This window comes from Achromobacter marplatensis, from assembly GCF_049060505.1.
GTDB classification, from domain to species: domain Bacteria; phylum Pseudomonadota; class Gammaproteobacteria; order Burkholderiales; family Burkholderiaceae_B; genus Achromobacter; species Achromobacter marplatensis_A.
This window is the reverse complement of sequence record NZ_JBMGRB010000011.1, coordinates 1-112258: the sequence shown is the minus strand read 5'-3', so window position 1 is coordinate 112258 and position 112258 is coordinate 1. Positions and strand designations below refer to the sequence as shown.

General features: G+C 63.6%; 105 protein-coding genes, 2 tRNA genes and 1 pseudogene (1 of these 108 cut by a window edge). 50 read left to right on the top strand and 58 right to left on the bottom strand.

Features of this window, described 5'->3' with window-relative positions; all coding sequences use genetic code 11:
• Together ACI0FO_RS24825 and ACI0FO_RS24820 are read left to right on the top strand one after the other, a co-directional pair.
• On the top strand, positions 1-389 hold the end of the coding sequence (locus tag ACI0FO_RS24825; protein WP_416031129.1) for an ABC transporter ATP-binding protein. 421 nt of this gene lie to the left of the window's left edge; only the last 389 of its 810 coding nucleotides appear in the window; the start codon falls outside the window, past its left edge; its stop codon occupies positions 387-389.
• A gap of 3 nt (positions 390-392) precedes the next feature.
• Positions 393-1187 (top strand): ABC transporter permease, encoded by a 795-nt coding sequence (locus ACI0FO_RS24820; protein WP_416031127.1) that lies wholly within the window; start codon positions 393-395, stop codon positions 1185-1187.
• Positions 1188-1240: 53 nt separating this feature from the next.
• Here ACI0FO_RS24820 and ACI0FO_RS24815 read toward each other — a convergent pair whose 3' ends face one another.
• Both ACI0FO_RS24815 and ACI0FO_RS24810 read right to left on the bottom strand, forming a co-directional pair.
• Positions 1241-1897: a hypothetical protein gene (locus tag ACI0FO_RS24815; RefSeq protein ID WP_416031125.1), complete on the bottom strand. Its 657-nt coding sequence runs from the start codon at positions 1895-1897 to the stop codon at positions 1241-1243.
• 2 nt (positions 1898-1899) lie between these two features.
• Positions 1900-2256, bottom strand: a complete 357-nt coding sequence (locus ACI0FO_RS24810; RefSeq protein ID WP_416031329.1) for a response regulator — start codon at positions 2254-2256, stop codon at positions 1900-1902.
• Between the two features lie 206 nt (positions 2257-2462).
• On the opposite strand from ACI0FO_RS24810, the gene ACI0FO_RS24805 reads away from it, so the two are divergent.
• The gene (locus ACI0FO_RS24805) at positions 2463-2990 is read left to right on the top strand and encodes a carboxymuconolactone decarboxylase family protein (protein WP_416031123.1); all 528 of its coding nucleotides are present in this window, start codon (positions 2463-2465) and stop codon (positions 2988-2990) included.
• Positions 2991-3045: 55 nt separating this feature from the next.
• Here ACI0FO_RS24805 and tal read toward each other — a convergent pair whose 3' ends face one another.
• On the bottom strand, positions 3046-3999 hold the full coding sequence (gene tal / locus ACI0FO_RS24800) for a transaldolase (protein ID WP_416031121.1): 954 nt from the start codon (positions 3997-3999) through the stop codon (positions 3046-3048).
• A 227-nt stretch (positions 4000-4226) separates the two neighbouring features.
• On the opposite strand from tal, the gene carA reads away from it, so the two are divergent.
• The 3 genes from carA (at position 4227) to ACI0FO_RS24785 (ending at position 9526) form a co-directional block, all read left to right on the top strand.
• Entirely contained in the window at positions 4227-5381 is a 1155-nt protein-coding gene (gene carA, locus ACI0FO_RS24795; RefSeq protein WP_310030804.1) for a glutamine-hydrolyzing carbamoyl-phosphate synthase small subunit, read from the top strand.
• Between the two features lie 10 nt (positions 5382-5391).
• Positions 5392-8634 carry a carbamoyl-phosphate synthase large subunit gene (carB, locus tag ACI0FO_RS24790; protein WP_105559878.1) on the top strand — a complete coding sequence of 1081 codons (3243 nt, stop codon included), beginning with the start codon at positions 5392-5394 and terminating at the stop codon, positions 8632-8634.
• Positions 8635-8761: 127 nt separating this feature from the next.
• A complete protein-coding gene (locus ACI0FO_RS24785; RefSeq protein ID WP_416031118.1) occupies positions 8762-9526 on the top strand; it encodes an SDR family oxidoreductase in 765 nt (254 codons plus the stop codon).
• 30 nt (positions 9527-9556) lie between these two features.
• Here the strand turns inward: ACI0FO_RS24785 and ACI0FO_RS24780 are convergent, their stop codons facing one another.
• The 6 genes from ACI0FO_RS24780 to ACI0FO_RS24755 form a co-directional block, all read right to left on the bottom strand.
• The gene (locus ACI0FO_RS24780; RefSeq protein ID WP_416031116.1) at positions 9557-10201 is read right to left on the bottom strand and encodes a histidine phosphatase family protein; all 645 of its coding nucleotides are present in this window, start codon (positions 10199-10201) and stop codon (positions 9557-9559) included.
• Positions 10202-10227: 26 nt separating this feature from the next.
• Positions 10228-11136: a LysR family transcriptional regulator gene (locus ACI0FO_RS24775; RefSeq protein ID WP_416031114.1), complete on the bottom strand. Its 909-nt coding sequence runs from the start codon at positions 11134-11136 to the stop codon at positions 10228-10230.
• Positions 11137-11146: 10 nt separating this feature from the next.
• Positions 11147-12232, bottom strand: coding sequence for an ABC transporter ATP-binding protein (locus tag ACI0FO_RS24770; protein WP_416031112.1), 1086 nt, complete (start codon positions 12230-12232; stop codon positions 11147-11149).
• Entirely contained in the window at positions 12229-13941 is a 1713-nt protein-coding gene (locus ACI0FO_RS24765; protein WP_416031110.1) for an ABC transporter permease, read from the bottom strand. The genes ACI0FO_RS24770 and ACI0FO_RS24765 overlap by 4 nt, the downstream gene beginning before the upstream one ends.
• 80 nt (positions 13942-14021) lie before the next feature.
• Positions 14022-15347 (bottom strand): ABC transporter substrate-binding protein, encoded by a 1326-nt coding sequence (locus ACI0FO_RS24760; RefSeq protein ID WP_416031108.1) that lies wholly within the window; start codon positions 15345-15347, stop codon positions 14022-14024.
• A gap of 124 nt (positions 15348-15471) precedes the next feature.
• Positions 15472-15894, bottom strand: a complete 423-nt coding sequence (locus ACI0FO_RS24755; RefSeq protein WP_416031106.1) for a FlxA-like family protein — start codon at positions 15892-15894, stop codon at positions 15472-15474.
• A 138-nt stretch (positions 15895-16032) separates the two neighbouring features.
• Here ACI0FO_RS24755 and ACI0FO_RS24750 point away from each other — a divergent pair, with 138 nt between their 5' ends.
• Both ACI0FO_RS24750 and greA read left to right on the top strand, forming a co-directional pair.
• Positions 16033-17355: a solute carrier family 23 protein gene (locus ACI0FO_RS24750; protein WP_416031104.1), complete on the top strand. Its 1323-nt coding sequence runs from the start codon at positions 16033-16035 to the stop codon at positions 17353-17355.
• Between the two features lie 403 nt (positions 17356-17758).
• Positions 17759-18235, top strand: coding sequence for a transcription elongation factor GreA (gene greA, locus ACI0FO_RS24745; protein ID WP_025139566.1), 477 nt, complete (start codon positions 17759-17761; stop codon positions 18233-18235).
• 129 nt (positions 18236-18364) lie between these two features.
• Here greA and ACI0FO_RS24740 read toward each other — a convergent pair whose 3' ends face one another.
• The gene (locus ACI0FO_RS24740; RefSeq protein WP_416031101.1) at positions 18365-18964 is read right to left on the bottom strand and encodes a YhbY family RNA-binding protein; all 600 of its coding nucleotides are present in this window, start codon (positions 18962-18964) and stop codon (positions 18365-18367) included.
• Between the two features lie 18 nt (positions 18965-18982).
• Here ACI0FO_RS24740 and ACI0FO_RS24735 point away from each other — a divergent pair, with 18 nt between their 5' ends.
• The 5 genes from ACI0FO_RS24735 (at position 18983) to ACI0FO_RS24715 (ending at position 24949) form a co-directional block, all read left to right on the top strand.
• Positions 18983-19615, top strand: coding sequence for an RlmE family RNA methyltransferase (locus tag ACI0FO_RS24735; RefSeq protein ID WP_006222881.1), 633 nt, complete (start codon positions 18983-18985; stop codon positions 19613-19615).
• Positions 19616-19838: 223 nt separating this feature from the next.
• A complete protein-coding gene (gene ftsH, locus ACI0FO_RS24730) occupies positions 19839-21725 on the top strand; it encodes an ATP-dependent zinc metalloprotease FtsH (RefSeq protein WP_416031099.1) in 1887 nt (628 codons plus the stop codon).
• Positions 21726-21743: 18 nt separating this feature from the next.
• Positions 21744-22589 carry a dihydropteroate synthase gene (folP, locus tag ACI0FO_RS24725; RefSeq protein WP_416031097.1) on the top strand — a complete coding sequence of 282 codons (846 nt, stop codon included), beginning with the start codon at positions 21744-21746 and terminating at the stop codon, positions 22587-22589.
• Positions 22586-23929 (top strand): phosphoglucosamine mutase, encoded by a 1344-nt coding sequence (gene glmM, locus ACI0FO_RS24720; RefSeq protein WP_416031095.1) that lies wholly within the window; start codon positions 22586-22588, stop codon positions 23927-23929. The genes folP and glmM overlap by 4 nt, the downstream gene beginning before the upstream one ends.
• Before the next feature lie 213 nt (positions 23930-24142).
• Positions 24143-24949, top strand: a complete 807-nt coding sequence (locus tag ACI0FO_RS24715; protein ID WP_416031093.1) for a GNAT family N-acetyltransferase — start codon at positions 24143-24145, stop codon at positions 24947-24949.
• Positions 24950-25134: 185 nt separating this feature from the next.
• Here ACI0FO_RS24715 and ppx read toward each other — a convergent pair whose 3' ends face one another.
• Complete coding sequence (gene ppx / locus ACI0FO_RS24710) at positions 25135-26622, bottom strand: exopolyphosphatase (protein WP_416031091.1); 1488 nt, start codon at positions 26620-26622, stop codon at positions 25135-25137.
• A 219-nt stretch (positions 26623-26841) separates the two neighbouring features.
• Between ppx and ppk1 the strand changes: the two genes are divergently transcribed.
• The 6 genes from ppk1 to ACI0FO_RS24680 all read left to right on the top strand — a co-directional run bounded on the left by ppk1 (position 26842) and on the right by ACI0FO_RS24680 (position 33354).
• Positions 26842-28917, top strand: a complete 2076-nt coding sequence (gene ppk1 / locus ACI0FO_RS24705; RefSeq protein WP_416031089.1) for a polyphosphate kinase 1 — start codon at positions 26842-26844, stop codon at positions 28915-28917.
• A gap of 218 nt (positions 28918-29135) precedes the next feature.
• On the top strand, positions 29136-30176 hold the full coding sequence (gene pstS / locus ACI0FO_RS24700) for a phosphate ABC transporter substrate-binding protein PstS (RefSeq protein ID WP_416031087.1): 1041 nt from the start codon (positions 29136-29138) through the stop codon (positions 30174-30176).
• 159 nt (positions 30177-30335) lie between these two features.
• Positions 30336-31352: a phosphate ABC transporter permease subunit PstC gene (gene pstC, locus ACI0FO_RS24695; protein WP_183015970.1), complete on the top strand. Its 1017-nt coding sequence runs from the start codon at positions 30336-30338 to the stop codon at positions 31350-31352.
• A gap of 26 nt (positions 31353-31378) precedes the next feature.
• Positions 31379-32233 carry a phosphate ABC transporter permease PstA gene (gene pstA / locus ACI0FO_RS24690; RefSeq protein ID WP_416031085.1) on the top strand — a complete coding sequence of 285 codons (855 nt, stop codon included), beginning with the start codon at positions 31379-31381 and terminating at the stop codon, positions 32231-32233.
• 48 nt (positions 32234-32281) lie between these two features.
• Complete coding sequence (pstB, locus tag ACI0FO_RS24685) at positions 32282-33058, top strand: phosphate ABC transporter ATP-binding protein PstB (RefSeq protein WP_416031083.1); 777 nt, start codon at positions 32282-32284, stop codon at positions 33056-33058.
• Positions 33059-33277: 219 nt separating this feature from the next.
• A tRNA-Pro gene (locus tag ACI0FO_RS24680) sits at positions 33278-33354 on the top strand.
• Positions 33355-33444: 90 nt separating this feature from the next.
• Here ACI0FO_RS24680 and ACI0FO_RS24675 read toward each other — a convergent pair.
• Entirely contained in the window at positions 33445-34467 is a 1023-nt protein-coding gene (locus ACI0FO_RS24675) for a glycosyltransferase family 9 protein (RefSeq protein ID WP_416031081.1), read from the bottom strand.
• A 415-nt stretch (positions 34468-34882) separates the two neighbouring features.
• On the opposite strand from ACI0FO_RS24675, the gene ACI0FO_RS24670 reads away from it, so the two are divergent.
• Positions 34883-35878 carry a Bug family tripartite tricarboxylate transporter substrate binding protein gene (locus ACI0FO_RS24670; RefSeq protein WP_416031079.1) on the top strand — a complete coding sequence of 332 codons (996 nt, stop codon included), beginning with the start codon at positions 34883-34885 and terminating at the stop codon, positions 35876-35878.
• A gap of 39 nt (positions 35879-35917) precedes the next feature.
• Here ACI0FO_RS24670 and ACI0FO_RS24665 read toward each other — a convergent pair whose 3' ends face one another.
• Together ACI0FO_RS24665 and ACI0FO_RS24660 are read right to left on the bottom strand one after the other, a co-directional pair.
• On the bottom strand, positions 35918-36523 hold the full coding sequence (locus ACI0FO_RS24665; RefSeq protein WP_416031077.1) for a hypothetical protein: 606 nt from the start codon (positions 36521-36523) through the stop codon (positions 35918-35920).
• A 200-nt stretch (positions 36524-36723) separates the two neighbouring features.
• Positions 36724-36930: a hypothetical protein gene (locus ACI0FO_RS24660; RefSeq protein WP_416031075.1), complete on the bottom strand. Its 207-nt coding sequence runs from the start codon at positions 36928-36930 to the stop codon at positions 36724-36726.
• Positions 36931-37463: 533 nt separating this feature from the next.
• Here ACI0FO_RS24660 and ACI0FO_RS24655 point away from each other — a divergent pair.
• The gene (locus tag ACI0FO_RS24655) at positions 37464-37871 is read left to right on the top strand and encodes a hypothetical protein (RefSeq protein WP_416031073.1); all 408 of its coding nucleotides are present in this window, start codon (positions 37464-37466) and stop codon (positions 37869-37871) included.
• On the opposite strand, the gene ACI0FO_RS24650 is transcribed toward ACI0FO_RS24655, so the two are convergent.
• Positions 37843-38643 carry an EAL domain-containing protein gene (locus tag ACI0FO_RS24650; protein WP_416031071.1) on the bottom strand — a complete coding sequence of 267 codons (801 nt, stop codon included), beginning with the start codon at positions 38641-38643 and terminating at the stop codon, positions 37843-37845. The genes ACI0FO_RS24655 and ACI0FO_RS24650 overlap by 29 nt on opposite strands.
• Positions 38644-38836: 193 nt before the next feature.
• Between ACI0FO_RS24650 and ACI0FO_RS24645 the strand changes: the two genes are divergently transcribed.
• Positions 38837-40705 (top strand): ATP-binding protein, encoded by a 1869-nt coding sequence (locus ACI0FO_RS24645; RefSeq protein ID WP_416031070.1) that lies wholly within the window; start codon positions 38837-38839, stop codon positions 40703-40705.
• Here the strand turns inward: ACI0FO_RS24645 and ACI0FO_RS24640 are convergent.
• Genes ACI0FO_RS24640 through ACI0FO_RS24630 form a run of 3 tightly spaced genes read right to left on the bottom strand, consistent with a single transcriptional unit; the run spans position 40680 to position 44417 of the window.
• A complete protein-coding gene (locus tag ACI0FO_RS24640; protein ID WP_416031068.1) occupies positions 40680-41357 on the bottom strand; it encodes an Hpt domain-containing protein in 678 nt (225 codons plus the stop codon). The genes ACI0FO_RS24645 and ACI0FO_RS24640 overlap by 26 nt on opposite strands.
• Before the next feature lie 25 nt (positions 41358-41382).
• Positions 41383-42015 (bottom strand): response regulator, encoded by a 633-nt coding sequence (locus ACI0FO_RS24635; protein ID WP_416031066.1) that lies wholly within the window; start codon positions 42013-42015, stop codon positions 41383-41385.
• Positions 42012-44417, bottom strand: a complete 2406-nt coding sequence (locus ACI0FO_RS24630) for an ATP-binding protein (RefSeq protein ID WP_416031064.1) — start codon at positions 44415-44417, stop codon at positions 42012-42014. Before ACI0FO_RS24630 ends, ACI0FO_RS24635 begins: the two co-directional genes overlap by 4 nt.
• A 238-nt stretch (positions 44418-44655) precedes the next feature.
• Here ACI0FO_RS24630 and ACI0FO_RS24625 point away from each other — a divergent pair, with 238 nt between their 5' ends.
• Together ACI0FO_RS24625 and ACI0FO_RS24620 are read left to right on the top strand one after the other, a co-directional pair.
• Positions 44656-45483, top strand: a complete 828-nt coding sequence (locus ACI0FO_RS24625) for a YggS family pyridoxal phosphate-dependent enzyme (protein WP_416031062.1) — start codon at positions 44656-44658, stop codon at positions 45481-45483.
• Between the two features lie 79 nt (positions 45484-45562).
• Positions 45563-46276, top strand: a complete 714-nt coding sequence (locus ACI0FO_RS24620; RefSeq protein WP_416031061.1) for a glutamine amidotransferase — start codon at positions 45563-45565, stop codon at positions 46274-46276.
• 70 nt (positions 46277-46346) lie between these two features.
• Here ACI0FO_RS24620 and ccsB read toward each other — a convergent pair whose 3' ends face one another.
• Both ccsB and ACI0FO_RS24610 read right to left on the bottom strand, forming a co-directional pair.
• Positions 46347-47690 (bottom strand): c-type cytochrome biogenesis protein CcsB, encoded by a 1344-nt coding sequence (ccsB, locus tag ACI0FO_RS24615; RefSeq protein WP_416031327.1) that lies wholly within the window; start codon positions 47688-47690, stop codon positions 46347-46349.
• 225 nt (positions 47691-47915) lie between these two features.
• Positions 47916-49457, bottom strand: coding sequence for a PLP-dependent aminotransferase family protein (locus ACI0FO_RS24610; RefSeq protein ID WP_416031059.1), 1542 nt, complete (start codon positions 49455-49457; stop codon positions 47916-47918).
• 150 nt (positions 49458-49607) lie between these two features.
• On the opposite strand from ACI0FO_RS24610, the gene ACI0FO_RS24605 reads away from it, so the two are divergent.
• Genes ACI0FO_RS24605 through ACI0FO_RS24595 form a run of 3 tightly spaced genes read left to right on the top strand, consistent with a single transcriptional unit; the run spans position 49608 to position 52562 of the window.
• The gene (locus tag ACI0FO_RS24605) at positions 49608-51167 is read left to right on the top strand and encodes a cytochrome D1 domain-containing protein (protein WP_416031058.1); all 1560 of its coding nucleotides are present in this window, start codon (positions 49608-49610) and stop codon (positions 51165-51167) included.
• Between the two features lie 16 nt (positions 51168-51183).
• Positions 51184-51531, top strand: a complete 348-nt coding sequence (locus ACI0FO_RS24600) for a c-type cytochrome (protein ID WP_416031056.1) — start codon at positions 51184-51186, stop codon at positions 51529-51531.
• On the top strand, positions 51528-52562 hold the full coding sequence (locus tag ACI0FO_RS24595; RefSeq protein ID WP_416031055.1) for a precorrin-2 dehydrogenase/sirohydrochlorin ferrochelatase family protein: 1035 nt from the start codon (positions 51528-51530) through the stop codon (positions 52560-52562). Before ACI0FO_RS24600 ends, ACI0FO_RS24595 begins: the two co-directional genes overlap by 4 nt.
• 59 nt (positions 52563-52621) lie before the next feature.
• Here ACI0FO_RS24595 and nirJ read toward each other — a convergent pair whose 3' ends face one another.
• From nirJ to ptsJ, 9 genes are all read right to left on the bottom strand, one after another.
• Complete coding sequence (gene nirJ / locus ACI0FO_RS24590; RefSeq protein WP_416031054.1) at positions 52622-53776, bottom strand: heme d1 biosynthesis radical SAM protein NirJ; 1155 nt, start codon at positions 53774-53776, stop codon at positions 52622-52624.
• A 2-nt stretch (positions 53777-53778) separates the two neighbouring features.
• Positions 53779-54282, bottom strand: a complete 504-nt coding sequence (locus ACI0FO_RS24585) for an Lrp/AsnC family transcriptional regulator (RefSeq protein WP_416031052.1) — start codon at positions 54280-54282, stop codon at positions 53779-53781.
• 1 nt (position 54283) lies between these two features.
• Positions 54284-54769, bottom strand: coding sequence for an Lrp/AsnC family transcriptional regulator (locus tag ACI0FO_RS24580; RefSeq protein ID WP_416031050.1), 486 nt, complete (start codon positions 54767-54769; stop codon positions 54284-54286).
• Positions 54762-55760 (bottom strand): Lrp/AsnC family transcriptional regulator, encoded by a 999-nt coding sequence (locus ACI0FO_RS24575; RefSeq protein WP_416031048.1) that lies wholly within the window; start codon positions 55758-55760, stop codon positions 54762-54764. Before ACI0FO_RS24575 ends, ACI0FO_RS24580 begins: the two co-directional genes overlap by 8 nt.
• Entirely contained in the window at positions 55750-56916 is a 1167-nt protein-coding gene (locus ACI0FO_RS24570; RefSeq protein ID WP_416031046.1) for a cytochrome D1 domain-containing protein, read from the bottom strand. Before ACI0FO_RS24570 ends, ACI0FO_RS24575 begins: the two co-directional genes overlap by 11 nt.
• The gene (locus ACI0FO_RS24565; RefSeq protein WP_416031044.1) at positions 56913-57287 is read right to left on the bottom strand and encodes a c-type cytochrome; all 375 of its coding nucleotides are present in this window, start codon (positions 57285-57287) and stop codon (positions 56913-56915) included. The genes ACI0FO_RS24570 and ACI0FO_RS24565 overlap by 4 nt, the downstream gene beginning before the upstream one ends.
• Positions 57266-58072 carry a uroporphyrinogen-III C-methyltransferase gene (gene cobA / locus ACI0FO_RS24560; protein WP_416031042.1) on the bottom strand — a complete coding sequence of 269 codons (807 nt, stop codon included), beginning with the start codon at positions 58070-58072 and terminating at the stop codon, positions 57266-57268. Before cobA ends, ACI0FO_RS24565 begins: the two co-directional genes overlap by 22 nt.
• Before the next feature lie 147 nt (positions 58073-58219).
• Entirely contained in the window at positions 58220-60484 is a 2265-nt protein-coding gene (locus ACI0FO_RS24555; RefSeq protein ID WP_416031040.1) for an Orn/Lys/Arg decarboxylase N-terminal domain-containing protein, read from the bottom strand.
• 125 nt (positions 60485-60609) lie between these two features.
• Entirely contained in the window at positions 60610-61905 is a 1296-nt protein-coding gene (gene ptsJ / locus ACI0FO_RS24550) for a transcriptional regulator PtsJ (RefSeq protein ID WP_416031038.1), read from the bottom strand.
• Between the two features lie 183 nt (positions 61906-62088).
• Here ptsJ and ACI0FO_RS24545 point away from each other — a divergent pair.
• Positions 62089-62162 (top strand) — tRNA-Cys (locus ACI0FO_RS24545).
• Between the two features lie 19 nt (positions 62163-62181).
• On the opposite strand, the gene ACI0FO_RS24540 is transcribed toward ACI0FO_RS24545, so the two are convergent.
• The 3 genes from ACI0FO_RS24540 to ACI0FO_RS24530 form a co-directional block, all read right to left on the bottom strand.
• Positions 62182-63090 carry a DNA/RNA non-specific endonuclease gene (locus ACI0FO_RS24540; RefSeq protein WP_416031035.1) on the bottom strand — a complete coding sequence of 303 codons (909 nt, stop codon included), beginning with the start codon at positions 63088-63090 and terminating at the stop codon, positions 62182-62184.
• 105 nt (positions 63091-63195) lie between these two features.
• Positions 63196-63798, bottom strand: coding sequence for a LysE/ArgO family amino acid transporter (locus ACI0FO_RS24535; protein WP_416031031.1), 603 nt, complete (start codon positions 63796-63798; stop codon positions 63196-63198).
• A 169-nt stretch (positions 63799-63967) separates the two neighbouring features.
• Positions 63968-64192 (bottom strand): YdcH family protein, encoded by a 225-nt coding sequence (locus tag ACI0FO_RS24530; RefSeq protein WP_105558019.1) that lies wholly within the window; start codon positions 64190-64192, stop codon positions 63968-63970.
• Between the two features lie 249 nt (positions 64193-64441).
• On the opposite strand from ACI0FO_RS24530, the gene ACI0FO_RS24525 reads away from it, so the two are divergent.
• The gene (locus tag ACI0FO_RS24525) at positions 64442-65590 is read left to right on the top strand and encodes a sterol desaturase family protein (RefSeq protein ID WP_416031029.1); all 1149 of its coding nucleotides are present in this window, start codon (positions 64442-64444) and stop codon (positions 65588-65590) included.
• Positions 65591-65663: 73 nt separating this feature from the next.
• Here ACI0FO_RS24525 and ACI0FO_RS24520 read toward each other — a convergent pair whose 3' ends face one another.
• From ACI0FO_RS24520 to ACI0FO_RS24505, 4 genes are all read right to left on the bottom strand, one after another.
• Positions 65664-66227 carry a DUF3455 domain-containing protein gene (locus tag ACI0FO_RS24520; protein WP_416031027.1) on the bottom strand — a complete coding sequence of 188 codons (564 nt, stop codon included), beginning with the start codon at positions 66225-66227 and terminating at the stop codon, positions 65664-65666.
• A 134-nt stretch (positions 66228-66361) separates the two neighbouring features.
• Positions 66362-66988, bottom strand: a complete 627-nt coding sequence (gene ycaC / locus ACI0FO_RS24515) for an isochorismate family cysteine hydrolase YcaC (RefSeq protein WP_416031025.1) — start codon at positions 66986-66988, stop codon at positions 66362-66364.
• A gap of 128 nt (positions 66989-67116) precedes the next feature.
• On the bottom strand, positions 67117-68088 hold the full coding sequence (locus ACI0FO_RS24510) for a LysR substrate-binding domain-containing protein (protein WP_416031023.1): 972 nt from the start codon (positions 68086-68088) through the stop codon (positions 67117-67119).
• A gap of 103 nt (positions 68089-68191) precedes the next feature.
• Entirely contained in the window at positions 68192-69157 is a 966-nt protein-coding gene (locus ACI0FO_RS24505; protein WP_416031021.1) for an AraC family transcriptional regulator, read from the bottom strand.
• Between the two features lie 316 nt (positions 69158-69473).
• Here ACI0FO_RS24505 and ACI0FO_RS24500 point away from each other — a divergent pair, with 316 nt between their 5' ends.
• From ACI0FO_RS24500 to ACI0FO_RS24490, 3 genes and pseudogenes are all read left to right on the top strand, one after another.
• Positions 69474-70520, top strand: a complete 1047-nt coding sequence (locus ACI0FO_RS24500; RefSeq protein WP_416031019.1) for an aldo/keto reductase — start codon at positions 69474-69476, stop codon at positions 70518-70520.
• A gap of 86 nt (positions 70521-70606) precedes the next feature.
• A complete protein-coding gene (locus tag ACI0FO_RS24495; RefSeq protein WP_416031017.1) occupies positions 70607-71836 on the top strand; it encodes an SMI1/KNR4 family protein in 1230 nt (409 codons plus the stop codon).
• 31 nt (positions 71837-71867) lie between these two features.
• Positions 71868-72605: pseudogene (locus tag ACI0FO_RS24490) on the top strand (YoaK family protein); the annotation flags it as partial.
• A 31-nt stretch (positions 72606-72636) separates the two neighbouring features.
• Here the strand turns inward: ACI0FO_RS24490 and ACI0FO_RS24485 are convergent.
• From ACI0FO_RS24485 to ACI0FO_RS24465, 5 genes are all read right to left on the bottom strand, one after another.
• Positions 72637-73392: a hypothetical protein gene (locus ACI0FO_RS24485; protein ID WP_416031015.1), complete on the bottom strand. Its 756-nt coding sequence runs from the start codon at positions 73390-73392 to the stop codon at positions 72637-72639.
• A gap of 22 nt (positions 73393-73414) precedes the next feature.
• On the bottom strand, positions 73415-74152 hold the full coding sequence (locus tag ACI0FO_RS24480) for a tetratricopeptide repeat protein (RefSeq protein WP_416031013.1): 738 nt from the start codon (positions 74150-74152) through the stop codon (positions 73415-73417).
• Positions 74153-74252: 100 nt separating this feature from the next.
• Positions 74253-74801, bottom strand: coding sequence for a fasciclin domain-containing protein (locus tag ACI0FO_RS24475; RefSeq protein ID WP_416031011.1), 549 nt, complete (start codon positions 74799-74801; stop codon positions 74253-74255).
• An 86-nt stretch (positions 74802-74887) separates the two neighbouring features.
• Entirely contained in the window at positions 74888-75574 is a 687-nt protein-coding gene (locus tag ACI0FO_RS24470) for an anti-sigma factor (RefSeq protein ID WP_416031009.1), read from the bottom strand.
• Positions 75571-76116, bottom strand: a complete 546-nt coding sequence (locus ACI0FO_RS24465) for a sigma-70 family RNA polymerase sigma factor (RefSeq protein WP_416031007.1) — start codon at positions 76114-76116, stop codon at positions 75571-75573. Before ACI0FO_RS24465 ends, ACI0FO_RS24470 begins: the two co-directional genes overlap by 4 nt.
• A 218-nt stretch (positions 76117-76334) precedes the next feature.
• Here ACI0FO_RS24465 and ACI0FO_RS24460 point away from each other — a divergent pair, with 218 nt between their 5' ends.
• Positions 76335-76988: a thiopurine S-methyltransferase gene (locus tag ACI0FO_RS24460; protein WP_416031005.1), complete on the top strand. Its 654-nt coding sequence runs from the start codon at positions 76335-76337 to the stop codon at positions 76986-76988.
• A gap of 78 nt (positions 76989-77066) precedes the next feature.
• Here the strand turns inward: ACI0FO_RS24460 and ACI0FO_RS24455 are convergent, their stop codons facing one another.
• From ACI0FO_RS24455 to ACI0FO_RS24430, 6 genes are all read right to left on the bottom strand, one after another.
• A complete protein-coding gene (locus ACI0FO_RS24455) occupies positions 77067-77834 on the bottom strand; it encodes an SDR family oxidoreductase (protein ID WP_416031003.1) in 768 nt (255 codons plus the stop codon).
• On the bottom strand, positions 77831-78826 hold the full coding sequence (locus ACI0FO_RS24450) for an NAD(P)H-quinone oxidoreductase (RefSeq protein WP_416031000.1): 996 nt from the start codon (positions 78824-78826) through the stop codon (positions 77831-77833). The genes ACI0FO_RS24455 and ACI0FO_RS24450 overlap by 4 nt, the downstream gene beginning before the upstream one ends.
• A gap of 20 nt (positions 78827-78846) precedes the next feature.
• Positions 78847-79551 (bottom strand): ABC transporter ATP-binding protein, encoded by a 705-nt coding sequence (locus tag ACI0FO_RS24445; RefSeq protein ID WP_416030998.1) that lies wholly within the window; start codon positions 79549-79551, stop codon positions 78847-78849.
• Positions 79544-81325, bottom strand: coding sequence for an ABC transporter permease subunit (locus ACI0FO_RS24440; RefSeq protein WP_416030996.1), 1782 nt, complete (start codon positions 81323-81325; stop codon positions 79544-79546). Before ACI0FO_RS24440 ends, ACI0FO_RS24445 begins: the two co-directional genes overlap by 8 nt.
• A 22-nt stretch (positions 81326-81347) precedes the next feature.
• Entirely contained in the window at positions 81348-82214 is an 867-nt protein-coding gene (locus tag ACI0FO_RS24435) for a branched-chain amino acid ABC transporter permease (protein ID WP_416030994.1), read from the bottom strand.
• Between the two features lie 121 nt (positions 82215-82335).
• Entirely contained in the window at positions 82336-83535 is a 1200-nt protein-coding gene (locus tag ACI0FO_RS24430) for an ABC transporter substrate-binding protein (protein ID WP_416030992.1), read from the bottom strand.
• Between the two features lie 332 nt (positions 83536-83867).
• Here ACI0FO_RS24430 and ACI0FO_RS24425 point away from each other — a divergent pair, with 332 nt between their 5' ends.
• From ACI0FO_RS24425 to ACI0FO_RS24415, 3 genes are read left to right on the top strand one after another with little or no spacing between them, the layout of a single operon-like run.
• Positions 83868-84650: an SDR family oxidoreductase gene (locus ACI0FO_RS24425; protein ID WP_416030990.1), complete on the top strand. Its 783-nt coding sequence runs from the start codon at positions 83868-83870 to the stop codon at positions 84648-84650.
• Positions 84650-85606 (top strand): 3-hydroxyacyl-CoA dehydrogenase, encoded by a 957-nt coding sequence (locus ACI0FO_RS24420; protein ID WP_416030988.1) that lies wholly within the window; start codon positions 84650-84652, stop codon positions 85604-85606. The genes ACI0FO_RS24425 and ACI0FO_RS24420 overlap by 1 nt, the downstream gene beginning before the upstream one ends.
• Entirely contained in the window at positions 85599-86534 is a 936-nt protein-coding gene (locus ACI0FO_RS24415; RefSeq protein ID WP_416030986.1) for a 3-keto-5-aminohexanoate cleavage protein, read from the top strand. Before ACI0FO_RS24420 ends, ACI0FO_RS24415 begins: the two co-directional genes overlap by 8 nt.
• 38 nt (positions 86535-86572) lie before the next feature.
• Here ACI0FO_RS24415 and ACI0FO_RS24410 read toward each other — a convergent pair whose 3' ends face one another.
• Both ACI0FO_RS24410 and ACI0FO_RS24405 read right to left on the bottom strand, forming a co-directional pair.
• Positions 86573-87643: a glycerol dehydrogenase gene (locus ACI0FO_RS24410; protein WP_416030984.1), complete on the bottom strand. Its 1071-nt coding sequence runs from the start codon at positions 87641-87643 to the stop codon at positions 86573-86575.
• Positions 87644-87652: 9 nt separating this feature from the next.
• A complete protein-coding gene (locus tag ACI0FO_RS24405; RefSeq protein ID WP_416030982.1) occupies positions 87653-88357 on the bottom strand; it encodes a GntR family transcriptional regulator in 705 nt (234 codons plus the stop codon).
• A gap of 125 nt (positions 88358-88482) precedes the next feature.
• On the opposite strand from ACI0FO_RS24405, the gene ACI0FO_RS24400 reads away from it, so the two are divergent.
• Genes ACI0FO_RS24400 through ACI0FO_RS24385 form a run of 4 tightly spaced genes read left to right on the top strand, consistent with a single transcriptional unit; the run spans position 88483 to position 92794 of the window.
• Positions 88483-89340: a transketolase gene (locus ACI0FO_RS24400; protein ID WP_416030980.1), complete on the top strand. Its 858-nt coding sequence runs from the start codon at positions 88483-88485 to the stop codon at positions 89338-89340.
• A complete protein-coding gene (locus ACI0FO_RS24395; protein WP_416030978.1) occupies positions 89341-90339 on the top strand; it encodes a transketolase family protein in 999 nt (332 codons plus the stop codon). It begins immediately after the preceding gene.
• Positions 90340-90355: 16 nt separating this feature from the next.
• The gene (locus ACI0FO_RS24390; RefSeq protein WP_416030976.1) at positions 90356-91159 is read left to right on the top strand and encodes a shikimate dehydrogenase family protein; all 804 of its coding nucleotides are present in this window, start codon (positions 90356-90358) and stop codon (positions 91157-91159) included.
• Positions 91160-91195: 36 nt separating this feature from the next.
• Positions 91196-92794: a GMC family oxidoreductase gene (locus ACI0FO_RS24385; RefSeq protein WP_416030974.1), complete on the top strand. Its 1599-nt coding sequence runs from the start codon at positions 91196-91198 to the stop codon at positions 92792-92794.
• Positions 92795-93140: 346 nt separating this feature from the next.
• Here the strand turns inward: ACI0FO_RS24385 and ACI0FO_RS24380 are convergent, their stop codons facing one another.
• The 5 genes from ACI0FO_RS24380 to ACI0FO_RS24360 are packed head-to-tail and all read right to left on the bottom strand — an operon-like array spanning position 93141 to position 97955.
• Positions 93141-94154 carry a proline racemase family protein gene (locus ACI0FO_RS24380; RefSeq protein ID WP_416030972.1) on the bottom strand — a complete coding sequence of 338 codons (1014 nt, stop codon included), beginning with the start codon at positions 94152-94154 and terminating at the stop codon, positions 93141-93143.
• A gap of 53 nt (positions 94155-94207) precedes the next feature.
• The gene (locus tag ACI0FO_RS24375) at positions 94208-94999 is read right to left on the bottom strand and encodes an ABC transporter permease (RefSeq protein ID WP_416030970.1); all 792 of its coding nucleotides are present in this window, start codon (positions 94997-94999) and stop codon (positions 94208-94210) included.
• Positions 94996-95844 carry an ABC transporter permease gene (locus tag ACI0FO_RS24370; protein ID WP_416030968.1) on the bottom strand — a complete coding sequence of 283 codons (849 nt, stop codon included), beginning with the start codon at positions 95842-95844 and terminating at the stop codon, positions 94996-94998. The genes ACI0FO_RS24375 and ACI0FO_RS24370 overlap by 4 nt, the downstream gene beginning before the upstream one ends.
• Entirely contained in the window at positions 95841-96890 is a 1050-nt protein-coding gene (locus ACI0FO_RS24365) for an ABC transporter ATP-binding protein (protein ID WP_416030966.1), read from the bottom strand. Before ACI0FO_RS24365 ends, ACI0FO_RS24370 begins: the two co-directional genes overlap by 4 nt.
• Positions 96891-96902: 12 nt before the next feature.
• Positions 96903-97955, bottom strand: coding sequence for an ABC transporter substrate-binding protein (locus ACI0FO_RS24360; RefSeq protein ID WP_416030964.1), 1053 nt, complete (start codon positions 97953-97955; stop codon positions 96903-96905).
• 154 nt (positions 97956-98109) lie between these two features.
• On the opposite strand from ACI0FO_RS24360, the gene ACI0FO_RS24355 reads away from it, so the two are divergent.
• From ACI0FO_RS24355 to ACI0FO_RS24335, 5 genes are all read left to right on the top strand, one after another.
• Complete coding sequence (locus ACI0FO_RS24355) at positions 98110-99192, top strand: GlxA family transcriptional regulator (RefSeq protein WP_416030962.1); 1083 nt, start codon at positions 98110-98112, stop codon at positions 99190-99192.
• 25 nt (positions 99193-99217) lie between these two features.
• Positions 99218-99928 carry a glutathione S-transferase gene (locus tag ACI0FO_RS24350; protein ID WP_416030960.1) on the top strand — a complete coding sequence of 237 codons (711 nt, stop codon included), beginning with the start codon at positions 99218-99220 and terminating at the stop codon, positions 99926-99928.
• 496 nt (positions 99929-100424) lie between these two features.
• Complete coding sequence (locus tag ACI0FO_RS24345) at positions 100425-101906, top strand: methyl-accepting chemotaxis protein (protein WP_416030958.1); 1482 nt, start codon at positions 100425-100427, stop codon at positions 101904-101906.
• A gap of 110 nt (positions 101907-102016) precedes the next feature.
• Positions 102017-102241 (top strand): DUF1653 domain-containing protein, encoded by a 225-nt coding sequence (locus ACI0FO_RS24340; protein ID WP_105557983.1) that lies wholly within the window; start codon positions 102017-102019, stop codon positions 102239-102241.
• Between the two features lie 4 nt (positions 102242-102245).
• Positions 102246-102863: a PolC-type DNA polymerase III gene (locus ACI0FO_RS24335; RefSeq protein WP_416030955.1), complete on the top strand. Its 618-nt coding sequence runs from the start codon at positions 102246-102248 to the stop codon at positions 102861-102863.
• Positions 102864-102866: 3 nt separating this feature from the next.
• On the opposite strand, the gene ACI0FO_RS24330 is transcribed toward ACI0FO_RS24335, so the two are convergent.
• Positions 102867-103157 (bottom strand): antibiotic biosynthesis monooxygenase family protein, encoded by a 291-nt coding sequence (locus tag ACI0FO_RS24330; protein WP_310030740.1) that lies wholly within the window; start codon positions 103155-103157, stop codon positions 102867-102869.
• Positions 103158-103243: 86 nt separating this feature from the next.
• Between ACI0FO_RS24330 and ACI0FO_RS24325 the strand changes: the two genes are divergently transcribed.
• The 3 genes from ACI0FO_RS24325 (at position 103244) to ACI0FO_RS24315 (ending at position 105076) form a co-directional block, all read left to right on the top strand.
• Complete coding sequence (locus tag ACI0FO_RS24325) at positions 103244-103483, top strand: hypothetical protein (RefSeq protein ID WP_416030953.1); 240 nt, start codon at positions 103244-103246, stop codon at positions 103481-103483.
• A 376-nt stretch (positions 103484-103859) separates the two neighbouring features.
• Positions 103860-104336 carry a hypothetical protein gene (locus ACI0FO_RS24320; protein ID WP_416030951.1) on the top strand — a complete coding sequence of 159 codons (477 nt, stop codon included), beginning with the start codon at positions 103860-103862 and terminating at the stop codon, positions 104334-104336.
• A gap of 44 nt (positions 104337-104380) precedes the next feature.
• The gene (locus tag ACI0FO_RS24315) at positions 104381-105076 is read left to right on the top strand and encodes a hypothetical protein (RefSeq protein ID WP_416030950.1); all 696 of its coding nucleotides are present in this window, start codon (positions 104381-104383) and stop codon (positions 105074-105076) included.
• A gap of 30 nt (positions 105077-105106) precedes the next feature.
• Here the strand turns inward: ACI0FO_RS24315 and ACI0FO_RS24310 are convergent, their stop codons facing one another.
• Entirely contained in the window at positions 105107-107512 is a 2406-nt protein-coding gene (locus tag ACI0FO_RS24310) for a DUF3772 domain-containing protein (RefSeq protein ID WP_416030948.1), read from the bottom strand.
• Between the two features lie 225 nt (positions 107513-107737).
• Positions 107738-108664, bottom strand: coding sequence for a LysR family transcriptional regulator (locus ACI0FO_RS24305; protein WP_416030946.1), 927 nt, complete (start codon positions 108662-108664; stop codon positions 107738-107740).
• A 247-nt stretch (positions 108665-108911) separates the two neighbouring features.
• Here ACI0FO_RS24305 and ACI0FO_RS24300 point away from each other — a divergent pair, with 247 nt between their 5' ends.
• On the top strand, positions 108912-110429 hold the full coding sequence (locus ACI0FO_RS24300; protein ID WP_416030944.1) for an acetyl-CoA hydrolase/transferase family protein: 1518 nt from the start codon (positions 108912-108914) through the stop codon (positions 110427-110429).
• Between the two features lie 126 nt (positions 110430-110555).
• Here the strand turns inward: ACI0FO_RS24300 and ACI0FO_RS24295 are convergent, their stop codons facing one another.
• Positions 110556-111509 (bottom strand): LysR substrate-binding domain-containing protein, encoded by a 954-nt coding sequence (locus tag ACI0FO_RS24295; RefSeq protein WP_416030942.1) that lies wholly within the window; start codon positions 111507-111509, stop codon positions 110556-110558.
• A 123-nt stretch (positions 111510-111632) separates the two neighbouring features.
• Here ACI0FO_RS24295 and ACI0FO_RS24290 point away from each other — a divergent pair, with 123 nt between their 5' ends.
• Positions 111633-111971 (top strand): hypothetical protein, encoded by a 339-nt coding sequence (locus tag ACI0FO_RS24290; RefSeq protein WP_416030940.1) that lies wholly within the window; start codon positions 111633-111635, stop codon positions 111969-111971.
• The last annotated feature ends 287 nt before the right edge of the window (positions 111972-112258 follow it).

Below are 112258 nucleotides of genomic sequence, written 5' to 3'. Positions count from 1 at the left end.
CGGGCGGCATGCGCAAGCGCGCGATGCTGGCCCAGACGCTGATCCGCGATCCCGACATCATCCTGATGGATGAGCCATTCTCGGCCTTGGACATCCAGACGCGCCAGCTGATGGAAAACGAGGTGCTGGAGCTGTGGATGGCCAAGCGCCGCGCCGTGCTGTTCATCACGCACGACCTGGACGAAGCCATCGCGATGAGCGACCGCGTGATCGTGCTGTCGGCCGGGCCGGGCACGCATCCGATCGGTGAATTCGTCATCGATCTGCCGCGCCCGCGCGACGTTGCCGAGGTGCGCGCCCATCCGCGTTTCGTCGAGCTGCATACGGCCATCTGGGCCGTGCTGCGCGAAGAAGTGCTCAAGGGCTATGCCCAACAGAAGCGAGCCTGAGGTATGTCGAAGTCATTCAAATCCGGTTCCGCCAGCCTGCGCTTTTGGCAACTGCTGCTATTGGTCGTCATCTTGGGTGCCTGGCATTTCGCATCGCGAGATCCCAAAGTCGCGTTCTTCTTCGGCGAGCCGCTGAAGGTCTGGGGCCGCATCTGGGCCTGGTTCATTACCAACGCGGACATCTACACGCACCTGTGGGTGACCCTGACCGAAACCGTGCTGGCGTTTTTCATCGGCACCATCGCCGGCCTGGGCTTCGGTTTATGGCTGGGGCTGTCGCCGCGCGCAAGCGCCATCCTCGACCCCTACATCAAGGCCGCCAACTCGATGCCGCGCGTCATCCTGGCGCCGATCTTCGGGATGTGGTTCGGGTTGGGTATCTGGTCCAAGGTGGCGCTGGCGGTCACGCTGGTGTTCTTCATCGTGTTCTTCAACGTCTACCAGGGCGTGCGCGAAGTCAGCCCAACCTTGCTGGACAACGCGCGCATGTTGGGCGCACGCAAGCGCCAATTGCTGCGCCACGTCTATCTGCCGTCGGCTACCAGCTGGGTGTTTTCCAGCCTGCATACGTCGGTGGGTCTTGCCTTCGTGGGCGCCGTGGTCGGGGAATACCTGGGGTCGGCAAGCGGCGTGGGCTACCTGATCCTGCAGGCGGAAGGTACGTTCGACGTGAACACGGTGTTCGCGGGCATCGTCGTATTGACGGCATTCGCGCTGGTGCTCGACTACATCGTCGGCGTCGGTGAAAAGCGCCTGATGAAGTGGCAGCCCAAATCGGGCGAGACCGAAAAGCTGTAATCCTGTCGCGTGGGCGGCCGACGGCGGCTGGCTAGCCGTCGCCGCCAGTGCGCTTATTCGTCGGTAGCGGGCGCCGGCAAATGCAGCGACCAGCAATCCGCCTGGCGTACCAGGCGCCAGCCTGACGCGTCCGCCAGCAGTTCGACTTCCTGCGGGTCGAAAGTCGTGGGTTGCACATCGGAAAAATCCGGCGCGGCGGAAAACCGGGCATGCCAGACATCCGCCTGGGAAAAATCCAGCGCAAGATCAGAGTCGGCGGGAAGCGCCGGCAGCAGGCAAAGCAGCCATGCCAGCAGCAAATAGCGCGACGCGAACGTCGGCAATTGGACGGAAGCGACCGTTTCGGACCAAGTGACGCTGCGACGAGACAGCAGCAAGTGCGAAAACATCAGTTTGCGGCATTCCCGCAGCAAGGCATCGGCCGGCGCCATCGCGCCTTGATCCGCCAACCATTGGTCCAGGTCGCGCACGACGGCGACGCTGTCTTCAAGCATGCCCGTCAAGTCGCCTGCCAGACGCTGGCAGCGCTGTTGCAAGGCGTCGGGGCTGGCGCCTTCGGGCGTCTGGCGCAGCATCGCGGCCGCCAGCGTGGCGTTGGACAGCGGGCCCACCACCTCGTGGCGCAGCACCGGGAAAACCTGCGCCAGCACTTTCAGCCGCACGCCATGGGCGGCCAGCGCTTGGAGGGGGGCGGACAGGGGAAGCGTCATGTTTAGTGCGCCTGGCGCAAGATGGCCAGCAACGCGTCGGGGTCGGCGGGTTTTTCGATCCAGCCGTTGAACATGTCTGGCGCGTCGTCGCGCCGTTCCTGGCGCGCCAGTCCGCTCAAGGCATAAATACGGGCCGGTTTGCCGCGCGCGCGCAACTTGGCGGCGAGTTCATAGCCGTCCATGTCGGGCAGCAGGATGTCGACCAACACGGCCTCGGGGGCGAAACTGTCGGCCAGCGCCAGCGCGGCTTCGCCGGTGGCGGCGCACCGCGTTTCCAACCCGGAAAGCGCCAGGAACTCGGCCAGCAGCTCCGAGCCCATTTCGTTATCGTCAACCAGCAGGACGCGAATCGCGCGCACGTCGTTCAAAAGGGTACCTCCAGGCATCAAGGGGCGGGTGTGTCCCGGGCGCCATTGCCATGGCGCTAACGCAAGCGTGACGGGCGGAACGGATGGGGGCGCATTCGTTCCGGGTATATACCGGAGACGCGCATTGTGCTGTCATTATGTCAAATATATTGTGCGAATGTGTGCATTTGCAGCCCTGTCACCAATATGGAGTTCCCATGGCCCGTCTTCCCTACGCCGATCTGACTCATCCCGACGCCCGGCCCCTGGTCGATCGCATCGTCGCCGAGCGCGGCAGCGTCCTGCACCTGTACCAGATGCTGCTGCATAGCCCGGCGGTCGCGGGTGGCTGGTTGAACTACCTGACGTCTATCCGCCAGCTAAGCACGCTGCCGGGCGACCTGCGTGAACTGGTGATCATGCGGGTGGCGGCGATCAACGGCGCCCCTTACGAGGCCGACCAACACGCGCCGATCGCGCTGAAAGAGGGGGTATCGCAAGCACAGCTGGACGCGTTGGATGCCTGGGAAACTTCGGCGCTGTTCAGCCAGCGCGAAAAGGCGGTGCTGGCCTATACCGACGCGATGACTCGCCAGGTGCAGGTGCCGGAAGCCGTGTTCCTGGCGGCGCGGGCGGCGATGGGCTCCGATAAGCTCATCGTCGAACTGACCGCGACGGTGGCGGCGTACAACATGGTGTCGCGCTTCCTGGAAGCGCTACAGGTGCATTCGCACGACCACCGCTAAGCCGCCGGGAAGCGGGCGCGCGTCGCCTGGGCGCGCGCCGGTCTTGCGAGCAGCTTTAGCGCCGTTGCGCGTCGATCAACGCGTCCAGCTTGACCGCGTCGGCCACGAACAGGCGAATGCCTTCGGACAGCTTTTCGGTCGCCATGGCGTCGTCGTTGAGCAGCGTGCGGAAGCTGATCTCGTCCGAGCCGATACGTGCGATGGGTTCGCCCGTGTCGTCGGCGCGCAATTGCGCGGGGGCGTCGCCTTCGGTGCCGGCCAGCTGGTTCAGCAGGTCGGGGCTGATCGTCAGCAGGTCGCAGCCCGACAGCGCCAGGATCTGTCCCGCGTTGCGGAAACTTGCGCCCATGATCTCGGTGGCGATGCCATGCTGCTTGTAATAGCGGTAGATGCGGCTGACCGACAGCACGCCGGGATCGCGCGCGCCGGCGTTGTCGGCTTCCACCCAGGACGCGCCGGCGTTCTTCTTGTGCCAGTCGTAGATCCGGCCGACGAAAGGCGAGATCAGTTGCACGTTTGCATCGGCGCAGGCCACGGCCTGGGGCAGCGAAAACAACAAAGTCAGGTTGCAGCGCACGCCTTCGGCTTGTAGCGCGCGGGCCGCCTGAATGCCTTCCCAGGTGGAAGCAATCTTGATCAGCACGCGTTCGCGCGGCACGCCGGCGGCTTCGTACAGGGCGATCAGGCCGCGGGCGCGCTCAATGGTGGCGCGGGTGTCGAATGACAGGCGGGCGTCGACTTCGGTCGAGACGCGGCCCGGCACGATGTTCAGGATGGCGCGGCCAAAAGCGACCAGCAGGCGGTCGACGAGGTCGGGCGTCGAGGCGCCGCCATGGTCTCGCGCTGTTTTTTCCAGCAGCGGGCGGTAGGCATCCTGCTGAACGGCTTTAAGAATAAGGGACGGATTAGTGGTGGCGTCCGTGGGACGCAACGCCTTCATCGCTTCGAAATCCCCGGTGTCGGCGACAACGGTGGTGTGATTGCGCAGGGCGTCAAGTTGGCTGGACATGGACAAATACGGCTCACGACGGCAAGGGTTGAAGGTGTTCCTAGCGTATCACTGCCGCTGGCGCCTTGCTGTCCGCCAAACGGTCCGGGCCCCAGAACGCGGCGCGGCGGCTCGAAAAGGGGGGAAATCACCGATACCGGCCTTATTTGGCGCGGTTCTCCGGGAAAAGCGCCGGGTCAAGGTATAATCCGAAGGTTTGATTATCGATTCTAAAACCGGGGTTTACTGTGCTGCCGCAACTTTTTCCCGAGGGGATCAACCGCTTCCCTCCTGCAATTCTGGCTCTGGCGGACGGTACCATTTTTCGAGGCGTGTCGATCGGTGCGCCTGGCCATACCGTTGCCGAAGTGGTGTTCAACACCGCGATGACCGGGTACCAGGAAATTCTCACCGATCCCAGCTATAGCGGTCAGATCGTCACGCTGACCTATCCGCACATTGGCAACACCGGCGTCAATGCCGAAGACGTCGAAGCCAATCGCGTCTATGCCGCCGGATTGGTGGTCCGCGACTGTCCCGCCCGCGTGTCGAACTTCCGTTCCACGCAATCCTTGCCCGACTATCTGGCCGCGCAAGGCATCGTCGCCATTTCCGGCATCGACACCCGCAAGCTCACGCGCATCCTGCGTGAAAAAGGCGCCCAGGGCGCTTGCATCTTCGTTGGCACCGACACCGAGCGCGCCGTTGAACTGGCCCGCGGCTTTGCCGGCATGGCCGGCCAGGATCTGGCCAAGGTCGTCTCGGTCAAGACCAGCAGCGAATGGACCGACGGCACCTGGCAACTGGGCCAAGGCTTCTCCAAGCCCGACCAGTCCAAGTTCCACGTCGTCGCTTACGACTTCGGCATCAAGAGCAACATCCTGCGCCTGTTGGCCGACCGTGGCTGCCGCCTGACGCTGGTGCCGGCGCAAACCAGCGCCGAAGACGTCCTGAAGCTGAATCCCGACGGCGTGTTCCTGTCCAACGGCCCCGGCGACCCCGAGCCTTGCGACTACGCCATCGCCGCCACGCGCACGTTCCTGGACAAGAAGCTGCCGGTGTTCGGCATCTGCCTGGGCCATCAGATCATGGGCCTGGCCGTCGGCGGCAAGACGCTCAAGATGAAGACCGGCCACCACGGCGCGAACCATCCCGTGCAGGACCTCCAGTCCAAGCGCGTGTTCATCACGAGCCAGAACCACGGCTTCGCGGTCGACGCGGCCAGCCTGCCGGCCAATGCGCGCGTGACGCACGTGTCGCTGTTCGACGGCACGTTGCAGGGCTTCGAGCTCACCGACCGCCCGGCCTTCTGCTTCCAGGGTCACCCCGAAGCCAGCCCGGGTCCGCACGACATCCTTGAACTGTTCGACAAGTTCATCGCCCTGATGTCCGGCCAAAAGTAAAGATTGCATCATGCCCAAGCGTACAGACCTAAAAAGCATACTCATCATCGGCGCCGGCCCCATCATCATCGGGCAGGCCTGCGAATTCGACTATTCCGGCGCGCAGGCGTGCAAGGCGCTCAAGGCCGAGGGTTACCGCACCATCCTGGTGAACAGCAACCCGGCCACGATCATGACGGACCCGGAAACGGCCGACGTCACCTACATCGAGCCCATCACCTGGCAAGCCGTTGAAAAGATCATCGAGCGTGAAAAGCCCGATGCGCTGCTGCCGACCATGGGCGGCCAGACCGCGCTGAACTGCGCGCTGGACTTGGCTCACCACGGCGTGCTGGCAAAGCACAACGTGGAACTGATCGGCGCCAACGAACACGCCATCGAAAAGGCCGAAGACCGCCAGAAGTTCAAGCAGGCCATGACCGACATCGGGCTGGAATCGGCCAAGTCGGGCGTTGCCCACAGCATGGACGAAGCCTGGGAAGTGCAGCGCCGCATCGCGGCTGAAGTCGGCACCTCGGGCTTCCCGGCGGTGATTCGTCCCAGCTTCACGATGGGCGGTTCGGGCGGCGGCATTGCCTACAACGCCGAAGAATTCGAAACCATCTGCCGCCGCGGCCTGGAAGCCTCGCCGACCAGCGAACTGCTGATCGAAGAGTCGCTGCTGGGCTGGAAGGAATTCGAGATGGAAGTGGTCCGCGACAAGGCGGACAACTGCATCATCGTCTGCTCGATCGAAAACCTGGACCCGATGGGCGTGCACACCGGCGACTCGATCACCGTGGCGCCCGCCCAGACGCTGACCGACAAGGAATACCAGATCATGCGTAACGCATCGATCGCGGTATTGCGCGAGATCGGCGTGGACACGGGCGGTTCGAACGTGCAGTTCGCGGTCAACCCGCGCGACGGCCGCATGATCGTCATCGAGATGAACCCGCGCGTGTCGCGTTCGTCGGCGCTGGCTTCCAAGGCCACCGGCTTCCCCATTGCCAAGGTCGCCGCGCGCCTGGCCGTGGGCTACACGCTGGACGAGCTCAAGAACGAAATCACGGGCGGCGCCACGCCGGCCTCGTTCGAACCGTCTATCGACTACGTCGTCACCAAGGTGCCGCGTTTCGCGTTCGAGAAATTCCCCACCGCCGACGCGCGCCTGACCACCCAGATGAAGTCCGTCGGTGAAGTCATGGCCATCGGCCGCACCTTCCAGGAATCGTTCCAGAAGGCGCTGCGTGGCCTGGAAGTGGGCGTCGACGGCCTGAACCAGAAAACCACCGACCGCGAAAAGCTGCAAGTCGAGCTGGGCGAACCCGGTCCGGAGCGCATCTGGTACGTGGGCGACGCTTTCGCGCAAGGCTTCACGCTGGACGAAGTGCACAACATCACGCACATCGACCCGTGGTTCCTGTCGCAGATCAAAGAAATCGTCGACATCGAATTGGCGCTGGAACAAAAGACGCTGGCCGATCTGGACTACGCCACCCTGTGGGAACTGAAGCGCCGCGGTTTCTCCGACCGCCGCCTGGCTTTCCTGCTGGATTCGGCTGAATCCGAAGTCCGCAAGCTGCGTCACCAGCTGAACGTGCGCCCGGTCTACAAGCGCGTCGACACCTGCGCCGCCGAATTCGCCACCCGCACCGCCTACATGTACTCCACATACGAGGAAGAGTGCGAAGCCGCGCCCACCGATCGCAAGAAGATCGTGGTGCTGGGCGGCGGCCCGAACCGTATCGGCCAGGGCATCGAGTTCGACTACTGCTGCGTGCACGCCGCCCTGGCGCTGCGCGAAGACGGGTACGAGACCATCATGGTCAACTGCAACCCGGAAACCGTGTCCACCGACTACGACACGTCGGACCGCCTGTACTTCGAACCGCTGACCCTGGAAGACGTGCTGGAAATCGTCCACAAGGAAAACCCGGTCGGCATGATCGTGCAGTACGGCGGCCAAACCCCGTTGAAGCTCGCGCGCGCCCTGGAAGCCAACGGCGTGCCGATCATCGGCACCAGCCCGGAATCCATCGACGTTGCCGAAGACCGCGAGCGTTTCCAGAAGCTGTTGAACAAGCTTGGCCTGCGCCAGCCGCCCAACCGCACCGCGCGCACCGAAGGCGAGGCCCTGGCCCACGCCACCGAAATCGGCTACCCGCTGGTGGTCCGCCCCAGCTACGTGCTGGGCGGCCGCGCGATGGAAATCGTGCACGAGCAGCAAGACCTTGAACGCTACATGCGCGAGGCCGTGAAGGTCAGCAATGACTCGCCCGTGCTGCTGGACCGCTTCCTGAACAACGCCACCGAAGTCGACGTGGACTGCCTGGCCGATGGCGAAACCGTCTTCATCGGCGGCGTCATGGAACACATCGAGCAGGCCGGCGTGCACTCGGGCGATTCGGCTTGCAGCCTGCCGCCGTACTCGCTGTCGGCGGAAGTCATCGCCGAGATCAAGCGCCAGACCACGATGATGGCCAAGGCCTTGAACGTCAGCGGCCTGATGAACGTGCAGTTCGCCATCCAGGGCGGCGACGTCTACGTGCTGGAAGTGAACCCGCGCGCATCGCGCACGGTGCCTTACGTGTCCAAGGCCACCGGCCTGCAACTGGCTAAGATCGCCGCGCGCGCCATGGCCGGCCAGACGCTGGCGGCGCAAGGCATCACGAAGGAAGTCGTGCCGCCTTACTTCTCGGTCAAGGAAGCGGTGTTCCCGTTCGTGAAGTTCCCGGGCGTAGACACCATCCTGGGTCCGGAAATGAAGTCGACGGGCGAAGTGATGGGCGTGGGCATGAGCTTCGGCGAAGCCTTCGTGAAGTCGCAACTGGCCGCTGGCGTGCGTCTGCCGGAATCCGGCACGGTGTTCATCAGCGTGAAGAACCAGGACAAGCCCCGCGCCGTGGAAGTGGCGCGCGGCCTGCATGCCCTGGGCTTCAAGCTGGTTGCCACGCGCGGCACGGCCGCCGAGATCGAAGCCGCCGGCATTCCGGTGCAAGTGGTCAACAAGGTCACCGAAGGCCGTCCGCATATCGTCGACATGGTGAAGAACGGCGAAATCGCGCTGGTCATCAACACGGTCGAAGAGCGTCGCAACGCCATCGTCGATTCGCGCACCATCCGTACTCAATCGTTGGCGGCCCGCGTAACGTTCTTCACCACCATCGCCGGCGCCCGCGCCGCGGTCGAGGGCATGCAGTACCTGCGCCAAGGCCTTGGCCTGCAGGTGTATCCGTTGCAGGATCTGCACGCGTCATTGTTGAAGGACTGAAGCACTGAAAGAGGGCACGCGGCGCAAGCCCGCTACGTGCACTTGATGTAGGATGCCGGGGCGGCCCTTGTAAAAGAGGGTCGCCCCTTTTTCATCCCTGCTTTTTCATCTCTGCTCACGGCGATTCATGAACCGAGTCTTCATTACGGGCGCCAGCAGCGGCCTGGGCCGCGCCCTGGCGCAGCAGTACGCCGCATCCGGCGCCACGCTGGGCCTGCTGGGCCGGCGCGAAGACGCATTGCGCGAGCTGGTCGACACCCTGCCTGGCGAACACCGCTGCTATGCCGTGGATGTACGCGACCGCGCGGCCCTACATGCGGCAGCATCCGATTTCATTGCTTTCTGCCAGGGCAGGGTAGATGTGGTCATCGCCAGCGCCGGTATCAGCGCGGGCACGCTTACCGAGCACGGTGAAGACTATGACGTGTTCAAGGCCATCGTCGACACCAACTTGCTGGCCACCGTCGCCACCTTCGAGCCGTTCGTGGGCGCCATGCGCGCGGCAGGCTCGGGGCGGTTGGTGGGTATCGCCAGCGTGGCTGGCGTGCGCGGTCTGCCGGGCGCGGGTGCCTATAGCGCGTCCAAATCCGCCGTGGTGACGTACTGCGAAAGCTTGCGGCTGGAATTGGCGGCGGACGGCATTCGGGTCGTGACGATCGCGCCCGGCTACATCAAGACCGCGATGACGGCGAAGAATCCGTACTCGATGCCCTTCCTGATGGAGGCGGATGCGTTTGCGCGCCGCGCGCATGCCGCGATCGGGCGCGGCACGTCGTATACGGTGATTCCGTGGCAGATGGGCGTGGTAGCCAAACTGATGCGCCTGTTGCCCAACGCCGTGTATGACAAGCTGGCGCGCGACGCGCCGCGCAAGCCGCGCAAAGCGGGGTAAGTTCCGCTTCGCGCGGGCCGTGGCGGCCTTCTACGGCACCACGTCGTCGCCGACTTCGTCGGCCACATGGCCCACGTCGCCCCAATTCAGCACTTCCCACTTGCGGCCCTGCACGCCGACGCGGTTGATGCTGACATTAAGCAGCGCCGCATCGCGCGGCGCGTTCAGCGGCACGCCCGACGCATGGCGCCAGATGATGTCCAGCACGCCGCCGTGCGTGAACAGCAGGATGCGTTCGCCTTCGTGGCGGCTGGCGATGTCGTCCACCGTGGAGATCACGCGCGATTGGAACTGGCCCAGCGTTTCGCCGCCATCCAGGGGGCGCAAGGGGTCGCGGCTTTTCCAGGCGGCAGCGGCCTCGGGCGCCTGCACGTCGATGTGCTCGTGGTCCAGGCCTTCCAGCACGCCGAAGCCGCGCTCTCGAATACCGGGTTCCACGCGCACGCGCAGCCCCAGCTGTTCGGAGACGGGCACGGCGGTGGCATGGGCGCGTTGCAGGTCGCTGCTGTAGATGGCGTGGATCGGCGTGTGGCGGGCTTCTTCGCGCAGGCGCGCCGCCAGCAAACCAGCCTGGTTGACGCCGAATTCATTCAGGGGGATGTCTTTCCAGCCTTGCAGGCGGCGCTGGCGGTTCCAGTCGGTTTCGCCATGGCGGATGAACCAGATTTCAGTCATTGAGGTCGTGATGTGGGGAGTCAGGCTTAAAGCTGGGCCGGCGCGATGGCCGCGCGCGGCTTCCAGATGGTTTGAATGATCGAGCTTAACGCGACCAGGGCGGGCTCGCTAGCGCGCTCATAGGGCAGGATGAAGCCTAGCATGGCGTCCACGCGGGCCTGCCCCCAGACGATGAAATCGTTGGAAGCGGCGCCCGCCAGCGCCGTTTCCTCGCGCAGCAGCGCGCAGCCGGCGCCCGCGCGCACCAGCGCATCCAGGTTGGCCTGGTCATCGTGCTGCATGACGATGCGCGGCGACAAGCCGTGGCGTTCAAACATGTCGCGAAGCAGCAGGTGGGTATGGCAGCCCGACGGGCCGTCCAGCCAGGGTAGTTGCGCCACCTCCCGCCAGCCGCCGCGCTTAAGCACCGCGGCATGCTCTTTCGGCATGGCGATGCGGTAGCGCACGCTGCGCAGCGGCAACCACAGCACGCCACGCGGCGGATTGGCGGCAATGGTCAGCGCGGCCGGCAGGCGGCCGGTGCTGACCTGTTCGGCCAGCGTGGCGGCGGGCAGGGTCTGCGTTTTCAGTTCCACCAGCGGCAGCCGCTGGTTCACGGCCGAGGCCAATTCGCCCAGACGCAGGAAATCCGGTTTTTCGCTAGGCACGCCCAATTCGACCACGCCGTGCAAGCTGCCTTGCAGCTGCTGCGCTTCCGACTTGAGTTGCGCGCCCAGCACCAGCAGTGATTCCGCCGTGGGCAACAGCACTTCGCCTGCCTTGGCCAGCGCCAGCCGCCCGCCACTGCGGTCGAACAGCGCCACGCCCAGGCTCTGCTCCAGCGCCTTGATTTGCGCGGTGACGGCGGGCTGGGTCAGCGATAGCGCTTCGGCCGCCTTCGTCAGGTTGCCCAGCCGGGCGACCGTGACGAAAGCGCGGATCTGATAGATTTCCATGAGCGCAAGTTTAGGCCGCGAGCAGCCGGACCTGCGTAGGTTCCAATCCGATCGACACCGGCGCGCCGGCCGGGAAGGGGGACAACCCCGCCAGATGCGATTGGTCGGCCGTCAGGCGCTGTTCGCCAATCAACACCTGGTAGCGCGTGAACTCGCCCAGGAACTCGCTGCTTTCGACAATGCCCGGCAGCCAGACGTAGCGCGCGTCGCCCAGGCCGTCGGCCATTTCGATCTGCACCGTGTGGGGCCGGAAGCTGGCGGCCAGCCGCGATGCCGCCGGCGCTTCGGCGGTCAGCGGCAAATGCAGGTCGCCGATGCCCTCCACCGCCAACACCACGCTGCCGCTGGTGCGTTCGCGCACGTCGCCTTCCAGCACGTTCATCGTGCCCACGAAATTGGCCACGAAACGGTTTACCGGATAGTCGAACAGCGTGCTGGGCGCGCCGATCTGCTGCACCACGCCGTGGTCCAGCACCGCCATCCGGTCGGCGGTGGTCATGGCTTCTTCCTGGTCGTGCGTGACGAAGATAGTGGTGATGCCCAGCCGGCGCTGCAGGCTCAGCAAGTCCTGGCGCATCTGCACGCGCAACTTCTTATCCAGGTTGGACAACGGTTCATCCAGCAGCAGCACCTGCGGTTCGATGACGATGGTGCGGGCCAGCGCCACGCGCTGCTGTTGACCGCCCGACAACTGGTTGGGACGGCGCTTGCCGTACTGCGACAGGCCGACGAGGTCCAGCGCCGCCTCCACCTTGGCTCGAATTTCCGCCTTCGGCAGCTTGCGCTCCACCAGACCGAAAGCCACGTTGTCCCACACCGTCATGTGCGGCCATAGCGCGTAGTTCTGGAACACCATGCCGATGTTGCGGTCCCAAGGCGGCGTGCCGGTGATGTCCTTGCCGTCCACCAGCAGCTGTCCCGCGCTGTGACGGTTGAAGCCGGCGATCAACCGCAGCAGCGTGGACTTGCCCGACCCCGACGGCCCCAGCAAGGCGAAGAATTCGCCGGGTTCGATATGGATGTTCACATCCTTCAGCACTTCCGTCTTGCCGTAAGACAGGCGGATGTTGCGGCATTCGACGCTGACTTTCTTCATGCGGATTCCCCTTCATTGCGTGCCGGACGCTGGCGCGACTGCGCGCGCTCCACCAGCAAGTGCGATACATACGTGCCGATGGCCACCGCGGCCACCGCCAGCACGCCCAGCGCGGCGCCCGGGCCTCGCCCGGCCGCGCTTTGCATATACAGATAGATGCCGTAGCTCATGGGCGCCTGGCTGTCTTTGGTGACAAGCATGATGGTGGCCGACAGCTCCACCGCCGCGGTCACGAAGCTGGTCACGAAGCCCGCCAGCATGCCGCCAGCCATCAATGGCACCACCACGCGCCGTATCGTGCTCATGCGGGTGGCGCCCAGCGATTGCGCGGCTTCCTCCAGCGAGACGTTGATCTGCTGCAGCGACGCGACGCAGGAACGCAGCGCGTAGGGCAGCCGCCGGACTGAATACGCGATCATGATGATGATCCACGACGAGGTCAGCAAGGTGCCGGTGCCGGGCAGCTCGATGCCGCGGAACGTGCGCAGGAAGCCGATGGCCAGCACGATGCCGGGAATCGCCAGCGCCGCGGAGGCCATGAAATCCAGCCACTGGCGCGCTGGCAGGCGGGTGCGCAGCATCAGGTACGCAATGGCGGTGCCAAGGATCACGTCCACGCCCGCGGCCAGGCCGCAATAGAGCAACGTGTTCGCGATCATGCCCTGCGACTCGGAGAACACCGCCGAGTAATGGGCCAGCGTGTAGCCGTCGGGCAGTGGCGCAAAGCTCCAGACGCTGGCCAGCGACAACAGCAGCACGCCCATGTGCGGCGACAGCACCAGCAGCAGCACCAGGATGATCCATCCGTAGGCCAGCATGCTTTCCATCGGACTCAGCTTGCGCTTCTGGATGCTGTTGCCGCCCTTTTGCAGCGTGGAGTAATCGCGCCCCTTGAGGACGCGCGCCGACAGCCACAGCGCCAGAATCGAGAACGCGATCATGATCACGCTGATCACGTAGCCTAGCGGGTCTTCCAGCCCGACCTGCGTGATGCGCAGATAGGCTTGCGGGGCCAGCATGTTGGTCGTGCCCAGCACCAGCGGCGTGCCCAGGTCGTCGAACACCTTCACGAACACCAGCGATGTGCCTGCCACATAACCCGGCAGCGCCAGCGGAAATATCACGCGGCGGAACAGCCGGAACCCGCGCGAGCCCAGGTTGAAGGCCGCTTCTTCCATGGCGCCGTCGATGTTGCGCAGCGCCACCACCAGGTTCATCAAGATGAACGGAAAGTAATGCAGCGCTTCTACGAAAATGACGCCGTTCAAGCCTTCCATGAACGGGATGGTGAATCCGAACCAGTCGTTCAGCAGCAGGTTGACGCTGCCCGACCGGCCGAAGATGAGCTGCATCGCGACCGCGCCCACGAAGGGCGGCATGATCAACGGCAGCACGCCCAGCGTCTGGATGATCAGTGCGCCGCGGAACTCGAAGCGCACCGTGAAGTACGCCAGCGGCACGGCGATCAAGGACGCCAGCAGCGCCGACCAGCCCGCCACGTACAGGCTGTTGAAAAACGCTTCCTTCATCAGCGGCTGGTTGAAGAACGCGCCGAAGTGGCCCATCGTGAGGCTGCCGTCAGCGTTCACGAAGGCACTGTAGAACACCGTGCCCACGGGCACGGCCAGGAAAAGCAGCAAAAAGCCGAATACCAGCAGCGCCGTCAAGACGGGGCCGGCGGGCAGGCGTGAGTGGCCCGAAGAATTCATCGAGATTCCCGAAATTGTTGCCAGGGATCGCGGCGAGGCGGACGGGAACGGTCCCGTCCGCCTCGCGCGCGTGGTGCGGGTTACAGCGCCGCGGCCTGTTTAGCCAGCTTGACCGCTTCTTCGTAGTTGGCCTTGGACTTGCCGTTCCATTCGCCTTCCAGCTGGGTGATCTGCTGGTTCACGGCGGCGTCCTTTTTGTTGCCGGCGAAGATCGCCAGGAAGGCGGGGTCTGCGGCTTGCTTGCCGTCCACCAGCGGGGCCCAGGTCAATTTGCGCGCTTGGGCCAGCAGTTCGGCGGCGCGGCCGCTCTTGGCCTTGTCGCCCAGCTTGGCCTCGGCGTCGTAGATGGCCTTGGTGGCGGCTTGCAGTTCCTTCAGCCGGAACGTGACCGTCTGGTCGTACAGCGATTGCACGACGTAGTAGCGCGTCTGCGAGAGGTCGGCGTTGAACTGCACCTTGCTGCGCTTTGCGATGTCCGCCGGATCGGGATAGCCCGCCGGGATCTTGCCGGCCAATGCCGAATACGGCAGCACGGGCAGCCGCGAAATCTTGGGTTCAAGCAGCAATTCCTGACCCGCCTGGCTGAGCGTGAAGGCGATGAACTTCTTGCCTTCCTCGGTGTTCTTCGCGCCCGCGATCAACGCGATGTTGGCCGGCACGATGGCGGTTTCGGAGGGGTAGACGAATTCCACCGGGAACTTGGAATACTTGCTGGACAGGCCGAAGAAATCGATGACCGGGCCGGCGCCGAACTGACCGTTGTTTACCCCGTCCGGCACGCCGAACGAGCGCTCGGTGACGGCGCTGCTGTTGCCGGACATGCGCAGCAACGTGCTCCAGCCTTCGTCCCAGCCTTCGCCCTGCAGGATGGTCTCGACCGTCAGGTGCATCGTGCCCGAGCGCGACGGCGACGTGATGCCGACGTGGCCGAACCACTTCGGCGACAGCAGATCCTTCCATTCCACCGGCGCAGGGATCTTGTGCGCCGCGATATAGCGCGTGTTGTAGACAATGCCGTAGCCCGCCAGCGCCTGCCCCAGGTACATGCCGCCCGGGTCGTTGATGGGGTAGTTGCCGATCTTGTCCGGCACATCCTTGTTCGCAACGTCGGACGACTTGGCCAGCAGCTTATCGCGGCCCAGCACTTCGAACGCGTCGGGCGCGCTGGCCCAGAACACCTCGGGACGCTGGCCCGCGGGCGTTTCGCGCACATAGGCGATGCCCGACACGGTGTTCTTGTTCAGGATTTCCAGCGTGATGCCCGGATTGGCCTTTTCGAAGGCGTTCTTGTAAGCCTGGGTCAGGTCTTTGGGGAACGACGTGATCACCGTGACGGTGCCCGCCAGGGCCGGTGCCGCGCAAGCGGCCAGCAGCGCCCCTGCAAGGGCTGTGCGCATTGCATGCATGGTTTGTCTCCGTGGTTTTAGATTTGTTCGGAGACAGTAATGTTTGCCCTGCTACGCGTCCAATCAGAAATTTTGATGCGCGCCATCAGTGCGGGCGCCTGGATGCCGGCGCCCGCGTGCCACGCTATGCGGTCGTGGAGATGCCGCTGCTTTTCGCGGCGCGGGCCTGCTGCGCCATCACTTGGGCGATCTGCCCTTGAATCTGCACCGCCTGGCCGTTCAGCGCCAGGAGCTGTTGCGCCTTCATTTCGTCGGACATCCCGCTGGCCCTGACCTTGGCGATCTGGTCCATGACGCGCTTCAACTGCCTTTGCAGTTCCTTGATCTGGCGGGTGTATTCGTCGTCGTTGTCCGTTTCTTCACTGGCGCTGGCGCTGGCGACCTTCAGGCCCAGAGCCCCATTGACGCGGATCTTGCCGTCGGCGCTGACCGTGGTGGCTTCGCCGTCGGGGGCGGACTTGGCTTCCTTGTTGGCCTGGATCCGCTCGGCCCACAGGTCGGCCAGCGAGTTGTTCCGGGAGATGCCGTTGATGGGAGTGGTCGCCATGCTTGCTCCTGCTGCCAAGTTGGATTTCGGGGTTTCCACTAATACGGCATTCTGGCGGCAAACTTAAACGTTGCCGCTCCTTAACGGCCCCCTTTACACTGGCGCCCGCTCACACCCAACACCTATTTTGGGAAACCCATGTCCAATTCCTACTTTCCGCGCTGGCGCCTGGCGGACGACGCCGAGCCGGGCGTCATCATCGCGCCCGATGAACGGCTGTCGTGGCCCAAGAACATCGCCATGGGCGCGCAGCACGTGGTGGCCATGTTCGGTTCCACCGTGCTTGCGCCGCTGTTGATGGGTTTCGACCCCAATGTCGCCATCCTGATGTCCGGCATCGGCACCCTGATCTTCTTCCTGTTCGTCGGCGGCCGGGTGCCCAGCTATCTGGGCTCCAGCTTCGCCTTCATTGGCGGCGTGATCGCGGTCACCGGCTACGCCGGAGGCGGCGCCAATGCCAACATCGGCGTCGCGCTGGGCGCCATCATCGCCTGCGGCCTGGCCTATACGCTGATCGGCGTCATCGTGTGGATCGCCAATGCGCGCGCCGGGGGCGGCGCCAATTGGATCGACGCGCTGATGCCGCCGGTCGTGACAGGCGCCGTCGTGGCCGTGATCGGCTTGAATCTGGCGCCCATCGCCGCCAAGGGCGCCATGGGCGCATCCGGGTTCGACGCCTTCATGGCGCTGGTGACGATCGTCTGCGTGGGCGGCATCGCCGTCTATACGAAGGGCATGGTCCAGCGCTTGCTGATCCTGGTCGGACTGATCCTGGCCTGCGTGGTGTACGCGGTGCTGGCCAATGGCATGGGCATGGGCAAGCCTATCGACTTCTCCGGCGTCGCGGCTGCCGCCTGGATAGGCCTGCCGCGTTTCGCCGCGCCGGTCTTCAAGGTCGAGGCGATGGGCTTGATCGTGCCGGTCGCCATCATCCTGGTAGCCGAAAACCTGGGCCACGTGAAGGCGGTCAGCGCCATGACGGGCCAGGATCTGGATCGCTATCTGGGGCGCGCGTTCGTCGGCGACGGCGTAGCCACCATGGTGTCGGGCGCCGTGGGCGGCACCGGCGTCACGACCTACGCCGAAAACATCGGCGTGATGGCCGTTACCCGCATCTATTCCACGCTGGTGTTCGTGGTGGCGGCGCTGATCGCCGTTGTGCTGGGCTTTTCGCCCAAGTTCGGCGCGTTGATCCAGACCATTCCGGGGCCGGTCCTGGGCGGGATGTCGGTCGTGGTGTTCGGCCTGATCGCCATCGCCGGCGCACGCATCTGGGTCGTTAACCAAGTGGATTTCAGCGACAACCGCAACCTGATCGTGGCGGCGGTCACGCTGGTGCTTGGCGCGGGCGACTTCACCATCAAGCTGGGCGACTTCATGCTGGGCGGCATTGGCACCGCCACCTTCGGCGCCATCATCCTGTACGCCTTGCTTCGCCGCAAGAAGCCTGCGGCGGCCTGATCCCGGCGGGGCGGCGCCCCGCGCGGAAAGGCCATGGCGGCTACGACCCTAGGGAATACAAAAAACTACCAGCAAGTATCTTTTACGCAACGGCCTGGCGTGCGCGTCAGGCGCCGTTGCTTGATGAGCAAAGTAATCTTTAGAGAAACCGCCTGTTTTAGCGGGTTACAGCGTTGAAATGCGCCGAAAAGCGCGTTTTCGGCCGTGGCTTGCAATTCCCGTGGACTTTGACCACAATATGACCTTGATTGCCCCGGTTCCGACCCGAGCCGGGGTTTTGTTTTGGTCGTCCGCGCCGCAGGTTTTGCCCAAAAGGCATCAAGCCGCATGCGCGCGCTCGGGTAACGACCTTCACCGAGAACGCTCCGTCGGGGCGTTTTTCTACTTTTGTTTGGGAAACGACATGTCTGCCATTCCTTTGACCGTGCGCGGGGCCGAGCGCTTGCAAGAAGAGCTCCAGCGGCTGAAAACCGTGGAACGTCCTGCCGTGATTAACGCGATCGCCGAAGCGCGTGCGCAGGGTGATCTGTCGGAAAATGCCGAATACGATGCCGCTCGCGAGCGCCAAGGTTTCATCGAGGGCCGGATTGCCGAACTCGAAGGTACGCTTTCCAATGCCCATTTGATCGACCCGTCTTCCCTGGAAGCCGAAGGCCGCGCCGTGTTTGGCGCCACCGTCGACATCGAGGACCTGGATTCGGGCGACCGCGTGACGTACCAAATCGTCGGCGACGTTGAAGCCGACATCAAGTCGAACCTGATTTCCGTGTCCAGCCCGGTGGCGCGCGCGCTGATCGGCAAGAGCGAAGGCGATGTGGTCGAGGTCAAGGCCCCGGCTGGCGTTCGCGAGTATGAAGTTCTGGGTGTGCGTTACATCTAACGCATCAACCCAAGCAGTTAGCTGTCAAAACACCATAGACCGAACGCTGCGTTCGTCTGGATTCCGCGGTACATTCGCGGATCGCTATGGTGGACCGGGCGCGTAAAGCGCCCGTTTTTGTGCCCGGCCTTACCTTTTCGACGTCTTGCGGCTGGTGCCGCTGCGTGCCCCGGCCCGGAGGCTGAGCGCACTGCCGGCGCGTCGAGGAATGCCGTGGCTGCTGTCGGTGGCGCGTTTGGTGGGGCGCATGGGCTTGCCGTTCTTATTCAGCTGGTCCTGCGGCACGAAGCGGGTTTTGGCCGGCTTGGGCTCTTCGGACTCGCTGCGGCGCGGACGCTTGCCAAGCGTCTTGCCTTCGGCGGCTAGCTTCTTGGGCGTGTACGGCTCGGAGGCGCGGCGCTTGGCCGGGGCTTCGGGCTCCCTGGCGGCCAGTGCGGCGGGCTTGACGTTGCCGGCCAGCGGGCGGAAAAGAATCAGGGTCTTGCCCAGGTGATGCACCGGGGCGCAAGACAGAGTGTCGCAAATCGTCGACAACATGGTGTCGCGGGCCTCGCGGTCGTCGCCACCGGCGCGTACCTTGATCAGGCCGTGCGAAGACAGTGCCAGGTCGATTTCCTTGAGCACGGCTTCGGTCAGGCCATTGTCGCCAATCAGGACGACGGGGCGCAGGGGGTGGGCGGCGGACCGAAGGTCGCTGCGCTCACGAGAGGTAAGTTCTAATATAGGCATGCGTGGAATTGTACGGTAATGGCCAAGAATAAATTCTCTAAAGACTGGATTCACCAGCACATCAACGATCCCTATGTGAAGCTGGCGCAACAGAAGGGCTATCGGGCCCGGGGCGCTTTCAAGCTGATCGAGCTTCTGGACAACGAAAAGTTGCTCCGCCGGGGAGACCTGGTCGTCGATCTGGGTTCGTCGCCCGGCAGTTGGTCCCAAGTGGTGCGAGAGCGCCTGACGGGGCCGGGCGGCATCGTGGACGGACGGATTATCGCGCTGGATATGCTTCCCATGGAGCCCATCGCGGGCGTGGAGTTCATCCAGGGCGACTTCCGCGAAGATGAAGTTCTGAAACAATTGGAAGACATGGTCGGATCTCATGCCGTGGACCTTGTTATTTCAGACATGGCCCCCAACTTGTCAGGCGTGGGGATTGCCGACGCCGCGCGCATCCAGCATGTGTGCGACTTGGCGATGGAATTTTCCCGCGCTCACCTCAAGCCCGACGGCGTGCTGATCGTCAAGGCTTTCCACGGCAGCGGTTTTTCGCAGATCGTGCAAAGCTTCAAGCAGCACTTCAAGCGGGTGGTCGAGCGCAAGCCGAAGGCATCAAGGGCAAAGTCCTCTGAAACCTTTCTGGTTGCCCGCGATCTGAAGTAACCCCGGGCCGGAGTCCATGGCTTCGGAACCCCCCAAAAAAAAACGCTACCTGCTTGGCGAGACAACGACCTAAAAAATCACGAATCAGACGTAAATACACGGGCCCCAGGGATCCCAGGACGCAATCGGGTCCAACAGGGTAGAATGGGCTATTGACATACTTGTGACTGTGCCATATGCGGGTGCGCGGTCGCCGGTCGGAATCGAAAGCAGGAGATCGACCTTGAATAATTCATTTTCGAAAGTCGCTGTCTGGATGGTGATAGCCCTTGTGCTATTTACCGTCTTCAAACAGTTCGACGGACGCGCTCAGACCCAGGACGGCGTGACTTACACGCAGTTCATGGACGACGCCAAGGCGGGACGTATCCGCAAGGTCGACGTTCAGGGCGACGTGCTGTACGTCACCCCGGACGCGGGCCGCGCCTACACGTTGACTTCGCCGGGCGACCTCTGGATGGTCTCCGATTTGCTGAAGTACGGCGTGCAAGTCTCGGGCAAGCCGCGCGAAGAGCAATCGCTGCTGATGAGCATCTTCGTGTCGTGGTTCCCCATGCTGCTGTTGATCGGCGTGTGGGTGTTCTTCATGCGGCAGATGCAGGGTGGCGGCAGGGGCGGTGCGTTCAGCTTCGGCAAATCGCGCGCCCGCATGCTTGACGAAAACACCAACCAGATCACGTTCGCGGACGTCGCCGGTTGCGACGAAGCCAAGGAAGACGTCCAGGAACTGGTCGACTTCCTGCGCGACCCCAGCAAGTTCCAAAAGCTGGGCGGCCGTATCCCGCGCGGCGTGCTGATGGTGGGTTCGCCCGGTACCGGCAAGACGCTGCTGGCCAAGGCCATCGCTGGCGAAGCCAAGGTGCCGTTCTTCAGCATCTCGGGTTCGGACTTCGTTGAAATGTTCGTCGGCGTGGGCGCGGCCCGTGTCCGCGACATGTTCGAAAACGCGAAGAAGCACGCGCCTTGCATCATCTTCATCGACGAAATCGATGCCGTGGGCCGTCAACGCGGCGCTGGCCTGGGTGGCGGTAACGACGAACGCGAGCAGACGCTGAACCAGATGCTGGTGGAAATGGACGGTTTCGAATCCGGCCAGGGCGTTATCGTGATCGCTGCGACCAACCGCCCCGACGTGCTGGACCCGGCGCTGCTGCGTCCCGGCCGTTTCGACCGCCAAGTGGTTGTGCCGCTGCCCGATATCCGTGGCCGCGAGCAGATCCTGAAGGTCCACATGCGCAAGGTTCCGCTGTCGCCTAACGTCGACGCGACCATCCTGGCGCGCGGCTGCCCCGGCTTTTCGGGCGCCGACCTGGCCAACCTGGTCAACGAAGCTGCTCTGTTCGCCGCGCGCCGCAATGGCCGCACGGTGGATATGTCCGACTTCGAAAAGGCCAAGGACAAGATCATCATGGGCGCCGAGCGCCGCTCCATCGTCATGCCCGAAGAGGAACGCAAGAACACCGCGTACCACGAGTCCGGCCATGCGATCGTTGCGCGCCTGCTGCCCAAGACCGATCCGGTCCACAAGGTCACCATCATCCCGCGTGGCCGTGCGCTGGGCGTGACGATGCAGTTGCCTGAAACCGACCGCTACAGCATGGACAAGGGCCGCTTGCTGTCCACCATCGCCGTGCTGTTCGGCGGCCGCATCGCCGAAGAGCTCTTCATGGACCAGATGACGACGGGCGCTTCGAACGACTTCGAACGCGCCACCGCCATCGCCCGCGATATCGTCACGCGCTACGGCATGACCGACGAATTGGGCCCCATGGTCTACGCCGAGAATGAAGGCGAAGTGTTCCTGGGCCGCAGCGTCACCAAGACGACGCACATGTCCGAAGCCACCATGCAAAAGGTGGACACCGAGATCCGCCGCATCATCGACGAGCAATACGGTGTGGCGCGCAAGATCCTGGAAGAAAACCGCGACAAGGTCGAAGTGATGACGGCGGCGCTGCTGGAATGGGAAACCATCGACGCAGACCAGATCAACGACATCATCGAAGGCCGCCCGCCGCGTCCGCCGAAGACGCCGCAAGGCCCATCGGATTCGGCTGACACGCCGCCCACCGGCCTGGCGGCTGGGGGTAGCACGGCGGCAGCTGTCTGAGGTTTTTTGTCCTGAGTTATGGCAAATAACTTCCTTTGCGGGCGCTTCGAGTTTGATCTCGAGCGCCCGCTTGTCATGGGTATCGTCAATGTCACGCCGGATTCCTTTTCCGACGGCGGCCAGCACGACGATACGGATTCCGCGGTGGCGCATGCGCGCCAACTCATCGAAGAGGGCGCCCAGATTCTGGACCTGGGCGGCGAGTCCACGCGCCCCGGCGCGGACCCGGTGTCGGTGGCGGACGAATTGGACCGGTTGTTGCCGGTCATCGAAGCGCTGCGCGACTGCGGCGTGCCCTTGTCCGTCGATACGTTCAAACCGGAAGTCATGCGCGCCACGCTGGATGCGGGCGCCGACATGATCAACGACATCTATGGATTCAGGCAGCCCGGCGCCATCGAGGCCGTGTCGCAATCGCGTTGCGGGTTATGCGTGATGCACATGAAGGGCGAGCCCCGCACGATGCAGGCCAGCCCGCCGGAATACACCGATTTAATCGGAGAGATCGGCCTGTTCCTGGGCGCGCGGGCGCAGAAGCTGCGCGCGGCGTGGGTCGATCCGCGCCGTATCGTGCTGGACCCCGGTTTCGGGTTTGGTAAAACGGCAGATCAGAATTTTCAGTTATTGCGCCGGCTGTCCAGCCTGCGCAGCACGGGTTATCCATTGCTGATCGGCCTGTCGCGCAAGAACATGATCGGCCAGGCCACTGGCCGGCCTGTCGGCGACAGGCTGTCCGGCAGCATTGCCGCTGCCCTTGCCTGTGTATCCCGGGGGGCATCTATCGTGCGCGTGCACGATGTTGCCGCCACCGTGGATGCCCTTAAGGTATGGCACGCGGCCGAACAAGGAGCAATCAGTTCATGATTCGACGCAAGTATTTTGGTACGGATGGAGTGCGTGGAGAAGTCGGCGGTCCGGTGATCAACGCCGAATTCGCCCTGCGCCTGGGCTACGCGGCTGGCCGTGTGCTGGCACGCGAGCACGCGGTACGCGGCGGCAGCCGCCCGCAGGTCGTGATCGGCAAGGACACCCGGATTTCGGGCTACATGCTGGAATCCGCCCTGGAAGCCGGCTTGTCCGCCGCAGGCATCGATGTGCTGCTGGCAGGCCCGATTCCGACGCCCGCCGTGGCCTATCTGACCCGCGCGTTGCGTCTGGTGGCGGGCATCGTCATCAGCGCATCGCACAATCCCTACCAAGACAACGGCATCAAGTTCTTCTCGGCCCAAGGCATGAAGCTGGCTGACGACATCGAGGCGGATATCGAAGCCGCGCTGGACGAGCCGTTGGGCTGCGTCGCGTCCGAAGGGCTGGGTCGCGCGCGCCGCATGGGCGATGCGCAGGGTCGGTACATCGAATTCTGCAAGAGCACCTTCCCCAATGACCTTGACCTGAACGGCATGACGATCGTGGTGGACGCCGCCCACGGCGCCGCTTACAACATCGCCCCCCACGTGTTCCGGGAGTTGGGCGCCGAAGTGCATGCCATCGGCGTGCATCCGGACGGCTTCAACATCAACAAGGGCGTGGGCGCCTTGCACCCCGAAATGCTGGCCAAGGAAGTGAAGGCCCGCGGCGCACACTTGGGCATCGCGCTGGACGGCGATGCCGACCGCCTGCAAGTGGTGGACGGCGAAGGCCGTATCTACAACGGCGACGAACTGCTCTACGCCATCGTGCGCGAGCGCATGCAGCGCGACAAGGTGGACGGCGTGGTCGGCACGCTGATGACCAACTTCGGCTTCGAGCGTGAAATGGAACGCCTGGGCGTGGGCTTTGAGCGCGCCAACGTGGGCGACCGCTACGTGCTGGAACAGATGCAATCGCGCGGCTGGCTGTACGGCGGCGAAAGCTCCGGCCACCTGCTGTGCCTGGACTGCCATTCCACCGGCGACGGCATCATCGCCGCCCTGCAAGTATTGACCGCGCTGCGCCGCAACAACGCGTCGATGGCAGAGTGGGTGGGCGATCTGCGCATGTATCCGCAGAAGATGATCAATGTGCCGTTGGCGCCTGGCCAAGACTGGAAAACCCATGCTGGCCTGACCGCCGCGCGCAAGGCGGTCGAAGCCGAACTGAGCGGCCGCGGCCGCATCCTGATCCGCGCGTCCGGCACTGAGCCTAAGCTTCGGTTGATGGTCGAAGCCGAGGACGAATCGCTTGCCGTCGCCTGCGCCGAGGAGCTTGCCGCCAGCCTGCAGTAGGCGCGGCAAGCCGATCTGAACAAAAGCCACCCACCGTCAGCGGGGGTGGCTTTTGTTCATTCGTGGCCTGCGCTCAATTGTAAAGTTTTGTCGAGTTTTGCCTAAAGTTGACTGATCTCCGCCGAACTAAACTTCATAGTCACGTAACATATTGGTCAAGTCTTTGACATACAGGGCGTCCACACTGGCTGGACTCTCTAGGAGCTTCGCGCAATGCTGGAACTAGCACGCATCAACCCAAGCCGTAATCCCGCCGAACCGTTCACGGGCGTCGCCTCGAAGGTGCTGGCGGTCGGACTGGCGCGCACGGCCGAAGAAATCGAGCAGATTCAGCGTCTGCGCTACGAGGTCTTCACTGAAGATATGGGGGTCGTGTTTCCGGACGCCCAAGACGGTATCGAACATGATCGTTTCGATCCCTTCTGCGAACACTTGATGGTCCGCGAAATGGACACGGGCCGGATCGTTGGCACGTACCGGATCCTGACGCCCGAAAAGGCGCGGGAGGCGGGCGGGTACTACTCGCAATCCGAATTCGATCTATCCGGCCTGGGCGCGATCCGCGACAACCTGGTCGAAGTCGGCCGTTCGTGTACGCACGCCGACTACCGTAACGGCGCCGTCATCATGCTGCTGTGGTCCGGGCTGGCCGAATACCTGCGGCGCGGCGGTTACGAATACGTGCTGGGCTGCGCAAGTGTCAGCCTGCGCGACGACGGCGTCACTGCGGCGGAAGTCTGGCGCACGATCTCGCAGCACCTGCCGCTTGAGAACGAGCCGCGCGTGGTGCCGCTGCACCGGTATCCGGTGGAAAAGCTGAACAGCACATTGCCCGCCCGCGTGCCGCCGCTGATCAAGGGCTACCTGAAGCTGGGCGCCAAAGTGTGCGGCGAACCCGCCTGGGACCCGGATTTCAATGCGGCGGACTTTCCGGTGCTGCTGAAAATGGAGCGCATGGACGAGCGCTACCGCCGCCACTTCGGTCTGGACCAACCCGCCGTCCTCAACGGCCAGCGCTGATCATCATGCGCCGCCTGATCCGCCGTATGAAGATCAGACTGATACGGCGGGCCACGCGGCCCTTGCGCATGGAGCTCAAGCGGCTTCACCGCGAGACGGATTTGTCGCCGTTCTAAATAAAAAACGGGCGATGGCTTTGCGGCCATCGCCCGTTTTCTTGTGTGCGCCGGTTCAGCGCGTCGGGATCAGAATTCCAGCACTTCGAACGAAAAACCGACCTTGTTCCATTCCGCTTCTTCCGCGCGCAGCGTGAAGTCGCTTAACGGATGCTGGGCCAGCCATTCGCGGTTGACGCGCACCACGATGGAGTTGTCGCGCACAGACGCGGTCAGCGGCAGCGGTTCGATCTCGCCGCGGCGGCGGAATAGCAGGACGGCCAGGCGCAGGCTAAGGATGGCCTTCCATTGGGGACGCGTGCGGATCAGCGGTTCCAGCTTGGTCAGCTTGCCCTGGTGGCCTAGCGCCAGCAACGCCAGCAGCTGCTGGTCGGCGCGCGAGAAGCCCGGCATGTCGGCGTTTTCCAGCACGTATGCGGTGTGCTTGTGATACGCGTTGTGCGCGATGGACAGGCCCACTTCGTGCAGGTCGGCCGCCCAGCCCAGGGCCGGGCGTAGCTCGGCGCGTTCCGGGCCTTCAGGGAACATGGCGTCGAACAGCGTCAGCGCGGCGTGGCGCACGCGACGGGCCTGGTTCAGGTCGACGTGGTAGCGCTTCATGAACTGGCGCACCGATTCATCGCGCTTGTCGTGTTCGTCGTCGCGTCCCAGGAGGTCGTACAACACGCCCAGGCGCAGCGCGCCGTCGCCGGTGTGCATGACCTCGATGCCGAGTTCATCGAACAGCGCGCTCATGATGGCTAGTCCGCCGGGCAGCACGTCGGACCGTTCGATCTTGATGCCGGGCAGTTCGGACGGGATGACCCGGCCGGACCGCACGATGCGGTCTTTCAGCTTGGCCAGGCCGGCGCGGGTGATGCCGCGATCGGAAAAGCGGCTTTCCGTCAGGATCGCGAACAGCGCCTTGGCGGTGCCGGAAGAGCCATAGGCCTCTTTCCAGCCCATCTTGCGGTACTGCTTGGCGATGACTTCGATTTCGCGCCGGGCGGCCAGTTCGGCCTGCTTCATCTGGTGGGCATCCACCACGCCGTCCGAGAAGAATTGGCGGCTGTAGCTGACGCAACCCATGTACAGCGACGACATCAGCCCGGGCTCGTGGCCTTTGCCGATAATGACTTCGGTGGAGCCGCCGCCGATGTCGATGACCAGCCGCTTGTTGGGCGACGGGGGCAGGGTGTGGACCACGCCCGAGAAGATCAGGCGGGCCTCTTCGCGGCCGGCGATGACTTCGATGGGAAAGCCCAAGGCGGCTTCGGCGCGCGGCAGGAAGTCCCGCGTGTTGCGGGCAACCCGGAACGTATTGGTGGCGACCGCGCGAACGCGATTAGGGTGAAAGCTGCGCAGGCGGTCGCCAAAACGCTCCAGCACGGCGATGGCGCGCTCGATGGCGTCGTCGCCGAGGCGTTTGTCGGCGTCCAGGCCGGCGGCAAGCCGGACGGTTTCCTTGAGACGATCAATCTGATAGATCTGGGGCGTACCGTCCTGTTGAACGATGCGTCCGATGGAGAGGCGGAAGCTGTTGGACCCGAGGTCCACCGCGGCCAGAAGTTGATCCATGCGGCTCGTAATATAGGCTTTGAGGTGGCCTGATTATAGAGACCCCATGTGACAGTGCCCTGAGCTACGGGTTTTCGCTTATGGAACATGGGCTTGGAAGAAATGGGGTGTGCGCTATACGTCCCGAATTTGGCGTACGCTACGGATTTGCCGCAGTGTCATAGAACCGTCACTTATTTGCAGTAAAACTCCACGCTCCCTCTACGTATGGAATCCGGTATGCCCACACGCCCGCCTGGCGAGCCCTTGCTCATGAATCGTGAGTTGTCGCTGCTCAAATTCAACGACCGTGTGCTGGCGATGGCGGAAAATCCGAAGACGCCTTTGCTGGAACGGCTGCGCTACGTGTGTATCGTCAGTTCCAATCTGGACGAGTTCTTCGAAATCCGGATCTCCAGCCTGAAAGAGCAGCAGCGCCAGTCGCCTAATCTGGTCGGCCCGGACGGCATGACGCCTGACCAGGCGTTCGAAAACGTCCAGCAAGCCGTCCACGCCCTGGTGGCGCGCCAGTACAACCTGCTGAACGACGAGATCCTGCCGGCCATGCAGGCCGAAGGCATCACGCTGCATCACGCGTCCGAATGGAACGCCGAGCAGCAGCAGTGGGCGCGTGACGTGTTCAACCGCGACGTGATGCCGCTGCTGACCCCGATCGGCCTTGACCCGGCGCACCCGTTTCCGCGGGTCTACAACAAAAGCCTGAATTTCATCGTATCGCTGGCGGGGGCTGACGCCTTTGGCCGTCAGGCGTCGATCGCCGTGGTGCAGGCGCCGCGCGCACTGCCGCGCCTGATCAAGATGCCGCCCGAGCTGTCTGGCCACCCCGAAGGGTTCATCCTGCTGACGTCCTTGCTGCGCGCCTTCGTGGGCGAGCTGTTCCCGGGGCTGGAAATGCTGGGCTGCTACCAGTGGCGGGTCACGCGTAATAGCGACCTGTTCGTGGACGAGGAAGAAGTCACCAATCTGCGCCATGCGCTGCAGGGCGAGTTGTCGCAACGCAACTTCGGCGCCGCCGTGCGCCTGGAAATCGACAAGCTGACGCCCGTTGAGCTGGAAACGTTCCTGCAACGCGAGTTTTCGCTGACCGCCCAGGACACCTACCGCGTACCAGGGCCGGTGAATCTGTCGCGCCTGATGCAGCTGTGCAATTCGGACCTGCGGCCTGACCTGCTGTTTCCGGATTACCGTGCCCCGGTGCCGGCGCCGTTTGACCGCGTGGGCGACAAGCCGTCCGAGCTGTTCGAGGCCGTGGCCGAGCAGGACCGACTGCTGCACCACCCGTACCAGTCGTTTCAGCCCGTCATCGATTTCCTGACGGCTGCCGCGCTGGACCCCGACGTGATGGCCATCAAGCAGACCATCTACCGTACCGGCGAGGATTCCGAGCTGATGAAGATCCTGCTGGCGGCCGCACGTGCCGGCAAGGAAGTGACGGTGGTGGTGGAACTGATGGCGCGCTTTGACGAGCAGACCAACATCAACTGGGCGTCCAAACTGGAAGAGGTAGGGGCGCATGTGGTGTATGGCGTCGTCGCGCACAAGACGCATGCCAAGATGGCCGTCGTGCTGCGCCGCGAGAACGGCCGCCTGCGCCGCTACGCCCACTTGGGCACGGGCAACTACCATCCCCGCACGGCCAGGCTCTACACCGACTTCGGGCTGCTGACGGCGGACCCGAAGCTTTGCGAGGACATGGACAAGGTGTTCGCGCAATTGACCGGGCTGGGGGCACGCCGCTCGCTCAAGGCGTTGATGCAGTCGCCCTTCACCATGCATGACGGCATGGTGGCGTTGATCCGCGCCGAGGCCCGGGCGGCCAAGGCGGGCAAGCGCGCCCGCATCATGGCCAAGATGAATTCGCTGCTGGAAGAGCAGATCATCGAAGAACTCTATAAGGCCAGCCAGGCCGGCGTGAAGATCGACCTGATCGTGCGCGGCGTGTGCGCGTTGCGTGCCGGCGTGCCGGGGCTGTCCGAGAACATCCGGGTGCGTTCCATCGTGGGCCGCTTCCTGGAGCATTCACGGGTGTTCTATTTCTACGCGGACGGCGAGGAAACGGTTTACCTGTCTTCGGCGGACTGGATGGACCGCAATTTCTTCCGCCGTGTGGAAATCGCCTTCCCGATCTACGACAAGACCTTGAAGAAGCGCGTCATCGACGAGGCGTTCACTTACGCGCTTCGTGATAACCAATTGGCATGGCAGCAGCAGCCTGATGGCGATTACGCCCGGGTCAAGAGCCGTCGAGAGCCCTTCAACCTGCACCTGTACCTGATGCAGAAACTGGGCGTGTAGCGCCTAGGACTGTCACACGGGGATTTGTCCCTGAATATCGCGGCCGCCCCGGTTTTCAGGGCGGCCGCGGCGTTTTTCGGGGTGAAAACGGTGTCGTATGAAGCGTATGTGACTGTCACTATCCTGTCACGTTGGGCTTCTAAGATGCGAGGGTCGCTGAAAGACAGGCACCGAAAAAGCCTGATCAGACTCCTCCAACGAGCACAGAAGGAACCCTGATGTTCAAACGTGTCTTCAAGCAAGTTTCCCTGGGCGTCGCGCTGAGCGCCGCCGTGTTTGCCGTTCAGGCCGCCGATGTTACCGGCGCCGGCGCCTCGTTCCCATACCCGATCTACGCCAAGTGGGCATCCGACTACAAGGCTGCCACCAACAACGCGGTCAACTACCAGTCGATCGGTTCCGGCGGCGGCCAGCAGCAGATCATCGCCAAGACCGTCGATTTCGGCGCCTCGGACGATCCCATGAAGGCAGCTGACCTGGAAAAGAACGGCCTGCTGCAATTCCCGGCCGTGATCGGCGGCACCGTGGCGGTTGTGAACGTCGACGGCGTTGCGCCGGGCAAGCTGAAGCTGTCGGGCCCCGTGCTGGCTGACATCTTCCTGGGCAAGATCAAGAAGTGGGACGACAGCGCCATCAAGGCGTTGAACCCCGACGTCAAGCTGCCTTCGGCCGACATCATCGTCGTGCACCGTTCGGACGGCTCGGGCACCACCTTCGGCTGGACCAACTACCTGTCCAAGGTGTCGGCTGACTGGAAGTCGCAAGTCGGTGAAGGCAAGGCCGTCAAGTGGCCCACCGGCCAGGGCGGCAAGGGCAACGAAGGCGTCGCCGCCTACGTCGGCCAGCTGAAGAACTCGATTGGCTACGTGGAATACGCCTACGCCAAGCAGAACAAGCTGGCCTGGACGCAGCTGCAAAACAAGGCTGGCAAGTTCGTCCAGCCGGAGCAGAAGGCATTCGCTGCCGCCGCCGCCAACGCCGACTGGAAGAGCGCGCCGGGCATGGGCGTTGTCCTGACCGACGAGCCGGGCGACGATTCGTGGCCCGTCACCGCCGCCACCTTCATCCTGATCCACAAGTCGCAAGACAAGCCGGCTCAGGGCAAGGCCGTGCTGGAATTCTTCGACTGGGCGTTCAAGAACGGCGCCAAGTCCGCTGAAGCAATGGACTACGTGCCGCTGCCGGAAGCCGTCACCAAGGAAATCCGCGCTGCTTGGGGCGAAGTGAAGGCCGCCGACGGCAAGGCCGTCTGGAAGTAGGATGGGTGAAGCGCGCAGGGAGCCTGGCAAGAACGCAGACATCTCAGCGCGCGTAACCCATCAAGCAGCCGCCCCTGGTTTTCTGCCAGCAGAAGATAAGGGGCGGTCTGCCGCAAGACCTCCCGTTGTTCCCCCAGGTTACCTAAGGAAAGTCCATCCATGAGCGCGGTAATGGATAATAGTGTGCCGCTTTCGCCCAGCGTGGCGGACTCCGTGACTACCGGCACGCCTTCGCCTATGAAGCAAAATAAAAATGCGCTGATGGATGCGCTTTTCAAGAATCTGACCCGCCTGTTCGCCTTCCTGGTGTTCATTCTGCTGGCGGCGATTCTCGTATCCCTGATTTACGGCAGCCGTGAATCGCTGGCCAAGTACGGCCTGTCGTTCCTGTGGCTGAACGATTGGGACCCCGTCAACCAGAACTATGGCGCCGTGGTGCCGATCATCGGCACGCTGCTGACTTCGGCCATCGCGCTGATCATCGCGGTGCCGGTGTCGTTCGGCATCGCCATCTTCCTGACCGAACTGTCGCCGACCTGGCTGCGCCGCCCGTTGGGCACTGCCGTGGAAATGCTGGCCGCGATCCCGTCGATCATCTACGGGATGTGGGGCCTGTTCGTTTTCGTGCCGGTGTTCCAGCAGTACGTGCAGCCGTTCCTGATCGCCACCCTGGGCAGCGTGCCCATCATCGGCGGCATCTTCGCGGGTCCGCCGTTCGGTATCGGCATCTTCACGGCCGGCCTGATCCTGTCCATCATGATCATCCCGTTCATCGCCGCGGTGATGCGCGACGTGTTCGAACTGGTGCCGGCGATGCTGAAGGAATCGGCCTACGGCCTGGGCAGCACGACCTGGGAAGTGATGTGGCGTGTAGTGCTGCCCTTCACCAAGTCGGGCGTCATCGGCGGCATCATGCTGGGCCTGGGACGCGCGCTGGGCGAGACGATGGCCGTGACGTTCGTGATCGGCAACGCCTTCAAGTGGTCCGGCTCGCTGTTCTCTCCGGGCAACTCGATCGCGTCGGCCCTGGCCAACGAATTCAATGAAGCGGGCGGCATCCAGAAATCGGCGTTGCTGGAACTGGGCCTGATCCTGTTCCTGATCACGACGATCGTGCTGGCCCTGGCCAAGGTCCTGCTGGTTCGCCTGTCCGCCGGCGAAGGCAAGAAAACCTGACCCGCCGCGAGCACAAGGAAAAGATCATGGCTGTATCCGTACTCAATATGCAGAATGGCATCTACCGCCGGCGCCGCGTGGTCAACCGCATCATGCTTGCGGTGTCCCTCGGAACGCTGGGGTTCGGCCTCTTCTGGCTGTTCTGGATCATTCTGACGCTGCTGATAAAGGGCGCGCCTGCGCTGTCGTACACCCTGTTCACCGAGATCACCCCGCCGCCCGGGCAGACCGGCGGCCTGATCAACGCGATCTTCGGCAGCGTGGTGATGGCGGGCGTGGGCACGCTGATCGGCACGCCAGTGGGCATCCTGGCCGGCACCTACCTGGCCGAATACGGCCAGCGCGGCTGGCTGGCGCCCGCGACACGCTTCCTGAACGACGTGCTGCTGTCGGCGCCGTCGATCATCATCGGCCTGTTCATCTACGCCGTGTATGTGGCGCAGGTGGGGCACTACTCGGGCTGGGCCGGCGCGCTTGCGCTGTCGATCCTGGTGATTCCCGTGGTAGTGCGCACGACCGACAACATGCTGCTGCTGGTGCCCAACAGCCTGCGCGAAGCGGCGGCGGCGCTGGGTTGCCCCAAGTGGCGCATGATCACGCTGGTGTGCTATCGCGCCGCCAAGACCGGCATCATCACCGGCGTGCTGTTGGCGATTGCCCGGATCTCGGGCGAGACCGCGCCGCTGCTGTTTACCGCGCTGTCCAACCAGTTCATGTCGTTCAACATGAATGCGCCGATGGCCAACCTGCCGGTCGTGATCTACCAATACGCCGCCAGCCCCTTCAAGGACTGGAACGACCTGGCCTGGGCCGGGGCCACGCTGATTACGCTGCTGGTGCTGGGCATCAACATCATTGCCCGCAACATGTTCCGCAAGTAAAGATCGCTGTGCCGGCGCGCATGGCGCGCCGGAGCCAAGGGAAAAGAAATGGAAAACACCGCTACCGCCGTCAAGAACAAGATCGAGGTCAAGAACCTGAACTTCTATTACGGCAAGTTCCATGCGATCCGCAATGTGAACATGTCGATCCAGGAGAAGAAGGTCACGGCCTTCATCGGCCCGTCGGGCTGCGGCAAGTCGACGCTTCTGCGCACGTTCAACCGCATGTTCGAGCTGTACCCGGGCCAGCGCGCCGAAGGCGAAATCATGCTGGACGGCGAAAACCTGCTGACCACCAAGACCGACATTTCGCTGATTCGCGCCAAGATCGGCATGGTGTTCCAGAAGCCCACGCCGTTCCCGATGAGCATCTACGACAACATCGCCTTCGGCGTGCGCCTGTTTGAACGCCTGTCCAAGGGCGAGATGGACGAACGCGTGGAGTGGGCGCTGAGCAAGGCCGCGCTGTGGAACGAAGTGAAAGACAAGCTGCACCAAAGCGGCAACAGCTTGTCGGGCGGCCAGCAACAGCGCCTGTGCATCGCGCGCGGCGTGGCCATCAAGCCCGAAGTGCTGCTGCTGGACGAGCCGTGCTCGGCGCTGGATCCGATTTCCACCGCCAAGATCGAAGAACTGATCGCCGAACTGAAGAACGACTACACGGTCGTAATCGTCACGCACAACATGCAGCAGGCGGCCCGCTGCTCGGATTACACCGCCTACATGTACCTGGGCGAGCTGATGGAATTCGGCCAGACCGACCAGATCTTCGTGAAGCCGTCGCGCAAGGAAACCGAGGACTACATCACGGGCCGTTTCGGCTGATCGCATACCGGATCATTCCTTGATGCAAAACGGCGCGCCTGTCTGGCGCGCCGTTTTGCATTGAGCTGACCGGGATCGGTCATGCGCCAGAAGCCGTAATTATTTAGGTTTGAACTATATAGGTGTCAACCAGGGGCTAGCCGGAAGGGGGAGGGCGGATGGCATCGTAGGCGAGGTGTTTCCCGGGCAGGGCAGGATTCTGGTATAGTTGCCACCCTTCGGGGCGTAGCGCAGCCTGGTAGCGCATCTGCTTTGGGAGCAGAGGGTCGTGAGTTCGAATCCCACCGCCCCGACCAATAAGTAAAAGGCCGTCAGTGATAGTAATCACTGACGGCCTTTGTCATTTTCGGGCTGTGGCGACAACGCCGGGAGCCCCCATTTCAGGTTTAGACGGGAGCCGCGCCGGGCAGTTGGCGCCAGATTGCCTCGGCCACGACCGAAGGCGAAATTCCGTTCATGCCTGGTCCGTCCGAGGGTTCAAGCGGATGCAGGCAGGGCGCGTAGCGCATGACGGGGCTGCATCCAAACAGTCCGATCGTCGGTACGCCATGGGCAACGGCGATGTGCATCCCCATGCTGTCATTGGTCGCAAAGGCCAAGGTTCGGGCGATCAGCGCTTGGCTTACGCAAATGTCCGTGTCGCCTTGCGTGATGTCGAGGATACGGATCGACGGCGGTAACGCGGCGCGAAGCTCTTGCGCGATGTGTTGTACATCGCTGGCGCCGCATAGTAGAAACGCCAGGTCGGGGTCGCGTTCGTGCAAGATTCGGGCGACCTGCGCATAGGCCTGCGCGGCATAGCGCCGTGCGGGGGCAGAGGCGTTCAGGCCAAAACCGACCATCCGCGGCAGGCCGTGCGTGAGTTGCCGGGCGATATCAAGGGCGCGGGGGGCGATATCGAGTGAAGGATAGCGGGCCTCGTAGGGGCAGCCCACCTTGCGTAATACCTCCGGCAGCCAGGTGTGGGTATCGGGGTGCGGTGTCCCTTTGCGCCGAACCCAAACCCGGTCCGTTAGCCAACGCGCAAAATGCGGGTGATGCCAGCGCAGATAACCGACTCGCTGCGGGATGCCCGCAAGACGAGCCGCCGCTGCGATGTGCGACCGGAAAGTGAACAGAAAAAGCGCGTCGTAGGCGCCTGCCGCCAACACACGGCTTGCCTCGGTGACGCGTGTTCGACCCTGTAACCTGCTGATTTCTTTCAGCGGGACAACTTCTTTTACATAGGACTGGGCCCGAAACAGCGCCAGCGATGCCTCCGGCTGCGTCATGAGAAGCGTGACGGCGGTTCCGGCGTGTTCGGCCAAGGCCCGCGCGAAGACCATATTGAGGATGCCATCGCCGATCCCGCCAGAAATGTAAATAGCGGGGTTATTTGGCGTGTAACCATCCAGAGTCGACTGTTCCATATCGCTTGTCTATACGTGGTGAGGGGTGACCTACGCCGGGTACGTAGTTGACATCGTAAGGACTCCGTTTGACGGTAGGAAGTCGTCCGAAGCCGATGTTGTCCGTACCGAAATTTCATGTGCCGGTGACTAGTTTCCCGTAAAAAAGGGCCTCCCCGTCAATGGGTATTACAAATGCAATTGCGGCGTAACGGCGAGCCCCGCGTGGGTTCCACGGGAACGACCATTCGCACAGACGGGTACGGATTTTCGTTGATTTCGTAACGCCGAAACCGAGCCCGCCGCGTTTTTTTTTGACGGACTTTGGGCCTGCACCGGATAAGGCATACTTCGCGACGCCAGGCGCCTCCAAATGCGCCGATACATAAGAGATTCGCGCCATGCGATGCGCGATGACGTCAACGAGGAGAGAGGGATGACGAAGCAGTCCAGAATTCATGCGATGCGTGGGAAGGCGGCCCGGACGTTGCTGCCGGTCGCGCTGATGCTGGGCCTGATGGCAGGCCCGGCGCATGCCGACGAGTATCCGTCGCAGCCGATCAAGCTGATCGTGCCGTTCGCGGCGGGCGGCGGCAACGACGGAATCGCCCGTCTGCTGGGGCAGCTGCTGTCCGACGGCCTGAAGCAACCGGTGGTGGTCGAAAACCGTCCTGGCGCCGGCGGCAAGCTGGGGGTGGAGCAGGGCCTGCGCGCTGCGCCCGACGGCTACACCCTGACCTTGATTTCCAACAGCTATTCAGTGAACCCCAGCCTGTACAAGCTACCGTTTGATCCGGTAGGCGACATGACGCCGATCGGGATGATCGCCCGCGCTCCGTTTTTCGTGTCCGTCAATCCGAAGGTGCCGGTAGAGACGTTGGGCGAACTGGTCGCCCTGGCCAAGCAGAAGCCGGGTGTGCTGACGTATGCGTCGTCCGGCACGGGCGGCATTTCGCATCTGGCGACCGAAGCCCTCTTGAAGACGGCGGGGATTTCCATGATCCACGTGCCGTACAAGGGCTCGGCGCCGGCGTTGACGGACACCGTATCGGGTCAGGTCGACGCGATGTTGACGACGGCGGGTTCCACGCTGCCGTATCGGGCGGACAAGCGCTTGAAGGTGCTGGCGGTGACGCTGCCGCAGCGCGTGTCGTCGGCGCCGGATATCCCGACCGTGCGAGAGGCCGGGGTGCCGTATGACGTGACGGTGTGGTACGGCATTATTGCGCCCAAGGGCGTGCCGCCCGCGATTCAGGCCAAACTGAATGCGGCGATCAATGCCGCGGTGGTGCAACCCGAGATGGCGGACCGGCTGAAGGCGACGGGCGAGGCGGCTGCGCCCGGCAGTCCGAAGGACTTCCGTGATCAGATCGTGAAGGAAATTTCGCTTTGGGGCGAGGTGGTGCGCGAGGCGGGCGTTACCGTCAACTGATTCCGCCGCGCGTGCCGGCTCGCGTATTGCCGTCAGGCCCTACTGATCGGGCTCGAAGACATACGTATGGGCAGAGCCCGGGCTAGGGTTGTACAGCGGGCACCAGCCATTCACGGGCGCAACCGTGCAGTACCGATTCTGGCCGTATACCTGAGCGATTTTCCACGCTTGCGTGTTGTCGCCGCGTTCAAGCAGGTACTGCATGCGTACCCCCCGTTCTTTCTTGTCGCGTTCATCGATGTTCACGACATAGCCGGGGGTGGGCGGCTTGGAATTCCGAATGTGGGCGACGACGAGTGCGCGGGTGTCGGATTGGACATCGACGTTCACGATTTCGCGTTCGTAGCTCTGCGGATCGCAGTCATCGTTGGCAGCCAGATTGGCCTGGAGCGCTCCCGTCGACAAGCCGTCGCGGGCGGCGTGGAGCGGGCGGTATAGCTCGGCGGTTTCCTTGCAGACGGTGACGGCGTATCGCTCTTGCTCGTCGCGGACATGCCACCAGGATTTCACGGCGGCATCCGGGGTGTTTGCCGCCACCTTCAATTGCGGCGTCGCTGCTTGCAGGCGGGTCCAAGGCGATGTTTCTTCTTTGGAACAGCCAGCCAATACAAGGGCTAGCGCCAGCAGCAATACGGGTTTTGACACGACGACCGATCCGGTTATTTAGGGTGACGTCATGATACCGCTTTCGAAAATCAGGCCTGCCGATTCCATGGCGTGGCGGGCCGGCGGTGCGTCTGTTTCATCAGGGGGCGGACGGGTGGCGCGGGTGCGGCCGGTCAATGAAAACAAGGGGTTAGCGCACGCACTGGGCTAATCCGCTTTCTTGGCCAAGGCGGTTCAATTTATCCCGAAAACGGGGATCTCAAACCCGGATGGGAGCCGCAGATTTCCGAATGGGGTACGTCAGTGGCGCGTGTCTGGGCCAATAGCGTCTGTGCCGCCAAGAGCAGCGCGGCGTCGACGCGCAACGCTTTGGAGAAGAGTTCCACGGTCCATTCGCACAGTTCCACATCGCCGCGGTCAAGCGCGGATAGCGTGGGATTCAGCATGTGCGTGCGCTGCTGAACGGACGACAAGGAAAGGCCACGATGCGTGCGCCAGGCCCGTAACGCGCTGAATTGGCGATCAGCCACCATTGCAAGGACCGGCGGGGGAAGCGCCGAACCTGGGGTGCGCAAGCGATGCGACCTTGCCGACGTCAGCACGGGGGTCTGGGGCAAGGCGTGCGGTTGGTTGTTCGAGGCGAAGCTGCACCCGCTCGCAGGGAAGAAGCTGGACATCATGATTTTACGAGTGGCCTTGGTTGGATCTCCGGGAAGACGGGAGTCTGACGCGCGACATTTACCGCCGAGTATGTGCGTGATGCCATACCGTGGATGTAGGAAACATCACCGCTTGTTTGAGGAAGATTCCGAACGCATACCCACAAAAGCAGCACCGGACCACACGGCAGGCTGAGAATTTTCCTCAGAACATTGGGAAATTTCGACAAACGATTCGAGGGGCAACTGTTGCAGACTTGACTGTCGGGATGCGGTGTTCGCCATCCGGGTGGTGCGGTAGCAGAAAGGAGGGCACAGGTATGGTGGCGCGTGCATTGATCATTTCGGATAGCTTGGCGACTTACGGGGCTTTTCATCTGCAGTTGCAGCGGTATCCGGACTCAGCGCTATGGGTGCTTGACGCCGCCGACCTTCGATTCTTCGAGTTGGACCGGTATTCGAATCACCCGGAACTGGTTCTGCTAGACGTCACGGGCAGCAAGACCAAATGCCTGGCCGCCACGGCGCGGGTGCGGGCGTTGTTCCCGCAGGCGAAGATCGCCGTCAGGGTCATGGGGGAATGGCCAGAGGTTAGCGATCTGATCTTGCTGGCTGGCGCTCACGGCATCATTGACGCCTCTACTTATCGCAGCAAGAACGACTTGGCAATCATGATCGATGCGATCATGGCCGGGAACATCATCTACCGGCAATCCGGGCAAGGCTGATCAACTGGCCCAATGGTATCGGGCCGCCAAGGTGAAACCCCTGCCCATGCCGGCATCCCAGCACGCGCATCATGCGCAGCTCTGCCGCACAGGAAATGCCTTCTGCCACCACGCGCCACCCCATGTCCGCGGCCAGCGCCAGGGCGAACCTGACCGATTGCCGGGCGACCAGGCTCGTTCTCACGCTGGCTGCGAATGCCTTGTCCAGTTTCAGCTCGTCGATGGTCAAGCCGATAAGCGTGGTCAGGTTGGCGTAACCCGCCCCGAAGTCATCCATGGATATCTCGCAGCCCCATTGCTTCAAACGGGCCAACGAGGTTTTCAGGGCTGGCAGATCGGCAACCGGCGTGCTTTCCGTCAGCTCAACCTTGACGAACCGTAGCGCGACACCTTGCCGCAAGGCTTCGTCACGCAAGAAAGCGGGATTATCGGGGTTGGCCAGGGTGGTGGCGCACGCATTGATTGCCAGGGGCAGATGCGCCCCGACGTCGCTAAGCGCTTTCGACGCTTCCAACACCAATTCGGTCACCCGCTGGAATAACGCGCTTTGAAGCCGCAGGTCGCTGATCATCCGGATCAATCGGCTGGCGGGAACCGGGCCCCAGGCCGGGTGTTGCCAACGGGCAAGAGCCTCGGCGGATTCGATGCCGCCGTTGATCAGGTCGATCTGAGGTTGGAACACCAAGTGAAATTGCAACGGGTCACGCAGCATGGCGATGACGCCGCGTTCGCTCATCTGACCAATTTTCTCGATTTCCGCTTGGCCGCTCATTGCGCATGTCTCCGGGGGGATGGATGCGCGGACTCTATCCGTTCCATGCGGCGGCATATGTAGGAAATTTCACATTCCCGGCGTGCGTATTGGGTGGGAAATTTCTACAGGGGATTCAGAAATTTCCACAGTCTGAGCGGGGCGGGAAACTCTAGATTATCCGTGTGCATATTCCCATTTAGATAATCTGATCATGGATCCCGCCCCACTCGTTCCTGCATTCCAGCCTTCCGTGGCCAGACCGGCCCGGCGGCTGGGCAAAGTCGCGGTAGTCTGCGCCATTCCCGCGTATATGGTGGCTACCGATTTCGTGTTCGCACTGAGCGGCGCGCTGGCAGGCATGTGGGGCGGGCTGGTGTCATGGGTCTGTCTGGCAGGGTTTGTCGCGGCATCGGTTGCGTTGTTGCTGCTGCGCCGGAAAAACGCGCAGCACAAGCGTTCGGAACAACGCCTGAAGGACCTCGTGGCGTTTCAAACGGGCGTGCTCGACGCCATTCCCCAGCCCATCGTCCTGCGCGGCGCCGACCTGAATTTCCTGGCCTGCAACAGTGCGTTCGAACGCCTGTTGAACCGGTCCAGGAAACAGCTGCGGACCAAGTCGGTGACGGCCGCGGCGGAATTGATGGTCAGGGAAGTGGAGTCCGCCGAGATCGAAGAGGACTATCGGCAGGTGTTGGCCACCGGGCTGCCGCTAAGCAAGGACAGGACCGTGCACGTCTCTGGCCGGGCAATGGATGTGCAACACTGGATTGAGCCGTTGCGCAATGCTGGCGGCGCCGTGGTGGGCGTCGTGGGCGGCTGGATGGATATTACGCAGCGGCAGCGCGTCATGAAGGAGCTTGCGGTGGCCCGGGACCGCGCGGAAGGCGCCAACCGGACCAAAACGACGTTCCTGGCTTCCATCAGCCACGAGATCCGGACGCCGATGAACGCGATTATGGGCATGCTGGAACTCACGTTGTCGCACGCGGACCTGCCCGAACAGGATCGTCTGCAGTTGACCACGGCCTATAGCGCCTCGCAGTCGCTGCTGGCGCTGATCGGCGACTTATTGGACCTGTCCAAAATGGAGGCCGGCAAGTTTCAGTTCTTGCCGCAGCCAACCAATCTGTGCCAACTGACCGAGGATGTCGTGGATGTGTTCCAGCCGATCGCCGCCGCAAAGGGGCTGGACTTGACGCTGACGATCGTGCGGCCCGAGCGCATGGCGCCCGCGCATTCCGTGGACCCGCTGCGGTTGAAGCAGATCTTGAACAATTTCGTGTCGAATGCGATTCGTTTCACGGAACGCGGGTCGATCCGGGTCCATGTGGAAGCCGAGCTTCGGGAAGGGGACCGCCAGACGGTTTTGCTAAAAGTCGTCGATACCGGGGTCGGCATTCCGAGCCAGGCGTTGGATACGCTGTTGGAGCCGTTCGTTCAGGTCCAGGAGACGATCCGTGCCATGGACCGCGGCACGGGCTTGGGGTTGTCGATCTGTGATCGTCTGGTCAAGAAGATGGGCGGCACGATACAGATCGACAGTGAGCTGGGGGTTGGCACCACCATGTCGGTGCGCCTGTCGTTGCCTGTGGCGGCCGCGCAGCCCGAATCGGTATGCGACGCGGTGCCTGTCAAGCCGGCGGCGCCGGTCTGTACCGGGCTGGACGTGCTGATCGTGGATGACCAGGCGTCCAATGTGCTGCTCTTGCGGCGCCAACTAGAGAAATTGGGCCACCGCGTGTCTTCGGCAGGCAATGGACTGGAAGCGCTCACGCTGATGGACGCGCGGGCGTTCGACATCGTGGTGTGCGATTGCGCCATGCCTGTGATGGATGGCTACACGTTCGCCCGAACCTTGCGGCAACGTGGCGGAGCGGCTGCAAAGCTGCCCATCTTGGGTTACACCGCAGGCGCGCACGACGCGGAAATCGATCGTGCCCGGGATGCTGGCATGGATGAGATCCTGATCAAGCCGGTGAACCTGGATTCGTTGAATCGGGCCATCGCCACGCTGATGCATCGCGATAGCGGCCCGTCTCACGTCGGGGTGCCTGTCAGCAGGGCTGGCGCAGGCGGCTGAGTTCGGTGCAAAGCCTCTGGAGCGCGGGTTCAAACAGCGCATTCAGGCGCATGACCGCTTCGCCGCTTTCGTTGCGGGAGGCGGCTTCGATACGTTCGGATATACGGACCAATGACGCGCATCCCGCCATGCGTGCCGTGCCCTTGATGCGATGCGCCAACGATCCGGCGGCGACCCAGTTTGCTTGCGCGCAGCGGGCACGGTAGTCGGCCAAGTCGGCTTGCCCGGTATCGAGAAGGCTACCGATCAATTCGGCCACGATCGTCGAATCGCCGTCGACCAGGTCATGCAAGGTCTGGCGTATGGCGGCGCATTCGCTATCTTCCGGCAGGCCGTAGCCGGCCTGTAGCAACGCTTGCAACAATGCCGCTTCGGTGGCCGATGGCAAGGTCGCCGCGTTGATGTCCCCGCAGGAGGCGCCGGAAGCCGAAACCTTCAAGCGGATCGGCGCGGCCGCGACCGGCCCCGGTACTGCGGTGCGGGCTTCGAGGGAGGTATCTTCGTCCCAGAGGACCACGCGCGGTGCGGCGGGGTAGCCGGATAACGCGGCCGCATCCGCGCAGGTATCGACTGCCAGGCCCAGGCCTTCCAGGCGTTCGGCGAGTTCGCGCAACCGCTCGGGACGCCGGCCGATAACGAGGGCAAGGTTCATCCTGTTTTCCATAAGGGGCAGCCCATCAGCGGGCGATCTGGCATTGGCGGGCGAAGTCGATCAGTTCCAGCAGCGTGTGCACTTCCAGCTTGGCCATGATCCGGGTCTTGTGGGTGCTGACCGTTTTGTTGCTGATGAAAAGCGCATCGCCGATTTCTTTGTTCGACATGCCACGCGCCAGCATTTGCATGATGACGATTTCTTTGTCGGAAAGCCGGTTCAGCCGGTCTACGCCCTGGCCGCTGGTGCCGACGCGTGTGGATTGCGCTCCTTCGGTATTCGGGAACACCGTGTAGCCCGCCAGGATGGCTTCCACGCACCGGATGATCTCGGAGATCTCCTGGGATTTGCTGACGTACCCGTTGGCACCGGCCATCTTGACCCGAGGCGCGAAGGTAGCCTGGTCTTGGCCCGATACCACAAGGATGCGGATGTCGGGCTGAAGTGCGCGGATCCGCGGAATCACGTCCAGTCCATTGATCTTTGGAATATCGATGTCCAGTATTACCAGGCCGGGCTGGCGGTCCTTTACGGTCTGGATCGTAGACTGGCCGTTGTCGGCTTCCAGGATGCCGGTGATGCCTAGTACTTGCGTGAGGTGGGTTTTTAGAACCAGACGCAGGGAAGGGTGGTCGTCTACGACGAGTACAGTAGTCAAGGGCGACTCCATTTCTCTAAACATGCACGCAAGGTGGCCAGATTCACCGGCTTTACCAGAAAGTCATTCAGGCCCACCTCCTGGAAACGCTCGATGTGCTGCGACGAGACATCGGCGCTTAGCGCGACAACGGGAAGTTCGCGTATGCGTGGGTCGGCATGCGATCGCACGCGGCGGGTCAGCTCGAAGCCGTCCATGTCTGGCATATGGAAGTCCGTGAACATCAGCGCGTAAGGTACTTGTTCCAGCTGGGCAAGCGCTTGATGGCCGTCAGCGACCACGTCGGCCCGGACTCCCAATTTCATCAGCATATTGCGAATCACGATCTGATAGGGCAAATGATCCTCGACGACCAGAATGCGGCCGTTCGCAGGACGCGGTGCATTCTCTCCCACGTTATGTAGGGGGTTGGTAACAAGATGCTCGGTCTGCAACGCGCCAAGACACACGCGCTGAAACTCGCTCCAGCGTATCGGCCCGCCGCTCAGGGCAGGCGCCCCGGGTTCCGATTTTGGCGTGCTGTCCGGCCTTCCCGTGAACAGGATCCGCCGGGCGCGCAAAGGCCCATCCAAGGGCGGCGGCGGCGCGTCGGGCGCTTCGACGATGCGTAGATCGGCATCTTCGTCGGGTCCCACGGGAAGCATCCCGGCGGCGCGCGCGTAAGCGCAAAGGGCGGCATTGTCCGCTTCGCGGCTAACGGAGACGGACAGGCGTTTGCCGCGCAACGCCGAATCGGCTAGAGGCGCTTGCCGCACGGGCATGGGCAATCGGACGTCGAAGCGGCTGCCTTGGCCGTCGGCGCTTTGCACATGTATGTCGCCGCCCATCAAGAGCGCCAGGCGCCGGCAGATGGCAAGGCCCAAGCCGCTGCCGCCATACTGGCGGGCGGTAGAGACGTCGGCTTGCGAGAAGGGGCGAAACAGCCGGCTTTGCGCTTCAAGCGGGATGCCGATGCCGGTATCCGAAACGGAAAGCAGAACAGCTTGAACGGCGGGTCCAGCCTGGGGGGAGGGCGGTAGCGTGTCGACCACTACGGCGACGCCGCCTGTCGAGGTGAATTTGATCGCGTTGCCGACCAGGTTCAACACGATCTGCTTTACGTGGACAGGGTCGCCCAGGTATTCGGCGGCCACGTCGGGCGCAACGCGCAGGTCAAGCGTCAGCCCCTTCGCGACTGCGCGCGCAGAGAAAATGTGCAAGACCTGGTCCAGCAGCTCGCGCAAGGAATACGGAATGGCCTCGACCGACACCGGCGCGTCTTCCAGGCGCGAGAAATCCAGGATATCGCCAAGGATCTCAATGAGGAGGCGCGAGGCGCTGTCTGCCAGGTCTACCTGCTGGCGTTGGTAGTCGTCCAAGCGGGTGTCGCTTAGCAACTCCAGTGCGCCAAGGGCCGTTGCCAACGGCGTGCGGATTTCATGGCTCATGGCAGCCAGGAAGCGGGATTTCGCTTGCGCATTGGCTTCCGCCGCAGCCTTGGCTTCGCTCAGCGCCAACGTATCGCGATGCTCGCGCGTCACGTCGGCCAGATAGCCGTTCCATTCCATTGATCCGTCCGGAAGCCGGCGCGGGGCGGCGGTGCCGATGCGCACCCATCCGTTGTCTGTCGGGCGGTGCGATGGCAGATCGATCCGGATAGGTCCGCCCGTCGCGCTGGATTCGTCGGCTGCGGCATTGGCCGCCCGCCAATGGGATTCCAGGATGCTGGGCAGGTTTCCCGAGCTGGAAAACTTCGTGATGTCGGCGGCCGATAGGCGCAGGAAGCGTTCCGTATGGCCCACGATATATGGCACCCAACGGTGTCCTCCCGGCTCTTCGCGGATGCGGAACAACGCCAGCGGAAGCGTGTCGATCAAATCATCAATGGCGGCCTTCAACTGCCGCGTTTCGCGCTCGGCGGAAGTGCGATCGGTGACATCAGCCAGCGCGATGAGCACCCCTGCGGGCGTGTGGTCGTCGTCGTAGAACGGCTCGGCGGTCAAGTGCCCATCCATGGGCGGGCCATGGCGGGGGGTGACCTTGATTTCTTCGGATATCGGCAGGTTCGTCGAGATGCAGCGCGCAGCGAAATGTTCAAGTTGCGTGCCAAGAGACCCTGCCGCGCCAGGCAAGGAACCCGCCCGGACGCCGATAAGGCGGGCACGGTCCAATCCGACCAGCTGTTCGAACGCCTGATTGACACGAAGGTAATGGTGCTTTTCGTCCAGGGCGGCGATCAGCGTGGGAGTCGCGTCCAGAAGCTGTATCGGTACGGCGGTGGATGCGTCAACTTTCGATGCCTGCGCGCGCAAGGCGCGGGCTTCGGCTTGGGCCTTGCGCGCGGTTATCGTCAGAAGGATCGACGCGACAGACAACAGCGCCGTAACGCCAATCAGGGACGCTTCTAGGTAAGTCAGCGGCATGGACTTGCGCTCCCGGTTCCAATGCAAACCCCGTATTCGCCAGCGTAGGACCACGTCGCCAAGCGTACCGTATCCGGCATGAAACCTTGGCTTGGGAAATTTGTAACATATTCCGGGCTGCGTGCCCGATTCGGGGGGAACCTCGGTCGCTCACCCCTGCCGCGGGCTGCCGCTGGAAACGGCAGCGGCCATGCTAAACTTTGTCCTATGACAAAATCATATCTTTGAGGCTCGAACCGTGAATGCAGACACTTCCCCCAGCACGTCCCAGACGCAGCCGCTGCATGACCTGCACAACCGCTGGCCGGAAGCCGAGTCGGTTGAGGATTTTCGCCACAACCTGGCGGCGGTGCATGCGCGCATCGCGGCGGCGTGTGGCCGGGTCGGGCGCGATCCTGCCGAGGTTCGCTTGTTGCCCGTCAGCAAGACCAAGCCCGAGGCCAGCATCCGCCTGGCCCACGCGGCAGGCTGCCGGCTGTTGGGCGAGAACAAGCCGCAGGAGGCCTACCGCAAATGGGAAGCTACGCAGGACCTGCATGACCTGCAGTGGTCCGTGATCGGCCACTTGCAGACCAACAAGGCGAAGCTGGTGGCGCGTTTTGCGACCGAATTCCAGGCCCTGGACAGCCTGCGCGTGGCCGAAGCGCTGGAGCGGCGGCTGCAGGCCGAAGGCCGTGGGCTTGACGTGTTCGTGCAAGTGAACACGTCGGGCGAGGCCAGCAAATACGGCCTGCACCCCGACGACGTACCGGCTTTCCTGCGGGCGTTGCCGGGCTTTTCGGCTTTGCGCGTGCGCGGACTCATGACGCTGGCCCTGTTCTCGGCCGAGGCCGAACGCGTGCGCCAGTGTTTTGTGCTGTTGCGCAAACTGCGCGACCAACTGCGGCAGGACGCGCCGGCGGGCATCGCGTTGGACGCATTGTCGATGGGCATGTCCGGTGATTTCGAGATCGCCATCGAGGAAGGCGCAACGCTCGTGCGGGTCGGCCAGGCGATCTTTGGCGCGCGAGCCCTGCCAGACAGCCACTATTGGCCCACGGTGGAAGGGGAAGGCGCCGATTCGTGAGCGCTTTCGGCCCTGCTTGGCCATCCTTCGCGCTCCTGGAGCGCAACGTCAACACCTTCTTTGAATGAATGGTCCCGATATGACCCGAAGCGCTACCGCCATCCGCCATCTTCACTTTGAAGACCTGGGCACGCTGGAACCATTGCTGCGTGAGCGCGGTTACGACGTGAGTTACGTCGACGCGACGGCGCTGGATTTGCCGGCGTTTGATGCGCTGGCGCCCGACCTGCTGATCGTGCTGGGCGGTCCCATAGGCGCCTTCGACGACGCGGCCTATCCGTTTATCGGAGACGAACTTGCCCTGGTGCAGCGCCGCCTGGCCGCAGGCGGGCCCATTCTGGGGATATGCCTGGGCGCGCAATTGATGGCGCGTGCGCTGGGCGCCAAAGTCTATGCGATGGGCGTCAAGGAGATCGGCTTCGGGCCGTTGCAGTTGACGCAGGAAGGCCGCCATTCCGCGCTGGGGGGCCTGGGCGATACGCCGGTGCTGCACTGGCACGGCGATCAGTTCGATATCCCTGCGGGCGCCACGCGGCTGGCCGGGACCGCGATCGGCCAGAACCAGGCGTTCTCATTGGGCGATTCGGTGTTGGGGCTGCAGTTCCACTTAGAAGCGGATACCCGTTTGATCGAACGCTGGCTGGTCGGCCATGCCTGCGAGCTGGCGCAGGCGGGCATCGATCCCCGCGCGCTGCGCGCGCAGGCGCAAGCCGTGCAAGAGCGCTTGGCCGCCGCGTCCGGCGCGGTGTTCCGGGCATGGCTGGACGGGGTCGACGCTGCAGCGGCCCGATAGGTGCTTGCGGCGGCGGCAGGCTCATCGGCTGCAACGCTTGGAAAATTCGACGCGATGCCGCAGGTCAGGCCTACAAGGTTCCATAGGAATGCAGGCCGGTGAGGAACATGTTTACACCCAGGAACGCGAAACTGGTGAGCAGCAGTCCAGCCAAGGCCCAATAGGCTGCCACGACGCCTCGCAATCCCTTGATCAGGCGCATGTGCAGCCAGGCGGCATAGTTCAGCCAGACGATGAGCGCCCAGGTTTCCTTGGGATCCCACTGCCAGTAGGTTCCCCACGCGTCGGCGGCCCAGAGCGCACCTAGCACGGTCGCGACGGTAAAGAACGCGAATCCAACGGCGATCGCGCGATACATAAGATCTTCCAGTACCGGCAGGGATGGCAACTGGCGCGCAATCGGGCCGCGCAGCGCCAGGATCAAGCCCACGACCAGCGCCCCGACGCCGAAGTACAGCGCCCAGGTGACCGAGACATGGCGTGAACCGAACATCATGGGTTCGATGCACAGCGCGGCGCCCAATAGGAACATGGGTGCCAAGCGCTTCCACGAACGTGTTTGGCCATGGAACTTGACCAGATAGGCGAAGCCGACCATGGCAGCCAGCGAAAACGTGCCGTAGCCGATGAAATTGGCCGGTACATGCAGCTTCATCCACCAGCTCTTCAGGGCGGGCACAAGCGGCTGGATCTGCTGGCCATTCCGTGCAAATGAATACCAGAATAGAAAAATGACCATCGACGCCACCACCAGCATGACGAAGCCGCCCAGCGCGCGGGTGACGTAGCGGCGCTCGTAATACAGGTAGAACAAGGCCGTGACCAATGCAAACAAGACGAAGACCTCGTACAGGTTGCTGACAGGCACATGGCCGATGTCCCGACCCATCAGGTGGCCTTCGCGCCAGCGCACCAGCAGGCCGGTGAAGCCGGCGTAGACGCCGCCCCAGGTCAGCGCCGTGCCCAACCATGCCGAGGTGGGGCTGATAAAGCCGATCCAATAGCAGGCCGTGGCCAGCCCGAATAGGCAGCTCATCCACAGGATTGCCGATTGCGAGGACAGCAGGTACTTCAGGATCAGGACATTGTCGGCGCGCAGGAGGTTGCCCTGGTCCAGGCCCGCGCCGCCGCTGTATAGCCATACGGCCAGCAGCGCGCTGCCGCCGCAGACCAGGATCAGCGTTCGCAACGGCCGCCATAGCCACGCCATCCAGCCTAGCGCCGGCACCGCGCCGATCAGGATGGCCTTTTCGTAGCCGTCCATCGCCTCGCCGTATCGGACCAGGGCATAACCCGCGCAGGACGCTGTCAGCAGCAGAAAGGCCAGATCGGACCCGCCGATCCTGCCCCGCAAGCTTTCCGGCCCGTTGCCGCAATTTGTGGGGACGGCCCCGGGCGAAGGACGGGAAAGCATGGCTGCGGTGTCGGGCATCGATAGACCTCTTCAGGGCAAGACGCCGGGTCATGACCGGCGCAACGGCAAAAAACCTGATCGGAGTTTTGTCATAGGACAAAATAATTGTGTCCCTGTCCGGATAAATTGTCCAGCGGCGCGTACCCCTGCGGCATGGCGTGAACCGTCCTTGTCCGTGACGCGGTTGAATGCTAGGCGCGTGTACGTCCCCGCCGACTTCGGCGATCAGGAAATCTGCCTACAGGCGGTTTGCAGCAGCGACATGGCTTCGGCGATTTCGACCGTATCGAGCCCGGCGTAGCCGAACAGCAGATAGCGGGGATCCGTCACGTCGCATTCGCTGGACGCGGCATGCGCCAACGGATAAAGCCGTATGCCGTACCGCAAAGCCGCTTTGGCAATAGCGTCGGCATCGGGACTGTCGGCGGGCAGGTGGAACGCCAGGTGCATGCCGGCGTTCCGGCCACTGACGGTGCCCGCGCCATTCCATAGCGTTCGCAGCCCGCGCAGCAATTCGTCGCGCTGTTCTTGATAGCGACGACGCAGGAACTGGAGGTGGCGCGTGAAGCTGCATTCGTCGAAATAGCGGGCCATGAACGCTTGGGTCAACCAGGGATTCCCATTGTTGAGCAGGGCTTTGCGCTGAACGAAGTCGTCGATGAGCGCAGTAGGGCAGACCATGTATCCCAGCCTGAGGCCGGGCCCCAGGGTCTTGGAAAACGTGCCCAGATAGATCACCTGTTGCGGGTTCATTGCCATCAGCGGAGGCGGCAGCACCGATTCGTAGCAGAAGTCGCCATCGTAGTCGTCCTCGATGACCAAGGCGCCGTTGCGGAAGGCCCATTCCAGCAACTGTCGGCGGCGCGCCATCGACATCGTATACCCCAGGGGATACTGGTGAGAGGGTGTGACATAGGCAAGGCGGACGGGCCGCTCCGGCAGCAGGTCGGTGCGTATCCCCTCGGTATCGACGGGAATGGGGACCGCCTTCGCATGATGCCGTTGCACCAGGTTCTTGAAGCCCGCATAGCAGGGCGATTCCATGACGGCCTCGCTGCCGCTGTCGAGGAAGTGCGAGGTGATCAGGCTCATGCCTTCCTGGCTGCCCGCGGTGATCAACACCTGCTCGGGATCGACTTTCAATCCTTTGGCGGCCGATAGATAGTCGGCAATCTGCACGCGCAAGCCCCACAACCCCGCTGGCGGCGCATAGTCGGCCATGGCGGAACCAGCGCACTGCAGCAGTTGGTTCGACAAGGTCGTGAAGTGGCGTAGCGGGAAGGCATGACGGGATGGCCGCCCGACCTTGAAATCGAAACGGATGGGGGCGGTCGGGGGAACGGTATAGACCCCGCTTGCCTGGGCGGGGCTGACGGGATCGGGGTAGACCGGCGTGCAGTCCAGGACAAACTCCGGACTAGCCTGGCCGACCGCGAAAGTCCGGTTCAACGTAACGAAATAGCCACGGCTGGGTTGGCTTTGAACCAAGTTGGAATCGATCAGCAATTCATAGGCGCCCAGTATCGTGTTCTTCGACACCTGAAGCAGCGTCGCCATGCGGTTGATGGCAGGAAGCCGGTCGCCGTCCTGCAATCTTCCTGACCGGATGAGGGCCTCTATCTGTCGCGAGATCTGCTGCTTGTAGGTCGTGCCGTTTCCGGTGGACAACAATATCGGTAGTGAAAACATGGGGTGCGGCCGTGATGGGAAGGCGGCGGTGCGGCCATGCCTCGACAACGCCACCGCCGCACCATACTTCTTCACCATACGTCTGCTGGCGGCCATGTCGGGTTGAGAAAAATCAACGCGCTCCCGTAACCAAACCTTGTACTGGAACCGTACCTTATCGATGCGCGGCCGAGGTGGCACAGTCCCTATCAACGGATTTGTCACACGTATCGGTACGGAGGGAATCAAATGCACATCAGGCTAGTGGGCATGGCGCTGCTATCCGCCTTGGTTGGCGCCGCGTGGGGGGCGCCCAGAGAAGAGCAACTCAGGGCCGAAAAATTGTTTGATCAGAATTGCGCGGTCTGTCATGGCGCCGATCGCGGCGGGTACATCGCGCCGCCATTGACCAAAGACCGGCTGGTCCAGAGCGAGGCCGCGCTGCGCGGCACGATCATGACCGGCATCGCCGACACGCTGATGCCCCCGTTTATGGGCAGGCTTTCCGACGAGGACATCCGGTCGCTGGCCCATCTGATCAAGACCGAGTCGGCGGCCGACATGAAATGGGGCATGGAAGAGATCCGTGCCAGCGTTCAGGTGCTTGTCGATGAATCGACCCTGCCCGACAAGCCGAACTATGCGATCGATTCGGTTTATGACCTGATGGTGGTCATGGCGCGCGGCCGCTACGGCCGGGGCGACGAAGGCAACAATGCCCGGACGGTGTTCCTGGATGGCAAGACCAACAAGATCGTTGGCGAGATCGCCACGCCGGTGGCGCCGCACATCATGGATTTCAGCCCGGTGGCCGAACGCTGGGCATGGCTCAAGAGCGATGACGGCACCGTCTACAAGATCGACTTGTACACGCTGAAAATCGTGCGCAAGGCCAAGGTCGGACTGACCGGCCCGGGCATCGCGCTCTCCAACGACGGCAAGTGGCTGGCGATCAGCTCGTTCGTGCCCAAGTCGGTCGCCATCCTGAAGGCCGACACGCTGGAGCCGGTCAAGTACCTGGATCTGGAAGGCGAGGACCCGGATGGCAAGTTCGTGAAATCTGCGGGGGGGCCGGTCATCGGCAGCCGGATCAATAACAAGTTTGCACTGACGCTGCGCCAGGCGGGCCAGATCTGGATCATCGACCCCGACAAGCCCGATATGCCCGTTACCAAGCTGGCCAAGGTGGGACGGATGCTTCACGACACCTTCTTGACGCCGGATGGCCGCTATTCCATGGTCGCTTCCTACGACGACGACAAGCTCATCGCCATCGATCTGAAGGAAGACAAGGTGGTGCGCGATATCCCGGCAGGTTGCCAGCCCCACGTGGGGTCGGGCGCGGTGACCGAGATCAACGGGCGGTTTCTGGCGTTCGGCACGAATATCGGCACCTGCGGAAAGGGCTCGGTGGTCACCGTGTGGGATACGAAGGACTTCTCGGTCGTCAAGCAGATTCCAGTCGCAGGCGCGACTGAATCGCCGGCGGCGCACCCGAACGCGCCCTACGTGGCGGTCGACATCGTCGACAAAGACAAGCGGGCCGCTTGGATACAGCTGATCGACAAGAATACGCTGGAGGTCGTCAAGACGCTCGACGTCGGCGGGCATGCCTTCTTTCCCGATTACAACCGCACCGGGAACTACTTGTACGTGAGTTCCGGGTACTGGGGCGACCGCATCAAGATCTACGACAGCAAGACCCTTGAATTGGTGGCGGAACACAAGATGGAGAGCCCTTCGGGCATTTTCTCGCGGGCGCGCACACGCTGGCTGAGCATCGGGTTGTCCGAAACGCGGAAGTTCTGACATGAGGAAGACTGGCATGAAATCGGTTCAACGAATTCTCGCGGCAACGCTGTTCTGCGCGGGGGCGGGGCAGGCGCTGGCCGCGGACGGCAACGTTCCCGTCGTGGCGGGCGGCAATCCCGACACGCTGTCCGGCAATGTCTCCACGCTGGTTCCTCTGTGCGCTTCCTGCCATGGCGCGGACGGGATCAGTGCCGTGGGGCTATACCCCAACCTGGCAGGGCAGAAGGTCGAGTACCTGGTCAAGCAATTGCTGGCTTTCAAGACCCGGGAGCGCAGCGATCCGGTCATGAATTCGATGGCGGAGCCGCTAAGCGAGGAAGCCATCCGGCAATTGGCCCAGTATTTCTCCAGCAGAAAATGAAGGGGGACCATCCTGGCCTGGCCGCTTGCCGGGACAATCCGGCAAAGCCCACGAAATTGTTTCCGGTGTTCTTCAATCTGGCAGGCAGGCGCGTTGCGGTCATCGGCGGGGGCTCGGTTGCCGAACGCAAGGTCAGGCTGCTGCTCGGCACGGAAGCCGTCATTGTGGTGGTCGCGCCGGTCTTGGTCTCATGGCTGCAAGCCATGGCCGAGGAAGGCGTGGTCCGTCATGTGCCTGCGCGCTTCACGCCGGCGCATCTGGACGGCGCCTGGCTGGTGATCGCCGCCACGGATCAAGCGGGCGTCAACCGGGCCGTGTCCGGCGCGGCGCAACAGCGCAAGATCCCATGCAATGTGGTTGACGACCCGGCGCTGTCGTCGTTCCAGGTGCCCGCCATCATCGACCGCTCTCCCTTGATGGTGGCGGTTTCGTCGGGAGGCAGCGCGCCGGTGCTGGCTCGCCGGATCCGTGAACGGTTCGAGTCGTTGCTGGACGACGGTGTGGGAAACCTACTGAACTTTGCCGCCTGCCACCGCAGTCGCATCGCGCAGCGCTTGCGCGATCTGGGCGCGCGCCGCCGGTTCTATGACTGGATGATGGATGGTCCCCTAATGGGCCTGTTGACGGCCGGAAAAGACACGCAGGCGGGTTGTGTACTGGAGGCTGCCCTGAAGGAAAGCCCGACAGGCACGCCGGAAGGCAGCGCGACGATCCTGAGCGGCGCCGATGGTGCGGCGGACCTGCTGACCTTGCGCGCCTTGCGAACGTTGAATCAGGCGGACCTGATCATCCATGCGCCGCAAGCCAATCCCGCCATCTTGGATAAGGCAAGGCGCGACGCGACCCGCGTGGCACTTGATCTTCAGACCGGTACGGGCGGCCCGGAAACCGCCGGGGAGGACTGGTTCGCATGGTTGGCCCGGGAGGTACGGTCGGGCCGGCGCGTTACGATATTGCCCGGGTCGGCCAGCAGCGCCCAGACGTTGGCGCGGCGATTACTGGAGTGCGGCGTGGCATGCGCGGTGCTGTAGGTGCCCGCCGAGGGACCGGGCCCCCGGGTCTGCGGGAACAGGAGAAACGGGGCAGGCGTCTAGGCGGCGCTCGGGCCGGCCGAGATTTCGTCTTCCGTCAGATAGCAGCCGGGGTCTTCCGCCCAGAGATCGCCCAGGTGCTTTTGCGCTCTGATGCGGGTGTTGCCATTGCAGATGTCCAGGTAGGCACAGCCCGCGCAGCGTCCCTTGACAGGACGTGGCCGACGTCTGAGTTGCGCTAGCAACGGCTCCGCCGGGTTCGACCAGATCTGAGCGAAGGGGCGCTTGAGCACATTGCCTAGCGAGTAATGCCACCACATGGTGTCGGGATGCACGTTGCCTCGATTATCGATGTTGGCAACATTCGCGCCTGACGCGTTGCCGCCCCACTGGCGCAGCTTGCCCTCGATGTGGTTTGCCCGGGCCGGATAGTGGCGGCGCACCCAATGCAGGAAGAATACGCCGTCGGCGTCGTTGTTTCCCGAGGTGAATTCTTTGGCTTGCCCTGCGCGTGCATAGGCCAGGCAGGAATCGAACACCTGCTCCATGGCGGCACGTGTCATCTGGTGATGGCTGTCTTCTGCGCGGTTGCTGCCGCCCCGCCCGGCATAGTTGAGGTGCGAGAAATAGAACCTGTCGACGCGTTCCGTACCCAGTAGCGCGAGCAGCCCAGGCAGGTCAGCGGCATTGCCCTGAGTCAGGGTGTACCGGATTCCCACCTTCAATCCACGTTCGCGGCACAGGCGGATACCTTCCAGCGAGGCCGCAAAAGCGCCTTTCTGTCCGCGAAAATGGTCATGTGTCGCACCCAGGCCATCCAGCGACACCCCGACATAGTCAAAGCCGCTTGCCGCGATGGCGTCGATATTGTGTTGGCCGATCAAGGTGCCATTGGACGACAGGCCGACATAGAAACCCTTTGCCTTGGCGTACCGCGCGATATCGAAGATATCCGGCCGCAGCAGCGGCTCGCCGCCGGACAGGATCAAGGCGCGTACCCCGGCGGCGTAGAGGTCTTCCATGACGGCGCAGACCTGCGCACAGGTCAGTTCACCAGAAAAATCCTTGTCCGTGGAGGCCGAATAGCAGTGCCGGCAGTGCAGGTTGCAACGCCGGATCAGGTTCCAGATCACGACGGGGCCGGGCGCGTCGCGCCTGGGCGATATCGGCGTCGGCTGCTGTAATTCCGTGACGAATGCTGAGATGCGGAACATGGTCATTCACTCCGGAGGCGGATCCCGGTCTTTTTCAGGATCGCTGATGAAAAAAGCACATCGCGGCTGCGCAACACCCCGGGGAAGCGGGCATGCAGCATGTCCGCGATCCGCGCAATGCGGACGCGGACAGTGTCGTGGTTCGAACCATGCAGCATGGCGAACAGGTTGTAGGACCACAGCGGCGGACGGCGGGGACGGCGGTAGCAGTGCGTGACGTCCGGCAGCGAGCCCAACCAGCTTCCGACGGCGTCCGCATGCGCGTCCTCGATGTCCCAGACGCTCATGCCGTTGGCCGAAAGGCCCAGCGCGTAATGATTGGGCACGACCCCGATGCGGCGAATGATGCCGCGCTCCAGCATGAGCTGCAAACGCGCCATCACTTCGGCATCGGAAACGCCGAGCTTGGCGGCAACGGCCCGGTACGGTTCACGCACCATCGGCAATCCCGTCTGTGTGGCGCGGATCAAGGCCAGGTCCAGCGGGTCTAAGGGGGGCTCGGGCATGTCATATCTCCAGCTTCATTTCCAGGAAGTACTCGCGCTCTTTCGGGAAGGCGTGCACGGTCAGCGCGGTTTCCTGTTCGATCGCGCGAATGCAGGCGGTTATGTCGCCGGGGTCCGCAGCGGCCAGCACAAACCACATGTTGAGCACATGCTCGCGCCGGTAGTTGTGCGCGATCTCGATTCGCCGGTTGACCTGTTCGACGACACGATCCCAACAAGATTCCGGCACGGCCATGGCGGCCAGGCAGTAGGCGCCGCCGGCGCGTTCGATCTGGAACAGCGGGCCGAACCGGGTCAGGGCGCCGATCTCGAGCAGCCTCGCCAGCCGGTCGATCAAAGCATCCTCTTGCAGGCCCATCTGCGCGGCAACGCTCGCAAACGGGCGAGGGCAGAGGGGAAATCCGTCTTGCATGCGGTTGACCAGGGTGCGGTCGATGTCGTCGAGCGCGCGCGTGTGGGGCAGGGTCTGGATCGGATGGTCAGGCATGCGCGGCCTTTGGCTGGAGAATCCGCGCCCCGCGCTGCTTGAAGCAACGGGTCGAGAAAAGGGTGGCATGCGGCCAGGCGTCAAGCTGGAGGCGGGTGGCGATATCGCCGCGCAGGCTCAACACGCTTGCGCGCTCTTTGCCGTGGATCATGCAAAAAAGGTTGTAGGTCCAATCCGGCGGACGCCGGCTTCGCCGGTAGCACAAGGTCACGCCAGGCTCGCGGCCCAGGCGATCGCCCAGCTGGTCCACGATGGCGTCGTCCACGTTCCAGACGCACATGGCATTAGCGCCGTACCCCAGCTTTCGATGACGGACGATCACGCCGAAACGCCGGAACAGGCCTTGGCGCAGCCATTGTTCCAGCTGGCGCAGCACGTCGCTTTCGGTCATGCCGACGCGTTGCGCCAGAAGCCGGTATGGCCGCACGCAGAGGGAGATGCCATGCTGCACCGAATAAAGCAGCGCCCGCTCAGGGCTGTCCGGCGCCGGCAACTGCATCGTCTGTCGCGGGCTGAAAGCGGACACTGTCTTGGGTGCGGCGGACAGGCTGAAGCCCAAGTCGATGTGGTAAGCCGCCTCCATGGGCAACGCCATGGGGTCGCATCCGGTTTTCCGCCTGATGTCCTCCAGCAGGCTGTGCAGCAACGGCGCCGTGGGGCAGGCGGCAACGAACCAGAGATTCACGGCGTGATCCCGCGCATAGTTGTGATTGACTTCGCTCAGTGCCGTGACATGGGCTGCTACGCTGTCCAGGCGCGCAGGCGGCACCCGCATGCCGACCAGGGCGCTGGCAAAGCAGGACTGGTGCAGGACTGGGCCGATGCGGCTCAGGACCCCATTGGCTAGCCACCGTTGGAAGTGTTCGAGCACATCCGTTTCCTGCAGGCCAGTCCCTGCGGCAAGCAATGCGAAGGGGCGGGGCGTCAATGGAAAGCCATGCTGCCAGCCGTCCAGCAGGCGTAGCGCGGAGGCAGACAGCTCAGAAGCCAATGCGCACGCTCCGGCTGGTAAAGAAGATGCCGCTTGGACCAGGGATATCCAAAGTCTGCAAGGGGGCGAACGTGCGCGTGTCATAGACCACGACCCGATCGTCGTCACGCGCGGATAGCCATACCGCTTCGCCGCGCGGTGTGAATTCCATATGGAGGATGCCGCGGCCAGGCGTCAACGTCCGCATCACGTGCAGGGTGTCGGCATCAATGACCTGTACCTGGTTGTTATCGGGCATGGCGAAGTTGACCCATACACGGCGGCCATCCGGTTGGGCCATGACGAATACGGGTTGCCCCAGCACCGGGATCCTTGCAGTTTGCCGCCATGTCGCACTGTCGACGACCAGCACTTCGTGTCGGCCGACCGCGGGCAGGAACAGGTATCGGCCCGCCATGGCCCAGCCACGCAAATGCGGCATCTTGTAGACGGGCAGCGCTTTTTCGCCGCGGCCATAGCCTTCAAGGATCTTCCGCACGCCCGCTTCGGGGTGCCACAGGTCCAGTATGGCCAGCGCATCTTCGCCGAAGAGTCCGGCGATGTAATAGCGTCCGTCCGGCGTAACCATCGCGTCATAGGGCTGGCGCCCGGCGGGAAACCGCTGGGTCGTCGGATGAGCCGGATCGGACAGATCGGTCACCCAGATCTCGCCTGCGTCGAACAGGGCATAGGCGAATTTCTGCCCAGGCAGGTCCGTCAACCCCACCACTTTGGAACGGCGGCCGGGCGTGTACTCCGCCGGCACTTCGCTGATCGGCGTCAGGGTAGCGGCGTCGAAGATCTTGATACCGCCCGGCTCATAGTTCTGCACCACGACCAGTTTTCCGTCCTGCGAAATCGAACCCCCAATCGCATTGCCGGACTGCACGATGCGCCGATCGATCTTCCGCCGAAGCAGATCGACTTTGGTCAGGCCGCCGTCGCGGCCGAAGACATAGCCATAACGGCCGTCTCGGGAATAGACCACATGCGCGTGGGACACGTCGCCTAAGCCTTGGATTCGCGCCAGACGGCTCTGTCCGGTTGTTTCGATCACGGATGCGCTGCCGGTGCCGCGCTCGATCACCAGCCCCAGGTCATGGGTGCCACGGGTGTCTGGCGCTGCGGCGCAACCCGTGAGCAGGACCGTGCCCAGCGTGAGAAGGAATCGTTTCATGGCAATGCACCTTGCAGTGGAGGAAAACCTTCCAGAAGCCGTCGGGCTATCCAGTCGGCATCGACCGGGTCCAGCAGCGGCTGCCAGGCCGGCATGGCGGTGCCGGGCACGCCTTGGAGGATGATTCGCGACAGGTAGTCGCGATGTTTGCCGCCTAGCGCGGTCGGGGTCAGCGCCGGGCCCAGTCCGCCCGTCAAGTTGAGCCCATGGCAGGCCCCGCAATCCTGGCGAACCAGGTGGATGAGCAGTTGCACGCGTTCGTTGTCGATTGTGGACGGGGGCAGAGCGCCGTGCTGCACGCAGGCGGGCACCGAAGCGATCAGGCTGGCGCATAGCAGCGCCAGGGCGTTCAGGCGAACTCGGGCGAACATGGTAGAGGCGGCCGGCTGGGCGCGCCGGCCTGTGCTGGCATGTCCGGGCGTGTGTCCGCGGCGTCGCGGCGGGCGTACAGCTGCACCACATCGCCGATGACCAGCAGGGTCGGCGGCTTGAAGGCGTCGATCAGCGCGGAAATTTGCCACAGAGGCGCCACGGCATGGTCTTGACCGGCCATCGTTCCCGCATGGATTAGGGCAGCAGGCGTATCCGGAGCGCGGCCATGACGGATCAGGGCTTCGACGATGGCCGGGGCGTTCGCGACGGCCATGTAGAACACCAACGTACAGGTCGGGTCGGCCAACGAACGCCAATCCAGTGTAAGACCTGCGTTTTCCTGAAGGTGGCCAGTGATGAAGCGCACGCTGGCGGCCACGCCGCGGTGCGTCAGCGGAATGCCGACGGCCGCGGCGCAGCCGCTGGCGGCGGTGATGCCTGGCACGACTTCGACCGGGATCCCGTGTTGCGCAAGGAACAGGAGTTCTTCGCCCCCGCGGCCGAAGATGAAGGGATCGCCGCCTTTGAGGCGCACGACCCGCCGATGGGATTGCGCGAGTTCAAGCAGAAGGTGATTGATGTCGTCCTGCTGATGTTGGCAATTTCCGGACATCTTGCCTACATCATGGAATTGCGCGCGCGGGTTGATGAACCCCAGAATATCGGCTCCGACCAGGCGGTCGCAAATCACGGCGTCGGCATGCTTCAGCAATTTCAGTGCGCGCAATGTCAGCAATTCGGGGTCGCCTGGACCGGCGCCAACCAGATAGACCGTGCCGTTCAAAGTCCCCTCCTTCGCAGCGCTGACTGCCGAATAAATCGAAAAATCCTTGTAAGAATTGTAGGAGGAGGGGGAGGGAAACAATGGGTATGGTTGGCGTGCGGAGGATAGGTGCGCTTGGCGCTGGTCGACCGTCGCCGTCCAGGCCGCTCAGGCCACGCAGTCCACGTAGTAGCGCAAGCGTCCGTCGTCGTCCCGCAATTCCACGAAACCGTGGATGTCGGTGCCGAAGCCTGGGCACGAACGGTTGAGTTCGCGCGAGAACTTGAGGTAGTCGACGATCGTCCGGTTAAAGACTTCGCCAGGAATCAGCAGCGGGATGCCGGGCGGGTATGGGGTGATCAGGCTGGTGGTGATGCGGCCTTCCAGATAGTCGATCTCGACGCGTTCGGTCTTGCGGTTCGCGATGTGCGCATAGGCGTCGCTGGGCTTCATTGCGGGCACCGCTTCCGTCGTGTACATCTCGGTCGTCAAGCGCGCGATGTCGCTCTTCGCATAGATCCGGTGCACGTGCTGGCACAGGTCGCGCAGGCCCATGGCTTCGTAGCGGGGATATTTGCGGCAGAACTCGGGCAGGATGCGCCACATCGGCACGTTGCGGGCATAGTCGTCCTTGAACTGCTGCAGCGCCGTCACCAGCGAGCTCCAGCGCCCCTTGGTGATGCCGATGGTGAACATGATGAAAAAGCTGTAGAGCCCCGTCTTTTCAATGATGACCCCGTGCTCGGCCAGGAACTTGGTCACGATGGATGCCGGGATCCCGTCGGCGGCGAAGCGGCCGTCCATGTCCACCCCTGGCGTGACGATGGTGGATTTGATCGGGTCGAGCATATTGAAGCCGCTGGCCAACGGGCCGAAGCCATGCCACCCGGCATCGTTGCCCTCGTCGGTGATGATCCACTGCGCGGCGCGGCCGATGCCTTCCTGCTCCAGCTCGTAAGGTCCCCATACCGTGAACCACCAATCGTCCGCGGCGAATTGCTCGCCCACCTGGCGCATGGCTCGCCGGAAATCCAACGCTTCGACGATGCTCTCCTCGACCAGGGTCTGCCCGCCGGGCTGCTCCATCATCGCCGCCGCCACGTCGCAGCTGGCGATGATGGCGTACTGCGGCGAGGTAGAGGTATGCATCAGGTAGGCCTCGTTGAACAAGTGGCGGTCGAGCCCTCGCGTGGCCGAGTCCTGCACCAGGATGTGGCTGGCCTGGCTGATTCCCGCCAACAGCTTGTGGGTGGACTGCGTGGAGTACACGATGGAATCGCGCGGGCGCGCCCGCTTCTTGCCCATGGCGTGATACGAGCCATAGAAGGGATGGAAGGCCGCGTGCGGAATCCACGCCTCGTCGAAGTGCAAGGCTTCGACGTAGCCGTCGAGGGCGGACTTGATGGTCTCGGTGTCGTAGAGGATGCCGTCGTAGGTGGATTGCGTCAGCACCAGCACGCGTGGCCGGATGCGGTCGGCATCCACGCCCGCCAGCAGCGGGTGGGCGCGGATCTGCGCCTTGATGGACTCGGGCGAAAAAGCGTCCCTGGGGATCGGCCCGATGATGCCCAGGTGGTTGCGCGTGGGCCGCAGGAAGACGGGGATCGCGCCGGTCAGGACGATGCCGTGCAGAATGGACTTGTGGCAGTTGCGGTCCACCACCACCACGTCGCCCGGAGCCACCACATGTTGCCAGACGATCTTGTTGCTGGTGCTGGTGCCGTTGGTCACGAAGAAACAATGGTCGGCGTTGAAGATGCGCGCGGCGTTGCGCTCGCTGGCGCCGATGGCGCCATTGTGGTCCAGCAGCTGCCCCAGTTCCTCGACTGCGTTGCAGACATCGGCGCGCAGCATGTTCTCGCCGAAGAACTGGTGGAAGACCTGGCCGACCGGACTTTTCAGGAAGGCGACGCCGCCCGAGTGGCCGGGGCAGTGCCAGGAGTAAGAGCCGTCTTCGGCATAGTCGAGCAGCGCCTTCAGGAACGGGGGCTTGATGCCGTCCAGATAATTCTTGGCCTCGCGGATGAGATGGCGCGCGACGAACTCGGGCGTGTCCTCGAACATGTGGATGACGCCATGCAGTTCACGCAGGATGTCGTTCGGCATGTGGCGGACGCTTTTCGTCTCGCCATAGATGTAGATCGGCACGTCGACGTTGCGACGGCGGACTTCGCTGATGAACGAGCGGATGTTCTGCAGCGCCGGCGCGTCTTCGGCCCCGGGCGTGAACTCTTCATCATCGATGGAAAGGATGAAGGAACTGGCGCGGCTCTGTTGCTGGGCGAATTGGCTGAGGTCGTGGTAGCTGGTGGCGCCCAGGACGTCGAAGCGCTCGGTCCGGATCGCCTCGGCGAGCGCGCGGATGCCCAGTCCGGAAGTGTTTTCCGAACGAAAGTCCTCGTCGATGATGACGATGGGGAAGATGAATCGCATGGTGTGTCCCGCGCCTGCGCGGCGCCGATTTTAATGTCCTGGGTACTTATTATATATGTCCTAGGACAATAAAAAAGGCGAGCATGTTGGCGAATGCGGGACGCGGTGCCGCAAGCCGGCTTTGCTTAACCCAGGCTGTGCTTGAGGTCTTGGGCCAGCCGCGCGCATTGCGCCGGCTCGATGTCGGAAATCGTGATCCGCAGGCCCCTGACGGGGTCCTGGACGGAGAAGGCCTCTCCGTGGCGCACCAGCCAGCCTTGGCGGGCCAGGGCCAAGGCGATTGCCTGGTCGTCGGTGTGCAACGGCACCCACAGGTTCAGGCCATCGCCTTGCGCCAGGAAATCGATGCCTTGGGCGCGCAGGGCGTCCTCCAGCGCGTTCCGGCGCAGGGCGTAGTCTGCACGCGCCTGGGTCAGCAGCTTGACCGTTTCAGGCTGCGTGAGCTGGATTTCGACAATGTCCTGCAGCAGGTGGCTGACCCAATTCGTGCCGGCGGCCAGGCGCAGGCGCAGTTGCCGGGAGGTGGCGGTATCGCTCGCCACGGCCGCGATCCGGATATCCGGCCCAAGCGCCTTGCTGAAAGAACGGATCAGGGCCCAGCGGTAGGCGTTGTCGGGGATGGGCGAGTGGCAGGGGGCGTTCGAAAGCAGTGCGAAATGATCGTCCACGATCACCATGACGTCGGGGTGCCTGGCCAGCAGGCGCGCCAACGCCCGCGCGCGCTTGTCGCTCAGGTTGCAACCGGTCGGGTTGTGTGCGCGCGGGGTGATGATGACCGCCTGCACGCCCTTGGCCAGGGCCGCTTCCAGCCCGTCGACCTGCATGCCTTGCGCATCGACGGGAACGCCGATGGCCTGCACGCCGAGGGTCCGCAGCGTGTTGATGCTGCTGAGGAAGCACGGGTTTTCGACGGCCACCTTGTCGCCGGCCACCAGATAGGCGCCAAGCAGCCTCTCGATGGCGTCCACCGCACCATGCGTCAGGTCGACGTCGAAAGCGGCGGGGCAATCATGCTGGAACCATTTTCGGATGTGCGCTTCCAGCCCGGCATTGATAGTGGGCTCGCCGTACAGCCTGGTCTTGTAGGGCCGTAGGCGCAATGCCGCGTTGGGGTCGGGCAGCCACGCGGGGTTCGGGTTGCCGCTGGCGAAATCGGTCAGGGGGGAATTGGCCAGCGCGCCTTCCTGTTCTCCGGCTTGGAACGGATCGCGGATGATCGTGCCCAGGCGCCCTTGCGTGACCGCGATGCCCGCCGTGACAAGGCGCCGGTAGGCCGAGGCCACGGTGTTGCGGTTTACACCCAAGTCCACCGCCAGATCCCGCACCGGGGGCAGCGACGCGCCTGCGGGCAACTGCCGGGATAACGCCAGAGTGCGCACGCAGTCGTAGATCTCGGCGGCGGTCTTGCCGTGAATTTTCATATCGTCCTAGGACAGGGCTTGCTATCCAGCAGGCCAGATAGGCTTCTGTCCTATCTGGCGGGCTTGCGCCGATTTTGCCATAGCTCGCGCTTATCGGGCGAACGCAGGCAGGCAAGCGAAATGCGGGCCATCCGTTGCGCCGCATTCTGTCTTGATCTAGAATTATTGTCATAGGACAAAATCGGCGCGGTGGCAGAGTGGCTATGCGACGGATTGCAAATCCGTTCAGGTTGGTTCGAATCCAGCCCGCGCCTCCACCCAGGCAAGACGGGTGTGCTATCCCGCCGCAGGCAGCAGTTGCATGCCCGTGCGGCGCACGAATTCCTCGTAACTGATCGGCGGGCCTTCCTTGGCGCTGGCGGCGTTGGCCTGCCAATGCACCCAGGAGCGGCCCGTCGTCGCATCGTAGACCACTTTGTAGACGTAGCCGGGCACCGCGACGCCCGACCCGATCGTCTTGGGTTTGTCGGTATAAAACGGCCCCGTGAAGACGTAGACGTCGCCTGCGGCGCGCATCACGTACTTTCGCGTGTCCTGTTCGATGCGGCTCCAGGGGCCGGCGTTTTGCGTCTGGTCCTGGGGCACCATGTTGGCCAGGGAAAAGCTCTGCGCCATGGATTCCCTTGAGCCCATGTCGCCGGCCGGCGCCATATGTCCGCGCGAATAGCCCGACCCCTTGTAATCATCCAGGTCCGATCGTTCGGAGCGGGGCAGGCGCGCTTCCGCATAGAACTTGTCGGTGCGCGGCATTCCCTGGGCTTGGGAGAGTGCTTTCCGGTTCAGGCGTTCGGCCACGAACACGGGCGTCTTGGTCTGGCCGCTATGCAAAATGGCGAATGCAGAGAAGCACAACTCGCGCAGATCGCCCCGGCTGGGGACGACAGGCATGTTCCCTTTCGGAAAGAACTGGGGGCAATCGGCAAAGCGGGTCTGGGTGAGCCCCCCGGCCGGCACCACGATGGGGGCGAATTTCTCTTGGGCAGGCCAGCCCAGCTTGGCCAGAATCGCGTCGGGCGAGAACTGCGCGGGCCATTGCGGCTTCAGTACGTAGGTGGCCGCGCCGAAACTGGCCAGTGACGATACCAGCAGCGCCCGCAGGAATCGGTATGCGCGGCCTGCTGATCGGGTTTGGCTCCGGGCTGCCGGGCGTCTTTTTCGTTGAACGGGTTTCTTCGCGCGCGTCATGCTACCTGTGTGTTGCTACAGGCCGGCGCCTGGGTAAGGCCGGCACGGCGACGATTGTAGATGACGGTTTTGCCCCGCTTATTTTTCCCGTTGGAACGCGTTTTCCTACACCACCAGCTTCAACCCGATCGCAAGCATCGCGATACCGACCAGCGCGTCCAGTACCCGCCAGGCGCGGGGGTTGGCGAACAGAGGCCGCAGCAAGCGCGCGCCATAGCCCAGCGTGAAGAAGAAGACGAACGATGCCGTCATCGCGCCCAGCGCGAAGGCGGTCTTGGCGCCTTCGTACTGGCTCGAGATCGACCCCAGCAGCACCACGGTGTCCAGGTAGACGTGCGGGTTCAGCCACGTGAAGGCCAGGCAGGTGGCCAGCGTGGCGGCCAAGCCCGCTGTCTGCTGAGTGGAAGGCGCCAGGCTGTCGTGCTCGGCGCGCAACGCCGAGCGCAAGCTGCGCAGTCCGTAGACAAGCAGGAACAGGGCGCCGCCGTAGCGCATGGCGGGGTCCAGCCAGGGCAGGGTGTTGACGGCGAGTCCAAAGCCGGCCACCCCCGCCGCGATCAGGACGGCGTCGGACACCGCGCACGTCAGACAGATGGCAAACACGTATTCCTGGCGCAGTCCCTGCCGCAGTACAAAAGCGTTCTGCGCGCCGATCGCAACGATCAGCCCGAAGCTGAGCAGGAAGCCGGGAATGAAGGCGGTGGTCATGGGTTGCCCTGTAAAAGGGCGACAGACTAGCCTTTTCCGAAAAATTAGAAAAACTAAATAGCCTAAATCAACTTTAGTTTCGCTTAATAGGCCATGTGGTGCCGGCTGTTGGGCGGTGGCGCACTTGCGTCTTGGCGCGAAGGACGCTGCCGCCTGCAGCCGTCAGGAATCAGCCGCCGTTCTGATCGGCCGCCTTCAGCAAGCCATAAAGTTTGTCCTTGAGTTGCAGTTTTTCCTTCTTCAGCACCTCGATATTGGTACCGGAGCTGGGGACGATGCCGTCCTCCATATTCTTGATTTCCTGGTCCAGATCGTTATGACGTTGAAACAGGGCCGAGAAATGCGCGTTCTCGGATTTCAGCTGGGTAATGAGTTGGCGATATTCAGGGAACATTGGGGCCTCTCTGGGGTACCAGTTGACGGGACCGGTGTCGCGCCTGATACGACGCGTACCGGTGTCGATTCCATGACACGCCAACGTCCGGCCCTTGTCAACCGAAGGGCGGGATCGTCCCCAAGCAGGAATTGACGCCGCGCAAGCGCGGTGCGGCTAGCGAAACTGTCTCGCATGCTCACGTTTCATTACATGGGTGTTTCCGCCCGGCGATACACTCGCTTCCCCGTGGTCAGCCATAAAAGTGACATGAAACAGCGCGTGCCCCTCTATCGGCAAGTCTTTGAACTCTTTAGGCAGGACGGACGTATCCATGCGGGTACGGGCATGATGAGCGGCGTGATTGCGCTGTTCCTGGCTATCCTGGCGGTGCTGGGGGTGCTGGCCTTCCACTTCCCCGCCTATCTGACCACGCCGGAACTGCGCGCCTTCTATTCCGTGGATGCCATGCGCACGCTGCTGTTTGGCGCGCTGCTCGTCTCGGGGTCGATCGCGCTGGCCAACACCGTGCTGGGGCGCCAGCGGTGGCTGAACATCTCGGCCTTCGTGCTGGTCTGCTGCGCCGTCGCGGCCGGCGGCAGCCAGGTCGTGGTGACCACGACCAATACCGGCAATCACCCGTACCTGGGCCTGGACTGGTTCATCCTGGATTTGCTGGCGTCCAGCACGGTCTTCATCATCTTCGAGAAATTGACCCCGTTGTATCCGGGGCAGCCGGTTTTCCGCGGCGAATGGCAAGTGGACATGAAGCACTTCCTGTTCAATCACCTGTCGGTCGGGGCCGTGCTGCTGTGCATCAACTTTTTCATCCACCGCCTGTTTTCGTGGGCGGCGTATGAGCCCCTGCAGGCCGCGATCCAATCCATGCCGTATTTGCTGGAGCTGTTCGTCGCCGTGCTGGTGGCGGACCTGGCGCAGTATGCGGCGCACCGGGTCTACCACGAGGTGCCCGTGATGTGGCGCTTCCATGCCGTGCATCACAGCACGCGCACGCTGGATTGGCTGGCGGGTTCGCGCCTGCACATCGTCGAGCTGTTGATTACGCGCGTCGCGGTGCTGGGCGTGCTGTTCGTGCTGGGCTTTTCGAAATCGGTGCTGGATGCCTACATCATCATCGTCGGCTTCCAGGCGGTGCTGATCCATTCCAATGTGAAGCTGCCGTGGGGATGGCTGCGCTACATCATCGTGACCCCCGACTTCCACCATTGGCACCACTCGTCGGACAGGGAAGCGATCGACAAGAACTACGCGGCGCACTTCTCGTTCATCGACTACATCTTCGGTACCGCCGTGCGCGGGGTGGGCAAGCGCTTGCCAGAGAATTACGGCATTCTGGATAACGACATGCCGGGCACCTTCCTGGCGCAGCAGGCGTATCCCTTCCTGCGCAGAAAGTAGGGTTTCCGGCGTCCGGCCCTTCTTGCCGGTAAAGGGCAATTAGCGCGGACCGGCGGCCGGCACGGACGGCGCTTTAGTTGGCCTTCCAGAAAATGTAGTCGGCCTGGTATTGCACTTGGCTCTTCTGGCCCAGCATGGCCGGCGTGCAGGGGGTCTTCGGCGCTACGCCACCCTTAAGTGCCACGCGCTGAATGTAGGTCACGCCGGTCAGCGCGCCCGCCCCCATGGCGGGATTGGCCTTCACCAGCTGATAGGGAAGATTGCCGTCGCCCGACGGGGCAACCGCCAGTTGGGTGCCGGTCAGTTTGGATCCGTCCATGGCTTCCCACGTGGCCGGGGGGCCGTAATAGCTGCCCACCTGCTTGCCCTGGCGGTCGTTCAAAACTGCCTTGGGGCCGGCGAAGACCCATTCCGTCTGGCTGTTCGTGTCGGCCTTGGCCCGGCATTCATAGGTGATTTCGCCCACGCCTACCGTTTCCCAGGCCACCTTGTTGCCTGCGGGCACCTGGATGCTGGCGGGAAGAGCGGCCTGCGAATAGGCCGGGGGATTGGAACTCATCGAGCCGCAAGCCGCCAGAAGCGACACGGCGAACAGGCCGGCAACGGGGGGAATTCGATTCGAACGTTGGGTCTTCATGAGCGGTCTCCAGCGGCGTGTCAGCGCCTGTAGACGACGCGCACGATGCGCGCCGGTACAGGTACTACGCGGGAGAGGCCGCTTTGGATGCAGCCCGGACGAAATTATTTTCGTCCGGACCGCAATACGCGCTATTACTTCGCGGCGCGGCTGGTCGAGTACGAGGCCATCAGGTTGCGATAGTCGGGGATGTGGTTGGCGAACAGCGTGCCCAGGCCTTCCACGTCGTTGCGCCAGTCGCGGTGCAACTCGCATGCCACGCCGAACCACGACATCAGTTGCGCGCCGGCCTGTTCCATGCGGCTCCACGCGGCGTTGCGCGTGACTTCGTTGAAGGTGCCGGAGGCGTCCGTCACGACGAACACGTCAAAGCCTTCTTCCAGGGCCGACAGGGCAGGGAAGGCCACGCATACTTCGGTGACCACGCCAGCGATGATCAGCTGCTTCTTGCCGGTGGCCTTGACCGCCTTGACGAAGTCTTCGTTGTCCCAGGCGTTGATGTTGCCGGGGCGGGCAATGTAGGGAGCCTTGGGGAATTTGTCTTTCAGTTCCTGGACCAGCGGGCCGTTGGGACCGTCTTCAAAGCTGGTGGTCAGGATCGTGGGCAGCTTGAAATATTCGGCCAGATCGGCCAGCGCCAGCACGTTGTTCTTGAACTGGTCGGGTTGGAAATCGCGCACCAGGGAAAGCAGGCCGGCCTGGTGGTCAACCAGCAGGACGGCGGCTTCGTTCTTGTCCAGCTTCACATAGGGTTTGGTCATGCTTTGCTCCGTGATGTCATCAGGTCGGGGTGCGCGGTGTTGGCGCGGGTTAAACAAGTGAGTGCATGAACAGAATTCTAAATACAAGCCAATATCTGCGGTAGAGCGGTTATTGGCACTTCAGTGTTCTATATATCGGACGATAAGTGTCCGCCCTTCAGGATGGGAATGCCGTGGCGTCGCTGCGTGTCACGCTCCAGTCGGGCGTTCTCACGGTACTCCGTATTCATGAAATCCAGTAGTTCCCGCACGGCGGGCAGCAGGCCACGCCGCGAAGGGAAGACGGCGTGCACGGCGCCCGGTTCCGGATACCAGGGTGCGCCTACCGGCACCAGCGTGCCGGCATCCAGCTCGTCGCGGATCATCATGATCGGCAGCGCGGCAACGCCCACGCCGCGCAAGGTTGCTTGCTTCAATGCCAGCATGTCGTCGGTGACCAGGCGGGGGGTGAACGGCACGTTTTGCCGGGCGCCGTCGGGGCCATCCAGGCGCCACTGGCATTCGCGCTGTTCGGTGCCCAGCGCCAGCGTGGGCAGCTGGCTGACTTGACTGATGTCGGCGCCTGCGGGCAGCGTGCGCGCCAGCGTCGGGCTGGCCACCAGGCTTTGGCAACTGGTGCCCAGGTGCTTCATCACCAGGTCGCTGCTTTCGATGGGCCCGAAACGGACACGCACCGCCACGTCGAACCCTTCGCGCAGCACGTCTACCGGCCGGGAGAAGCTCTTCAAGTACACCTGCACCTTGGGGCACTTTTCCATGAAGCGCGCCACGACGTCGCCCAGGAAGTAATAGATCAGCGCAGGCGGCGCGCTCATGCGGATCGTGCCCTGCGGTTCGGCATGGGTACGGTCGATCACGTCTTGCGCGGCTTCGGCGCCGGCCAGCATCGACAGGCACTGGTCGAAATATTCCTGGCCCAGCTCGGTGACGGCGAATGTGCGGGTGGACCGCTGGATCAGGCGTACCCCCAACCGCTCTTCCAATAGCGCGATACGGCGGCTGAGGCGGGATTTGGGAATGCCCAGGGCGCGGCCGGCCGGCGCGAAGCCGCCATTCCTGACGACCTGGACAAAGTAATAGAGATCATTCAAGTCGTGCATGGCTGTCCGCTGTTTCGAAAATTGAGCATAGCGGCGAGGATATAACGCCCGCCATCTGCCCAGGCGGAAAGCCTGTGGTACCGCCGCGACGGAACTTGCCGGATCAGGCGGCCGCGCCGGCCGATTCCTCTTTCCAGCGTTGCTTGTCGCGCAGCGGCGGCGTGCCGAACAGGCGGCTGTATTCGCGGCTGAACTGGGACGAGCTTTCATACCCGACGGCGTGCGCGGCCAGCGCCACCCCGGCGTCGTCGCTCAGCATCAGGCGGCGTGCCTCCTGTAGGCGCAGGTGTTTCTGGTATTGCAGCGGGCTCATCGCGGTGGCCTGCTTGAAGTGGTGGTGCAGCGACGACACGCTCATGTGCACGTCGCGGGCGATCTCTTCCACGCGCAGCGGCTGGGCGTAGTTGTCGCGCAGGATGCGGATGGCCTTTGCCACGCGGTTGAGCTGGCTATCCTGCAGCACGGTCTGGCGCAGCACCACGCCCTGGCCGTTCATCAGCAGGCGGTATAGCAGTTCGCGCTTGACCATGGGCGCCAGGATGGGGATGTCACGCGGGGTATCCAGCAGCCGCAACAGCCGCAGCACCACGTCCAGCAAGGACCCGCCCAGCGGATTCACGCACAGCGCGCGCGACGCTTCGGCCGGAAGCAGCGGCGGCAGGTGCTCGTCGCTGATCAGTTCCGCGATCTCTTCTGGATTCAGGTCCAGCCGCAGGCCCAGATAAGGCAGGGTCGGGCTGGCGACGGACACCTTGGCCACCACCGGCAGGTCCACGGACGAGATCAGGTAGTGGAAGGGGTCGTATTCATAGGACTCGTCTCCGATCAGCACCCGCTTGGAACCTTGGGCAATGACGGCCAGCGCCGCCTTTTGCAAACCGGGCTTGGCGCCGGTGGGTTGCGACAAGCGATGCAGATACAGCCCTTCGATGGGCGTATCCAGCGACCCTTCCAGGTCGCCCGTCATCCGGTCCAGCGTGCAAAGCAGTTCGTGGCGAGCCGGTTCGTAGGCGATGTCCAGCGGGGCGATGCTGACGAAATCTCCGGGTCGAACGGTAGTAATAGGCATGGAGGCTCCTGGAGGCGTGCCGCCCGCGCGGGGCGGCCGGCGGAGCAGGGAATTAAGCGGACTCCAGTGTATTCCCCACAGCCGCGGGCTGGACAGTGGCCATTCCGGGGTGTGGAGAAATGGGCAAAAACTCTGGAGGATCGGGCGCATGCCCGATTCTCTGTCAGAGCTGCCGGAGAATCAGGCAAAAAAGGGGCAGGATCAAGCAGCGCATGGGCGGCGGGGCGGACGCATACTGTGTCCACCCCGGCAAGCAAGCGTCCGGCGCCCCATCCCGGGGCGCTCGGGGCGGCTGGCCCCCTGAAGGAGTGCAATCATGCGGTACAAGAAATTCGGTAGCACCGGCCTGTTCGTCTCGGAACTCTGCCTGGGCACCATGACCTTCGGCGGCGAAGGCGAACTGTGGAGCAAGATCGGCAGCCTGCAACAAGAGGACGCCAACCGCCTGGTCGGCCGGGCCTTGGACGCGGGTGTCAATTTCATCGACACGGCCGACGTGTATTCCGAAGGCCGGTCCGAGATGATTACCGGCCAGGCGCTACGGGATTTGAAGGTGGCGCGCGACGACGTCGTCATCGCCACCAAGGTCTTCGGCCAGACGGGCGCCGGTGTGAACGCGCGGGGCAATTCACGCTTCCACATCATGGACAGCGTCAAGAAAAGCCTGTCGCGCCTGCAACTGGACCATATCGACCTCTACCAGATCCACGGTTTCGATCCCGCCACGCCCGTCGAGGAAACCGTGCGTGCGCTGGACAACCTGGTGCAGCATGGCCATGTGCGCTATGTGGGCGTGTCCAATTGGGCGGCGTGGCAAATCATGAAGGCGCTGGGTATTGCCGAACGCCTGGGGCTTTCGCGATTTGAATCGCTGCAGGCCTACTACACGATCGCGGGCCGCGATCTGGAACGCGAAATCGTGCCCATGCTGCAAAGCGAAGGCGTGGGCCTGATGGTGTGGAGCCCGCTGGCCGGCGGCTTGCTCAGCGGCAAGTATGGCCGCGATGGCAGCGCCGAAGCCGGCAGCCGCCGTGCCGCGTTCGATTTCCCGCCGGTGGACCGCGACCGTGCCTATGACAGCATCGACGCGCTGAAAACGGTGGCCGACGCGCGCGGCGTGTCGGTCGCGCAGGTCGCGTTGGCCTGGTTGCTGCATCAGCAGGCCGTAACCAGTGTCATCATCGGCGCCAAGCGTGTCGATCAACTGGACGACAACCTGGCGGCCACGGCCATCAAGCTGTCGGACGATGAGCTGGCTGCGCTGGATAAGGTCAGCGCGCTGCCACCCGAGTATCCGGGCTGGATGCACGTGCGCCAGGGCGAGTTCCGGCGCAAGCAGCTTGCCGAATCGCGCGCGGCGTAAACGCGGCGGGTCCCGGCGTGGACCCGCCCTCTTTTTCGCGCATCCCGCTAGTAGAATCTCCGCAGCGGCCACTCCGAAGATTCCACATGAGCGACTTTTTCACCTCCGACGACATTCGCGCGCTGCGCGAACACGGTATTGCGTTGTTCGCGCAGCGCGTGTTGATTGGCGTGCAGCCGCCCCTGACCGAGGCGCGCATTGCAGAAATCGAAGCGGCCTGCGCGAGCCCCGTGCCGGATGCGTTGCGCGATTTGTGGCGCCTGACCGCGGGGGGCGAACTGGCCTACGATCTGCGCGCAAACATGGACGGCAATGAAGAGGCGCTGAGCTGGGCCGAACTGTTTTATGACGGCAGCGACCACTATCGCGATCTGCAAGGGTGGATCGAACACGAACAAGAGTGTGCCGAAGAAGCCGCGACCGAACACGGGGAGACCTGGAACGGCACGTTGCGCTATCTGCCGATCGGCGGCTTTGAATATTGCGACCGTGTCTACGTGGCCGTCGAGCCCGGTCCCAATGCCGGCAGCATCGTGGCCTGGAAAATGGGGTTGCCGGGCTGGACACATGCCTTGCAGCAGGACGGCATCGCAACCATCGCGCCGGATCTGCACACTGCTTTCGCCGCGTTGTGCCTGGAAACAGACCCGGAACAGGACGAAGACAGCCCCGGCGTGCGCGTGCTGGAATATCTGGATGAACGGGTATCCGATCACGGCATGGCGCAGCCGCTGGCGGATAAGCTGACGGCGTTCTACCTGCGTGCGCGGGTGGACTGGCGTGGCCCGCTGGCCGCCGGCACGCTGCTTGAGTCTCCGTATTTGGCCAGCCTGGCGCTGCAGCATGCGTTGGCCCACGATGATGACGCGCTGGTACGCCAATTGGCTGGGCTGGGCATGGCTTTCGACCAGCCGCTGCGCGGTAGCGCCACCCCGGTCGAGGTCGCGCTGATGCAGCATGCCTATGCGGCGGCGGATGCGTTGTTGCAGGCCGGCGCGCCGGTCAGCCCCATGGCGATCCATCGCATTGACCGCAAGCCGCCGACCCTGTTGGTGCAGCGTCTGCTAGCCCAAGGCGCCGTGGCCGACGCCCTGGGCGTCGCGCGCTGCGTGGCTTGCGGATCCGCCGACGCCGCCCGCCTGGTTGCCGCGGCGTGCGGAGATGGCGTCCAGGCCGCCTACGCCGAGGTGCGCGATTCCATGACGAATACCTACCAGGAAGACCTGCGCCGCGTGCGGGCGGGAAAACTCGGCCATTATCTGGGGGCCGAGGGGCTGGCTGAACGCGTCGCCAATCTTCAGGAGTTCTCGCTGTGACGGTCAACGTTCTTGTTTTGAAGGGGCGCGTGTGGCGATTCCGTATTTGCGGCGGTTGACGGCCGTCAGCCGCAGCCCGCAAGCCAACCGGCATCTTGCCTATTTCCTGACCTTTACCGCCGGCGCGGTCAACGCCGGCGGCTTTCTGGCCGTTCAGCAATACACCTCGCACATGTCCGGCATTGTGTCGATGATGGCCGACCACATGGCGCTGGGCGGCATGATCGTGGTGCTACAGGGCCTGGCGGCATTGCTCTCGTTCCTGGCCGGCGCGGCAGGCTCCGCTTTCCTGATCAATTTCGGCCGGCGCTCGCGCCTGTCCAGCGAATATGCCTTGCCGCTGTTGCTTGAAGCCGTCTTGTTGCTTGCCTTCGGGCTGCTGGGCGCCAATCTGGAGACGCTGCGCTGGTTCTATGTGCCGGGCACCGTGATGCTGCTGTGCTACATCATGGGCCTGCAAAACGCCATGATCACCAAGGTGTCACGCTCCGAGATCCGCACGACGCATGTGACGGGCATGGTGACCGACATCGGCATCGAACTGGGCAAGCTCTTTTACTGGAACGTGGCCAAGGGCGATGCGCACGCCATGCCGCCCGTGCGCGCCGACCGCGGCAAGCTGACCGTGCTGAGCCTGATGGTCACGTTGTTCTTCGTCGGGGGCGTGACCGGCGCGTATTCGTTCTTTCATTTCGGCTTCGGCTCGACCTGGCCATTGGCGCTGCTGCTGACGTTGCTGGCGATGGTGCCGATCACGGACGACATCCGCAGCTTCTTTCATCGCGCCTAGCCGACGGTTGCTATGACTTCGCCTTGGTCACTGCGGCGTGGTTCAGGAACACCTGCAATGCCGCCAGCGTTTCATAATGCAGCCTTTCCAACCGGGCGTCCTTGGCGGGTTCGGTGACGGCATAGCCCTTGCTGTCCAGCGGATACGGCTCGCCCAGCAAGCGGGCCATATCGATCTGGTAGTAACTGGCATCGCCATACGGACGCTTTCCGTCGATGTATGGCATCGGCCAGAAACGCTCGCCTTCGCGTAACACGGCTTGCAGCGAATTCGCGTCCACCTCGCGCCAGGCAGCCGCGCGCAGCAACGTCAGGTGCGCATTGCGCAGCGTGAACCCGCCTTGCGCATCCACGCCGCTTTGCGGGAAGTCGAAGGCCTCTTTCATTTCAGCCGGCACGGCGTAGCGCCCCGGCCGCAACATGCCCAGTGAACCCACGTAGCGCGGGATCGAGCGGCAGACTTCCGCCAGGCGGCGGATGATCAGCCCATCGTCCGTGGTCTTGAGTATCTTGCGCGCGGTGCCCAGCGTGTCGGGCCCGCCCAGCAGCGGTTGTTCGAAATCGATGGCGGGTGCGCCGGACTCCACGGGCATCCACAGCACGCGCAACGCGCGCATCAACGCCGCGTGCTGGCTGGTAAAGGCCAGTGTGTCGAAGGGGGCTTTGTAAACCTGCCGGATGATCGCATCGCGATCGGGGGCGGCGATGGCGCGCAGCGGCGCCAGGGGCAGGCTGGCCATGGCAAGCAGCAATGTCCTGCGCGTCATCGGGGCTCCAGGCAAGGCGGGTTCATTTCGGCATGCTGTCCAGTTCGGACGCGGCCAGGGGGTAGCCGGGCTGCAGGCGCAGCGCCGCTTCATAGGACTGGCGGGCGTCGCCTATGCGGCCCAGCCGGCGCTGAAGGTTGCCCATGTTGGTCAAGATCAGCGCGCTGGCGGGCTTGGCCGCGACGGCCTTCTGGTAAGTCTGGAGCGCGTCGGCTTCACGGTCCATGGCCTCCAGCAACGAGGCCTGCAGGTTGTAGCCGATGCTCCAGTCGGGATAGCGGCGGGTCAGCTCGTAGGTGGTGGCCAACGCGTTGGGCAGGTCGGAACGTTCGGCTTGCGCGCCTGCCTTGTTGATGTAGGCCCATTTGCTGTCGGGATTCAACGTGATCGCCCGGTCGATCAGGTCTTGCGCGGCGGCGGGATTGTCTTGCTGGCTTTGCAGCTTGCCCAGGAACAGCAAGATATCCGCATTGCGCGGGTCCTGCCGCGCCATCTCTTCCCCGATGCGCTGCGCTTCCGGGCGGTTGCCGGCGCGCAATGCCGCGGAAACCTGCGCGTTCAATGCCTGCATGGCGGGCGGCAACTGCTGGATGCGCGCGCGCAGGGCCTGGTTGTCGGCCTGCAGTTCGGTTTGATAGGCGTGGTCCAGCTGCGATGCGGTTTGCGCCAAGGCGGCCGGCGGCGTCAGGGAACAAGCCAGCGCCAGTAGCGGCGAACACAGCAAAACAGACGTCAATCGGCGGTGCAGGGTCGCAAGCATGAGGGCGGCGGTTCGAAAGGGGCGCGGGGTCCCTACGATACCGGAACGGCGGCCCGGCGGGAGGGCCGGGCTGCCTTGCACTACGGGTTTACCGGCGCGGTCACTTCGGCATCAGCACCGTGTCGATGACGTGGATCACGCCGTTGGACTGATAGACGTCGTAGGTGCTGATGGTGGACACGCCGCCCTTTTCGTCCTTCAGGGTCAGGTTGTGTTTGCCGTTCATCATTACCCACAGCTTGCCGCCGCTGGCGGTGGCAAGCTCGGTCGAGCCGCCGCCTTTCTTGACCTTGGCCGCCAGTGCGTCGAAGTCCAGCTTTCCGGGCACGACGTGATAGGTCAGGATCTTTGTCAGCGTTGCCTTGTTTTCAGGCTTGACCAGCGTATCGACGGTGCCGGCCGGCAGTTTGCCGAAGGCGGCGTTGGTCGGGGCGAAGACCGTGAACGGGCCCTTGCCTTGCAGCGTATCCACCAGGCCCGCTGCCTTCACCGCCGCGACCAGTGTGGTGTGGTCCGCGGAATTCACGGCGTTCGCGACGATGTTCTTCGCGGGCATCATCGCCTGTCCGCCGACCATGACATCGGCGGCATACGTGGGCGACAGGGTCAGGGCAGAGCAGGCGATGGCAATCGAGGCTAGCAATTTCATGACGATCTCCTTTTGTGTGGCCGTCATGAGGAAATACGGGGCTGGCCGCCGATTGGATGCGCTTATTTTCTAGGTACAAACCCGGATCAGATGACCTTGCCGCTGAGCACGATCGGCCCTGTGGGCACGCCGTTGGGCGCGCCGCCCGCCGGCTCCAGGGTGACGGCCACCGTATCGCCCGGCAGGGGCGGCAGGCGAGGCGTCAGTACCGTGGTCTGGGCGGGCATCACCAGCCCCAGCGAACGCGGCGCCTGCCCGGGCGAGATGGCCCACAGTTCCAGCGCGCGGCCGTTGGCCAACGTCACCAGATCTTGCATGGGCTGTACCGACAGGCGTTGGTCTGGCAGCCGGTTCAGCACCAGCGCGCCCGGGGCCTGTTCGGCCGACAGGACGGCGAGGGTGCGGAGGTCCTGCGGCGCAGTGGGTGGCTTGAGCATCAAGAACGCCAACACCATGACCGCGGTCGCCAAGCCGGCGGATAGCGTCCGCCACCAGGACAGACCGCGCCAGGCGGTGGGGCGGGGCGCTGCCGCAGGGCTGGCCGCAGGCGCGATGCGGGCCAAAATCGCTTGCCAGACGTGCGCGGGGGGCGGTTCCGGGGGCAGGGCCAAGGCCAGGGGCAGCAACCGCTCTTCCCATTCGGCCACGGCCCGGCGCAGGCCGGCGTCGTCGCGCATCAATTGAACGAACCGGCGCCGGGCTCCCGAGCGCAAACCGCCCAGCACGTACTCGGCGGCCAGGCGGTCTTGCAGTTCGGGGTGGCGGTAGTTCATTCCAAACACCTTTTCAGCCGTTGCATGCCACGGCGTATCCAGCTCTTTATCGTTCCCAGCGGCGTGTCCAGGCGGGCCGCGATATCGGGGTGCGCCAGATCGTCGAAAAACGCCATGGCGATGGCGACGCGCTGCGGCCCTTCAAGCTGGGCCATGCAATCCGCCAGCCGGCGGCCTTCCTGGCTGGTTTCCAGGCGGGCAAGCGGGCCCGGGCTGTCATCGGCCATCGCCAGCGTCAGCGCATCGTCCGGATCCGGAACCTCGATGCCGGGACGCCGCAGACGGTCAATGCACCGGTTCCTGACGATGCGGGTCATCCAGGTCATCGGCTGGCTTTGCGCAGCCTGGTACTGCCCGGCCTGGCGCCAGATCGATACGAAGCACTCTTGCAACACGTCTTCCGCGGCGGCCTGGTCTCTCAACATACGTCGGGCAAGGGCAAACAGATGCGGGGACGCCAGGCGATAGATCTCCGCCAGCGCGGATTCTCGCTTCTCCGCGCACTGGGCGAGCAAGGCCTGTAGGTGCTGGGCGTCGGGCATCGGTTCCTGAGGGACGGGCGTGCTGCACCAGAGCATACCGGGCGCGCCCGTCGGCGTCACCCGTTTCGGGGCACTACAATGCCCGGCACCGGATTGCGCGGCATCAAGCGCGCCGGGGGCGATACCCGTTACGCTGGGTACGCCAAGGCGTCCGGGTCCCGGCCGACCCGATAGAAGCGATGAGCTTGCAACCGCAATACAGGAGGAGCAGACAACGTATGGACGCAGAATTCTGGTTGGAACGCTGGCGCGAAGGGCGCACGCACTTTCATCAAACCCGGATTACCCCGCTCTTGCAGAAGTACTGGCCCACGCTGGCCGTACCGAAGGGCGGACGGGTGCTGGTTCCGCTCGCCGGAAAGTCGCTGGACATGGTCTGGCTGGCGGCGCAGGGGCATTCCGTGCTGGGGGTCGAACTCTCCCAGCTTGCGGTCGACCAGTTCTTCGAAGAAAACGAGCTTCGGCCCGTCACGCATGAATCCGTCTACGGCAAACATTACGTGTCGGGCAACATCGAGATCATCTGCGGCGATATCTTCAAGCTGGATGCGCAAGTGCTGTCGCACTGCGTGGGCGTATACGACCGCGCGGCCCTCGTCGCCTTGCCCAAGCCCATGCGCGCCCAATATGTAAGCCACGTCTACGGGCAGCTGTCGCCCGCCTGCCGGGGCCTGCTGATCACGCTGGACTATCCGCAGGAAGAGATGGCGGGACCGCCGTTCTCGGTGGTGGACGAAGAGGTCCAGGCGATCTTCGCGGGCGTCATGCCCGCGGTCATCATCGACCGCCGGGACATCCTCGACAAGGAACCCAAGTTCCAGGGCGCCGGCGTCAGCCGCCTGGACACCGTGGTCTACCGCCTGGGGGTGTAGGCACGTAGGATGGGTGAAGCGCGCAGGGGCGGCAAACAAGAACACGACCGCCCAGCGCGCGCAACCCATCGTCTCGCCTCAAGTCATCAGCCACCCGCCGGCCACGTCCAGGACCTGGCCGGTGACGAACCTGGCCTGGTCCGACGCGAAGAACAGGCAGGCATCGGCCACTTCCTCGGGCGTGCCCAGGCGGCGCAGCGCGGTCACCTGCGCCACGGCGTCATTGACGGCTTTTGGCACGCTTTTCAGCAACGGCGTGCTGATGCGCCCCGGCGCCAGCGCGTTCACCGTCACATCGTATTCCCCCAGCTCGGCCGCCCAGTGGCGCGTCAGGCCGATCAGGCCGGCCTTGGTGGCCGCATAGTGCGCCGCCACGATATCGCAGTAAGCCTTGCCCGCCACCGACGACATGTTGATCACGCGGCCCTGGCGTTGCTTCACCATGTGCGGCGTGGCCAGATGCGTCATGTAGAAAACGCTATTCAGGTTCACCGACACCACGTTATCCCATTCGCCGGGCGGCATCTCCCAGACCTTCAGCGCGCGTCCGTCCGTCTTGGGCGAAATACCGACGTTGTTCACCAAGATCGTCGCCGGCCCCAAATCGGACGTGATGCGGTCGTAGGCCGCCTGGCATTGATCGTAATGCGCCACATCGGCGTGGACGAAGGCCACCTCGTGGCCGTGCTTGCGCAGTTCTTTCTCGAACGCCTGGCCCGCCTGCGAGTTGAAATCGATCAGCCCGACACGGCCGCCTTCGGCCAGAAAACCCTCGACGATGGCGGAGCCGATGCCGCCCACCGCGCCTGTCACGATGGCAACCTGATCCTGGAAGCGGCCGCTCATGCCTGCACCTTCAGCATGATCTTGCCGATGTGTTTGCTGCTTTCCATCAAGGCGTGGGCCTGGGCGGCCTGGGCCAGCGGGAACACTTCATGGATCAGGGGCAGGCATTGCCCTTGCTCCATCAGCGGCACGACCTTCTCGGCCAGGGACCGCGCGATGTCGCCCTTGTCGTCGTCCGAGCGCGGGCGCAACGTCGATCCCGTGAATTGCAGCCGCTTGATCATGATGGGCAGCGCGTCGATTTCAGCCTTGCTGCCCTCCAGGAAGGCGATCTGCACCAGCCGGCCATTCACGGCCAGCAGGCGCAGGTTCTTGTTGATGTAGGCGCCGCCAACCATGTCCAGAATCACGTCCACGCCCGCGCCGCCCGTGGCTTGCCGGACTTCGGCTTCAAAGTCCGCGTCACGGTACCGCACCGCATGGTGCGCGCCGGCCTTCAGGCAAGCCTCCGCCTTGGCCGCATTGCCGACCGTGGTCCAGACTTCGGCGCCGAACGCGCGGGCTAGCTGGATGGCCGTCAGGCCGATGCCGCTGGAGCCGCCATGCACCAGGAATTTCTCGCCGGCCGACAGGCGGGCGCGGTCGAACACGTTGGTCCAGACTGTGAAGTAGTTTTCGGGGATGGCAGCGGCGGACAGCAGGTCCATGCCGCGCGGCACGGGCAGGCAATGGCGTTCGTCGGCCAGGCAGTATTGGGCATAGCCGCCGCCCGGCGTCAGGGCGCAGACGGCATCGCCGACCTTCCATGCGGTGACGTCGGGGCCAACGGCGATGATGGCGCCCGACACTTCCAGCCCCAGATAGGGGGATGCGCCCGGGGGCGGCGGATACGAGCCAGAGCGCTGCAGCACGTCGGGGCGGTTGACGCCGGCATAGGCCACCTCGATCAAGACCTGCCGGCCGGTGGGCGCGGCCATGTCGCGCTGGGCAACGTGCATGCAATCGGGCGCGCCGCCCTTGCCGTGGTCGATGAATGTGCAGCGTAGAGTCATAAGAAGGGGTCCTGGTGTCATCAATGGCCCAGATAGGCCTTTTTCACATGGGGGTCGCTAAGCAATTCGGCGCCGGTGCCGGTCCGCACGATGGCGCCGTTTTCCAGCACGTAGCCCCGGTCGGCCAGCCGCAGGGTGCGGAATACGTTCTGCTCTACCAGCAGCACCGTGACCCCGTGCGAGGTCACGTCGCGGATGATGTCGAACATCTGCTGCACCAGCAACGGCGACAGGCCCAGCGACGGCTCATCGAACACCAGCAGCTTCGGGTCGGCCATCATGCCGCGTGCGATCGCCACCATCTGCTGTTCACCGCCGGACAGCGAGCCGGCGTACTGCGACAGCCGTTCTTTCACCCGCGGGAAAATGCGCAGCACCTCGTCCAGCTTGCGGGCCACGATGGGGCGCGCGGCGCGCTTGTACGAGCCCATCAGCAGATTGTCCTTCACCGTGAAGTGCGGAAACAGCTGGCGGCCCTCGGGAATCATGGTGATGCCCGCGTCCACGATGTCATACGGATTGCGGTTGGTCAGGTCGTGGCCTTCGAATTCCACCTTGCCCTGCATGGCCGGGATGACGCCGCACAGGGTCTTCAGCGTGGTCGTTTTGCCCGCGCCATTGGCGCCGATCAGGGTGACGATCTCGCCCGCGTTGACCTCGAAGTTCAGGCCGTTCAGCACCTGGCTCTTGCCATAGCCCGACGACAGGTTCGTCACCTTAAGCATCCTGATACTCCTTGCCCAAATAGGCTTCGATGACGGCCGGGTTCTCGACCACGTCCTTGGGCGCGCCGCTGACCAGCACGGCGCCTTCGTTCAGCACGATGATGCGGTCGGACAGCGCCATCGTGGCCTGCATCATGTGTTCAATCAGCAGCACCGACACGCCCGAGTCGCGGATGCGCCGGATCATCTGGATGGACTTCTCGATGTCGGTGGGGTTCAGCCCAGCCATCACTTCGTCCAGCAGCAGAATGCGGGGTTTGATGGCCAATGCGCGGGCGATTTCCAACCGCTTCATGCCGCCCACCGTCAGGCTGCGCGCTTCGGTGTTCAAGTATTTGACCAAGTCCGTCTGCTCGGCCACCTTCAGGGCGATCTGCTCGGATTCGTCGCGGCTTGAGGTGCGGATGAACGCGCCCAGCATGATGTTCTCAAGTACCGTCAGGCCCGTGAACGGCTTGGCGATCTGGAACGTGCGGCCCAACCCCATGTGCGCGTACTCGTCCGGCGTTTTGCAGGTGACCCAGTTGCCGTCCGCGTCCAGCATCGAGATGCTGCCCTTGTCCGGCGAAAGAAAGCCCGACAACAAATTGAACACGGTCGTCTTGCCCGCGCCGTTCGGCCCGATCATCCCCAGGATCTCGTTCTGGTTCAGCGTCAGCGATACGTCGTTGGTGGCGCGTAGACCGCCAAAGCTCTTGAACAGCTTGTCGGCCTTCAGTACCGGCTGTTCGGAACGGGTGGCGTCGCGCAACCGCAATTCATCGGCCAGCTTGAGCTTCTTGCGGGGCTGTCCCAGATACGGCAAGCGTGCCAGCCCGCGTTCGATCGCAGGGCCGAACGCGCCGGCCAGGCCACGCGGAATGGTCAGCACCACGGCGACCAGGATCAGGCCGTAGATCAGCCCGTGCATGCCGTTGCCCACGCTGGACAGCCAGCCGCGCGCCAGTTCCGCGATGGGCAGCACCAGGAAGGTGCCCGCGATCGGGCCCGCCACCGTGCCCAGCCCCCCGATCAGCGCGAACATGGCTACCTGGATCGACAGCTCCAGCGAAAACGCCGAGCTGGGATCCACGAAGGTCAGATAGGTGATGTGGAAGGTGCCGATGATGCTGGTCAGCATGGCCGACACCACCGCGGCGATGATCTTCACCCGCACGGTGTGGATGCCCACGGCCAGTGCGGCGTCCTCGCGTTCGCGGATCGCGATCAGGTAGTGGCCGATGCGCGATTTGCGCACATACCACGACACCCACGTGACGAACAGGAACAGGCCGAAGGCGATGACCACATAGTTCATCTTTTCGCGGAACACGATCCACGCCCAGCCGATATTCAACGGCAGACTGATGCCGCTGGAACCGCCCGTCCAGCTTTCCTCGTGGATCACCAGCAGCCGCACCACTTCCAGGATGGCGATGGTGGCCAGCGCGAAGAAGGGCCCGCGCAGCCGCAGCGTGGGATAGCTGATCACGATAGCGACCGCCGCCGAGATGGCCGCGCCCGCCAACATGCCGATCCAGGGCGAAATGCCGAAGTTCTGCGTCAGCAGCGTGGCGGTGTAGCCGCCGATGCCGTAGAACACCGCATGACCCAGCGACAGCTGGCCGGCGTAGCCGCCAACGATATTCCATGCCACGGACAGCGAGGCGAAGACGAACAGCAAGACAAAAAGGTTGGTCCAGAAAGGCGTGCCCATGACAGCAGGCACGATGAACATCACAATCAGCAGAATCAGGCTGACGTAGGCTTTGGGGCTTCGAAAGTCGGGAAACACGTCTCGCTCCTTGTGGCTCTGATCACTCTGTGCCGACGCCGAACAGGCCGTTCGGACGCAGGACAAGGATCAAGAGGAAGATCCCGAAATACACGACCTCTTTCAGGTCGGGGGCGATGTAATAGCCGGCCAGCGTATCGACGATGCCGATGATCATGGAGCCGGCGACGGCGCCGTACAGGCTGCCCAGGCCGCCCAGCACCACGATCACGAATGCCGTCAGCACGAAGTACGTGCCGACCGTCGGAAACACCGGGTATTGCGGCGCCAGCAGGCCGGCGGCGATACCGACGAATGCCGTGCCCAGGCCGAACGCGATGGCATACACGTTGTTCACGTTCACGCCCATCAGCGTGGCGGCATAGCGGTGCTGCGCCACGGCGCGCAGCGCGCGTCCCAGATAGGTACGGTGCATGAACAGGTGCAGCAACACCGCCAGGCTGATGCCGATCACGAAGGTGATCAACTGGCCCGTCACCATCGAATAGCTGCCGACGTCGATGGCGTTCGTGCCCAGTTCCACCGGCGCGCGGTAGACGTTGGCGCCGAAGATCACCAGCGCAAGGTTCAGCAAGATAGTGGACACGCCCACCGTGGCGAAGATCTGGATGTGCTGGTCGGCGTTCAGCAGCGGCTGGATGATGCCTTTCTGCGTCAGCGCGCCCAACGCGAACAAGATGACGGCCACCGGCACCAGCCCGACATAGGGGTGGACGCCGAACTGCGCGGCGATCAGATAGACCAGGTACATGCCGATCATCAGGAACTCGCCGTGCGCGAAGTTCACGACGCGCACGACGCCGAAGATCAGTGTCAGCCCCAGGCTGATGATGGTGTATGCGCCGCCCAGCAACAGGCCGTTGATGACCAGTTGAATGAAAATATCCATGGTGCAACCTCTTAGAGCGGGAGGCGGCGCCGGCACGGCCGCGTCGAAAACGGCCGCGCCGGCGTGCGCGGATCCCGGGAAACGTCAGGCGCCCCCAAGCGCCTGATCACTGGCGTCGCGCTTACTTCTTGAAGACGGGCTTGCCAAGTGCGAGGTTGCTGGGTGCGATGGTGACAAGCTTGCCGTCCTGCCACTGCATCACGTAGAACGTGGACGCATTGTTCTGGCCGTCTTCGCCGAACTCGAACGCCCAGCCGTTGGCGGTCTGGCCCGCCGGCTTCTTGTAGGCCAGAACCGCGGCGCGGATCTTGTCCTTGTCCGTCGATTTGGCGTTGCCGATGGCCTCGAAGAAGGCCTTGGCGCCCACGTAGTTGGTCAGGCTGTGGCCGGATTGCGGATCGCTCTTGTAGGTGGACTTGTAGGCCTCGAGGAACTTGTCCAGGCCCGGCGCGCCGGCCGGGTTGATGGACGACTGCGGGAAGTCCAGGTCGAACACGCCGTTCATGTCGGCGCCGACGGCCTTGGCCGTATCGGCCAACGAATAGCCCCCGCCCGCGCCGATCACGACCTTGGGCTTGAAGCCCGCGGCGCGCGCCTGGTTGAAGAACAGGATGGCGTCGTTCTGGTAGGCCGTTTGCAGCACGACGTCGACCTTGGCGCCCTTCAATCGCAGGATCAAGGACGACAGGTCCACGGTCTTGGCCGAGTAGGGCAGCACTTCGGCCACCGTGTAGCCCAGTTCCTGGGCACGCTTCTTTTCGGTGGCCGCCACGTCGGTGCCATAAGGCCCGTCTTCGTGGATGATGCCGATCTTGATGTCCTTGGGATTCAGCCCCATGCCGGGGGCGATGGTGTCATGCAGCGCGTTGACCACCGACACGCCATACAGCGCCGTATTGGGGTTGCTGCGGAACAGATACTTGTAGCCGCGCGTGGTGATCTTGTGGGCGGTGGCGCCCAACTCGAAATAAGGCACGCCCGCCAGCTCCGTCACGGGCGAGGCCGCGTAAGAAATGCCCGACGCGTAGCTGCCGAACACGCCGACCACGTTGGCCGAAATCAGCCGTTTGGTTTCCGACACGGCTTGCGTCGGATCCACGGCGTCCGCCTTCACGATTTCGATCTTCTCTCCGTTGACCCCGCCTGCGGCGTTGATCTCGTTCACGGCCAGTTCCAGGCCGCGATAGCTCTCTTGTCCAAGCAGCGCAAGCGCGCCGCTGAACGGGAAGAGGGCGCCCACTTTCATGTCGGCCGCTGCGGTGCCGCTTGCCAAGACGCCGCACACGCCCAGCGCCAAAATTATCTTATTGAACTTGAACACGGTCTACGCTCCTTTGTCGGTATGGGATGCGGACTATTTTTATTAGTGTCCGTCTTTTTTAAATATATGATATATGCGCCGGGCAGGTACGAAAACCCCGCCTTGGATTCTAGTTGGGGTCACACCAAGCCGAATCGGGGAATTCCCTAAAGCCGCATGAATAAAGCCTTAGCGGCCGATAAGAGGTGAAATCAACCGCAATGTTCCGGCAGGTGGCCGCATCTTTCCGGAAACAATCGGCATCGTCAAAAGTCACGAAATTATCCGGCTAAATCATATATCCTATATCATCAACCACGCGCTTTTCCATAAAAAACCCAGGAGACAGAAGCATGTTCGAGGAAGTCGATTTCGCCGGAAAACGGGTGCTGATCACCGCGGGCGCGGATGGTCTGGGCCTGGAGATGGCCAAGGTGTTCCACCACGCCGGCGCCACTGTTTTCGTGTGCGATGTAAACGAAGCGCGCCTGGCCGCGCTACCCGCCGAATTGCCGGGCGTGCATACCGCCGTGGCGGATGTGTCGGACGAGGATAGCGTGGGCGCGCTCTTCAACGCGGTCAAGCAAAAACTGGGCGGGCTGGACATCCTGATCAATAACGCGGGTGTGGCCGGGCCCACGGGCTATGTCGAAACCCTGTCCAAAGCCGATTGGGACCGCACGCTGGCCGTGAACATTACCGGCCAGTTCTTGTGCGCGCGCCAGGCCATCGGGATGTTGAAAGCGTCCAAGGCCGGCGTGATGATCAACCTCTCGTCCGCCGCCGGCCACCTGGGTTTTGCCGGGCGGTCGGTGTATTCCGCGTCCAAGTGGGCGGTGATCGGGTTCACGAAGTCGTTGGCGATTGAATTGGGACCGCATGGAATCCGGGTCAATGCCATCCTGCCCGGCGCCGTCGAAGGCCCGCGCATCCGCGCCGTCATCGCGGCCAAGGCAGACACGCTTGGCCGTCCGGTCGACGAGATCGCCGCGCAATACGAGAACCAGGCCGTGCTGGGCCGCATGGTCACGGCGCGCGATATCGCCAACATGGTGCTGTTCAACGCCAGCGAAGCCGCCCGCAGCGTCACCGGGCAGGCCATCGTGGTGGACGGCTTTACGCAGAAGCTCTACTGATGGGCGCGGGCCGCGAGGCGCGTTGCGCCGCCATCATCGGTACGGGGCTGATTGGCCAGGGATGGGCCATCGTGTTTGCCCGCAAGGGCTGGGACGTGCGCCTGTATGACGTTAACGCGGCCATGCTGGCCGAGGCGCGAACGCTGATTCTGCAGCAGCTGCATGAACTGGAAGCCCAGGGCCTGCTGACGGGCGCCGATGCCATCATCGAACGTGTGCAGGTGGCCGGCAGCCTGGCTGATGCGGTCAAGGGTGCCTGCTACATCCAGGAGAATTCGCCGGAAAAAGTCGAGATCAAGCGCGCGTTGTTCTCGGAGCTGGACGCAGCGGCCGACCCCGATGCGGTCATCGGCAGTTCGACGTCAAGCATCCCCGCCAGCCAGTTCACCGAGCATCTGGCCGGGCGTCACCGCTGCCTGGTCGCGCACCCGGTCAACCCGCCATACCTGATCCCCGTCGTGGAGCTATGTCCCGCGCCATGGACCAGCCCGCAGGCGCTGGACGCCGCAAACGCCGCCATGACGGCAATCGGCCAGAAGCCGGTGCTGGTGCGCCGCGAAATTGAAGGATTCATCCTTAATCGCCTGCAAGGCGCGTTGCTGCACGAAGCTTTTCGGTTGGCCAAGGAAGGGATCGCCAGTGTCGAAGACATCGACGTGACCGTGAAGGACGGCCTGGGTTTGCGCTGGTCGTTCATGGGGCCGTTCGAAACAATCGACCTGAACGCGCCCGGCGGCATTGCCGACTATTGCGCGCGCTACGGCGGCCTGTACCAATCCATCGGCGCCGATCAGGGCGAATGTGTCGCCTGGGACGGCGCGCTGGTGGACGCGCTGGCGCACGAACGCCGCAGCCTGCTGCCGCAGGAAGACCTTGCCAAGCGCCGCTTCTGGCGCGATGAAAAACTGATGCGCTTGATGCGCCACAAACAAGAGAACGGAGACAATCATGGCTAAGCCCAAACAGAAAGTCGTCATCACCTGCGCCGTGACGGGCGCCATCCACACGCCCAGCATGTCGCCGCACCTGCCGGTCACCGCCGACGAGATCGCGGAAGCCGCCATTGGCGCCGCCAAGGCAGGCGCCGCGGTGCTGCACCTGCACGCCCGTGATCCGCAGACCGGCAAGCCGTCGCAAGACCCGGCGTTGTTCAAGCCGTTCCTGGAGCGGATCAAGAACGAGACCGACGCCATCATTAACATCACCACCGGCGGCAGTCCTCACATGACGGTGGAAGAGCGCATGCGCCCGACCACCACCTTCCAGCCCGAGCTGGCCTCGTTGAACATGGGGTCGATGAATTTCGGCCTGTTCCCGATGCTGGACCGCTTCCAGGACTTCAAGCACGACTGGGAGCGCGAACACCTTGAGAACAGCCGCTCGCTGATCTTCCGCAATACCTATCAAGACATCGAATCCATCCTGACGCTGGGCAACGCCAACGGCACGCGTTTCGAGTTCGAGTGCTACGACATCAGCCATCTGTACAACCTGGCGCATTTCGTGGACCGCGGCCTGGTGAAGTCGCCGCCATTCATCCAGTCGGTGTTCGGCATCCTGGGCGGCATCGGTCCGCATCCGGAAGACTTGATGCACATGAAGCGCACCGCCGACCGGTTGTTCGGCAACGACTATGAATGGTCGATCCTGGGCGCGGGCCGCAATCAGATGCCGCTGGCCACCATCGGCGCGGCGATGGGGTCGAACGTGCGCGTGGGGCTGGAAGATTCGCTGTGGATCGGACCGGGCCAATTGGCCGAGTCTAACCGCGTCCAGGTCGAGCGCATCCGTTCCATCCTGGAAGCGCTGAATCTGGAAGTGGCGACGCCGGAAGAGACGCGGGCCAAGCTCGGTCTGAAAGGCCGGGAAAACGTGAAGTTCTGATCAGCGCCATCTGGCCGGCGCGGCTGCGCCGGCCCGGTTCAAGCGTGGCGGCGCAGCGCGTCGGCAAGCGTGGCGACGTCCAGCACGCGATCGAAATTGGCGGCGTGGCGGGCGTTCAGGGTCAGTTCGGCGGCCAATGTCAGGTCGGCATCGCTGGGCGTGTCGGCGGCGCCCAGCTCGCGCAGCGTGGTGGGCAGGCCCACTTGGGCGTACCACTGGGTCAGGTCGGCCAGCATGCCGTCGCTGCGCTGTTCAAGGTCCAGCTGCACCAACAGGCCGACGGCAACCTGCAATCCGTGCAGCGCGGTCGCCACGCCGCCGATCTTGGGCAGTCCGCGCGTCAAGGCGTGGGCGATGGACAGGCCGCCGCTTTCGAAACCGAGACCGCTCATGAGGATCATTGCTTCCACTACGCGTTCGAACGCCGGCGTCGGCTGGCCGGTGCCCGCGGCTGCCACGGCGTCCACGCCATCGGCCAGCAGCGTGCGCAGGCAGCCGTCGGCGATCAACTGCGCGGACAGCAGTGGCGCGCCGTCGTACATATTCTTGCCGCCGTTACGCTGGCATTGCTCGGCCTCGAACTTCTTCGAAATGGCGTCGCCCAGGCCGGCGCGGAAGAAGTGCGCGGGCGCCGTCGCAATGATGGCCGTGTCCACCAACACGATCGTGGGGTTGAACAGCATGTGCTCGACCGCCAGGAGGTTGTGATGTTCGTCGTACAGCACGTAGTTTTTGCTGGTCGGCGCGTCATTGGACGCCACGGTGGGTACCGTGACCAGGTGGCAGTGGGCCGACTTCGCCACCGCCTTGCCGGCATCCAGCGACTTGCCGCCACCCACCGCGATCACCATGTCGATGCCGGCCCCCGAGGCCTGCGCGCGCAGTTGCGCGATGAGTTCTGGCGTCAGGTCGCCGTCGACGATCAGCGGCGCAAGCGCCACGCCGTGCTCCGCGCACAAGGCTTCGATTCTGGCGCCCAGCACGCCATGCACGTAGCGGTCGATGACCAGGGCGGCGCGGCGCCCGAACAAGGCGGCGTACTGGCCCAAGGCGTCGAGCGCGCCCGCTCCTTGTATGTAGCGGCTGGGAGCGCCAAAAATCTTCAGCATGAAGTCGTCCTATTTGCGTGGAACGGGAGGGCGGTAGTCGAGCTCTTTTTCGCGTTCGACCAACCAGTCGATCATGATCTTGCCGCCCCAGACCAGATCGGCCTGGATGGCGCTGCGCGCCGCTTCGGAATCGCGCGCTTCCAGCGCTTCCAGCACGGCTTCGTGGCGGTGCTCATTTTCGGAATAGTCCAGGCCCGCCGTCTTGACGTGGAACACCTTCAGGATGGGGCCCGTGATGACCCAGAACGATTCCACCGTGCTGCGCAGGATGGGTTTGTTGCTGGCTTCCAGGATCGCGAAGTGGAATTTGCGGTTCAGGTAGCTGGCGCGCTTGGGATCCGTGGCGGTGCAAGAAATGAAGTCGCGTTGCAGGGCGATCAGGTTGTCCAGCTGTTTGCGGGTGATGTGCTGCGCGGCCTCGGCGGCGCCCATGCCTTCCAGATGGAAGCGGATCTGCTGGATCTCGCGCAATTTTTCCGAATTCACGTAGGGCACGTAGACCGCCGTGGCCGCCTGCATCTCCAGGCCCTGTTCGCTGATCAGCCGGAAGATGGCCTCGCGCACGGGCGTGATGGATACGCCCATCTCTTGAGCCAGCTCGCCGATGATCAGGCGTTCGCCAGGTTCGTACTGCCCGTTGATCAGGGCATTGCGGATTTCGTTATAGACCCTGACGGAGAGGTTCTCTTTCTTTACCGGTTTGAGGCTGGGCATGACGTTTTCGGGCTTGCTGTATTGAGGGAACGGGTGAATCCGGGATGAATTCTAGCCCGCCATAGCCAATTCAAGCTCAATGGGTATATTATATATCATATATCCTAACGACGAAAGGACGCGCCATGCGCCACCATCAGGAGGCCCCCACCGAGGGGGAAGTCAGGATGCTGCGGGAAAAGGCCCGCCACATCCGGCTGGAGACAATCAGACTCATCGAAATCGCGAAGGTGGGGCACTACAGCTCGGTCTTCTCGTGCGCGGAGATATTCGCTTCGCTGTACTACGACGTGATGCGGCTGCGTCCGGGCGAGCCGCATTGGCCGGACCGCGACCGCTTCCTGATGGGCAAAGGCCATGCCGCCGTCGGCTTGTTCCCAGTGTTGGCCGACCATGGTTTCATCGACCGCGAGCTGCTGGATGGCTACACCCGGCTGGGCAGCCCTTTGGGCGACCACCCCGACATGAGCAAGGTGCCGGGCGTGGATTTCAGTTCGGGGTCCATCGGGCACGCGCTATCCAACGGCGTGGGCATGGCGATGGGCGGGCGCATGAGCCAGCGCGACTTCAACGTGTTCGTGATGCTGGGCGACGGCGAGATGCAGGAAGGGCAGGTCTGGGAAGCAGCGCTGTTCGCCGCGCACAACCGGTTGTCGCGCCTGATCGCCATCGTCGACCGCAACGGCTACCAGCTGGACGGCAAGGTGGACGACGTGATGGGGGTGGAGTCGCTGGCCGCGAAATGGCAGGCGTTCGGCTGGGACGTCCACGAAGTCGACGGGCACGACTTGCATGCGTTGACGGGGCTGCTGCGGCGCCTGCGCGCCGACGACCAGCGTGCCAAGCCGGCTTGCGTGATCGCGAAGACCATCAAGGGCAAAGGCGTTTCCTACATGGAAACCGAGCCAGGCTGGCATCTGGGTTATTTGGCGCCGCAAGACGCGCAAAGCGCTATCGACGAAATTCTCTCCCGCGAGATCTGAATGGCACAGGCACAAGTTCTCTCCCCCGACTCCTGGCAGTACCGCGCCCTGAATGCGGTGAACCCCGGGCTGTCCTACCTTTCCGACGCGCTGATCGAATTGGCAAAGGCCGGCCACCCCGTGGTGGCCGGGTCGGCCGACCTGCAGTACTCCAATGGCCTGAACCGTTTTGCAGAGGCCTACCCGGACCGGTACATCCAGTTCGGCATTTCTGAACAAAACATGGTGTCGGCCGCGGCCGGCCTGGCCACCACAGGCATGATGCCGTTCGTGGCCACCTTCGCGTCGTTCCTGGGCCTGTTGTGTTGCGAGCAGATCCGCATGGACGTGGCCTACACCAAGCTGCCGGTCCGGCTGATCGGCCACCACACCGGCATCAGCCTGGGGTTTTACGGCACGTCGCACCATGCCACCGAAGACATCTCGACCATGCGCGCGCTGGCCGGTCTGACGGTGGTGTCGCCGGCGGACGGTCCGCAACTGGCGTCGGCCATCAAAGCCTCGGTGAACTGGCCCGAGCCGATCTATTTCCGCATCGGGCGGGGCCGCGACCCGCAAGTCTACGAGGACGGCACGCCGTTCGAATTCGGCCGCGCCATCGTGCATTCCCAGGGCAGCGACCTGAATATCATCGCTTGCGGCATCACGTTGCACGCCGCGCTGGCCGCGGCGGAGCAGTTGCGCCAGGACGGCCTCTCGGTGGGCGTGATCGACATGCCCACCATCAAGCCGCTGGACCGCGACGCGGTGCTGGCGGCGGCGGGGCAGTCGCGCCTGATGATGACCGTGGAGGAACACAACGTACTGGGCGGGCTGGGTTCGGCCGTTGCGGAAGTGCTGGCGGATGCCGGCGCGGGCACACGCCTGCGCCGCCATGGCATCTATGACGAATACAGCCTGATCGCGCCGCCCACCACGCTGTATGCCCATTACAAGCTGGACGCCGCCGGCATCGGCGAGGTGGCTCGCGCATTGATCAAGACCTCAGGTAACGCCTGACCTTTCGGAGAAAAGAATGAAGGAAATCAGCGGAAACACGCGTCTGTTCGGCATCCTGGCCGACCCGATTCATCATGTGAAGACGCCGCAGCGCATGAACGAACTGTTCGCCAAGATTGGCTTCGACGGCGTGTGCGTGCCTTTCCATGCGCGGCCTGACAACCTGGCCGCCGTGGTCGACGGCCTGCGTCGCCTGGAGAACCTGGGCGGCGTCATCGTCACGATGCCGCACAAGACGGCGATCCTGGATTTGGTTGACGAGGTTACGCCGGTCGCCGCGAAGATCGGCGCGGCCAACGTGGTGCGCCGCGACGCGGACGGCCGCCTGGTGGCGCACATGCTGGATGGCGAAGGCTTCGTCCGGGGGCTGTTGACCGCGGGCGTGCCGGTGCAAGGAAAAAGCGCCTACCTGGCGGGTGCTGGTGGCGCCGCCAATGCCATCGGTTTTGCGCTGATCCAGGCGGGCGTGTCGCGGCTGACCATCGCCAACCGCACGCCTGCCAAGGCCGAAGACCTGAAGGCGCGCATCCTCTCGCTGCATCCCGAGGCCCGGATCACGATCGGTACGCCGGATCCGGCAGGCCATGACCTGGTTGTCAACGGCACGTCGCTGGGCATGAAGGAAGGCGATGCGCTGCCGTTGGATACCGACCGGCTGACACCGGACCAACTTGTGTGCGAAGTCATCATGCAACCCAAGGACACGGCGCTGCTGCTGGCGGCAAAAGCCAAGGGTTGCAACGTGCATTACGGCGCGCCGATGCTGGCCTGCCAGATCGAGCTGATGGCCGAGATGCTGGGCGTGGCCGCCGCGAAATAGGCATGCGGCGGATATCAGGACGGGGCGGATAAAAAGATGGGCGACTACGATTTCATCATTGCGGGCGGCGGCACGGCCGGCTGCATCCTGGCCAACCGGCTAAGCGCCGACGGCAAGCATCGCGTCTTGATGCTGGAGGCGGGCTTTGAGGCGCGCAGCATGTGGATCTCGATCCCGGCGGGCTTCTCCAAGCTGCTGGTCAATCCGGACTACAACTGGCGCTTTGCCACCGAGCCCGAGGACAACGTCCACGGCCGCACCATCGCCGTGCCGCGCGGCAAGGGCGTGGGCGGATCGACCTTGATCAACGGCATGATCTACGTGCGCGGCCAGCCACAGGATTACGACGGCTGGGAAGCGGCGGGCGCCACCGGTTGGGGGTATGCCCAGGCCGAGCGGATATTCCGCAAAATCGAACACTACGAGCCGGGCGGCGGGGCGCGCGGCAAGAACGGGCCGATGCATCTGGAAGAAGTCGCCGAGCGCTTCCCCGTGTCCGATGCCTTCCTGCGCGCCGCGCAAGAGGATGGCCAGCCGCTGAACGCCGACTACAACAGCGGCAACCAGGAAGGCGTGGGCTATTACCAAGTGCTGCAGCATCGGGGCCGGCGTTGGAGCGTGGTGGACGGCTACATGAAGCCGGCGGCGGGGCGCAAGAATCTTAAAGTGGAATGCGGCGCCCATGTCACGCGGTTGCTGTTCGAGGGCAAGCGCTGCGTGGGCGTGGCCTATCGCCAGAACGGCCAGGAACACACGGTGCGCGCGCGGCGCGAAACCCTGGTGTGCCTGGGAGCGGTGCAGTCGCCGCAGCTGCTGGAACTATCGGGCGTGGGCGATCCGGCACGGCTGCAGTCCTTCGGCATCCCGCTGGTGCATGCGCAGCCGCAAGTCGGCGAAAACTATATCGACCACTTCGCCACGCGCATGAATTGGCGCGTGAAGAATACGGTGACCTTGAACGAGATGTCGCGCGGTTGGCGGCTGGCGCAACAGGTGGCGCGCTACTACACGCGCCACAAAGGCATCCTGACCCTGGGAACGGGTCTCGTCCACGGCTTCGTCAAGAGCGCGCCGGGCCTGCCGACGCCCGATGTGCAGTTTTTCTTCGTGCACGCCAGTTACGCCAACGCGGCCGAACGCATCCTGGACCGCCATCCTGGCATGACGATCGGCGTGGCGCAGCTGCGGCCGGAATCGGTGGGCAGCATCCATATCAAGTCGGCGGACCCGCTGGCCTGTCCGTCAATCCGCCCCAACTTCCTGTCCGCGCAGATCGACCGCGATAGCCTCGTGGGCGGCATGAAAGCGGCGCGGCGCATCGTGGCGCAACCCGCCATGCAGCCGTTCATCGAGGCCGAGATCAGCCCCGGCGCCGATGTGGAAAGCGACGAACAATGGCTGGACTTCGCGCGGCGCAACGGGCAGACGATCTACCACCCGATCGGCACCTGCCGCATGGGGTCGGACTCGGCGGCGGTGACCGACGCGCGCCTGCGTGTGAATGGCGTGACGGGATTGCGCGTGGTGGACGCGTCGGTGATGCCGAAGATGGTCTCCGGCAACACGCAGGCCGCCGTCATGATGGTGGCCGAGCGCGGCGCCGAGATGATCCTGGAGGAAGCAGGGAATTCCTGATCCGCCGTACCGGGATTTTGTCCCGTCGCACGCGGACCTTGTTTCGTCGTACTGGGCGCTTGTCCCGTCGCACGGGGCCCTTGTCCCGTCGTACTGGACCCCTTGTTCGGTCGCACATGGACCTTGTTTCGTCGTACTGGGCCCCTTGTCCCGTCGTAGGATGGGTGGAGCGCGAGAGTTCACGAGCAAGAATATTGCTGATCAACGCGCGCAACCCATCTAGCAACCGTTGCGTTGTGGCTAAACTTGCCAAGCAATCATCGCTGCTCGATGGGTTGCGCGCGCTGCAGACTTGAATTCTTGATTATGAACTCCCGCGCTTCACCCATCCTACGACCTATCAGGCTCAGCGGATCAGGAAGCCCGCGCCGACCGGGTCGTTACGGTCGATCACCCAGCGCGCGGTGCCCAGGATGCTGGCGGTGCCCTTGACGGTGGGGCGGACGGCGCGCGTGCCGTTCAGGTCCACTTCGCCCAGCAGGCAGCCTTCGAAGGTACCGCTGCCCAGCAAGCCCTCCGACTTGATCGGCTGGTTCATGCCCAACTTCCCGCGCGCCTCGAACATGGCCATCATCGCGCTGGTGCCGGTGCCGCCGGGTGAACGGTCCAGCTGGCCCGCGCTGAACACGTGCACATTCTTGTAGAACGCGCCTTCGATCGTTGCCGGGTGCCAGAACGTGATGAAGTTCAGATTATTGATGTGCGCCTCCGTCGGATGCTGGATGCGGTGACGCGCGTTGAGCTGGTCGCGCACGATCAAGCCCATGCGGGACAGCTCGGTGCCGTTGTCCGGCGAAATCCGCAGATCGCAGCCCGACAGATCCACGATGCCGAAGTAGTTCCCGCCCCAGACGATGTCGGCGGACAGCTTTCCGTAGCCCGGCAGTTCCACCGGAATGTCCTGCGCCGCCACGTAGGCCGGCACGTTCTCGAAGCGTGTCCACAGCACGTTTTCGCCTTCGGACGCGACTTCCGACACGACCAGTCCGGCCGTGGTCTCGAAGCGAATCTTGGTGATGCCGTCCTTGCCACGGGGCACCAGGCCATTGGCTACCATCGCCATGCTGACGGCGATGGTGCCGTGGCCGCACATGTGGGAATACTCGGTGCCGTCGATGTAGATCAGGCCGGCATCGAATTCCGGGCTGGATGGCGGCGTGAGGAATACGCCGAACATGTCTTTATGACCGCGCGGTTCGCGCATCAACGCCCGGCGCAGCCAGTCGTAGTGCTGTTCAAGGAAGGCCCGCTTTTCCAGGATGCTGGATCCGGCGGGGTAGGGGATGCCGCTATGCACGATGCACAGGGGCTCGCCTTCGGTATGGGTATAGATGACATCGAACGCGTCTTGCTTGCGCATGACTGTGGCTCCAGACAAAAGTAGGATGAGGGGAAAAACCGGGAGTCGAGAAACTATTTGCCGCGTTCGGACAGCATGTCCAGCCCAACGGTCAAATCAAGGATGACGATGGCGATCACCGCAACCACAATCGTGGCGCCCGATACGGCTGCGATGGTCGGATCGATCGTGTACTGCACATAGTTGAAAAGCTTGACGGGGATGGTGTTGAGATCCGCCGTGGTGTTGAAGATGGAAAGTTCCACGTTGATCCAGGACGAGATGAACGCAAAGATTGAACCGGTCACGATGCCCGGCCGGATCTGCGGCAGCACGATAAGGAAGAACGTGGTCCAGGGATTCGCGCCCAAGTCCGCCGACGCTTCTTCCAGCGCGCGTTGTTCTGGCGTCAGAAGCGTCAGCGTGGACCGCAGCACGAACGGCGCGATGATGACGATGTGCCCGATCAAGAGCGACAGAAAGCTGCGCGTCAGCCCAAAGTACGCGCCGTACTGCAATAGCGCCGCGCCCAGCACGATGTGCGGCAACACCAGCGGCGACATCAGCACTGACGTCAGCGCGGCCTTGCCCGGGAATTCGTAGCGCGCGATCGCCAGCGCGGCTGGCACGGTCAGCACCACCGCGGCAAGGGTCGCCGCCAGCGCCAGCACGGTGCTGGTCGTGAATGCCGCCACGTAGCCGGCTTCGACCAGCAGCGTGCGGTACCACTCCAGCGTCCAGCCGTGCGGCGGAAACGCCAGGTAGGGCGTGGCCGTGAACGACGACCCGAGGATCACCACGAGCGGCAGGGCCAGGTACGCCAGCACGGCCAGCGCGATCAGGCGGATCAGGGGGCGGGCGATCATCGGGCGGCTCCGGGCAGGACGGCGGCGCGGTTTGCCAGCGCAACCAGGATCAAGGTGAAGACCAACAGCACCATGCTCAGCGCGCCGCCGTAATGGAAGTCGAATACCGAGCTGTATTGCTGGAAGATCAGCATGGACAGCACCGAAATCCGGCCGCCCGACAGCAGCGCGGGCGTCACATAGGCGCTGACCGCCAGGGTGAAGACGATGATGGCGCCAGAGACCACGCCGGGCAATGTCAACGGCCAGGTGATATGGAAGAACGTCGAGGCGGGGCTGGCGCCCAGGTCGGCGGAGGCCTGCTCGCAGGCCGGATCCACCCGGGCCAGCGCATTGCCCACGGCCAGCACCACGAAGGGCAGCAGCACATAGACCATGCCGATCAGGATGCCCAGCTCGGTGCCAATGAAACGCACGGGACGGTCGGCCGCGCCCGCACCCACCAGCGCCTGATTGACCAGCCCGTTGCGGCCCAGCAGTACCATCCAGCCGAAAGCGCGCACGATGTTGCTGGTGAACAGCGGCACCACCAGCAAGATCACGCAGAAGCGCCGCCAAGCCTGCCAGCGCACCACTCGCACCAGATACCAGGCCAGCGGATAGCCCAGGATCACGCAAACGACCGTGGTGAAGAAGGCCAGCCGGAAGGTCACCAGAATCACGTCCCAGTGGTACTGATCGGCCAGCACACGCAAATACTGCTGCAACGTCAGCGTCATGCCGTCCGGCCCGCCCGTGATACTGGCCAACGCCACTACCGCTAGCGGCGCCAGGAAGAAGGCCGCGAAAAACAGCACGGGCGCGGCCAGCAGCAGGCCGGGAGAGAGCCAGGCGCGCCCGTTCATGGCTGCTCACCGATCAGGTGCAGGTGTTCCGGCGCAAACGCCAGATGCACCGTCGCGCCAGGCCGCAGCCCGGTGGGCGCGATGCCGCCGTGGCGCGCCACGATCGTCTGCCCGCCCAGGTCGACGTGGATCATGCTGTGGCTGCCCACGTTGATGACGTCAGTGACCGCGCCGGTCCAGGTATTGGCCGCCGCTTCGCCACGAAGCCGAAGGTCTTCCGGGCGCAGCACCGCCACGCCGCGTGCAGGCGCGGGCTGGCCGAACGGCACGCGCAGGCCTTGCGTGTCTAACTGCAGCAAGCCGCCATCCAAGGCCGTGAACGATATGAAATTGGCATCGCCGATGAACTCCGCGACAAAGCGCGTGGCGGGTTGCCGGTAGATGTCCGTGCCGGCGCCGACCTGTTCGATGCGCCCCGCGTGCATGACGACGACGCGGTCGGCCATGGTCATGGCCTCTTCCTGATCGTGCGTGACGAAGATGAAGGCGATACCCAGTTTGGCTTGCAGGTGCTTGAGTTCCAGCTGCATGCGTTTTCGCAGCTTCAGATCCAGCGCGGATAGCGGCTCGTCCAGCAGCAGCAGCTTGGGCCGGTTGACGATGGCGCGCGCCAGCGCCACCCGCTGTTGCTGGCCGCCCGACATTTCACGGGGGTAGCGCGGCCCGAACTCCGCCAATCCGACCATGTCCAGCGCCGCGCGGGCGCGTTCGGCCGCGTCGGCTTTCGACGCGCCTTGGCGCCGCGGGCCATACGCCACGTTCTGGGAAACAGTCATATGCGGGAACAGCGCATAGTTCTGGAACACCGTGTTCAGGGGGCGATGGTGCGCGGCCAGGCGGCTGATGTCCTGGCCGTCGATCAGGATGCGGCCCGTTTCGGGCTTCAGGAAACCGGCGATCGAGCGCAGCAAGGTGGTCTTGCCGCAGCCGCTGGGCCCCAGCAGGGCCACGAATTCCCCCTGCTGGATGTCCAGGTCGATCTGGTCCAGCGCCCGATAGGCGCCAAACCGCATCGACACGCCTTCGATGGTGAGCAAAGTGGACATGTCTAACCCTGCCTAGCGCTTGCGGGCGACCTGGCGGTTCCAGGCGTCCGTCACTTCGGCGCGGCGGCTGTTGATGAGGTTCCAGTCGAACAGGCTCAGGTTTTTCACCGAGCCCTCGGCGCCCCACGGCAGTTTGCGGGCCACGTCCTTGGGCACCTGCACGTCCTTGACGGCTGGCCCCAGATACAGGCGTGTGGCCAGGCAAGCCGCGGCGTCCGGTGTGAGCGCGGTGTCGATGAATTTCTTGGCCGCTGCCGCATTGGGCGCGCCTTTGACCAGGTGCAGCCGGGCGTCCGTGGCCCATGCCCCTTCCTTGGGCACCGCGAAACCGATCGGCAGGCCCTTATCGATCAAGTCCCACGCGCCGACGTTGAAGTGTGCGCCGATGATGGCCTCGCCGCTTTGGTAGGCATTGCTGGCGGCGCCCGAGCTGTCGAAGAATAGGGCGGTGTCCAACGTGGCCAACTTGGCATACAGCGGAGCCAGATTGGACGGGTCGATTGCCCAGACACGCGCCAGGAAGAACACGAACGGCACGCCGGAGGAATTCGCGGGCGATGGCACCGCGACCGCGCCGGCATACTCGGGCTTCCACAGGTCTTTCCAGCTGGTGGGCGCCTGCGGCACTTCCTTCGTGTTGTAGGTGATGCCAAGCGAGTAGTAACCGGTGCTGACGGCGTAGGCGGCGTCGCCATTGCGGTACACGCCCTGGTCAATGACGTTCTTCAGATTCGGGATGGCGGCGGGGTCCAGCGTGTCCAGCACGCCGGCCTGGGCGGCCAGTTCGCTGATGCCGCCGTCCATCCAGGCGACGTCGATCGTGGGCGCGTTTTTCTGCTGCTGCAGCTTGGCCAAGGTGGTGGTCGACGTACCGACTTCCGGCACGACCGTCACGCCCGTGGCCTTGGTGTAGGGGTCGGCGACGCAAGCGCGGAACGCGTCGCCCCAATTGCCGCCGTACCAGGCGACGGTGATCTTCTGTTGCTGCGCCATCGCCTGCGTGGCCAGCATCAGGCCGGCGCCCAGCAAGGCGGCGCGCAAAGTGCTGCGGGTAAGTGTTGCCATGTCGGATTCCCCTTGTCGATTTATCGGCTTGTCTCGGCTGCTCGGGGAACCGGGCGTTCCAACGCGGAGCCATGACGTCACCATGCCTGCATCTTGGGCGATCCCAGGGAAAACCAGCTTGAAGGCGTGGGACAAAAACTTGAATAATTGCGACATGACAATCGTCGAAACCGCTGCTTCCCGACCTTTCCCCTATGAGGACGCCGAACAGGCCCTGCCTCAGGGGAAACCCGCGCTCACTATCGGCATCGTGCTGATGGACCAATTCACGCTGGCTGCTTTCGCCGGCTTGGTCGACGTGTTGCGGCTGGCGGGCGACCATGGCGGACGCAGCCGGCAAATCCATACGGCATGGCGCGTCATGAGCTGGGACGGCAAGCCGCGGTGCTCCAGCGCGGGCCTGACCATCGACGTGGCCGACAGCCTGCCCGACGATCCCGCGCAGTTCGACTACGTGGCCGTCTGCGGGGGCAACGACTACATCAATGGCCGCATGCCGGAGCCGCTGCGTGACTGGCTGCGGCTGGCGGCGGCGCTGCGGGTGCGGCTGCTGGGCATCTGCACGGGCACGTTCGCCCTGGCGCAGGCCGACGTGATCGGGCCGCGCACGGTCTGCGTGCATTGGAATGTGCTGGATGCGTTCCGCGAGCGTTTTCCGCAGACCCGCGCGGTGGTGGACCGCCTGTTCGTGGATGAAGGCGACCTGATCTCCTGCGCCGGATCCACCGCGGCGATCGACCTGGGCCTGTATTTGGTAGCCCGTCATTGCGGGCGCGACAAGGCGCAGCAGGCGATGCGGCACATGATGCTGCAAGGCGTGCGCCCGGGCCGGGTTCCGCAGGCGCATTTCCGCACCGACCTGTCCGGCATTCAGGATCTGCGCGTGCGGCAGGCTGCCCACTTCATCGAACAGCGCATCGACAACCCGCCGCCGCTGGACGCCATCGCGCGCTATGTCGGTGTGGGCCGGCGGCAACTGGAGCGCGCGTTCCGCCTTGCCACGGGCATGTCGCCCATGGCGTTCCAGCGGCAATTGCGGCTGGAGTACGGAAGCTGGTTGTTGCTGAATAATCCTTGCAGCATCACGCAGATTGCGTTGGACTGCGGTTTTGCGGATGGCGCGCATTTCTCGCGCGATTTCAGGGCGCACTTCGGATTATCCCCGCGCCAGTATCAACAGGCCCGTGGCGCGCAGTCGACCGGGCAAGAGGGCGGCATCAGCGTATTTCCTGCCTAGCCTTCGCTTAAACCAAGGAGACGGCATGACTTATGACCTTTGGTATTGGGACGGTATTCCCGGGCGCGGCGAGTTCGTGCGCCTGGCACTGGAAGCGGGGGGCATTCCGTATCGCGAACGCGTGCGCGAACCCGGCGCTTCGGAAAACGCGTTGATCGAAGACATGCAGGCGCCACGCAAGCATCCGCCATTTGCGCCGCCTTATTTGGTGGCCGATGGCATGACGCTGGGCCAGACGGCCAATATCCTGCTGTTCCTGGGTGAAAAGCACGGGCTGGCCCCAGAATCGCTGGAAGGCCGGCTATGGGTGAATCAGCTGCAGTTAACCATCGCCGACATGGTGACCGAGGCGCACGATACGCATCACCCTATTTCCGCCAACGATTACTACGAAGACCAGAAGGAAGAGGCAGCGCGCCGCGCGCGCGGCTTCCGAGAAGAACGCATACCGAAATTTCTGGCCTACTTTGAACGCGCGCTTGCCGGACCTGCGGCCTGGTTGGCCGGCGGCAAGCGCTGGACCTACGTCGATTTGTCGTTGTTCCATCTGGTCGACGGCCTGCTCTACGCGTTTCCCAAACGCATGGGCACGGTGGCTTCGGATTATCCGAACGTGATGGCCTTGCACGCGCGCGTGGCGGCGCTGCCCGAATTGCAGGCTTACTTCGATAGCGGCAGGCGGCTGCCTTTCGGCGAGTGCATTTTCCGCCAGTATCGTGAGCTCGACGCCGCCTGATTCGTGCTTGCGGACTAACGCGTTCGCCGGAATCTTCAGCGCGCGTCAATATGGCGTGTGATCCGTCTGTATTTTTATCTGGCTCCATTAATAATGGGGCCAGCTACATCGTTGGCGGCGATAACCCGGTTAAACCACTTCGAAATTCGGCGACGGAATCCGTATTAACCCTGAGCGCGGTATCGATACGAGCCCGCTGGGTATTCGGGACTCGGCGAATAGTTATGCAGCAGAACTTTTTTTGTAATACCGCCAGTAATTGGTTGAGAGGCGCTCATTTTTAGGATTAAATAATTTCGACTAGATACACTCTTGTGTTCTTATGTTTCTTACCGACCTGCCGTTACTGCTGTGCGACGGACCACCAGGTAGCAAATGCATGCGGCGCGGCATGCACAGCCGAGTTAGGGACGCGCCAAGCAGTTCTGATTCAGAGATTCCGCTTGTCGACCGTTTTTCGGAAGCACTGTCCCATCTCTTAGCAGGAGACGCCATCATGCAATGGATCACCCTCAGTCGTCTGTTCCGCGGAGAACGCGGCATGCAAAAGGCGGATTTATACGGCCAGATCTCGGCCATCCATAAGGCCCAAGCCGTTATTGAATTCGATCTGGAAGGCCATGTCCTGATGGCCAACCAGAATTTTCTGGACACCATGGGCTATTCCCTTGATGAAGTGCTGGGGCAGCACCACCGCCTGTTCATCGATCCCGATGAACGCGAGTCCGCGGAATATCAGGCGTTCTGGCGGAAACTCGGCCAGGGGGCTCACGACGCAGGCCGTTATCGCCGCGTTCGTCGCGACGGACGGGACGTCTGGCTTCAAGCCTCGTATAACCCCATCTTCGATAAACGCGGCCGGCCGATCAAAGTGGTCAAGTACGCCACCGACATCACCGACCAGCAGCAACGTCAGGCGGACACGGAAGGCCAGTTGGCGGCCATTTCCAAGGTGCAGGCGATTATCGAATTCGAACTCGACGGCACGATCCTCCGCGCTAACGATCTGTTCTTGAATGCCGTGGGTTATCAAGCGTCTGAAGTCGAAGGCCGGCACCACAGCATGTTCGTGCGGCCCGAAGAGGCGCGCACGGCGGCCTACCAGGAATTCTGGCGCAAGTTGCGCAGCGGCCAACACGACACGGGTCAGTATCTTCGCATCGGCAAGGGTGGGCGCCAGGTCTGGATCGAAGCCAGCTACAACCCGATCTTCGATGCCGAAGGGCGGCCATTCAAAGTCGTGAAGTACGCCACTGATATCACCAGGCGGTTCACCGCCGCGCAAACATTGCGGGTGGCGGTGCAAGGGCTGACGGAAAACGCCGAGCGAGCCAGCCAGGCCAACGCCTTGGCGCTGGACGCCTGCAAAGTGGCGGAACAGGGCGGCAAAACGGTGAAAGGCGTCGTGGAGACGATGAGCGCCATCACCGATAGTTCAAGGCGCATCTCCGAGATCATCGGCGTGATGGACGGCATCGCTTTCCAGACCAACATTCTGGCCTTGAACGCCGCCGTGGAAGCCGCCCGGGCCGGCACGCACGGCAAGGGGTTCGCGGTGGTCGCGGCCGAGGTCCGCAGCCTGGCGCAGAACAGCGCGGCTGCCGCCAAAGAGATCAAGGGATTGATCACGACATCCGTCGAGCAAATCGAAAGCGGCGCCGGGCAGGTGCAGTCCGCCGGCGCCACGATGGAAGACATCGTGGCCTCGTCCCGCCGCGTCACCGAAATCATGGCGGAAGTCGTGAACGTGTCGCTGGCGCAATCGGCAAAGTTGGGGGAGGTGACCGAGGACATTACGCAGATGACCGCGGAGGCCGCCCACACGCTGCGCGCCACGCAAGCGGCCGCCGATGCGCAGGCTGCGCGGACAGACCGGCAGTTCGGGTTGGTCAAGCCCGTGGCTGCCGCCGTGCGGGCGCGGCCCGCGGCGAACACGCCGTTGCCCCCCAAACCGGTGCTGGAATACGTGCGTTACTGACCGCCGCGGGCAGGCGCCCGCGCGAGTGCGCTATAAAGACGGTATTGTCTGAATCCCTGGCCTGGGCCGGATCGCCTCCGCCCGGGCCGCTCTATTTGCGGCACCCGTCCATGACCGAATCTGAAGCCCTGGCCCTTGCCTCGCACCGCCACTACAAGGGCGGCCTGTACCTGTATGTGGGTACCGCCCGCCATTCCGAGACCGAAGAGTCCATGGTGGTGTACGAACATCTTTGGCCGCACGAGCGCGGCTTGTGGGTGCGGCCCGCCACACTGTTCTTTGGCCAGTTGGCAGACGGTTCGCCGCGTTTCGCGCCGTTGCGCGCGGCGGAGTAGCGCGGTGACGTTCTTCAATCGGCGGCCGCGTGCCAGTGGCGGGGCGTCGCGCGCCACCGCCAGCCGGACGCAGGCCGCGGCAGCGCTCGATTCGGCTCTGCAGGCGTTGCGCGGCCCCTTCATCGTGGCCGACTTGGAAACCACCGGGCTGTCTACGTCCACGTGCGAAATCCTGGAATTCGCGGCAGTCCGGGTCGAAGCTTCCGGCGCGTTGGCGCGCGAATACACGCAAGTGGTGCGCACCAGGTCGCCCGTGCCGTCTTTCATCACTCGGCTGACCGGTATCACCCAGGCCGAAGTCGACCGCCATGGCGTGCCGGTGGTGCAGGCGTTTTCGTCCTTCCTGGAATTTGTGGAAGACCTGCCCGTGTTCTTCCACAATGCCTCGTTCGATCGGCGCTTTCTGGGCGCCGCGGCCGACCTGACGGGGCTGCCGTTCGCGAACGCCACGCATTGCACGCTGGCGCTGGCGCGGCGTGCTTGGCCCGAACTGCCGTCGCACAAGTTGGAGATACTGGCGCGCCATGTGGGCGCGTCGGATCCAACCCACCGCGCGTTGGCCGACGTGCGCACGACGGTGGCCGTGGCGTTGGCGGCCAGCTCGCGGCTGGCCGCGGCCTGAAGGTCAGATCACTTTCTGTTCGTGGTGGACTTGGGGCGGCTCAACGAAGAAGCCGGCGACAAGCCGGCGCCACTCCTGGAAATCAGGCGATTCGCGGAAATCCACCATGTGGTTCTCTACCGTTTCCCAATCAACTACCAGCGTATAGCGCTGCGGTTGTTCAATGCTACGGTGCAGCGCCATGCCGTGGCAGCCGCGGGCGCGCAGAAACAGCGGTTTAGCCTGTGCCACGCCTGCCTCGAACAGCGCTTCCTGCCCTTCGCGGACATGAATGCTGGCAATCTCCTGGATCATGACGGTGTCTCCGAAAAATTTGGGGCCGGGTAAGGCCCGGCCGGCCGGAGTAGTATGGCTCAAAATTCTTATATCAGCCTGTTCCGATGAATCTTCGAGCCGTCAAACTGACTCGTCTTATTGCCGTTCGCCTGTTGTGGTATGTGGGCATCGCCGTTATCGCCGTCATGGCGCTGCTGGCCGGTTATCACATGCTGTCCGACCTGGACCTGGCGCAATGCGGCCTCTTGCTGGTGCTTGTGGCCGGCGATCTCTGGCTGGTCCGCTGGGAAGTTGCACAGTTCTTCTCTTTTGCGCCGGTCCGTCCCGGCCAACAGTCAGCCTGAAGGCCATCAACGGCTTGCCTACCGGCGAGCGCGCTAGGCAGCTTGTCCGAGCCCGCGGCGCGCCATCCCATCCTTAAAGTTGAACCCGCTTGCGCGAGGCATTCGTCGGCCGAGATTTTCATCGTCCATACGCATGGCGAGACGCCCGCTTGCTCGTCTGTTTTGCTCGTCGATAGACAGGTGCCTCTCCTCCACAAAGACGCGGTCACCCGTTTAACCGATATCGACATATCTAGGACGGAGCAATCATTCCGTACCAATACAAAAGTCCCACGCCACTCGTCTTCGTGCGGGCACGCGGGAGGGACGTAACGGTCCGCGCCGGTCGGCCACCGGCACCTGTGCATCCGCATGACGCGGATCAGGAGGAGCTCAAATGAAAAAGCTCGCAACAGTCGCAGCCATGACCTTGTTTGCCGCATCGGCCTATGCCAGCGGGCCGGGCATGCCCTCCGTGTCGATCACCGGCCACGCCGGCACGATCAATGGCACGGCATCGTCGGTCTCCACCGGCAGTTCAGTGGTGGCAACCCAGGTCAACGGCTATGGGTCTTCCAGCCAGACCTCGTTCGGTGAAACGGGCGGCGTCGCGCAAGTCGGCGGCTCGTTCAACCGGGACGGCACCCAAGTGGTCACCAGCACGCGCCAATACGCTACCAGCGAATCCTACGGCAACGTGACGGGCAACGCGCCCATCATGGTTGGCGACAGCATTGCCAACGGCGGCGCGTCGTTCGGCAAGACGGATACGGCTGCGTCGGCGACGGGGACATTCGTTGCCGGCAATATCGGCGCGTTCGGGTCGATCGGCGGTGTCGGCGGGTTGGGCCACATTTCCGGCTTCAACCACTGACCCAATTATCCGGACGGCTTCGGCCGTCCGGTCGAGGGGACATCATGAAAACCATCGTGCTTGCAATCTCCCTGTCGCTGGCGGCGTGCACGGCCGCGGCGCAGACCAGTACCTCCAGTTCCACGACATCCGCGTCATCCGGGTCGACCAATGCCGGCAATAACCAGGGCATTACGCTGAATTCCAACAATAGCGGTTCCAGCACCGTGAAGACGGTTCCGCCGGTGGGTGGCCAGAGCTTCTATGGTTCGTTCTCGTCGGACAGTTGCATGGTGTCGGCAGGCGGCGGGGGCTCCGTGGTGGGCTTCGGCATGAACGTGGCCATACCGATCGAAGACCAGAAATGCAGCCTGCGGCGCAACTTCGAACGCACAATGCAGGCAGCCGCCTCTACCAAGGACGCGGACCGCTCACGCCGATTGGAGACCGCGGCCATCGACATCCTGTGCCAGACCGACGACCGCACCAAGGCGGCCTTGGTGGCGCAAGGGCTCTGCACCAATCCGGCGCTGACCACGGCCGACCATCGTTTCGATACGACGGCGGTCGCGCAGACTTCGCCGACCACGACCACCGCCGTCGTGCCGCCCGCGCCGGTGCAAAGCCAGGCCAGGCCTGCGGCGTCCGCCGTGCAGGCGTATCCCGTGCAAGGCGTTCAAACCACCGCGCTGGCGGCGCCGCCCTTGCGCAATCCCAGGCTCGAACGCCAGCAGTTCGCCGATCTGTATTCACCCGGCTGACGCCAGCCGGCGTCAGGGGCGGCAGGGCGTTCAAGTGGAGGCGGGCGGCGCAACGGCGCCAGGCGCCGCCTCCGGTTGGGGCGCCGAGGCCAGCAGCATCGTCGGGGGCGAGGAAACCTCCAGGCCCGCGTCATTCAGGCGCTTGAGCACCGTGAACAGCATCGCGCTGCGCACGCCATAGGCGGCACGCGGCGACGACACATAGCCCTTCGCGTTGAAGATCAGGTGGCCGCCTTCGATGCCGTCCAGGAACACGTTGGGCGCGGGCGTCTCCAGCACGTCCTCGTGGTCCGCAAAGGCTTGCAGGATCAATTCGCGCACCTGCTCCGCGTCCGTCGACAACGGCAGGGGCAGCTTGATCTGCACCAGGCCCAAGGGGTTCGACCGGGTAACGTTACGCACGGTCTTGGTTACGAACTCCGAGTTCGGCACAATCACCGTGGACCGATCCCCCATCTGGATTTCGGTCGCGCGGACATTGATGCGCAAGATGTCGCCTTCGACACCGCCCAGCGACACCCAGTCGCCCACTTTGACCGGGCGCTCGGCAAGCAGGATGAGGCCCGACACGAAGTTCTGCACCACCGCTTGCAGGCCAAAACCGATACCCACCGACAATGCGCTGGCGATCCACGCCACGCGTTCCAGGCCGATGCCGGCCGCCGACAGCGACAAGGCGACGGCCAGCACGAACCCCGCGTATCCGAACAAGGTCGCGGCCGACAACTGCATGCCCGGATCCAGTTCCGTGGTCGGCAGGTAGCGGTTCGACAGCCAGCGCTTGAGCATCTTCACGCTCAGCAGCGACAGGCCCAGCACGATCAGCGCCTGTAGCACCGCCCCGGGGCGGATCTGCGCCTCGCCGATCGCCAGGCCCTTGCGCAACTGGTCAAAGCGTTGCACCAGATCGGCCGGCCCTTCGCCGAAAGGCGCCAGCAGAAGAATCACCGCCAGCAACCCGACAGCCACGCGGCCAATGCCGGACAGCAGCACGGCCGCCTGGTCGCGAAGGCTGGGCCCCTCGTGGTCGCCTTCGCGGTGCGACGTGCCCAGCAGCGTGCTGAAGCCATCCTCGATCAGCGTCGACACCAGATAGGCGGAAGCCAGCACGATCAGCGTCCACAGCACTTGCTTGGTCAGGAAGGCGCCAAACGCCACATATCCCGCCAGCAAGCTGCCCAGGCCCAGAATCAGCACCGCCCACACCGTGCCCAGCACAAGCGACGTCCAGAACGGAGCGGGCGCGTCGTTCTCCAGGATGCTCTGGCGGCGCAACCTGCGGCAGATGGCCAGCACGATGGCCATCGTGATCATGATGATCGCGGCGACAATGCCGGTCAGCGTGATCGTTGTCGTCAGGCTGGCGTTCAGCAGCACCGGCAGGCGTTCGGCCAACCAGATCATCACGACCAGCGTGCCCAGCAGGTTGGGCAGCCAATTCAGCCGCGTCGCCACCGCGTCGCTGATGGGGGGCAGGCGCCAGGACGGGCGATGCGTCGATAGCAGCGCATTGCCCAGGCCCGACACGTAGCCGCCGAAGCAGACGGTCGCAACCAGTGTCGCCAGCAGGGCGCCCGTGTTGTCGGACAGCTGCGAATTCCAGTCCAGGCCCGCGTGGATCAATAGCGCGATCAGGCCCGGCGTCGCGACCGATAACGTCAGTTGGGCCACCGCCAGAAAAGAACGCCGCAGTCGGCCAGGCGGCACGCGTGTCGCCGTCAAGCGTAGAAACAGCCGGCCGACCCAGACGCGCAGCGCGATCGTCAGCGCCGCCGCGGCGGCCAGCAGCAGCCACCCCCATGTTGGCGTCTGCCGGATGGCGGTGGACAGGTCGTCGCGCAAGGCTTCCAGGCGCTCAAGGTCACGCGGAAATTCCTCGTGGAATTCCACCCAGAATTGCTTGGACAGAAACGAGTCGCGGCGCTCGCCCAGGCGTGCCTGGAACTGCGTGCGGCGTTGCGCCGAGATCTGTTCCGCGGTCTGCCCGGCGTCCACGGACAGCAAACGGGCCAGCTTGATCTGCGCATCCAGCGCGCGGCTGCTTTTTTCCAGTTGCGTGCGCTGGGCCGCTACGTCGGGGGCTTCCTTGCCTCCTTCAGGGGGCGCGCCCAATTCGCTCAATCTTGCGGTCAGGCTGGTCAATTGGGGCGCCAGCGCTTCGCTGGCCGCATCGGCTTTTGATTGGATGTCCAACGCGTCGCCGCGCTGCTTGACCAGCGTGGCGTCGTCGGTCTCGTCGGCCACGCGCTTGCGGATATCGTCGATCTGCTTGCGGGCCGCGGCCAGCAGCGTCTCGGTTTCCGCCGGATTAGGCGGCGGCGCCGCGAAAGCTGGCATCAGACAGAGCGCCAACAACAACGCCGCGACAAGCGCGGCGATCTGAGGCGCATAAAGGCGCCGGATGCTTAAGAGCAAGGGGATGCGGATTTGGGTCATATTCTTGTGCGAGACACTCGCGTCGAGGCGGCAGCATAACAAGCCGCGGACCGGTCCGTTGCAACAAAAACTAGTAACTCGTCCCCTATTTATCGATAGAAACTCGAACGTCCCTAGGTCAATCCTCGGGGGGGCGGAAACAGGGCCGGATCGGATGCCGGGCGATCGAGCGCGCCGGTGGACCTGCCGGCCGGCAATCCGCGTTTACGAGGTCAACGTTTGGAATCAACTCGGGCGGGCTGGCGCACCCCGCAAACCGGGTTTTTTCGGCTTTCCCAGCACGGCGTTGCACACGTCCAGCCAGGCTCGGGCGGCAAAGGACAGGTAGCCGGATTGCAGCCAGATATGCCCAACCTCCCATTGCATGCCCGACTTGGCCAGCTTTGCCGTGCTCAGGCCACGCGTCTTCATGCGTTGCATCAGCGGTTCGGGCAGCAATGCGACGCCCAGCCCGGCGGACGCCATCGCCACCAGAAAATCCCAATGCGCGCTTTGCGCGGCAATGCCGGGCTGAAAACCCGCGTCGGCAAAGGCCTGGCGCAGGCGCCGGGTGATGGCGAAGTCGTCGGTGGGAATCAGCAGCCGCGCGTCTCGCAAGGCGCTCAAGGGCAGGGATGTTTTGCCTGCCCAGGGCGCGTCGGGGGGGCCGATCACCCATATTGGGTAGCTGCCGAACGGCTGGGCGGCCAGGCCGCCGTCGGGGGCGATGGGCAGGATCGTCGCGCCCACTTCCAGTTCGCCGTTCGCGACCAGGCCTTCAACGGCTTGGCCCGTGCCCTCGCGCAGGGTCAGATGAATGCCCGGGTGCAGCTCCCGAAAGCGTTTCACGACGGGCGTGAACAGCAGGTTGATCATCGGCGGGATCCCGACCTCCAGCGCGCCGCGATCCAGATCGGCGGTCTGGCGCAGTTCCTCGGACAGCTGCCGCATTGTTTCCAACACCTGGAGCCCGCGCTGGTACATCACGCGTCCGGTGTCCGTGGGGCGCGCCGTGTGGCCGTCGCGGATCAGCAGCGGCGTGCCGGCCTCTTCTTCCAGTTGGCGAATCATTTTGCTGACGGTCGACTGCGTGACAAACAGCGCTTTAGCCGCCTGCGTGAAGCTGGCGTGCCGCACCGTCTCAACGAAATAACGCAATGCACGCACGTCCATGGCGCAAGGCTCCCTAGGCGCGTTATGCCCCAAAGCGGCAATTAATGAAAAAAACGACTGATTTGGATGATTTTAAGTCATTACGAGATTTAAGCGCGGGTTCCTATACTGCGGAAAATTCGTCCTGGACGCGGCCAAGCGCCGCACCGGGATATCGGGAAACGCCGCGAAAGACGGCGCCCGGGCGCTGATAGGCGGCCCCGCCGCGCCCGGCCGCAAGCCGTTGGCCTTTAAATTTGGAGACTTCATGCACCTCGACCGTATCCGCCACCCTGGCTTGCGCGCCAAGATCACATCCGCCGACCAGGCGGCATTGCTGGTCCAGGACGGCATGACCGTGGGAATGAGCGGTTTCACGCGCGCCGGGGACTGTAAGTCCGTGCCGGCCGCATTGGCGGCACGGGCCGAGCGCGAGCCTCTGTCGATCACGCTGATCACTGGCGCCTCGCTGGGTCACGACACCGACAAGATGTTGGCCCAGGCGAACGCGCTGGCGCGCCGCATGCCATTCCAGGTCGACACCACGTTGCGCCGCAAGATCAACCAAGGCGAAATCGCCTTCATCGACCAGCACCTGTCGGAAACCGTCGAGCAGCTGCGCGCGGGTCATATCGGGCCAATCAACGTCGCCATCATCGAGGCGGCCGCCATCACGGAATCAGGCGCGATCGTGCCGACGATGTCGGTGGGAAACTCTGCGTCGTTCGCCCAACAGGCCGATAAGATCATCATCGAATTGAATGTGGGCGTGCCTGCCGCCATCGAAGGCCTGCACGACGTCTATGTGCCTGCCGACCGTCCCGCACGCCAGCCGATCGGCCTGGTGTCGGTGGACCAACGCATCGGCCAGCCCTACATCGAAGTGGACCCCGGCAAAATCGCCGCCATCGTTATCACGCATGAGCCCGACAGCCCGTCCAACGCCTTGCCGCCCGACGACGACACCAACGCCATCGCCAGCCATATCAACACGTTCCTGCGGGGCGAAGTCGAGGCAGGCCGGCTCACGAATTCCCTGTTGCCGCTGCAGGCCGGCATCGGGACGATCGCGAATGCGGTCTTGCACGGCTTCGAGTCGTCGGATTTCCAAAACCTGACGATGTACTCCGAAGTGCTGCAAGACAGCGCCATCGAATTGCTGGACCAAGGCAAGCTTGCCTTTGCGTCGGCCTCGTCCATCACGGTGTCCAAGCCTGTCTACGACAAGATCCTGGCCAACATCGAGCACTATCGCGAACGCATCGTGCTGCGCCCGCAAGAAATCAGTAATGCCCCCGAAATCGTCCGCCGGCTGGGCATTATCGGCATCAACACGGCGCTGGAGTTCGATATCTACGGAAACGTGAACTCTACCCACGTCGGCGGTACGCACATGATGAATGGCATCGGCGGCTCGGGCGACTTCGCGCGCAACGCGCATCTTGCGATCTTCGTATCCAAGTCAATGGCCAAGAACGGCGATATCTCGAGCGTGGTCCCGATGGTGTCCCACGTGGACCACACGGAACACGACGTGGATGTGCTGGTGACCGAATGCGGTCTGGCCGACTTGCGCGGCCTGGCGCCACGCGAACGCGCACGCGCCATCATCCAGCATTGCGTGCATCCCTCTTACCGTGACGCCTTGCAAGACTATTTCGACCGCGCGTGCCAACGCGGCGGCCAAACGCCTCATCTACTGGAAGAGGCATTTGCCTGGCACCAGCGCTTTAATGAAACAGATTCGATGCAGCCGGCGAAGTCGCCCGCACGCAAGGCGGCCTGACGGCACGCAACGTTGACTGCCGCCGCCGCGGCGTCCGCCAGGCCATTCGAGCGAAGCGTATCCTGGTCTGCGGCGCGTGCCCCGCCGGGCGCCGTGTTGGGTAGGGGTAAAGGAGCGGAAGCTGCTTTACCTTTTTTTTCGTCCTGCATCCAAAGGCGGGGCATCCGGCTCGGCCGGCGTGGTGACAAGCGCGCAACGGGACAATTCCAGTTCGTCGCGCAACCATTGTTTCAACGCGACCAGCGGGGCCCAGTCCCGCAAGCTTGGCGGATAGACTAGATGGTAGGTCTGGGCCTGTTCATACTGCACGCTCATGGGCGAGATCTGCACCAGACGCCCGGCGCAGAGCGCATCCGCGGCCAGTAATTCGCGGCCTAGCGTAATGCCCAGGCCCTGTTCGGCCGCCTGCAGCATCATCCCTGCGTCATTAAAGGTGGCCACCGGCGTGACGGGCGTGCGCAGGCCGGCGGCATTGAACCAGTGCTGCCACATTTCGCGTTCGCCCAGCAACGGCTGGCGGGCTAGGGTCTCCGGGGAATTGTCTTCCAGCTTCGCCGCCGTTTCGGGTGACGCCAACGCAATCAGCGGCAGCGGCATGTCGAACAGGGGCTCGGATTCCACGCCCGCCCAAGGCCCGCGGCCAAACCGCAGCGCGGCATGAAAGCCGTCACGAACCAGATCCACGACTTGCTGGGACGTCTCGATCTCTAGCGACAGGCCCGGGTTGCGCACCCGCCAGCGCGCCATGCGGGGCAACAGCCAGCGCTGCGCAAAAGAAGGCAGCACCGACACCCGCAAGCGCTGTTCGCTGCCCGTCGCTGCGGCGGCCGCAGCCATCACGCCCTCATCCAGTACGGACAGCGCGCTTTGCACGCTGCACAGCAGCGCTGCGCCGGCGCTGTTCAAGACGATGCCGCGCCCGCTGCGCTCAAACAGTGGAAAGCCCAACTGTTCTTCCAGTCCTTTGATCTGTTGGCTGACCGCGCTATGCGTCAAGTGCAGCCTGTCGGCCGCCGCACGCAGGTTTTGCAATTCGGCGACGGCGCGAAAGGCGGGCAGGGTGTTTAAAGGCAAGCGCATAGGAATTCACGGAAAACAATGTCTGGTTAGCTTAGCTGACCAATACGCCAAAAACAATTCGATTTTCAGCCCGGTTCTGGGCGACTACGCTTACCAAAACGTCCAAAAACCAGGAGCCCCGCCATGTCCGCCCAAATCTGCACGTCCCCGGCCCCCCCTTTCCGGCCGCAACGCCAGCCTGCCCAAGCCGCACTGGCGCCATCCTCCGCCAACATCGGTGCACCCGGCCAGAGCAGCGAAAACGCAAACAAACCGCAGCATGCAGAGCGCCCCAACGGCTGGCTGCGCAACTTGTGGGCTGCTTACTGCAAGCGTCGCGCCGAATTCCAGCTGCGTAACCTCGCCGCCGACATGGATCCGCACATTCTGCAAGACGTGGGCGCGCCCCACTGGCTCATCAACGAAACCACCATGCAACGTGACCTCGCGCGCTTGAGGCATACGGACTACATGCGTTGGTAGCCGTGCCCAATCTCTCTATATATAGAGAGGATCAGGCGAGGGTGGCGGGAAGGCCAGGAACGAACGCTGCGCAACGCCTCTATATATAGGCAGCGGCCACCTTCCCGTCTCTAAGCAAGAAATTGGAGGCGTCTTTGCTTCCGGCGCATGACAGCCCAAAAACTTGTGCTATAGTCTCGCTCCTTCGCAGTTCAGGCAGTTTTTTGAACGGCGGGGCCAAGCAAGCACAACAGGCAAAGCAAGGGCATTCCGGGGCAACCCAGAGAAAACTCAGCCAAGCCTGCCGC

Coding starts and splice junctions, on each gene's coding strand:
- ACI0FO_RS24485 (WP_416031015.1), bottom strand. CDS start 73,392: ATGACGCGCAGGACATTGCTGCTTGCCATGGCCAGCCTGCCCCTGGCG.
- ACI0FO_RS24300 (WP_416030944.1), top strand. CDS start 108,912: ATGCACCTCGACCGTATCCGCCACCCTGGCTTGCGCGCCAAGATCACA.
- ACI0FO_RS24450 (WP_416031000.1), bottom strand. CDS start 78,826: ATGACTCTACGCTGCACATTCATCGACCACGGCAAGGGCGGCGCGCCC.
- ACI0FO_RS24630 (WP_416031064.1), bottom strand. CDS start 44,417: ATGCCGCTGACTTACCTAGAAGCGTCCCTGATTGGCGTTACGGCGCTG.
- glmM (WP_416031095.1), top strand. CDS start 22,586: ATGATTCGACGCAAGTATTTTGGTACGGATGGAGTGCGTGGAGAAGTC.
- pstB (WP_416031083.1), top strand. CDS start 32,282: ATGGAAAACACCGCTACCGCCGTCAAGAACAAGATCGAGGTCAAGAAC.
- nirJ (WP_416031054.1), bottom strand. CDS start 53,776: ATGTTCCGCATCTCAGCATTCGTCACGGAATTACAGCAGCCGACGCCG.
- ACI0FO_RS24345 (WP_416030958.1), top strand. CDS start 100,425: ATGCAATGGATCACCCTCAGTCGTCTGTTCCGCGGAGAACGCGGCATG.
- ACI0FO_RS24605 (WP_416031058.1), top strand. CDS start 49,608: ATGCACATCAGGCTAGTGGGCATGGCGCTGCTATCCGCCTTGGTTGGC.
- ACI0FO_RS24460 (WP_416031005.1), top strand. CDS start 76,335: ATGGACGCAGAATTCTGGTTGGAACGCTGGCGCGAAGGGCGCACGCAC.
- ACI0FO_RS24505 (WP_416031021.1), bottom strand. CDS start 69,157: ATGCCTATTACTACCGTTCGACCCGGAGATTTCGTCAGCATCGCCCCG.
- ACI0FO_RS24750 (WP_416031104.1), top strand. CDS start 16,033: ATGTCCAATTCCTACTTTCCGCGCTGGCGCCTGGCGGACGACGCCGAG.
- ACI0FO_RS24455 (WP_416031003.1), bottom strand. CDS start 77,834: ATGAGCGGCCGCTTCCAGGATCAGGTTGCCATCGTGACAGGCGCGGTG.
- ACI0FO_RS24295 (WP_416030942.1), bottom strand. CDS start 111,509: ATGCGCTTGCCTTTAAACACCCTGCCCGCCTTTCGCGCCGTCGCCGAA.
- ACI0FO_RS24370 (WP_416030968.1), bottom strand. CDS start 95,844: ATGAACGGGCGCGCCTGGCTCTCTCCCGGCCTGCTGCTGGCCGCGCCC.
- greA (WP_025139566.1), top strand. CDS start 17,759: ATGTCTGCCATTCCTTTGACCGTGCGCGGGGCCGAGCGCTTGCAAGAA.
- ACI0FO_RS24675 (WP_416031081.1), bottom strand. CDS start 34,467: ATGGAACAGTCGACTCTGGATGGTTACACGCCAAATAACCCCGCTATT.
- ACI0FO_RS24475 (WP_416031011.1), bottom strand. CDS start 74,801: ATGAAATTGCTAGCCTCGATTGCCATCGCCTGCTCTGCCCTGACCCTG.
- ACI0FO_RS24585 (WP_416031052.1), bottom strand. CDS start 54,282: ATGCCCGAGCCCCCCTTAGACCCGCTGGACCTGGCCTTGATCCGCGCC.
- ACI0FO_RS24495 (WP_416031017.1), top strand. CDS start 70,607: ATGAGCGACTTTTTCACCTCCGACGACATTCGCGCGCTGCGCGAACAC.
- ACI0FO_RS24480 (WP_416031013.1), bottom strand. CDS start 74,152: ATGCTTGCGACCCTGCACCGCCGATTGACGTCTGTTTTGCTGTGTTCG.
- ACI0FO_RS24805 (WP_416031123.1), top strand. CDS start 2,463: ATGGCCCGTCTTCCCTACGCCGATCTGACTCATCCCGACGCCCGGCCC.
- ACI0FO_RS24380 (WP_416030972.1), bottom strand. CDS start 94,154: ATGCGCAAGCAAGACGCGTTCGATGTCATCTATACCCATACCGAAGGC.
- ACI0FO_RS24400 (WP_416030980.1), top strand. CDS start 88,483: ATGCGCCACCATCAGGAGGCCCCCACCGAGGGGGAAGTCAGGATGCTG.
- ppk1 (WP_416031089.1), top strand. CDS start 26,842: ATGCCCACACGCCCGCCTGGCGAGCCCTTGCTCATGAATCGTGAGTTG.
- ACI0FO_RS24375 (WP_416030970.1), bottom strand. CDS start 94,999: ATGATCGCCCGCCCCCTGATCCGCCTGATCGCGCTGGCCGTGCTGGCG.
- ACI0FO_RS24595 (WP_416031055.1), top strand. CDS start 51,528: ATGAAGGGGGACCATCCTGGCCTGGCCGCTTGCCGGGACAATCCGGCA.
- ACI0FO_RS24425 (WP_416030990.1), top strand. CDS start 83,868: ATGTTCGAGGAAGTCGATTTCGCCGGAAAACGGGTGCTGATCACCGCG.
- ACI0FO_RS24735 (WP_006222881.1), top strand. CDS start 18,983: ATGGCCAAGAATAAATTCTCTAAAGACTGGATTCACCAGCACATCAAC.
- ACI0FO_RS24320 (WP_416030951.1), top strand. CDS start 103,860: ATGAAAAAGCTCGCAACAGTCGCAGCCATGACCTTGTTTGCCGCATCG.
- ACI0FO_RS24340 (WP_105557983.1), top strand. CDS start 102,017: ATGACCGAATCTGAAGCCCTGGCCCTTGCCTCGCACCGCCACTACAAG.
- ACI0FO_RS24310 (WP_416030948.1), bottom strand. CDS start 107,512: ATGACCCAAATCCGCATCCCCTTGCTCTTAAGCATCCGGCGCCTTTAT.
- ACI0FO_RS24760 (WP_416031108.1), bottom strand. CDS start 15,347: ATGCATGCAATGCGCACAGCCCTTGCAGGGGCGCTGCTGGCCGCTTGC.
- ACI0FO_RS24770 (WP_416031112.1), bottom strand. CDS start 12,232: ATGAAGAAAGTCAGCGTCGAATGCCGCAACATCCGCCTGTCTTACGGC.
- pstS (WP_416031087.1), top strand. CDS start 29,136: ATGTTCAAACGTGTCTTCAAGCAAGTTTCCCTGGGCGTCGCGCTGAGC.
- ACI0FO_RS24655 (WP_416031073.1), top strand. CDS start 37,464: ATGGTGGCGCGTGCATTGATCATTTCGGATAGCTTGGCGACTTACGGG.
- ACI0FO_RS24305 (WP_416030946.1), bottom strand. CDS start 108,664: ATGGACGTGCGTGCATTGCGTTATTTCGTTGAGACGGTGCGGCACGCC.
- ACI0FO_RS24820 (WP_416031127.1), top strand. CDS start 393: ATGTCGAAGTCATTCAAATCCGGTTCCGCCAGCCTGCGCTTTTGGCAA.
- ACI0FO_RS24670 (WP_416031079.1), top strand. CDS start 34,883: ATGACGAAGCAGTCCAGAATTCATGCGATGCGTGGGAAGGCGGCCCGG.
- ACI0FO_RS24350 (WP_416030960.1), top strand. CDS start 99,218: ATGACTTATGACCTTTGGTATTGGGACGGTATTCCCGGGCGCGGCGAG.
- ACI0FO_RS24525 (WP_416031029.1), top strand. CDS start 64,442: ATGAAACAGCGCGTGCCCCTCTATCGGCAAGTCTTTGAACTCTTTAGG.
- ACI0FO_RS24415 (WP_416030986.1), top strand. CDS start 85,599: ATGGCTAAGCCCAAACAGAAAGTCGTCATCACCTGCGCCGTGACGGGC.
- ACI0FO_RS24740 (WP_416031101.1), bottom strand. CDS start 18,964: ATGCCTATATTAGAACTTACCTCTCGTGAGCGCAGCGACCTTCGGTCC.
- ACI0FO_RS24555 (WP_416031040.1), bottom strand. CDS start 60,484: ATGCGATTCATCTTCCCCATCGTCATCATCGACGAGGACTTTCGTTCG.
- ACI0FO_RS24410 (WP_416030984.1), bottom strand. CDS start 87,643: ATGCTGAAGATTTTTGGCGCTCCCAGCCGCTACATACAAGGAGCGGGC.
- ACI0FO_RS24385 (WP_416030974.1), top strand. CDS start 91,196: ATGGGCGACTACGATTTCATCATTGCGGGCGGCGGCACGGCCGGCTGC.
- ppx (WP_416031091.1), bottom strand. CDS start 26,622: ATGGATCAACTTCTGGCCGCGGTGGACCTCGGGTCCAACAGCTTCCGC.
- ACI0FO_RS24355 (WP_416030962.1), top strand. CDS start 98,110: ATGACAATCGTCGAAACCGCTGCTTCCCGACCTTTCCCCTATGAGGAC.
- ptsJ (WP_416031038.1), bottom strand. CDS start 61,905: ATGAAAATTCACGGCAAGACCGCCGCCGAGATCTACGACTGCGTGCGC.
- ACI0FO_RS24755 (WP_416031106.1), bottom strand. CDS start 15,894: ATGGCGACCACTCCCATCAACGGCATCTCCCGGAACAACTCGCTGGCC.
- ACI0FO_RS24775 (WP_416031114.1), bottom strand. CDS start 11,136: ATGGAAATCTATCAGATCCGCGCTTTCGTCACGGTCGCCCGGCTGGGC.
- ACI0FO_RS24510 (WP_416031023.1), bottom strand. CDS start 68,088: ATGCACGACTTGAATGATCTCTATTACTTTGTCCAGGTCGTCAGGAAT.
- ACI0FO_RS24405 (WP_416030982.1), bottom strand. CDS start 88,357: ATGCCCAGCCTCAAACCGGTAAAGAAAGAGAACCTCTCCGTCAGGGTC.
- ACI0FO_RS24620 (WP_416031061.1), top strand. CDS start 45,563: ATGACCCGAAGCGCTACCGCCATCCGCCATCTTCACTTTGAAGACCTG.
- pstA (WP_416031085.1), top strand. CDS start 31,379: ATGGCTGTATCCGTACTCAATATGCAGAATGGCATCTACCGCCGGCGC.
- tal (WP_416031121.1), bottom strand. CDS start 3,999: ATGTCCAGCCAACTTGACGCCCTGCGCAATCACACCACCGTTGTCGCC.
- ACI0FO_RS24435 (WP_416030994.1), bottom strand. CDS start 82,214: ATGGATATTTTCATTCAACTGGTCATCAACGGCCTGTTGCTGGGCGGC.
- ACI0FO_RS24315 (WP_416030950.1), top strand. CDS start 104,381: ATGAAAACCATCGTGCTTGCAATCTCCCTGTCGCTGGCGGCGTGCACG.
- ACI0FO_RS24815 (WP_416031125.1), bottom strand. CDS start 1,897: ATGACGCTTCCCCTGTCCGCCCCCCTCCAAGCGCTGGCCGCCCATGGC.
- pstC (WP_183015970.1), top strand. CDS start 30,336: ATGAGCGCGGTAATGGATAATAGTGTGCCGCTTTCGCCCAGCGTGGCG.
- ACI0FO_RS24420 (WP_416030988.1), top strand. CDS start 84,650: ATGGGCGCGGGCCGCGAGGCGCGTTGCGCCGCCATCATCGGTACGGGG.
- ACI0FO_RS24650 (WP_416031071.1), bottom strand. CDS start 38,643: ATGAGCGGCCAAGCGGAAATCGAGAAAATTGGTCAGATGAGCGAACGC.
- ACI0FO_RS24765 (WP_416031110.1), bottom strand. CDS start 13,941: ATGAATTCTTCGGGCCACTCACGCCTGCCCGCCGGCCCCGTCTTGACG.
- ycaC (WP_416031025.1), bottom strand. CDS start 66,988: ATGACCAAACCCTATGTGAAGCTGGACAAGAACGAAGCCGCCGTCCTG.
- ACI0FO_RS24600 (WP_416031056.1), top strand. CDS start 51,184: ATGAAATCGGTTCAACGAATTCTCGCGGCAACGCTGTTCTGCGCGGGG.
- ACI0FO_RS24660 (WP_416031075.1), bottom strand. CDS start 36,930: ATGCTGAATCCCACGCTATCCGCGCTTGACCGCGGCGATGTGGAACTG.
- ACI0FO_RS24330 (WP_310030740.1), bottom strand. CDS start 103,157: ATGATCCAGGAGATTGCCAGCATTCATGTCCGCGAAGGGCAGGAAGCG.
- ACI0FO_RS24520 (WP_416031027.1), bottom strand. CDS start 66,227: ATGAAGACCCAACGTTCGAATCGAATTCCCCCCGTTGCCGGCCTGTTC.
- ACI0FO_RS24785 (WP_416031118.1), top strand. CDS start 8,762: ATGAACCGAGTCTTCATTACGGGCGCCAGCAGCGGCCTGGGCCGCGCC.
- ACI0FO_RS24570 (WP_416031046.1), bottom strand. CDS start 56,916: ATGAAACGATTCCTTCTCACGCTGGGCACGGTCCTGCTCACGGGTTGC.
- ACI0FO_RS24470 (WP_416031009.1), bottom strand. CDS start 75,574: ATGAACTACCGCCACCCCGAACTGCAAGACCGCCTGGCCGCCGAGTAC.
- ACI0FO_RS24535 (WP_416031031.1), bottom strand. CDS start 63,798: ATGACCACCGCCTTCATTCCCGGCTTCCTGCTCAGCTTCGGGCTGATC.
- ACI0FO_RS24465 (WP_416031007.1), bottom strand. CDS start 76,116: ATGCCCGACGCCCAGCACCTACAGGCCTTGCTCGCCCAGTGCGCGGAG.
- ACI0FO_RS24390 (WP_416030976.1), top strand. CDS start 90,356: ATGAAGGAAATCAGCGGAAACACGCGTCTGTTCGGCATCCTGGCCGAC.
- ACI0FO_RS24445 (WP_416030998.1), bottom strand. CDS start 79,551: ATGCTTAAGGTGACGAACCTGTCGTCGGGCTATGGCAAGAGCCAGGTG.
- ccsB (WP_416031327.1), bottom strand. CDS start 47,690: ATGCTTTCCCGTCCTTCGCCCGGGGCCGTCCCCACAAATTGCGGCAAC.
- ACI0FO_RS24780 (WP_416031116.1), bottom strand. CDS start 10,201: ATGACTGAAATCTGGTTCATCCGCCATGGCGAAACCGACTGGAACCGC.
- ACI0FO_RS24360 (WP_416030964.1), bottom strand. CDS start 97,955: ATGGCAACACTTACCCGCAGCACTTTGCGCGCCGCCTTGCTGGGCGCC.
- ACI0FO_RS24540 (WP_416031035.1), bottom strand. CDS start 63,090: ATGACGCGCGCGAAGAAACCCGTTCAACGAAAAAGACGCCCGGCAGCC.
- ACI0FO_RS24610 (WP_416031059.1), bottom strand. CDS start 49,457: ATGGTGAAGAAGTATGGTGCGGCGGTGGCGTTGTCGAGGCATGGCCGC.
- folP (WP_416031097.1), top strand. CDS start 21,744: ATGGCAAATAACTTCCTTTGCGGGCGCTTCGAGTTTGATCTCGAGCGC.
- ACI0FO_RS24580 (WP_416031050.1), bottom strand. CDS start 54,769: ATGCCTGACCATCCGATCCAGACCCTGCCCCACACGCGCGCGCTCGAC.
- ACI0FO_RS24530 (WP_105558019.1), bottom strand. CDS start 64,192: ATGTTCCCTGAATATCGCCAACTCATTACCCAGCTGAAATCCGAGAAC.
- ACI0FO_RS24395 (WP_416030978.1), top strand. CDS start 89,341: ATGGCACAGGCACAAGTTCTCTCCCCCGACTCCTGGCAGTACCGCGCC.
- ACI0FO_RS24365 (WP_416030966.1), bottom strand. CDS start 96,890: ATGTCCACTTTGCTCACCATCGAAGGCGTGTCGATGCGGTTTGGCGCC.
- carB (WP_105559878.1), top strand. CDS start 5,392: ATGCCCAAGCGTACAGACCTAAAAAGCATACTCATCATCGGCGCCGGC.
- ACI0FO_RS24645 (WP_416031070.1), top strand. CDS start 38,837: ATGGATCCCGCCCCACTCGTTCCTGCATTCCAGCCTTCCGTGGCCAGA.
- ACI0FO_RS24640 (WP_416031068.1), bottom strand. CDS start 41,357: ATGAACCTTGCCCTCGTTATCGGCCGGCGTCCCGAGCGGTTGCGCGAA.
- ACI0FO_RS24565 (WP_416031044.1), bottom strand. CDS start 57,287: ATGTTCGCCCGAGTTCGCCTGAACGCCCTGGCGCTGCTATGCGCCAGC.
- ACI0FO_RS24500 (WP_416031019.1), top strand. CDS start 69,474: ATGCGGTACAAGAAATTCGGTAGCACCGGCCTGTTCGTCTCGGAACTC.
- ACI0FO_RS24325 (WP_416030953.1), top strand. CDS start 103,244: ATGAATCTTCGAGCCGTCAAACTGACTCGTCTTATTGCCGTTCGCCTG.
- ACI0FO_RS24290 (WP_416030940.1), top strand. CDS start 111,633: ATGTCCGCCCAAATCTGCACGTCCCCGGCCCCCCCTTTCCGGCCGCAA.
- ACI0FO_RS24715 (WP_416031093.1), top strand. CDS start 24,143: ATGCTGGAACTAGCACGCATCAACCCAAGCCGTAATCCCGCCGAACCG.